107 protein-coding genes, 1 tRNA gene, 1 pseudogene and 1 riboswitch (2 of these 110 running past the window's edge) are annotated in these 112120 nt (G+C 66.2%); of the genes and pseudogenes, 74 read left to right on the top strand and 35 right to left on the bottom strand.

From position 1 onward, the window contains the following. A protein-coding gene (locus AC3DEZ_RS09750) for a monovalent cation/H+ antiporter subunit A (protein ID WP_488388037.1) crosses the window boundary here: on the bottom strand, nt 1-1030 show its 5' end (the start). It extends 1805 nt beyond the left edge of the window; 1030 of the gene's 2835 nt are visible here — the first part of the coding sequence; it begins with the start codon at nt 1028-1030; its stop codon lies off the left edge, out of view. A gap of 124 nt (nt 1031-1154) precedes the next feature. Between AC3DEZ_RS09750 and AC3DEZ_RS09755 the strand changes: the two genes are divergently transcribed. Further along, a complete protein-coding gene (locus AC3DEZ_RS09755) occupies nt 1155-2024 on the top strand; it encodes an NAD-dependent epimerase/dehydratase family protein (protein ID WP_488388038.1) in 870 nt (289 codons plus the stop codon). A gap of 15 nt (nt 2025-2039) precedes the next feature. On the opposite strand, the gene AC3DEZ_RS09760 is transcribed toward AC3DEZ_RS09755, so the two are convergent. The 3 genes from AC3DEZ_RS09760 to AC3DEZ_RS09770 form a co-directional block, all read right to left on the bottom strand. After that, on the bottom strand, nt 2040-2519 hold the full coding sequence (locus tag AC3DEZ_RS09760) for an Mpo1 family 2-hydroxy fatty acid dioxygenase (protein ID WP_447103395.1): 480 nt from the start codon (nt 2517-2519) through the stop codon (nt 2040-2042). Between the two features lie 101 nt (nt 2520-2620). After that, on the bottom strand, nt 2621-2956 hold the full coding sequence (locus AC3DEZ_RS09765; protein WP_488388039.1) for a DMT family transporter: 336 nt from the start codon (nt 2954-2956) through the stop codon (nt 2621-2623). Nucleotides 2957-3059: 103 nt separating this feature from the next. After that, nucleotides 3060-3986, bottom strand: coding sequence for a phosphoribosylaminoimidazolesuccinocarboxamide synthase (locus AC3DEZ_RS09770; RefSeq protein WP_488388040.1), 927 nt, complete (start codon nt 3984-3986; stop codon nt 3060-3062). Between the two features lie 186 nt (nt 3987-4172). Here AC3DEZ_RS09770 and AC3DEZ_RS09775 point away from each other — a divergent pair, with 186 nt between their 5' ends. From AC3DEZ_RS09775 to AC3DEZ_RS09820, 10 genes are all read left to right on the top strand, one after another. Beyond that, on the top strand, nt 4173-4499 hold the full coding sequence (locus AC3DEZ_RS09775) for a J domain-containing protein (RefSeq protein ID WP_488388041.1): 327 nt from the start codon (nt 4173-4175) through the stop codon (nt 4497-4499). A 48-nt stretch (nt 4500-4547) separates the two neighbouring features. Next, a complete protein-coding gene (rpe, locus tag AC3DEZ_RS09780) occupies nt 4548-5222 on the top strand; it encodes a ribulose-phosphate 3-epimerase (protein WP_488388042.1) in 675 nt (224 codons plus the stop codon). 277 nt (nt 5223-5499) lie between these two features. Next, on the top strand, nt 5500-6429 hold the full coding sequence (gene yegS, locus AC3DEZ_RS09785; protein WP_488388043.1) for a lipid kinase YegS: 930 nt from the start codon (nt 5500-5502) through the stop codon (nt 6427-6429). Between the two features lie 223 nt (nt 6430-6652). Next, complete coding sequence (gene trpE, locus AC3DEZ_RS09790) at nt 6653-8128, top strand: anthranilate synthase component I (protein WP_488388044.1); 1476 nt, start codon at nt 6653-6655, stop codon at nt 8126-8128. Between the two features lie 26 nt (nt 8129-8154). Beyond that, entirely contained in the window at nt 8155-8925 is a 771-nt protein-coding gene (locus tag AC3DEZ_RS09795; protein WP_488388045.1) for an SIMPL domain-containing protein, read from the top strand. Between the two features lie 40 nt (nt 8926-8965). Continuing rightward, nucleotides 8966-9544 carry an anthranilate synthase component II gene (locus AC3DEZ_RS09800; RefSeq protein WP_488388046.1) on the top strand — a complete coding sequence of 193 codons (579 nt, stop codon included), beginning with the start codon at nt 8966-8968 and terminating at the stop codon, nt 9542-9544. A gap of 52 nt (nt 9545-9596) precedes the next feature. Further along, entirely contained in the window at nt 9597-10643 is a 1047-nt protein-coding gene (trpD, locus tag AC3DEZ_RS09805) for an anthranilate phosphoribosyltransferase (RefSeq protein ID WP_488388047.1), read from the top strand. After that, on the top strand, nt 10640-10981 hold the full coding sequence (locus tag AC3DEZ_RS09810) for an antibiotic biosynthesis monooxygenase family protein (protein WP_488388048.1): 342 nt from the start codon (nt 10640-10642) through the stop codon (nt 10979-10981). The genes trpD and AC3DEZ_RS09810 overlap by 4 nt, the downstream gene beginning before the upstream one ends. A 44-nt stretch (nt 10982-11025) precedes the next feature. Continuing rightward, the gene (trpC, locus tag AC3DEZ_RS09815) at nt 11026-11820 is read left to right on the top strand and encodes an indole-3-glycerol phosphate synthase TrpC (protein WP_488388049.1); all 795 of its coding nucleotides are present in this window, start codon (nt 11026-11028) and stop codon (nt 11818-11820) included. After that, nucleotides 11817-12539, top strand: coding sequence for a haloacid dehalogenase-like hydrolase (locus AC3DEZ_RS09820; protein WP_488388050.1), 723 nt, complete (start codon nt 11817-11819; stop codon nt 12537-12539). The genes trpC and AC3DEZ_RS09820 overlap by 4 nt, the downstream gene beginning before the upstream one ends. A 21-nt stretch (nt 12540-12560) precedes the next feature. Here AC3DEZ_RS09820 and AC3DEZ_RS09825 read toward each other — a convergent pair whose 3' ends face one another. The 3 genes from AC3DEZ_RS09825 to crp form a co-directional block, all read right to left on the bottom strand. Next, nucleotides 12561-12935: a TFIIB-type zinc ribbon-containing protein gene (locus AC3DEZ_RS09825; protein WP_488388051.1), complete on the bottom strand. Its 375-nt coding sequence runs from the start codon at nt 12933-12935 to the stop codon at nt 12561-12563. 65 nt (nt 12936-13000) lie between these two features. After that, nucleotides 13001-13750 carry a sulfite exporter TauE/SafE family protein gene (locus AC3DEZ_RS09830; RefSeq protein WP_488388052.1) on the bottom strand — a complete coding sequence of 250 codons (750 nt, stop codon included), beginning with the start codon at nt 13748-13750 and terminating at the stop codon, nt 13001-13003. A 105-nt stretch (nt 13751-13855) separates the two neighbouring features. Then, the gene (gene crp, locus AC3DEZ_RS09835) at nt 13856-14542 is read right to left on the bottom strand and encodes a cAMP-activated global transcriptional regulator CRP (protein WP_447103380.1); all 687 of its coding nucleotides are present in this window, start codon (nt 14540-14542) and stop codon (nt 13856-13858) included. 182 nt (nt 14543-14724) lie between these two features. On the opposite strand from crp, the gene speD reads away from it, so the two are divergent. Both speD and sugE read left to right on the top strand, forming a co-directional pair. After that, complete coding sequence (gene speD, locus AC3DEZ_RS09840) at nt 14725-15519, top strand: adenosylmethionine decarboxylase (protein WP_141455567.1); 795 nt, start codon at nt 14725-14727, stop codon at nt 15517-15519. 177 nt (nt 15520-15696) lie between these two features. Beyond that, nucleotides 15697-16017, top strand: a complete 321-nt coding sequence (sugE, locus tag AC3DEZ_RS09845; RefSeq protein ID WP_488388053.1) for a quaternary ammonium compound efflux SMR transporter SugE — start codon at nt 15697-15699, stop codon at nt 16015-16017. Nucleotides 16018-16127: 110 nt separating this feature from the next. Here sugE and coq7 read toward each other — a convergent pair whose 3' ends face one another. After that, nucleotides 16128-16772 carry a 2-polyprenyl-3-methyl-6-methoxy-1,4-benzoquinone monooxygenase gene (gene coq7 / locus AC3DEZ_RS09850; protein ID WP_488388054.1) on the bottom strand — a complete coding sequence of 215 codons (645 nt, stop codon included), beginning with the start codon at nt 16770-16772 and terminating at the stop codon, nt 16128-16130. A 223-nt stretch (nt 16773-16995) separates the two neighbouring features. Here coq7 and rplM point away from each other — a divergent pair, with 223 nt between their 5' ends. The 6 genes from rplM (at nt 16996) to maiA (ending at nt 20553) form a co-directional block, all read left to right on the top strand. Next, a complete protein-coding gene (gene rplM / locus AC3DEZ_RS09855) occupies nt 16996-17424 on the top strand; it encodes a 50S ribosomal protein L13 (protein ID WP_141455570.1) in 429 nt (142 codons plus the stop codon). Nucleotides 17425-17426: 2 nt separating this feature from the next. Then, complete coding sequence (gene rpsI / locus AC3DEZ_RS09860; RefSeq protein ID WP_447103377.1) at nt 17427-17819, top strand: 30S ribosomal protein S9; 393 nt, start codon at nt 17427-17429, stop codon at nt 17817-17819. Between the two features lie 21 nt (nt 17820-17840). Beyond that, nucleotides 17841-17915, top strand: a tRNA-Gln gene (locus AC3DEZ_RS09865). 93 nt (nt 17916-18008) lie between these two features. Next, nucleotides 18009-18746: a 2OG-Fe dioxygenase family protein gene (locus tag AC3DEZ_RS09870; RefSeq protein ID WP_488388055.1), complete on the top strand. Its 738-nt coding sequence runs from the start codon at nt 18009-18011 to the stop codon at nt 18744-18746. A gap of 58 nt (nt 18747-18804) precedes the next feature. Continuing rightward, complete coding sequence (locus tag AC3DEZ_RS09875; RefSeq protein WP_488388056.1) at nt 18805-19794, top strand: fumarylacetoacetate hydrolase family protein; 990 nt, start codon at nt 18805-18807, stop codon at nt 19792-19794. Between the two features lie 99 nt (nt 19795-19893). Beyond that, nucleotides 19894-20553 (top strand): maleylacetoacetate isomerase, encoded by a 660-nt coding sequence (gene maiA, locus AC3DEZ_RS09880; protein WP_447103374.1) that lies wholly within the window; start codon nt 19894-19896, stop codon nt 20551-20553. Nucleotides 20554-20596: 43 nt separating this feature from the next. Here maiA and AC3DEZ_RS09885 read toward each other — a convergent pair whose 3' ends face one another. Then, nucleotides 20597-21745, bottom strand: coding sequence for a PilT/PilU family type 4a pilus ATPase (locus AC3DEZ_RS09885; RefSeq protein WP_488388057.1), 1149 nt, complete (start codon nt 21743-21745; stop codon nt 20597-20599). A 97-nt stretch (nt 21746-21842) separates the two neighbouring features. Here AC3DEZ_RS09885 and AC3DEZ_RS09890 point away from each other — a divergent pair, with 97 nt between their 5' ends. The 14 genes from AC3DEZ_RS09890 to wecB all read left to right on the top strand — a co-directional run bounded on the left by AC3DEZ_RS09890 (nt 21843) and on the right by wecB (nt 40928). Beyond that, the gene (locus AC3DEZ_RS09890) at nt 21843-22238 is read left to right on the top strand and encodes a DUF4398 domain-containing protein (protein WP_488388293.1); all 396 of its coding nucleotides are present in this window, start codon (nt 21843-21845) and stop codon (nt 22236-22238) included. Further along, nucleotides 22235-23131 carry an OmpA family protein gene (locus AC3DEZ_RS09895; RefSeq protein WP_488388058.1) on the top strand — a complete coding sequence of 299 codons (897 nt, stop codon included), beginning with the start codon at nt 22235-22237 and terminating at the stop codon, nt 23129-23131. Before AC3DEZ_RS09890 ends, AC3DEZ_RS09895 begins: the two co-directional genes overlap by 4 nt. A 356-nt stretch (nt 23132-23487) precedes the next feature. Then, nucleotides 23488-23706, top strand: coding sequence for an HP1242/YdcH family protein (locus tag AC3DEZ_RS09900; protein ID WP_141455578.1), 219 nt, complete (start codon nt 23488-23490; stop codon nt 23704-23706). Between the two features lie 114 nt (nt 23707-23820). Beyond that, nucleotides 23821-25191 carry a pyridoxal-phosphate dependent enzyme gene (locus AC3DEZ_RS09905; protein ID WP_488388059.1) on the top strand — a complete coding sequence of 457 codons (1371 nt, stop codon included), beginning with the start codon at nt 23821-23823 and terminating at the stop codon, nt 25189-25191. Between the two features lie 95 nt (nt 25192-25286). Continuing rightward, nucleotides 25287-26468, top strand: a complete 1182-nt coding sequence (locus AC3DEZ_RS09910; RefSeq protein WP_488388060.1) for a cystathionine gamma-synthase — start codon at nt 25287-25289, stop codon at nt 26466-26468. Next, nucleotides 26465-27253, top strand: a complete 789-nt coding sequence (locus AC3DEZ_RS09915; protein ID WP_447103369.1) for an ABC transporter permease — start codon at nt 26465-26467, stop codon at nt 27251-27253. The genes AC3DEZ_RS09910 and AC3DEZ_RS09915 overlap by 4 nt, the downstream gene beginning before the upstream one ends. Before the next feature lie 8 nt (nt 27254-27261). Beyond that, complete coding sequence (locus tag AC3DEZ_RS09920) at nt 27262-28026, top strand: ABC transporter ATP-binding protein (RefSeq protein WP_447103368.1); 765 nt, start codon at nt 27262-27264, stop codon at nt 28024-28026. Between the two features lie 246 nt (nt 28027-28272). After that, nucleotides 28273-29469 carry a glycosyltransferase gene (locus tag AC3DEZ_RS09925; RefSeq protein ID WP_488388061.1) on the top strand — a complete coding sequence of 399 codons (1197 nt, stop codon included), beginning with the start codon at nt 28273-28275 and terminating at the stop codon, nt 29467-29469. Between the two features lie 2 nt (nt 29470-29471). Next, on the top strand, nt 29472-30755 hold the full coding sequence (gene wecC, locus AC3DEZ_RS09930; protein ID WP_488388062.1) for a UDP-N-acetyl-D-mannosamine dehydrogenase: 1284 nt from the start codon (nt 29472-29474) through the stop codon (nt 30753-30755). 54 nt (nt 30756-30809) lie between these two features. After that, nucleotides 30810-35639: an FkbM family methyltransferase gene (locus AC3DEZ_RS09935; RefSeq protein WP_488388063.1), complete on the top strand. Its 4830-nt coding sequence runs from the start codon at nt 30810-30812 to the stop codon at nt 35637-35639. A gap of 67 nt (nt 35640-35706) precedes the next feature. Continuing rightward, a complete protein-coding gene (locus AC3DEZ_RS09940) occupies nt 35707-36189 on the top strand; it encodes a hypothetical protein (protein ID WP_488388064.1) in 483 nt (160 codons plus the stop codon). 3 nt (nt 36190-36192) lie between these two features. Continuing rightward, complete coding sequence (locus AC3DEZ_RS09945) at nt 36193-37773, top strand: ArnT family glycosyltransferase (RefSeq protein ID WP_488388065.1); 1581 nt, start codon at nt 36193-36195, stop codon at nt 37771-37773. Next, nucleotides 37773-39782, top strand: a complete 2010-nt coding sequence (locus tag AC3DEZ_RS09950; protein ID WP_488388066.1) for a DUF6270 domain-containing protein — start codon at nt 37773-37775, stop codon at nt 39780-39782. The genes AC3DEZ_RS09945 and AC3DEZ_RS09950 overlap by 1 nt, the downstream gene beginning before the upstream one ends. Nucleotides 39783-39803: 21 nt before the next feature. Continuing rightward, complete coding sequence (wecB, locus tag AC3DEZ_RS09955) at nt 39804-40928, top strand: non-hydrolyzing UDP-N-acetylglucosamine 2-epimerase (protein WP_488388067.1); 1125 nt, start codon at nt 39804-39806, stop codon at nt 40926-40928. 7 nt (nt 40929-40935) lie between these two features. Here wecB and AC3DEZ_RS09960 read toward each other — a convergent pair whose 3' ends face one another. From AC3DEZ_RS09960 to AC3DEZ_RS09970, 3 genes are read right to left on the bottom strand one after another with little or no spacing between them, the layout of a single operon-like run. Then, a complete protein-coding gene (locus AC3DEZ_RS09960; RefSeq protein ID WP_488388068.1) occupies nt 40936-41694 on the bottom strand; it encodes a PIG-L deacetylase family protein in 759 nt (252 codons plus the stop codon). After that, entirely contained in the window at nt 41684-42508 is an 825-nt protein-coding gene (locus tag AC3DEZ_RS09965; protein WP_488388069.1) for a GNAT family N-acetyltransferase, read from the bottom strand. Before AC3DEZ_RS09965 ends, AC3DEZ_RS09960 begins: the two co-directional genes overlap by 11 nt. A gap of 23 nt (nt 42509-42531) precedes the next feature. Continuing rightward, complete coding sequence (locus AC3DEZ_RS09970) at nt 42532-43509, bottom strand: glycosyltransferase family 2 protein (protein WP_488388070.1); 978 nt, start codon at nt 43507-43509, stop codon at nt 42532-42534. Nucleotides 43510-43748: 239 nt separating this feature from the next. Here AC3DEZ_RS09970 and AC3DEZ_RS09975 point away from each other — a divergent pair, with 239 nt between their 5' ends. Next, nucleotides 43749-44117, top strand: coding sequence for an EamA family transporter (locus tag AC3DEZ_RS09975; protein WP_447103357.1), 369 nt, complete (start codon nt 43749-43751; stop codon nt 44115-44117). A 95-nt stretch (nt 44118-44212) separates the two neighbouring features. Beyond that, nucleotides 44213-44986, top strand: a complete 774-nt coding sequence (locus AC3DEZ_RS09980; protein ID WP_488388071.1) for a class I SAM-dependent methyltransferase — start codon at nt 44213-44215, stop codon at nt 44984-44986. Between the two features lie 42 nt (nt 44987-45028). Here AC3DEZ_RS09980 and AC3DEZ_RS09985 read toward each other — a convergent pair whose 3' ends face one another. The 3 genes from AC3DEZ_RS09985 to AC3DEZ_RS09995 all read right to left on the bottom strand — a co-directional run bounded on the left by AC3DEZ_RS09985 (nt 45029) and on the right by AC3DEZ_RS09995 (nt 47815). Continuing rightward, complete coding sequence (locus tag AC3DEZ_RS09985) at nt 45029-45967, bottom strand: electron transfer flavoprotein subunit alpha/FixB family protein (RefSeq protein WP_488388072.1); 939 nt, start codon at nt 45965-45967, stop codon at nt 45029-45031. Nucleotides 45968-46058: 91 nt separating this feature from the next. Beyond that, nucleotides 46059-46805, bottom strand: a complete 747-nt coding sequence (locus AC3DEZ_RS09990; protein ID WP_488388073.1) for an electron transfer flavoprotein subunit beta/FixA family protein — start codon at nt 46803-46805, stop codon at nt 46059-46061. A 77-nt stretch (nt 46806-46882) separates the two neighbouring features. After that, nucleotides 46883-47815: an ATP-grasp domain-containing protein gene (locus AC3DEZ_RS09995; protein ID WP_488388074.1), complete on the bottom strand. Its 933-nt coding sequence runs from the start codon at nt 47813-47815 to the stop codon at nt 46883-46885. A gap of 112 nt (nt 47816-47927) precedes the next feature. On the opposite strand from AC3DEZ_RS09995, the gene AC3DEZ_RS10000 reads away from it, so the two are divergent. The 3 genes from AC3DEZ_RS10000 to AC3DEZ_RS10010 all read left to right on the top strand — a co-directional run bounded on the left by AC3DEZ_RS10000 (nt 47928) and on the right by AC3DEZ_RS10010 (nt 51823). Next, nucleotides 47928-48668 carry a CoA transferase subunit A gene (locus tag AC3DEZ_RS10000; RefSeq protein WP_488388075.1) on the top strand — a complete coding sequence of 247 codons (741 nt, stop codon included), beginning with the start codon at nt 47928-47930 and terminating at the stop codon, nt 48666-48668. Beyond that, on the top strand, nt 48668-49300 hold the full coding sequence (locus AC3DEZ_RS10005) for a CoA transferase subunit B (RefSeq protein WP_447103351.1): 633 nt from the start codon (nt 48668-48670) through the stop codon (nt 49298-49300). The genes AC3DEZ_RS10000 and AC3DEZ_RS10005 overlap by 1 nt, the downstream gene beginning before the upstream one ends. A 138-nt stretch (nt 49301-49438) precedes the next feature. After that, nucleotides 49439-51823: an FG-GAP-like repeat-containing protein gene (locus AC3DEZ_RS10010; protein WP_488388076.1), complete on the top strand. Its 2385-nt coding sequence runs from the start codon at nt 49439-49441 to the stop codon at nt 51821-51823. A gap of 119 nt (nt 51824-51942) precedes the next feature. Here the strand turns inward: AC3DEZ_RS10010 and AC3DEZ_RS10015 are convergent, their stop codons facing one another. Next, entirely contained in the window at nt 51943-53568 is a 1626-nt protein-coding gene (locus tag AC3DEZ_RS10015; protein WP_488388077.1) for an electron transfer flavoprotein-ubiquinone oxidoreductase, read from the bottom strand. Between the two features lie 82 nt (nt 53569-53650). Here AC3DEZ_RS10015 and AC3DEZ_RS10020 point away from each other — a divergent pair, with 82 nt between their 5' ends. Then, nucleotides 53651-54274, top strand: coding sequence for an alpha-ketoglutarate-dependent dioxygenase AlkB family protein (locus AC3DEZ_RS10020; protein WP_488388078.1), 624 nt, complete (start codon nt 53651-53653; stop codon nt 54272-54274). Between the two features lie 30 nt (nt 54275-54304). Here the strand turns inward: AC3DEZ_RS10020 and AC3DEZ_RS10025 are convergent, their stop codons facing one another. Genes AC3DEZ_RS10025 through AC3DEZ_RS10045 form a run of 5 tightly spaced genes read right to left on the bottom strand, consistent with a single transcriptional unit; the run spans nt 54305 to nt 58664 of the window. Next, nucleotides 54305-54931: an ABC-type transport auxiliary lipoprotein family protein gene (locus AC3DEZ_RS10025; RefSeq protein ID WP_488388079.1), complete on the bottom strand. Its 627-nt coding sequence runs from the start codon at nt 54929-54931 to the stop codon at nt 54305-54307. Next, nucleotides 54928-55854 carry an MlaD family protein gene (locus tag AC3DEZ_RS10030; protein ID WP_488388080.1) on the bottom strand — a complete coding sequence of 309 codons (927 nt, stop codon included), beginning with the start codon at nt 55852-55854 and terminating at the stop codon, nt 54928-54930. The genes AC3DEZ_RS10025 and AC3DEZ_RS10030 overlap by 4 nt, the downstream gene beginning before the upstream one ends. A 3-nt stretch (nt 55855-55857) precedes the next feature. After that, nucleotides 55858-56652, bottom strand: a complete 795-nt coding sequence (locus AC3DEZ_RS10035; RefSeq protein WP_488388081.1) for an ABC transporter ATP-binding protein — start codon at nt 56650-56652, stop codon at nt 55858-55860. A gap of 3 nt (nt 56653-56655) precedes the next feature. Continuing rightward, nucleotides 56656-57771: an ABC transporter permease gene (locus tag AC3DEZ_RS10040; protein WP_447103344.1), complete on the bottom strand. Its 1116-nt coding sequence runs from the start codon at nt 57769-57771 to the stop codon at nt 56656-56658. Beyond that, nucleotides 57768-58664: a DMT family transporter gene (locus AC3DEZ_RS10045; RefSeq protein ID WP_447103343.1), complete on the bottom strand. Its 897-nt coding sequence runs from the start codon at nt 58662-58664 to the stop codon at nt 57768-57770. Before AC3DEZ_RS10045 ends, AC3DEZ_RS10040 begins: the two co-directional genes overlap by 4 nt. Before the next feature lie 91 nt (nt 58665-58755). On the opposite strand from AC3DEZ_RS10045, the gene AC3DEZ_RS10050 reads away from it, so the two are divergent. After that, a complete protein-coding gene (locus AC3DEZ_RS10050) occupies nt 58756-60000 on the top strand; it encodes a threonine/serine exporter family protein (RefSeq protein ID WP_488388082.1) in 1245 nt (414 codons plus the stop codon). Between the two features lie 116 nt (nt 60001-60116). Here AC3DEZ_RS10050 and AC3DEZ_RS10055 read toward each other — a convergent pair whose 3' ends face one another. The 3 genes from AC3DEZ_RS10055 to AC3DEZ_RS10065 all read right to left on the bottom strand — a co-directional run bounded on the left by AC3DEZ_RS10055 (nt 60117) and on the right by AC3DEZ_RS10065 (nt 62854). After that, entirely contained in the window at nt 60117-60497 is a 381-nt protein-coding gene (locus AC3DEZ_RS10055; RefSeq protein ID WP_488388083.1) for an H-NS histone family protein, read from the bottom strand. A 145-nt stretch (nt 60498-60642) separates the two neighbouring features. Further along, entirely contained in the window at nt 60643-62337 is a 1695-nt protein-coding gene (locus AC3DEZ_RS10060; protein ID WP_488388084.1) for a proline--tRNA ligase, read from the bottom strand. Between the two features lie 121 nt (nt 62338-62458). Then, complete coding sequence (locus tag AC3DEZ_RS10065) at nt 62459-62854, bottom strand: DUF4124 domain-containing protein (protein ID WP_488388085.1); 396 nt, start codon at nt 62852-62854, stop codon at nt 62459-62461. 97 nt (nt 62855-62951) lie between these two features. On the opposite strand from AC3DEZ_RS10065, the gene pssA reads away from it, so the two are divergent. From pssA to rimI, 3 genes are read left to right on the top strand one after another with little or no spacing between them, the layout of a single operon-like run. Further along, complete coding sequence (pssA, locus tag AC3DEZ_RS10070) at nt 62952-63728, top strand: CDP-diacylglycerol--serine O-phosphatidyltransferase (protein ID WP_488388086.1); 777 nt, start codon at nt 62952-62954, stop codon at nt 63726-63728. Continuing rightward, on the top strand, nt 63725-64201 hold the full coding sequence (locus AC3DEZ_RS10075; protein WP_488388087.1) for a hypothetical protein: 477 nt from the start codon (nt 63725-63727) through the stop codon (nt 64199-64201). Before pssA ends, AC3DEZ_RS10075 begins: the two co-directional genes overlap by 4 nt. Next, nucleotides 64198-64707 carry a ribosomal protein S18-alanine N-acetyltransferase gene (rimI, locus tag AC3DEZ_RS10080; RefSeq protein ID WP_488388088.1) on the top strand — a complete coding sequence of 170 codons (510 nt, stop codon included), beginning with the start codon at nt 64198-64200 and terminating at the stop codon, nt 64705-64707. Before AC3DEZ_RS10075 ends, rimI begins: the two co-directional genes overlap by 4 nt. A 27-nt stretch (nt 64708-64734) precedes the next feature. Here rimI and AC3DEZ_RS10085 read toward each other — a convergent pair whose 3' ends face one another. From AC3DEZ_RS10085 to AC3DEZ_RS10095, 3 genes are all read right to left on the bottom strand, one after another. Next, nucleotides 64735-67632: a valine--tRNA ligase gene (locus AC3DEZ_RS10085; protein ID WP_488388089.1), complete on the bottom strand. Its 2898-nt coding sequence runs from the start codon at nt 67630-67632 to the stop codon at nt 64735-64737. A gap of 98 nt (nt 67633-67730) precedes the next feature. After that, entirely contained in the window at nt 67731-68156 is a 426-nt protein-coding gene (locus tag AC3DEZ_RS10090) for a DNA polymerase III subunit chi (RefSeq protein ID WP_447105302.1), read from the bottom strand. Between the two features lie 114 nt (nt 68157-68270). Further along, nucleotides 68271-69755: a leucyl aminopeptidase gene (locus tag AC3DEZ_RS10095; RefSeq protein ID WP_488388090.1), complete on the bottom strand. Its 1485-nt coding sequence runs from the start codon at nt 69753-69755 to the stop codon at nt 68271-68273. A gap of 127 nt (nt 69756-69882) precedes the next feature. On the opposite strand from AC3DEZ_RS10095, the gene lptF reads away from it, so the two are divergent. Together lptF and lptG are read left to right on the top strand one after the other, a co-directional pair. Beyond that, nucleotides 69883-70962 carry an LPS export ABC transporter permease LptF gene (gene lptF / locus AC3DEZ_RS10100; RefSeq protein WP_488388091.1) on the top strand — a complete coding sequence of 360 codons (1080 nt, stop codon included), beginning with the start codon at nt 69883-69885 and terminating at the stop codon, nt 70960-70962. Continuing rightward, a complete protein-coding gene (gene lptG, locus AC3DEZ_RS10105; protein WP_488388092.1) occupies nt 70959-72062 on the top strand; it encodes an LPS export ABC transporter permease LptG in 1104 nt (367 codons plus the stop codon). Before lptF ends, lptG begins: the two co-directional genes overlap by 4 nt. Nucleotides 72063-72251: 189 nt before the next feature. Here the strand turns inward: lptG and AC3DEZ_RS10110 are convergent, their stop codons facing one another. Beyond that, entirely contained in the window at nt 72252-72728 is a 477-nt protein-coding gene (locus tag AC3DEZ_RS10110; RefSeq protein ID WP_488388093.1) for an RDD family protein, read from the bottom strand. A 111-nt stretch (nt 72729-72839) separates the two neighbouring features. Here AC3DEZ_RS10110 and xerD point away from each other — a divergent pair, with 111 nt between their 5' ends. The 19 genes from xerD (at nt 72840) to def (ending at nt 95296) form a co-directional block, all read left to right on the top strand. After that, entirely contained in the window at nt 72840-73793 is a 954-nt protein-coding gene (xerD, locus tag AC3DEZ_RS10115; RefSeq protein ID WP_488388094.1) for a site-specific tyrosine recombinase XerD, read from the top strand. 88 nt (nt 73794-73881) lie between these two features. After that, nucleotides 73882-74694 (top strand): DsbC family protein, encoded by an 813-nt coding sequence (locus AC3DEZ_RS10120; RefSeq protein ID WP_447103330.1) that lies wholly within the window; start codon nt 73882-73884, stop codon nt 74692-74694. A gap of 179 nt (nt 74695-74873) precedes the next feature. Beyond that, a complete protein-coding gene (gene purL, locus AC3DEZ_RS10125; RefSeq protein ID WP_488388095.1) occupies nt 74874-78785 on the top strand; it encodes a phosphoribosylformylglycinamidine synthase in 3912 nt (1303 codons plus the stop codon). Between the two features lie 235 nt (nt 78786-79020). Next, nucleotides 79021-80688 carry a type II secretion system ATPase GspE gene (gene gspE / locus AC3DEZ_RS10130; RefSeq protein ID WP_488388294.1) on the top strand — a complete coding sequence of 556 codons (1668 nt, stop codon included), beginning with the start codon at nt 79021-79023 and terminating at the stop codon, nt 80686-80688. Nucleotides 80689-80977: 289 nt separating this feature from the next. Beyond that, complete coding sequence (locus AC3DEZ_RS10135; RefSeq protein ID WP_488388096.1) at nt 80978-82822, top strand: family 43 glycosylhydrolase; 1845 nt, start codon at nt 80978-80980, stop codon at nt 82820-82822. A 58-nt stretch (nt 82823-82880) separates the two neighbouring features. After that, a complete protein-coding gene (xpsF, locus tag AC3DEZ_RS10140) occupies nt 82881-84098 on the top strand; it encodes a type II secretion system protein XpsF (protein WP_488388097.1) in 1218 nt (405 codons plus the stop codon). Nucleotides 84099-84202: 104 nt separating this feature from the next. Beyond that, nucleotides 84203-84646, top strand: coding sequence for a type II secretion system major pseudopilin GspG (gene gspG / locus AC3DEZ_RS10145; RefSeq protein ID WP_447103326.1), 444 nt, complete (start codon nt 84203-84205; stop codon nt 84644-84646). Between the two features lie 17 nt (nt 84647-84663). Further along, the gene (xpsH, locus tag AC3DEZ_RS10150; protein ID WP_488388098.1) at nt 84664-85149 is read left to right on the top strand and encodes a type II secretion system protein XpsH; all 486 of its coding nucleotides are present in this window, start codon (nt 84664-84666) and stop codon (nt 85147-85149) included. Beyond that, on the top strand, nt 85146-85568 hold the full coding sequence (gene xpsI / locus AC3DEZ_RS10155; protein WP_488388099.1) for a type II secretion system protein XpsI: 423 nt from the start codon (nt 85146-85148) through the stop codon (nt 85566-85568). The genes xpsH and xpsI overlap by 4 nt, the downstream gene beginning before the upstream one ends. Next, nucleotides 85565-86209 (top strand): prepilin-type N-terminal cleavage/methylation domain-containing protein, encoded by a 645-nt coding sequence (locus AC3DEZ_RS10160; protein ID WP_488388100.1) that lies wholly within the window; start codon nt 85565-85567, stop codon nt 86207-86209. Before xpsI ends, AC3DEZ_RS10160 begins: the two co-directional genes overlap by 4 nt. After that, a complete protein-coding gene (locus AC3DEZ_RS10165; RefSeq protein ID WP_488388101.1) occupies nt 86209-87057 on the top strand; it encodes a type II secretion system minor pseudopilin in 849 nt (282 codons plus the stop codon). The genes AC3DEZ_RS10160 and AC3DEZ_RS10165 overlap by 1 nt, the downstream gene beginning before the upstream one ends. Then, nucleotides 87054-88193, top strand: a complete 1140-nt coding sequence (locus tag AC3DEZ_RS10170) for a PilN domain-containing protein (protein WP_488388102.1) — start codon at nt 87054-87056, stop codon at nt 88191-88193. The genes AC3DEZ_RS10165 and AC3DEZ_RS10170 overlap by 4 nt, the downstream gene beginning before the upstream one ends. Further along, nucleotides 88174-88827 (top strand): type II secretion system protein GspM, encoded by a 654-nt coding sequence (gspM, locus tag AC3DEZ_RS10175; protein ID WP_488388103.1) that lies wholly within the window; start codon nt 88174-88176, stop codon nt 88825-88827. Before AC3DEZ_RS10170 ends, gspM begins: the two co-directional genes overlap by 20 nt. After that, complete coding sequence (locus AC3DEZ_RS10180) at nt 88817-89608, top strand: type II secretion system protein XpsN (protein WP_488388104.1); 792 nt, start codon at nt 88817-88819, stop codon at nt 89606-89608. Before gspM ends, AC3DEZ_RS10180 begins: the two co-directional genes overlap by 11 nt. 9 nt (nt 89609-89617) lie before the next feature. After that, nucleotides 89618-91819, top strand: a complete 2202-nt coding sequence (gene gspD / locus AC3DEZ_RS10185; RefSeq protein ID WP_488388105.1) for a type II secretion system secretin GspD — start codon at nt 89618-89620, stop codon at nt 91817-91819. Next, the gene (locus AC3DEZ_RS10190; RefSeq protein ID WP_488388106.1) at nt 91816-92661 is read left to right on the top strand and encodes a glycosyltransferase family 2 protein; all 846 of its coding nucleotides are present in this window, start codon (nt 91816-91818) and stop codon (nt 92659-92661) included. Before gspD ends, AC3DEZ_RS10190 begins: the two co-directional genes overlap by 4 nt. Then, nucleotides 92645-93502, top strand: coding sequence for a glycosyltransferase family 2 protein (locus tag AC3DEZ_RS10195; RefSeq protein WP_488388107.1), 858 nt, complete (start codon nt 92645-92647; stop codon nt 93500-93502). Before AC3DEZ_RS10190 ends, AC3DEZ_RS10195 begins: the two co-directional genes overlap by 17 nt. A gap of 88 nt (nt 93503-93590) precedes the next feature. Further along, nucleotides 93591-94772, top strand: coding sequence for a nicotinate phosphoribosyltransferase (pncB, locus tag AC3DEZ_RS10200; RefSeq protein ID WP_488388108.1), 1182 nt, complete (start codon nt 93591-93593; stop codon nt 94770-94772). Next, nucleotides 94769-95296 carry a peptide deformylase gene (gene def / locus AC3DEZ_RS10205; protein WP_488388109.1) on the top strand — a complete coding sequence of 176 codons (528 nt, stop codon included), beginning with the start codon at nt 94769-94771 and terminating at the stop codon, nt 95294-95296. The genes pncB and def overlap by 4 nt, the downstream gene beginning before the upstream one ends. Before the next feature lie 36 nt (nt 95297-95332). Here def and AC3DEZ_RS10210 read toward each other — a convergent pair whose 3' ends face one another. The 3 genes from AC3DEZ_RS10210 to lpxO form a co-directional block, all read right to left on the bottom strand. Further along, nucleotides 95333-96646, bottom strand: coding sequence for an NCS2 family permease (locus AC3DEZ_RS10210; protein WP_488388110.1), 1314 nt, complete (start codon nt 96644-96646; stop codon nt 95333-95335). Nucleotides 96647-96855: 209 nt separating this feature from the next. Continuing rightward, the gene (gene ettA / locus AC3DEZ_RS10215; protein ID WP_488388111.1) at nt 96856-98520 is read right to left on the bottom strand and encodes an energy-dependent translational throttle protein EttA; all 1665 of its coding nucleotides are present in this window, start codon (nt 98518-98520) and stop codon (nt 96856-96858) included. 184 nt (nt 98521-98704) lie between these two features. Next, complete coding sequence (lpxO, locus tag AC3DEZ_RS10220) at nt 98705-99607, bottom strand: lipid A hydroxylase LpxO (RefSeq protein ID WP_488388112.1); 903 nt, start codon at nt 99605-99607, stop codon at nt 98705-98707. Nucleotides 99608-99826: 219 nt separating this feature from the next. Between lpxO and glyA the strand changes: the two genes are divergently transcribed. The 10 genes from glyA to thiL all read left to right on the top strand — a co-directional run bounded on the left by glyA (nt 99827) and on the right by thiL (nt 108446). Next, nucleotides 99827-101080 carry a serine hydroxymethyltransferase gene (glyA, locus tag AC3DEZ_RS10225; protein ID WP_488388113.1) on the top strand — a complete coding sequence of 418 codons (1254 nt, stop codon included), beginning with the start codon at nt 99827-99829 and terminating at the stop codon, nt 101078-101080. Between the two features lie 207 nt (nt 101081-101287). Continuing rightward, entirely contained in the window at nt 101288-101824 is a 537-nt protein-coding gene (nrdR, locus tag AC3DEZ_RS10230) for a transcriptional regulator NrdR (RefSeq protein ID WP_183639066.1), read from the top strand. A gap of 3 nt (nt 101825-101827) precedes the next feature. Continuing rightward, complete coding sequence (locus AC3DEZ_RS10235) at nt 101828-102355, top strand: GNAT family N-acetyltransferase (RefSeq protein WP_488388114.1); 528 nt, start codon at nt 101828-101830, stop codon at nt 102353-102355. Further along, nucleotides 102352-103458: a bifunctional diaminohydroxyphosphoribosylaminopyrimidine deaminase/5-amino-6-(5-phosphoribosylamino)uracil reductase RibD gene (ribD, locus tag AC3DEZ_RS10240; protein WP_488388115.1), complete on the top strand. Its 1107-nt coding sequence runs from the start codon at nt 102352-102354 to the stop codon at nt 103456-103458. Before AC3DEZ_RS10235 ends, ribD begins: the two co-directional genes overlap by 4 nt. 13 nt (nt 103459-103471) lie before the next feature. Next, on the top strand, nt 103472-104236 hold the full coding sequence (locus AC3DEZ_RS10245; protein WP_488388116.1) for a class I SAM-dependent methyltransferase: 765 nt from the start codon (nt 103472-103474) through the stop codon (nt 104234-104236). A 126-nt stretch (nt 104237-104362) separates the two neighbouring features. Next, a riboswitch (FMN riboswitch) is annotated at nt 104363-104508 on the top strand. 144 nt (nt 104509-104652) lie between these two features. Further along, nucleotides 104653-105264, top strand: coding sequence for a riboflavin synthase (locus tag AC3DEZ_RS10250; RefSeq protein ID WP_447103305.1), 612 nt, complete (start codon nt 104653-104655; stop codon nt 105262-105264). Then, the gene (ribB, locus tag AC3DEZ_RS10255; RefSeq protein ID WP_447103304.1) at nt 105261-106358 is read left to right on the top strand and encodes a 3,4-dihydroxy-2-butanone-4-phosphate synthase; all 1098 of its coding nucleotides are present in this window, start codon (nt 105261-105263) and stop codon (nt 106356-106358) included. Before AC3DEZ_RS10250 ends, ribB begins: the two co-directional genes overlap by 4 nt. A gap of 73 nt (nt 106359-106431) precedes the next feature. Beyond that, nucleotides 106432-106899: a 6,7-dimethyl-8-ribityllumazine synthase gene (ribH, locus tag AC3DEZ_RS10260; protein WP_440471281.1), complete on the top strand. Its 468-nt coding sequence runs from the start codon at nt 106432-106434 to the stop codon at nt 106897-106899. Between the two features lie 22 nt (nt 106900-106921). After that, nucleotides 106922-107383: a transcription antitermination factor NusB gene (gene nusB / locus AC3DEZ_RS10265; RefSeq protein WP_447103303.1), complete on the top strand. Its 462-nt coding sequence runs from the start codon at nt 106922-106924 to the stop codon at nt 107381-107383. Nucleotides 107384-107507: 124 nt separating this feature from the next. Further along, entirely contained in the window at nt 107508-108446 is a 939-nt protein-coding gene (gene thiL / locus AC3DEZ_RS10270) for a thiamine-phosphate kinase (protein ID WP_488388117.1), read from the top strand. 78 nt (nt 108447-108524) lie between these two features. On the opposite strand, the gene AC3DEZ_RS10275 is transcribed toward thiL, so the two are convergent. The 4 genes and pseudogenes from AC3DEZ_RS10275 to AC3DEZ_RS10290 form a co-directional block, all read right to left on the bottom strand. Beyond that, nucleotides 108525-109361, bottom strand: coding sequence for an SGNH/GDSL hydrolase family protein (locus tag AC3DEZ_RS10275; protein WP_488388118.1), 837 nt, complete (start codon nt 109359-109361; stop codon nt 108525-108527). Next, nucleotides 109358-110740, bottom strand: coding sequence for an FAD-binding oxidoreductase (locus tag AC3DEZ_RS10280; RefSeq protein WP_488388119.1), 1383 nt, complete (start codon nt 110738-110740; stop codon nt 109358-109360). The genes AC3DEZ_RS10275 and AC3DEZ_RS10280 overlap by 4 nt, the downstream gene beginning before the upstream one ends. Nucleotides 110741-110774: 34 nt before the next feature. Continuing rightward, entirely contained in the window at nt 110775-111161 is a 387-nt protein-coding gene (locus AC3DEZ_RS10285; RefSeq protein ID WP_488388120.1) for a YraN family protein, read from the bottom strand. Continuing rightward, nucleotides 111151-112120, bottom strand: a pseudogene (locus AC3DEZ_RS10290) (penicillin-binding protein activator) (its annotated part continues 278 nt past the right edge of the window); the annotation flags it as partial. The gene AC3DEZ_RS10285 and the pseudogene AC3DEZ_RS10290, both read right to left, overlap by 11 nt.

The raw sequence follows: 112120 nt of genomic DNA on the forward strand, positions 1-112120 counted from the left end.
CCATGAACAGCGATGCCTTGAACACCGCGTGGTTGAGGATGTGGAACAGTCCCGCCACCACCGCCATCGGCGTGGACAGGCCAAACAGCAGCGTGATCAGGCCCAGGTGCGAGATGGTCGAATAGGCCAGCAGGCCCTTGATGTCCTGCTGGAAAATCGCCTGCCATGCGCCGATCAGCAACGTCGCCGCGCCGATCGCGCTGACCAGGTAGAAGAACAGTTCGCTGCCAGCCAGCGCGGGATGCAGCCGCGCCAGCAGGAACACGCCGGCTTTCACCATTGTCGCCGAGTGCAGGTAGGCCGAGACCGGCGTGGGCGCGGCCATCGCGTGCGGCAGCCAGAAATGGAACGGGAACTGCGCGCTCTTGGTGAACACGCCCACCAGCACCAGCACCAGGGTCAGCGGATACAACGCATGCGCGCGGATCTGCGCGCCCGCGGCGAGCACGTCATCCAGCTGGTAGCTGCCGACGATATGGCCCAGCAGCAACACGCCCGCCAACAGCGCAAGGCCACCGCCTCCGGTGATCGCCAGGGCCATGCGCGCGCCTTCGCGCGCGTCCTGGCGATGGTGCCAGTAGCCGATCAACAGGAACGAACTGATGCTGGTCAATTCCCAGAACACCAGCAGCAGGATCAGGTTGCCCGCCAGCACCACGCCGAGCATGGACCCCATGAACAGCAACAGGTACGCGTACAGGCGCACCGCCGAATCGCGCGCGCTCAGGTAGTAGTGCGCGTACATCACCACCAGCGCGCCGATCGCCAGCACGAGTCCGGTGAAGGCCCAGGCCAGGCCATCCAGACGCAGGCCGAAGCCCAGGCCGATCTGCGGAATCCACGCATGCTCCGTGCGCACGATCCCGCCGCGCAGGATCTCCGGCGCCATCGTGGCCAGCAGGCACAGCCCCAGCAGCGGCGCCGCGCCGGCCAGCCATGCCGCCGTGCTGCGCGACCTGGGGCGCCCCAATGAAATCAGCAGGGCGAACAGGAAAGGCAGGCACAGCAACAGGTCGAGAGATGCGGGCACTCGTCGGGATTCGATGGCGGGTGTTGACCCGAGTTTAACAGGGCAATGCACGCGGAATGACGGCTTCGCTATGCTTTGCGGCGAGTCCGGCCATCTCGTTCATCCGCAGGGAAACGTGCATTCCATGTCTTCGCAGCCCCGCAGCGCCCTGGTTTTCGGCGGTACCGGCCAGATCGGCGCGGCCTTGCTGGCGCGTCTGCGCGCCGCCGGCTGGCGCATCTTCGCGGTGTCACGCCAAAGCCGGCAGGAACAGGAACGCCTCCACTGGCTGCGAGGAGAGTTCGATGCGATGCCGGAACTTCCGGATCGCGTCGATGCGATTTTCAGCACCGGTCCGCTGGATCGGTTTTCGGGTTGGTATGCGGACGCGCGGATTTCATGTCCGCGGGTGGTGGCGTTCGGTTCCACCAGCATCGAGACCAAGCACGCATCCATCGATGACGGCGAGCGTGATCTGGCCGTACGCCTGCGGGACGCCGAAGCGCGGGTGTTCGCGACGGCGCGGGCGCGGGACGCGCGGGCCACGCTGCTGCGTCCCACCCTGGTGTACGGCGCGGGCAGCGACCAGACCCTGTCGCGGATCGCTTCGATGGCACGCCGCAGCGGGTTCTTCGTGCTGCCCGCCAATGCGCGCGGCCGGCGCCAACCGGTGCATGTGGCGGATCTGGCCGCGGCGGCGCACGCCGTGGTGGATGCGCCGGCCACGCATGGACTGGCCTATGCGTTGCCGGGCGGAGAGACCGTGGGGTATCGGGAGATGGTCCGGCGCACGTTGGCGGCGCTGCGACCCACGCCCCGCCTGATCGTGCTGCCGTCACCGCTCTTCGCCGTCGCCGTCCGGATGGCGCGCGCGGGTGGACGCCTGCAGGGTCTGACCGGCGCGGCGGTGGCGAGGATGCGCGAGGACCTGGTGTTCGATGCCGGACCGGCGCAGCGCGATTTCGGCTATGCGCCGCGCGACTTCAGGCCGGACGCCGGGATGCTGCCGCCATGAGCGCCGGGCCTGCGCTCAGTAGCGCCAGCCCATCACCCGGTAGAACTTGGCCAGCACCCACGCCGGTCCGATCAGCAGATAGGTCAGATCGGTGAGGAAGCTCGGCTTGCGGCCTTCGATCTTGTGGCCGATGAATTGCGCGATCCAGGCAATCACGAATACGCCCAGAGCCAGCCAGAACAGGTTGGCGACCCCCAGCACGCCTTCCAGCCAGCGGGTCAGCCAGGCCATCGCCACGAAGATCGCCAGCATGCCCAGGCCCAGCGGGCGCGACATCCGGTTGTAGAACATCCAGGCGCCGAACATCGCCAGCGCCGCCCAGATGCCGGACTTCATCCAGGTGCCGAACACCGGGATGCACCACAGCAGGGCGACCACGGTCCACAGGATTGCGGGGACCGCGAAGAGATGGATCTTCTGGTTGGTCTGGTTCTGGTGATCGCCGGAATAACTGGCGAACCAGCGGTCCACCGGGCGTTGCGCGGTCGCGTTCATTCATCCCTCCCGAGGATGTCGATGCGGCAGGGTATGGAGCATAGCGCAGGCGTGCCCGGCGTGCGCTGCGCCCTGGCCGGCGCCGGGTTTGAGGTCCTGGCTCAGTGCCCCGATACGCGTGAGAACAGCTGGATGACCGCCACGCCCGCCACGATCAGGCCCATGCCGAGCACGGCGGGCAGATCCAGGCTCTGCTTGAGCACGAGCCAGCCGATCAGGGCGATGAGCACGATGCCCGCGCCGGACCAGATCGCATAGGCGACGCCGACCGGGACGGTCTTCATCACCAGCGACAGGCAATAGAAGGCGATGCCGTAACCGACGGCCACGATCAGCGAAGGCCCGGGCCGGGTGAAGCCGGCCGCGGATTTCAGCGCGCTGGTGGCGATGACCTCCGCCACGATGGCGATGGCCAGATACAGGTAACCCGGATTCATGGACGCGACCGGCGACGTGCGCAAGCACGGGAGGGCGATGCTAGCCCACGCGGCGGTGAACGCGGCCCGACCGGCGGGCGCCGGCCGGGTGCGCGAAGCCGGATCAGTCGACGACGATGCCGGCCAGCTTGTCCAGCGCTTCGGCGTACTTGGCGCGGGTGCGCTCGATGACCTCGGCGGGCAGGCGCGGGCCGGGCGCGGTCTTGTTCCAGTCCAGCGTTTCCAGATAGTCGCGCACGAACTGCTTGTCGTAGCTCGGCGGGCTGGTGCCGACTTCGTACTGATCCGCCGGCCAGTAGCGCGAGGAATCCGGGGTCAGCATCTCGTCCATGATGTACAGGCGACCGTCGGCGTCGGTGCCGAACTCGAACTTGGTGTCGGCCAGCAGGATGCCGCGCTCGGCCGCGTATTCGGCGGCATAGCGGTAGATCCGCAGGGTGGCGTCGCGCACGCGCTCGGCCAGCTCCGCGCCCACGGTCTTGACCATGGCGTCGAAATCGATGTTCTCGTCGTGGTCGCCGACCGCGGCCTTGGTCGAGGGCGTGAAGATCGGTTCGGCCAGCCGCTCGGCCTGGCGCAGGCCGTCGGGCAGTTCGATGCCGCTGACCTTGCCGGTGCGCTGGTAATCCTTCCAGCCGCTGCCGATCAGGTAGCCGCGCGCGATGGCTTCCACCGGCACCGGCTTGAGTTTCTTGGTCACCACCGCGCGCCTGGCGTACAGCGCGGGATCGACGCCTTCGGGCAGCACGCTGGCGACGTCGATGCCGGTCAGGTGGTTGGGCAGCAGGTGGGCGGTCTTGGCGAACCAGAAGTTGGAGATCTGGCAGAGCATCTCGCCCTTGCCGGGAATGGGATCCGGCAGCACCACGTCGAACGCGCTGAGGCGATCGGTGGCGACCATCAGCAGGTAGTCGCCGGGCGGCGCGTCGACGGGCAGGCGCTCGCGGGGGAGGTCGAATACATCGCGGACCTTGCCGCGGTGGCGCAACGGCAGGCCGGGCAGATCGGATTGAAGCAACGTCGTCGGCACAAATACTCCTCGGGGAGTCCGGATTTCGGTCGGAACGGGACGCGCGACGCGCCCCGAAGTCCTCCCCGCTCCCGTGTCCCGCAAGCCGCCTGGGCGTGCCCGGGACCCGGCCGGGCCGCGTAGTGTACGGCGATGCCGGGTCGCTGTGCCGTAAAATGGCCGCCAATTTCAGGGAAACCCACCCGGATGAAGCGCTGGTACGGGAAATTGCTCGGATTCATCGCCGGTTGGCTGCTGATGCGCCACCCGATCGGAGGACTGATCGGCCTGCTGATCGGGCATGCCTTCGACGAGGACTGGTTCAAGCTGGCCCGCGACAATCCCTACCGGGTGTTCAACCTGACCAGCGACGCCACCGACGCCGAGATCGATCAGGCCTATCGCCGGCTGATTTCCCAGTACCACCCCGACAAGTACGCCAGCGCCGCCGAGGAACTGCGCCGCCAGGCCGAGCGCAAGGCCGGCGAGATCAACGCCGCCTACGACCGCATCAGGACCCTGCGCAAGCGCTGAGCCGCGCCGCAGCCCACATCCCCGCCGCACCCACCCGACGAGAGCCCCATGTCCGATTGCCTGATTGCCCCGTCCATCCTGTCCGCCGACTTCGCCAGGCTGGGCGAGGAAGTCGACAACGTGCTTGCCGCCGGCGCCGACTGGGTGCACTTCGACGTGATGGACAACCATTACGTCCCCAACCTCACCATCGGTCCGATGGTCTGCCAGGCATTGCGCAAGCATGGCGTCACCGCGCCGATCGATGTGCACCTGATGGTGGAGCCGGTGGATCGGATCATTCCGGACTTCGCCGAGGCCGGCGCCAGCATCATCAGCTTCCATCCGGAAGCCTCGCGCCACGTCCACCGCACCGTGCAGTTGATCAAGTCGCATGGCTGCAAGGCCGGGCTGGTGCTCAATCCGGCCACGCCGGTGGACGTGCTGGACTGGGTGCTGGCGGATCTGGATCTGGTCCTGCTGATGTCGGTGAATCCCGGCTTCGGCGGTCAGGCGTTCATTCCATCCGCGCTCGACAAGCTGCGCACGGTGCGGGAAAAGATCGATGCCTCGGGCAAAGCCATCCGGCTGGAAATCGATGGCGGTGTAAAAGCGGACAACATCGGCGAGATCGCCGCCGCCGGCGCCGATACCTTCGTGGCCGGCTCGGCCATTTTCAACGCGCCGGACTACGCCGATGTCATCCGCCGCATGCGTGAAGCCGTAGCCACTGCCCGCCGCTGAGCGGAGCTCGCTCCGCTGTTCGAGGCGCGGTTTTCGCGCGAAAGTGCAGGCGAGCAGCTCGGCGCTACGCCTGTCGCATCCGAACGAAAAGAAGGCGGCGGCCAACGGCCACCGCCTTCCGGAAGATTGGAGGCTGATCCTGCCTCCGCCCGTCGTCCCTGCTATGACCTCCCACGCTACCGATGCCGGATGACACGCGGATGACAATGCGTGCCCGTCGTGATGGCGGCAGCGAGCCCCGCGGTAAGCTGACGTTCCCTACTGTCAGAGACGGTTCATGGATTCCTCCCGCTGGCGGCTCATCCTCAACGGCAAATCCGCCGGCAACGACGCGCTGCGCGCGGCGGTGGCGCACTGGCGCGCACATGGCATCCAACTGGAGGTCCGGGTGACCTGGGAAAGCGGTGACGCCGAGCGCTACGTGCGGGAAGCCGTCGCCGATGGCGTGGACACGATCGTGGCCGGTGGCGGTGACGGCACCCTGAGCGAAGTCGCTACCGCGTTGGCGCACCTGCGGGAACCGGCGGATGCGCTGCCTTCCCTGGCGCTGATTCCCATGGGCACCGCCAATGATTTCGCGACCGCGGCGGGGATTCCGGCGACGCCCGAAGAAGCCCTGGGCCTGGCGGCGCGCGTGCCCGCCGTGGCGATCGATCTGCTCCAGGTGGAGGCCGACGATGGCGTCCATTGGTGCGCCAACCTGGCCACCGGCGGTTTCGGTACCGAGGTGACGGTCGAAACGGACAAGAACCTGAAGAAGATGCTGGGCGGCCTGGCCTACGTCATCACCGGCATCGCCCGGCTCGGCCGCATCGAGCCGGTCACCGCGGAACTGCACGGACCGGATTTCGCCTGGAGCGGCGGATTTCTCGCGCTTGGCCTGGGCAACGGCCGCCAGGCCGGCGGCGGGCAGGTACTGTGCCCCGATGCCTGCGTCAACGACGGCCAGATCGATGTGACCGTGCTGCCGGTCCTGAATGGCGATCTCGCCACCGTGGGCACCCTGCTGACGCAGAGCGATCGCGAGGCGCTGGAGCGTCTCGCCACGCGCGCCCGGTTGCCCTGGCTGGAATTGTCCGCGGCGAAGCCGTTCACCCTCAACCTCGATGGCGAGCCGGTGCGATCCCGGCGCTTCCGCGTGACCTGCTTACCCGGCCGATTGCGCATGCATCTGCCGCCGGACTGCCCGCTGCTGGCAAAGGCCTGACACCGCCGTCCCGGCGCAGGCCGGGACCCATTCCGCTTCCGGCTCCCCGCCGTCCCACGGCACGCGACCCGGAAGGGGTGGCCGCCCGACAGGCGCTTCGGGTAGAGTAGCCCCGTGTTCAGCCAGACGACCCCGCTTTCCGTTTCTTCCGCACGCCGTTGCTGGCGATGGTGGCCCGTTGCCGTCGTCTGCCACGCCCCCGCGTCCCGGAAGGAAAGCCGTCTTGATTTCGCTCGAGCAGTTCCAGCGCTACGCCGCTGAAGGTCACACCCGCATCCCCGTCGTCCGTGAAGTGCTGTCCGACCTGGACACGCCGCTCTCGGTCTACCTGAAACTCGCCGACGCGCCGCATACCTACCTGTTCGAATCGGTGGAAGGCGGCGAGCGTTTCGGCCGCTATTCGATCATCGGCCTGCCGGCGCGACGGGTGATCAGCTTCCGCGGCCATACGCTGGAGATTCGTGAGCGCGGCGAACTCGTGGAGCGCCGCGAAGTCGTCGATCCCTTCGCCGAGGTCGAGGCTCTGCGCGCCGCGCATACCGTCCCTCGACTGGAGGGCCTGCCCGGCTTCACCGGTGGACTGGTCGGATGGTTCGGTTTCGAGTGCATCGGCTACATCGAGCCCCGCCTGAGCGGCGGCGACAGGCCCGACGAACTGGATACCCCGGACATCCTGTTGATGTTGTCCGAAGAGCTGGCGGTATTCGACAACCTCAAAGGTCGCCTGTACCTGATCGTGCACGCGGATCCACGCGAGGAAGGCGCATGGGAACGCGCGCAGGCGCGCCTGGATGCGCTGACCGCCAAGCTGCGGCAGCCCGGAGCGGGTTATCCCGCGCCGATCACGCGCGACGTGCTCGATGAAAGCCATTTCGTTTCCGGCTTCACCCGCGAGGGCTTCATCGCCGCGGTGGAAAAATCCAAGGACTACATCCGCGCCGGCGATATTTTCCAGGTCGTGCTCTCGCAGCGTCTCAGCGTGCCGTTCAGTGCGCGCCCGGTGGACGTGTACCGCGCGCTGCGCGCATTGAATCCGTCGCCCTACATGTATTTCCTCGATGTCGGCGACATCCAGGTGGTCGGCTCGTCGCCGGAAATCCTGGTGCGCCTGCAGGAGGGCGAGGTGACCGTGCGTCCGATCGCCGGCACCCGCCCGCGTGGCCGCACCCACGACGAGGATCTGGCGCTGGAAGCCGAACTGCTGGCCGATCCGAAGGAACGCGCCGAACACCTGATGCTGATCGATCTCGGTCGCAACGATGCCGGCCGCGTCTCCGAAGCCGGAACCGTGCAGGTGGGCGAGCAGTTCGTCATCGAACGCTACAGCCATGTCATGCACATCGTCAGCGAGGTGACCGGCCGGTTGCTGCCGGGCCTGAGCTACGCCGACGTGCTGCGTGCGACGTTTCCGGCCGGTACCGTCAGCGGCGCGCCTAAAATCCGTGCGCTGGAAGTGATCCGCGAGCTGGAACCCATCAAGCGCAATGTCTACGCGGGCAGCATTGGTTACATCGGCTGGCACGGCGACGCCGATACCGCCATCGCCATCCGCACAGCGGTCATCAAGGACGGCCGCCTGCACGTGCAGGCCGGCGCCGGCATCGTCTACGACTCGGATCCGGACAAGGAATGGGACGAGACGATGAACAAGGGCCGCGCGCTGTTCCGCGCGGTGGCAGAAGCGGCGAAGGGATTGTGATTCCACGGAAAGCGGGGAACGGGAAGATGCGAATGATGAAGACATGGCTGGCCGCGCTGCTGCTGTCTGTGCCGACGCTGGCGTCTGCGCAGATGAATACGTTGCCCGCGCAACCACATCTGCTGGTGAAGGGACAAGGCGAGCGCACCGTGACGCCGGACCGTTTTACCGTGACCCTGGATCTGCAGGTCACCGATCCGGATGCCGACATCGCACGCAGGAAAGTGCAGGAGCACGCCTCCCGGGTCATCGCGGCCTTCAAGCGCAACCGGATCGTGCGCGACTCCCTGTATGCCTCCTCCCTGGGCGTTTCGCCGGACTACGATTGGCGCGAGAACAAGCGCGAATTCAAGGGAACCCAGGTACGCCGGAAGATCCGCGGAACCTTCCCGCGTCTGGAAGACGCGCAGGCGTTCCTGGCCCAGGTCAAGGCCGGCCCGGAACTCCAGATCGCCAGCCTCGAACCCGGCTATGCCGGCGAAGCGGCCTTGCGCGGCCAGCTCAAGCGCGAGGCCGGCGAGCAGACCCGGCGTACGGCCACGCAGCTGGCCGGCGCCTACGGCACCCGGGTCACCGGGCTGTACAGCATCTCCGATGTGGCGCCTGATTTTGCCTATGGCGTGCAGGCGGGCACCTGGCCCAGCGGGCCTGTCGAAGTGGCGGAGGCCCGGCCCACGGATCACTACGCGCCTGCGCCCGCGCCTGTGGCCGACGGTGGGGCGACGGTCGACAGCCTCGAAACCGGCACCCTCACCTTCACCGAAAACGTGTACGCGATCTTCCTGATCGCCCCCTGACCACCTCATTCCTCTTTCCATCGAAAGAGGGGAGTCCCCCATGCTCCTGATGATCGACAACTACGACAGCTTCACCTACAACCTCGTGCAGTACCTGCAGTCGCTGGGCGCCGAAGTGAAGGTGGTGCGCAACGATGCGCTGACGGTGGAGGAGATCGCCCGCCTGCAGCCGGAGCGCATCGTCATTTCGCCCGGGCCGTGCACGCCCAACGAGGCCGGTGTTTCGCTGGAGGTGATCGAACGGCTCGGACAGGCTACGCCCATCCTCGGCGTCTGCCTGGGCCACCAGAGCATCGGCCAGGCCTATGGCGGCAAGGTGATCCGCGCCGGCCAGATCATGCATGGCAAGACCTCGCGCATCCGCCACGAAGGCCAGGGCGTGTTCGCCGGCCTGCCGGACGCCTACGAGGCGACGCGCTACCATTCGCTGGTGGTCGAACGCGGTTCGCTGCCGGATGCGCTGGAGATCACGGCCTGGACCGAGAACGAGGATGGCTCCTTCGAAGAGATCATGGGATTGCGGCACCGGGAGTTCCCGGTGGAAGGCGTGCAGTTCCACCCCGAATCGATCCTGACCGAACATGGTCACGCGCTGCTGAAGAACTTCCTTGAACGATAGAGCCACCGGCCGGCCGCTCCACGCCGCCGCCAAGCCACGCGGGAATCCCACCATGCCCCTCACCCCCCAGGAAGCGCTGCAGCGGACCATCGAGCATCGCGAGATCTTCCACGACGAGATGGTCGACCTGATGCGCCAGATCATGCGCGGCGACGTCTCGCCGACGATGACCGCGGCGATCCTCACCGGCCTGCGGGTCAAGAAGGAAACCGTCGGCGAGATTGCCGGCGCCGCCACCGTGATGCGCGAGTTCTCCCGCCCGGTGCCGATCGCCGACACCCGTCACCTGGTCGACATCGTCGGCACCGGTGGCGATGGCTCGCACACCTTCAACATCTCCACCTGCTCGATGTTCGTGGCGGCCGCGGCCGGCGCCAAGGTCGCCAAGCACGGCAATCGCAGCGTGTCCTCCAAGTCCGGCAGCGCCGATGTGCTGGAAGCGCTGGGCGCCGCCATCGAACTGCAGCCGGAACAGGTGGCGAGCTCCATCGAGCAGACCGGTATCGGCTTCATGTTCGCGCCCGTGCATCATCCGGCCATGAAAGTGGTCGCCCCGGTGCGGCGGGAAATGGGCGTACGCACCATCTTCAACATCCTCGGCCCGCTGACCAATCCGGCCGGCGCGCCCAACATCCTGATGGGCGTGTTCCATCCCGATCTGGTCGGCATCCAGGCGCGGGTGATGCACGAACTGGGCGCCGAGCGCGCGCTGGTGGTGTGGGGCCGGGACGGCATGGACGAACTCTCGCTGGGCGCGGCCACCCTGGTCGGCGAACTGCGCGATGGCGTGGTGCGCGAGTACGAAGTGCATCCGGAGGATTTCGGCATCGCGATGTCGGCCAGCCGCAACCTGCGCGTGGCCGACGCGGCGGAGTCGAAGGCGATCCTGCTGGGCGTGCTGGACAACAAGCCCGGTCCGGCGCGGGACATCGTCGCGCTCAATGCGGGTGCCGCCCTGTACGTGGCCGGCATGGCCGAGAGCATCGAGGACGGCATCGCCCAGGCTCGCCAGGCCATCACCGACGGGCGGGCCGCCGCGCGGCTGCAGGCCTTCATCGAGACCACCCGGCGCCTGGCCGGGGGAGGGAACTGGACATGACCGGCAACGGGTTCGCGCAGCTTCCCAAGCCGCCTTACTACGCGGTGATTTTCTCCTCGCAGCGCAACGATCAGGATGACCCCGGCTACGGCGCGATGGCGCAGCGGATGGTCGAGCTGGCCGCGCAGCAACCAGGCTTCCTGGGCGTGGAGTCCACCCGGGGCGACGACGGCTTCGGCATCACCGTGGCCTACTGGGACAGCGAGGACGCCATCCGCGCCTGGCGCCAGCACGCCGAGCACACCGCCGCGCGGGAGCGGGGTCGGCGCGACTGGTACGATCACTTCGAACTGCGCGTGGCCCGGGTGGAACGCGCCTACGGTTGGGATCGTGGCTAGACCCGGCGCCGCGCCACCGCAGACTGGACATTGATCGGAACCCCATGAGCGACATCCTCAACACCATCCTCGCCCGCAAGGCGGTGGAAATCGCCGAGCGCAGCGCCCGCGTGCCGCTGGCCGAACTGGCGGCGCGCGCCGCCGACGCCCCGGACACGCGCGGCTTCGCCGACGCGCTCAACGCGATGATCGCGCAGGGAGAGCCGGCGGTGATCGCGGAGGTCAAGAAAGCCAGTCCGTCCAAGGGCGTGATCCGGCCCGATTTCCGGCCTGCCGACATCGCGGTCAGCTACGAGTTCGGTGGTGCGGCCTGCCTGTCGGTGCTGACCGACGTGGACTTCTTCCAGGGCGCCGACGACTTCCTGCGCCAGGCGCGCGAGGCCTGCACGCTGCCGGTCCTGCGCAAGGACTTCACCATCGATCCCTATCAGGTGTACGAGGCGCGCGTGCTGGGCGCCGACTGCATCCTGCTGATCGTCGCCGCGCTGGACGACCACCAACTGGTCGAACTGTCCGGGCTGGCGATGCAGCTGGATCTCGACGTGCTGGTGGAAGTGCATGACATCGACGAACTGGAGCGCGCCCTGCAGGTACCGGTGCCGCTGATAGGCATCAACAACCGCAACCTGCGCACCTTCGAGGTATCGCTGGACACCACGCTGGCGATGAAGGACGCGGTGCCGCGCGATCGCCTGCTGGTGACCGAGAGTGGCATCCTGGTACCGGACGACGTGGCCCGCATGCGGGCGGCCGGCGTGAATGCCTTTCTGGTCGGCGAAACCTTCATGCGCGCCGACGAACCGGGCGAGGCATTGCGTCAGCTATTCTTCGCGTCATGAGCGATCTTCCCTACCCGAAGCCGCGTCCCGAGGCGCCGCTGGTGGTGTTCGACTTCGACCATACGCTGTATGCCGGGGACTCCGGCGGCCATCTGGTGACCTGGCTGCTCCGGCGCAACCCGTTGCGTGCGACCGTGGCGATTCTCGCCTCGGTGGTGCTGGGGCCAATGGTCGCGTTCCTGCCGACCCGCCGCTACGGCATTTCCGGCTACATCTGGATCGGCACCTTCGGCCTGCATGGCCGCCGCAGCTTCGACTCGCTGATCGATCGCTATGTCGCCACCCATCGCGAGGAAGTGCGGCAGCGGCTGCTGCCGGTCGCGCTGGAGGTGTTCCGCCAGCATCGCGCGGCGGGGGACCGGGTGGTGGTGGCCACCGGCGCACCGCCCGAACTGGCTCGCGCGATCCTCAGCTTCGTCGCCCACGAGGATGTTCCGGTGGTCGGCACGGCGGTGGGACCCCGCCTCGGCGCGGTGATCGCCACCCGCCACTGCCACAACGAGGAAAAGATGCGGATGCTGCGCGAACGCGGCTATGGCGATGTCGCCGTGGCCTATTCGGACAGCAGCGCCGATCTGCCGCTGTTGAAGGCCGCGCGCGCGCCGGTGGTGGTGAACCCGAAACCCGCGCGTGTCGAAATGTTCCGGCGCGTGCTGCCGGCCGGCACGCCGATCCTCAACTGGGGCTGCCAGGATCGCGGCGGCGAGCCGGTGGCCTGAGCGGCGGTCCGGCAGCCCCGGTCAGAGCCTTTCCGGCGTCTTCCAGTCCCTGATCAGATCCGCCAGGTCGTGGTGGACGAAGTCCTGGTACTCGCCCGCATCGTAGAAGCGCCCGTAACAGTTCTTGCAGCTTTCGAACCAGATGTGCGGCTGCCGCGGGTCGACCATGCGCAACAGGTTCCAACCGCCGATACAGACCGGGCATTTGATGCGATCGACCTCGTTGCATTTCTCGCCCAGCGCCGGGTCGCCGGTGTCGATCTCGTCCACCCGGTCCTTCAGCAGTTCGTGGGTACGCATGTCGAACCACAGCCCCCGGCAATGCGTGCAGCGGTGCACGTCGGCCTCGGGCAGGTTCAGCCGTTCCATCGCGTGGCGGCACTTGGGGCATTGCATGGCGGGCGGCTCGCGGTGGGGAACGTGCGGATACGTTAGCGGGCACCGCCCCGCTTGCCCAGCGCTCAGAACAGCCAGGCCGCGCCGATGTGGTACAGGCTGATGCACAGGACCAGCACGCCGACCACCGTCAGCACGATGCGCTCGGGGACATGGCGCACCAGGTAGGCCGCCAGCGGCGCGGCCAGCACTCCGCCGATCAGCAGGCCCAGCACGATTTCCAGGTGCTGCAGGCCGATGGTCAGGAAGAAGGTCAGCGAGACGGCGAGGGTGATCACGAACTCGGCCGCGTTGACCGTGCCGATGGTGGTGCGCGCCTTGCCGCCGCCGGCGAGCAGGGTCGAGGTTGCCAGCGGACCCCAGCCACCGCCGCCGGTGGCATCCAGCAGACCGGCGAAAAAACCCAGGACGGGGACCCGTCGGATCTGCTGCTTCGGCATGAAGCGGCCGAAGGAGCGCAGCAGGATCAGCAGCGACAGCACCAGCAGATAGAGATAGATGAAGGGGCGGATTGCCTCGCCGGGCAGGCGGGTGAGCACATAGGCGCCGATCACGCCGCCGACCGCGCCGGACAGGGTCAGACGCCAGAACAGGCGCTTGTCGATGTTGCGGAAATAGGCGTGCGAGGCGCCCGAGACGCCCGTCGTGAAGACCTCGGCCGTATGCACGCTGGCGCTCACCGCCGCCGGCGGCAGGCCCATGCCCAGCAGGATCGACGAGGAGACCAGCCCGAAGGCCATGCCCAGCGCGCCGTCCACCAGCTGTGCGCCCAGGCCGATGAGGATGAACCAGTAGAACTCGCTTCCAAACGCCATCCAGCGCTTCCCGTGGGGCAGGAATGCCCGGTTTGCGGGGTCAGGATAACCGGAGGCGGGGAGGCCGGGTCCAGTCGGACCCGGCGGGAAAACCCATGCGGCCCGTCAGCGGGTGCCGTACAGGACCACGGTCTTGCCGCGCGCGTGCAGCGTGCCGTCGGCCTGCAGCTTCTTCAGCACGCGGCCGGCCATTTCGCGGGAGCAACCCACCAGACGGGCCAGCTCCTGGCGCGACACCCGCAGCTGGGTGCCCTGCGGATGGCTCATCGCCTCCGGCTCGCGGGCCAGGTCATGCAGGGTACGCACGATGCGGTCGGTGACGTCCAGGAACGCCAGCCGGCTGGCTTTCCTGCTGGTATCCAGCAACCGGCGCGACAGCTGCGCGCCGATCGCGTAGAGCAGCTTGGGAGCGTCGGCGGACAGCGAGCCCAGGAAGAGCTGGTGCAGGCGCTCGTAGCTGATCTCGGCCAGCTCGCATTGGGTCCGGGTGCGCAGGATGACTTCCCGTCGGTCGGACTCGATGAACAGCCCCATCTCGCCGACGAACTCGCCGCCGCCGAAATAGCCGAGCACCAATTCGCGGTCGTCATCTTCTTCCGTGATGATGCTCACGGAACCGCTGACCACATAGTAGAGCGTGCCGGCGGGATCCCCCGGGCGGAACACGTCGGCCCGGGCCGGATACCGGCGACGGTGACTGTGGGCGAGGAAACGCTCGATCGTGGCTGCATCCGGCGTCAGCGGGCTGGCGGCGATGCGAGCAGGGGCGGAAAGAGGCAGGCCAGGGCTCATGGTGGTCGGGGCGGTGAATTCAGGAAGCTTAGTCCCAATACGGCCCGGACAGCAAACCCGGGCCATGCAAGCGCCGGGCCAAACCGGCGTCGGCCGGCCGTCGGGGCCGGACATTTCGTTGTCACGCGGTTTGCCCCATAATTCCGCCCCTTCCCCATGACCCCCAGAGAGGGACCGCTGCCGTGGTAAAACCACTGCCTCGCCTCAGGCTGCAAGGTTTCAACAACCTCACCAAGGCGCTGAGCTTCAACATCTATGACGTGTGCTACGCCGTTTCCGAAGACGAGCGCCAGCGCTACATCGAATACATCGATGAAGAGTACAACGCCGATCGCCTCACCCAGATCCTGACGGACGTGGCGGAGATCATCGGTGCCAACATCCTCAACGTGGCCCGCCAGGACTACGACCCGCAGGGTGCGTCGGTGACGATCCTGATCTCCGAAGAACCGGTGATCGACAAGAAGCAGGCAGGCAAGGAGATCATCTCCGACGCGGTGGTGGCGCACATGGACAAGAGCCACATCACCGTGCATACCTATCCGGAGACCCATCCGCAGCACGGCATCGCCACGTTCCGCGCCGACATCGACGTCGCCACCTGCGGCGTGATTTCGCCGCTGAAGGCACTGAACTACCTGATCGAGAGCCTGGAGTCCGACATCGTCATCATGGACTACCGGGTGCGTGGCTTCACCCGCGACGTGAAGGGCAAGAAGCACTACATCGATCACAAGATCAACTCGATCCAGAACTTCCTGGCGAACAACATCAAGTCGCGCTACGAGATGTTCGACGTCAACGTCTACCAGGAAAACATCTTCCACACGAAGATGCACCTGAAGGACTTCGACCTGGATCAGTATCTGTTCGAGGAAAAGGCCAAGAACCTGTCGTTCAAGGAGCGGATGAAGATCGAAGCGCTGCTCAAGCGCGAGATCGAGGAACTGTTCCACGGGCGCAACCTGTCCGAGTGAGCCGCGGCCCGCGCCGGTTACATCCGGTTCGGGCGGCGTCATCCAGACTGGCTGGCAAATCAGGCGGGACGACCCGCCCGCGGCAAACCGCGAATGCAGGACCGACGGCGGTCCGGAGCGAAAGTTCCGGGCCGCTTTTTCGTTGCGCGGTCCGGACACAACCTGGAGGAAGCAATCATGGCGTGGGTATATCTGGTGCTGGCCGGCGTGCTGGAAGTGGTGTGGGCGATGGGCCTGAAGTACTCGGAAGGTTTCAGCCGGCTGTGGCCGAGCGTGATGACGGTGGTGGCGATGGTGGCCAGCTTCTGGTTGCTGGCGACCGCGCTCAAGCAGATACCGCTGGGCACCGGCTATGCGATCTGGGTGGGCATCGGCGCGGTCGGCACGGCCCTGCTGGGCATGCTGGTGCTGAAGGAGCCGGCCACCGTGGCCCGGCTGGTCTGCATCGGCCTGATCGTCGCCGGCATCGCCGGGCTCAAGCTGACCTCGAACGGGTAAGCCGCCCCGGTTTCGCCATCGCGGTTCTCCGGCAGGTGAACCGCGATGTGCCTGGCCCCGGCGAAGGCGGGGCCCATCGTCATGAGTTCGCTCAGGTCCGGGCCTCGCCACTAAAGGCGATAGGCGACCGTCTTCATGAACCGGGAGGCGGCCGCCATCAGTCCGGGAATCGGCTGCGGCAGCACCCGGGCGCCAGCGTGTTCGGCGTGCGCGGCGTGGCGTGCCTCGTCGGCCTTCATCACCCTGAGGATTTCACGGCTGCGCAGGTCCGCCTCCGGCAAGGTTTCCAGGTGCTCGTCCAGATGGGCTTCGACCTGGTGTTCGGTTTCCACCACGAATCCCAGGCTCCAGCCATCGCCGCGCAGGCCCGCCAGCGCCCCCAGGGTGTAGCTGCCCGCGTACCAGAGCGGATTGAACAGGCTTGGCCGGCTGTCCAGTTCCCGCAACCGGTCCGCGCACCAGGCCAGGTGGTCGGTCTCTTCCTGGGCCGCTTCGAGCAGGTGGGCCTTGGTCGCATCGTCACGTGCGACGGCGGCCTGGCCGAAGTACAGACCCTGCGCGCAGACCTCGCCGACATGGTTGATCCGCATCAGCCCGGCGGCATGGCGGCGCTCGCCGGCGTCCAGCTCGACCTCCGGGGTGTCCCCGGCGGGATTGGGCCGATGCGCGGGCGGATTGCCGAATACGGTTTCCAGCGCGCGCTGGGTCTCGATCAGGAACTGGTCCAGCGGGGTATGCAGGCGGAGCGGGGACATGGGATGGAGCGAAGGAGAGGGGGCGGCCGGATTCTCGCCTCTGCGGGTCCACCTGCCAACCCGGAGCCGGCCGGGGCATGCGGGGACGGAACGGGCGGGCTTGCACGCCGCTCCCGGGGCCAGTACAATCCCGCCTCTTTCGTTCCGCCCTTCACAACGCGCGGCAAAATTCCGTCGGCTCCGCCGGCGTAATCCGCCCGACCAATCACCTCAGAGTTACGTCATGAAGACCTTCACCGCAAAGTCCGAGACCGTCCAGCGCGACTGGTATCTCGTCGACGCCACCGGCAAGACGCTTGGCCGTCTGTCCACCGAACTGGCCCGCCGCCTGCGTGGCAAGCACAAGCCCGTTTACACCCCGCACGTCGATACCGGCGATTACCTCGTGGTGATCAACGCCGAGAAGATCGCGGTGACCGGCAACAAGCTGGCCGACAAGAAGTACCACCGCTTCACCGGCTACATCGGCAACCTGAAGACGGAAACCCTGGCGCAGGCGCTGGAACGTCATCCGGAACGCGTGATTGAAACCGCGGTGAAGGGCATGCTGCCGAAGGGCCCGCTGGGTCGCGACATGTATCGCAAGCTCAAGGTCTACGCCGGCCCGAACCATCCGCACGCCGCTCAGCAGCCGCAGGTCCTGGACATCTAATCATGGCTATCACTCAGAACTACGGCACCGGCCGTCGCAAGTCCTCCACCGCCCGCGTGTTCCTGCGCAAGGGCACCGGCAACATCACGGTCAACGGTCGTCCGCTGGACGAGTTCTTCGGCCGTGAGACGGCCCGGATGATCGTGCGCCAGCCGCTCGAGCTGACCAAGAACACCGAGAATTTCGACATCGTCGCCACCGCCACCGGCGGCGGCACCACCGGTCAGGCCGGCGCCATCCGCCTGGGCATCGCGCGCGCGCTGGTGGAATATGACGAAACCCTGAAGACCGAGCTGCGCAAGGCCGGCTTCGTGACCCGCGACGCCCGCGAAGTCGAACGCAAGAAGGTCGGTCTGCACAAAGCACGTCGTGCAACCCAGTTCTCGAAGCGCTAAACTACGCACCACAGGTTTTACAGCCCCGTCGCCAAGCGGTAAGGCACCTGACTCTGACTCAGGCATTCGGTGGTTCGAATCCATCCGGGGCTGCCAACTTGAAGAACCGGCCACGGGCATCGTCCCGATGGCCGGAACCCAGCAAAAGCCCGCCTCGCGCGGGTTTTTGCTTTTGCCGAGGGCCACGAGATGGTCGCGACGTTCCTGCCGCCCTTCACCACTGCCGCGGAGCTGCTGCCGCAGATGCGCCGGCGCGGTTATGCCGTGCTCGAGCCCGCCAGCGTCGGGAATATCTGCGGATTTCCCATATCGGCCCTGGACGCGTTCAGGCCGGACTGGGAGCATCTGGCGGTCGATGCCTATCTGAAGGATGGCGGGCGCTACCGTCGACGCCGGCATTCCTGCTTCATCGCCGATGGTGAAGATCTGCGCATGGCGCCGCATCGCGCCCATTGGCAGTCGATGGATTACAACGCCCTGCATGGCGGCATGCGGCGCTGGTTCGAGCCGATGCGTCCGGAAACCGCCGGCCACCCCTTGTGGCGGCACTTGCTGCTGACGCTCGGTCGCACCTGTTCGGAGCTGAAGGGCGAGCGCGCCTGGTACATCGAGGCCCATCAGTTCCGCATCGACACCACCGATGGCATCGGTCGTCCCACGCCTGAAGGGGCGCATCGGGATGGCGTGGATTTCGTGGCGGTGATGCTGGTGGATCGCGTCGGAATCAAGGGGGGTGAGACCCGGGTCTTCGAAGCCGCGGGGCCGGACGGCCAGCGATTCACCCTGGAGGCGCCCTGGTCGCTGATGTTCCTGGACGACGTCCGGGTCATCCACGAATCCACACCGATCCAGCCGGTCGCCGACGGGGCCGGGCATCGCGATACGCTGGTGCTGACATTCCGCGCGGATGGCTTCCAGGGCGACTGACACCGCGGCGCGCAGGTAGTTACAATTGAAACCATAATCAGCAGAGGTCCGCAGAGCGATGAAACTCGGTTCTTTGAAGGAAGGCGGCCGCGACGGCACGCTGGTGGTGGTATCCCGCGATCTGAGCCGGGCGGTTCGCGCCACCGGCATCGCGACGACCCTGCAGCAGGCGCTCGAAGACTGGTCCAACGTGGCCCCGCGCCTCAATGCCCTGTCCGAATCGCTCAACCAGGGCGACGCCGACGGTGTCTTCGATCTCGATCACAAGGCGCTGGCCGCGCCGCTGCCGCGTGCCTACGAATTCGTCGACGGCAGCGCCTACCTGCCGCATGTCGAACGCGTCCGTCGGGCCCGCAACGCCGAAGTGCCGGAAAGCTTCTACACCGATCCGCTGATGTACCAGGCCACCAGCGCCGGCTTCCATGGCCCGCGTGATCCGGTCCGCGTGGTGAGCGAGGACTACGGCATCGATCTGGAAGCGGAAATCCTGGTGGTCACCGACGATGTGCCGATGGCGGTCACCCCGGAACAGGCGGCTGGCCACATCCAGCTGATCGGCCTGGTCAACGATGTGTCGCTGCGCAACCTGATCCCGCCGGAACTGGCCAAGGGCTTCGGTTTCCTGCAGTCGAAGCCGCGTTCGGCGCTGTCGCCGGTATTCGTCACGCCGGACGAACTCGGTGATGTGTGGCGCGGCAACAAGGTGCATCTCCCGCTGCTGACGCATATCAATGGCGAGTGGTTCGGCGCTCCCGAGGCCGGCGTGGACATGCAGTTCGATTTCGCCCAGCTGGTTGCCCATGCCGCCAAGACGCGCCCGCTTTCGGCGGGAACCCTGGTCGGGTCCGGCACCATCGCCAACGAGGACACTTCCAAGGGGGCTTCCTGCTTCGCCGAGCGGCGCACGGTGGAAACCCTGCGCGACGGCAAGCCGAGCACTCCGTTCATGAAGTTCGGTGACGTCGTTCGCATCGAGATGCTGAATAGTGACGGCGATTCCATTTTTGGTGCGATCGAACAACGGATTGAGCCCCAGTCCTTGCCTTGAGCGGGCCTGCGGGCGCAAATGGACCAGACTGTCGCGTAGGGGGGCTCATGGGCGTTCGGCAACAGGGAAGGCGCAATGATGCGGAACGGAGTTTCCGCCGTGGCTGAGCAACTGAAGCTCTATTCGTACTGGCGCTCCAGTGCGGCCTACCGCGTCCGCATCGGCCTGAACCTCAAGGGCCTTGCCTACGAAACGATCCCTGTGCACCTGGTCCGCGACGGCGGACAACAGCATCACCCGGACTACGTCGCCAGGAATCCCCAGCATCTGGTTCCCACGCTGCTGCACGGTACCCGCGTGATCCGGCAATCATTGGCGGTCCTGGAGTATCTGGACGAAGCCTGGCCTTCCCCGCGGCTGCTGCCGATGACCGCGCGCGATCGCGCACGGGTGCGCGCGCTGGCGCAGATGGTCACCAGTGACATCCACCCGCTCAACAACCTCCGCGTGCTGCAGTACTTCGAAAACACCTGGCACGTGCCGCACGCCGAGCGCGACGACTGGATCAAACACTGGATCGTCGAAGGATTCACCGCGATGGAAACCCTGCTGTCCGGGGATGCCGCGACCGGCGTCTACTGCCACGGACAGACGCCGGGCATGGCGGATTGCTGCCTGGTCCCGCAGATCTTCAATGCGCGCCGTTTCGGCGTGGAGATGGACGCGTTCCCGACCCTGACCCGGATCGAGCAGGCCTGCCTCGCGTTGCCCGCATTCGATCAGGCGCGTCCGGAAAAGCAGCCAGACGCGCAGCCCTGAAGCGGCGGGGCGTTTGATGCCCCCGCCAGCACCGGGACGGAGGTCAGCCGCCGAAACCGTGGGTGATGCGCGGGGAGGAGGCGCCCGAACCCGAAGCCTCGTAATCGGCATAGGGGTCGTGTTCGCCCTGGCTGCCTTCGGACAGGCGGAACTTGAGTGCCAGACCGTCGCGGGAATCGGCCGCGCGAAGCGCTTCCTCCTGCTCGATCTGGCCTTCCTTGACCATCCGGAACAGACATTGATCGAAGGTTTCCATGCCTTCTTCCAGTGACTCCTCCATCGCCTGCTTGATCTCGTGGACCTGGCCGCGACGCAGCAGATCGCGAATCATCGGCGTGTTGATCAAGACTTCGGCCGCCGGCAGGCGACGCCCGTCGGCGCCCTTGACCAGCCGCTGCGACACCACCGCGCGCAGGTTCAGCGCCAGGTTCATCAGCACGTTCTTGTGGGCGCTTTCAGGGAAGAAGTTGAGGATGCGCTCGATGGTCTGGTCGGCGTTGTTGGAGTGCAGGGTCGCCAGGCACAAGTGGCCGGTCTCGGCGAAGGCGATGGCCGCCTCCATCGTGGTCGCGTCCAGTATCTCGCCGATCAGGATCACGTCAGGCGCTTCGCGCATCGCGTTCTTCAGCGCGTTGTGGAAGGCATGGGTGTCCAGGCCGACCTCGCGCTGGTTGACGATCGACTGCTTGTGCCTGTGCAGGTATTCGATGGGATCCTCGATGGTGAGGATGTGCCCGGTGGTGCTGCTGTTGCGGTGATCGATCATCGAGGCCAGGGTGGTGGACTTGCCCGAGCCGGTGGAGCCCACGATCAGCACCAGGCCACGCGGGGTCATGATGATGTCCTTCAGCACCGGCGGCAGGTGCAGGTCCTCGATGGACGGGATCACGCTGCGGATCGCGCGGATCACCATGCCCACCTCGCCGCGCTGCTTGAACACGTTGACGCGGAAGCGGCCGGCGTCCTGCAGGGCGATGGCCATGTTCAGTTCCAGCTCGCGCTCGAACGCCGGCACCTGGCCCTCGTCCATCAGCGAATAGGCGATTTTCTTGACCATGCCGGGCGGCAGGCCGGTATTGCCCAGCGGATAAAGCTTGCCTTCAATCTTGATGTAGACCGGCGCCCCGGTGGTCAGGAACATGTCCGAGGCGTTTTTTTCGGTCATCAGCTTCAGGAAGTAGCCGATGTCCATGTGCGAGCATCCCCATTTTGTGGCGGCCCACCGTTGCAACGGGGGCGCAGGCTTCCGACAATGGCCGCGCGATCCCCTGATACGTCACGGCACCCAGATGATTCGTAGCTTCGCACAAATCCGCTTGCCCCTGTATGTGATGGTGGCCGCACTCACAATAGCGGCCTGCCTTGTTTCACCCGTCATGGCGCAGTCGGCGACCACGCCGGAGCTGGAAACGGCGCGGCAGGCGGTGGAACGCGCCGACCAGGCCGACGCCGATCAGTACGCCCCCGACCGCATGGCGACGGCCCGGCAGTTGCTGGCGCAGGCCCAGATGGCGCAAAGCAGCCGCGACAAGAAACTCGCCCTGGATCTGGCCATCCGGGCCGCGGCCGACGCCGACGTCGCCCGCGCGCTGAGCCTGGAAGCGGTGGCGAACGCCGACCTCCAGCACCGTCGCGCCGAAATCGCCGATCTGCAGCGCAAGCTCGGCATGGAGGGCGGCCAATGAGCCGGACCACGCCATCCCTTCGCATCCTGCCGGCCCTGCTGCTGGGCCTGTCCGCGGCCGCTTCGGTGTTCGCGGCGGACAACCCCGCCATCGCCCAGCTCGGCCAGCGCCTGAGCGCGCTGCAGGCCAATCCGGAATTCATGGAACTGGCGGCATTCGAACGCCTGCAGGCCCAGCAGGCCATCAACGAACTGGCCGAGGCGCGCCGCAGCGTCCGCGAGCGGGCCCAGTACGTGGCCGAACGCCGGGTGGAGATCGCCGAGATCGCGGTCCGTACCCAGGCCGCGCAGCGCGAGCTCGCGCGGCTGGACCGTACCCGCAGCGAACTGCTGGTGGAAGCCAGCCGCCGCGAAGCCGAGCGCGCCCGCCAGGAAGCCGAGCGCCTGCGCATCCAGGCCCAGATCCAGGCTGAGGAGAGCGAGCGCCTGCGCCAGGCGGCCGAGGCCGAAACCCTGGCCCGCCAGGACGCCGAACTGGCTCTGACCAGTGTGGCGGGCCAGCAGAGCGCCAAGCTCAGCGCCGCCCGCCAGAAGGAAGCGCGGTTGGCGCGCGAAGAAGCCGAACTGGTGTCCGGCGCCAAGCTGCCTGCTTCGAAGTTCGAGGCGCGCGGGGAGGTTTTCACCCTGCCGGCCAGCACCTACGCCAGCGGCTCGGCCAGGTTGTCGGCTTCAGGACAGTCCAGCGCCAGCGCGCTGGCCGCGTATCTGCAGGCCAGCCCGAAGGCCAAGGCCCGCATCGAAGGCTTCGGCGACAAGCAGACCAACGGCCAGCGCCGCGCCGAGGCCATGCGCGACGCCCTGATCGCCGCCGGCGTGCCCAAGGCGCGCATCCAGGCGGCAGGCAAGGGCAACGGCACCAGCGCCAAGGCCGTGGACGTGGTGATTACGCAGTAATTAGTCCTTTGAAAACAGTTGGATACACGAAGAACGGGGTGTTTCGGGCGTCCGGCCTGAACGCTCCGTTTGCCGTTCTTGCCTTGTCGGATCAAGGGCTTGTGAAGGGGCTTGTCGGGTACGGGGACGAGGAGTAGGGTCATATACCCAAGCGACCCCCGTCGCTTGGCTCACCGGAGAGTCGAGCCGATGACGTTGTTCAAAGCCCCAGAGGAGAACGCCCCCGACGGCCAGGTCCGTGCGGGTGTTCCCGGTGGAGGCGCCCGCCATCCCGCTTCGACGTTCCGCTCCCAAGCCAACGCCCCGAGCCTGCCCAGGCCGGGGCGTTCGTTTTTCCGCTGAAGGAGGTACTCCCCATGTTCGAAGGTCAACCGCAGACTGAAATCGACGCACTGATCAAGACCGACCCGGAATTCAAGCAGCTGTACCAGCGCCATCGCGAACTGGACAAGAAGGTCACCGATGCCGAGCTGGGCGTGCTGCCCATCGACGACAACCTGTTGGGACAGATGAAGCGCGAGAAGCTCGCGACCAAGGAACGGCTGATCCGCATCTACGACGCGAAGCCGCACTGACCACGACCCGCTCCATCGTCGCGGGCGGCGGCGGCCTCCTCGTCGGCCGTCGCCGCCCGCGTCACTCGATGCGATAATCCGGGCTCCATCACGATCCGTGAGCGCGAGTCCGCAATGGCGATCCAATCTTCCGTTCTCCAGCTGATCGGCAATACGCCGATGATCAAGGCCCAACGCCTCGATACCGGCGTCTGCGAGGTGTTCCTCAAGCTGGAAAGCGCCAATCCCGGCGGATCCATCAAGGATCGCATCGGCCTGTCGATGATCGAGGCCGCCGAGAAGCGCGGCGATCTGAAGCCCGGGGCGACGCTGGTCGAGGGCACCGCAGGCAACACCGGCATCGGCCTGGCGCTGGTCGCCCAGCAGAAGGGCTACAAGCTGATCCTCGTCGTCCCGGACAAGATGAGCCGGGAAAAGATCTTCAATCTCAAGGCGATGGGCGCCGAAGTGGTGCTGACCCGTTCGGATGTGGCCAAGGGACATCCTGAGTACTACCAGGACCTGGCCGCCCGCATCGCCAGCGAGACGCCGGGCGCCTACTTCATCAACCAGTTCGGCAACCCCGACAATCCGGCCGCGCACGAATTCGGCACCGGCCCGGAAATCCTGGCCCAGATGGACGGAAAGCTGGACGCGATCGTGTTCGGCTGCGGCAGCTCCGGCACCATGACCGGCCTGTCGCGCGCGTTCGCCAAGGGTGCCCCGGGGGTCGAAATGGTGCTGGCCGACCCGGTCGGGTCCATCCTGACCCAGTACATCAACGAAGGCACCCTCAGCGAGAAATCCGGCACCTGGCTGGTGGAAGGCATCGGCGAGGACTTCCTGCCACAGATTTCTGATTTCAGCCGGGTGAAGAAGGCCTATTCGATCAGTGATCGGGAGAGTTTCCTGACCGCGCGCGAGCTGCTGGCGAAGGAGGGCATCCTCGGCGGATCCTCCACCGGCACGCTGCTGGCCGCGGCACTGAAGTATTGCCACGAGCAGACCACGCCCAAGCGCGTCGTGGTCCTGGTGCCGGATACCGGCAACAAGTACCTGTCCAAGATGTACAACGACTACTGGATGCTGGACAACGGCTTCATCGAACGTCCCCAGTATGGCGACCTGCGCGACCTGATCCTGCGGCCCTACAGTCAGCGGGACACCGTGGTCGTCAGCCCGACCGACCTGCTGACCACCGCCTACCAGCGGATGAAGCTGTACGACGTGTCCCAGCTGCCGGTCATGGAAGGCGACAAGCTGGTCGGCATCGTCGACGAAAGCGACGTGCTCCTTCACGTCTACGGGGATGAGGCCCGGTTCCGCGACCCGGTATCGACCGCCATGGTCAGCAAGCTGGATCGACTGGACGTCCGCTCCCCCATCGAGGCCCTGCTGCCGGTATTCGACCGCGGCCAGGTCGCCATCATCACCGACGGCGAGGCCTTCCTGGGGCTGATCACCCGGATCGACCTCCTGAACTACCTGAGGCGGCGGGCCCAATAGGCCCAGGCCCACCGAGCGGGCGGAGAAAGGCGTAAAAAGGACATTACGTTAAGCCGCGAATGTTAAAATTCGCGGTCAAATCCAAAGGACTTGTCATGTCGGACCCCAAGCCCCAAGACGAGGCGGGCGAAGCGTCGCTCGCCCTCGCCACCCTGGCCATCCATGGCGGCCAGGCGCCCGACCCGAGCACCGGTGCGGTCATGCCGCCCATCTATGCCACCTCGACCTACGCCCAGGCCAGTCCGGGCGTCCATCAGGGCTTCGAGTATTCGCGCACGCACAACCCCACCCGCTTCGCCTACGAGCGCTGCGTTGCCACGCTGGAAGGCGGCAGTCGCGGATTCGCTTTCGCCTCGGGCATGGCGGCCACTTCCACGGTGCTGGAACTGCTCGACAGTGGTAGCCACGTCATCGCGATGGATGATATCTACGGTGGCAGCTATCGCCTGTTCGAGCGGGTACGCAAGCGCAGCGCCGGTTTGGAATTCAGCTTCGTCGACCTGACCGACCCGGCCGCGTTCGAAGCCGCCATTCGCTCCAATACCCGGATGGTCTGGATCGAAACGCCGACCAACCCGATGCTCAAGATCGTCGACATCCACACGATCGCCGAAGCCGCCCGCAAGCGCGGATTGATCGTGGTGGTGGACAACACCTTCGCCTCGCCGATCCTGCAGCGCCCGCTGGCGCTGGGCGCCGACATCGTCATGCATTCGGCGACCAAGTACCTCAATGGACACTCGGACATGGTCGGCGGCATGGTCGTGGTCGGCGGCAACACCGAACTCGCCGAACAGATGGCATTCCTGCAGAACTCGATCGGCGCGGTGCAGGGACCCTTCGACAGCTTCCTCGCCCTGCGTGGCCTGAAGACACTGCACTTGCGCATGAAAGCACACTGCGAGAACGCGATGGCACTGGCCGAATGGCTGCAAGCACAACCGGCGATCGAGAAAGTCATCTATCCCGGCCTCAAGAATCACCCGCACCACGCCCTGGCCTCGCGCCAGATGCAGGGCTACGGCGGCATCATCTCCATTGTCCTGAAAGGCGGCTTCGAAGCTGCGCGCAATTTGTGCGAGAACAGCGGCCTGTTCACCCTCGCGGAATCGCTGGGTGGCGTTGAGAGCCTTGTCAACCATCCGGCCGTCATGACCCACGCCTCGATTCCCCCGGATCGCCGAGCGGCGCTCGGTATTTCCGATGGGCTGGTACGGTTGAGCGTTGGGATCGAAGCGATCGATGATCTGCGGGACAGTCTGGGGGCCGGGCTTTGAGCTCGCTTGCCAGGGACGCGCTTGGCAGCCTGCGAGAGCCCGAATTCTGGGCCTATTCCACCTGGCTGGACATCGTGACGAAGTATCGGCGTTCGCGATTGGGTCTTGTCTGGCTGCTGATTCCTCCGCTGATCTATGTCTTGGGTGTGGGGTATTACTTCGCCAAGCTGCAGGGGCTTTCGCCTGTCGCATTCATTCCGCATCTGGGTGTGGGATACCTGCTGTTTCGATTCCTGATGACGATCATCACCGAATCGTCCCTTGTCCTGCCCGCGAACTCCAGCTTCATACTGGATGGACACGCGCGATTGACGGACTTTGTCTTCAGGGTCGTGGCCAAGGGCCTGTTCTATCTGTCGGTAGCGGCACCCGTACTCATCATCGCCCTTGCCGTATCCCCGCAGCTGGACCCGTGGGGTCTCGCGATCTCGCTGCCGGCCCTCCTGGTATTGATTGCGAACGCGCTGTGGATGGGCATTGCCATCGCACTGCTGGGCGCGAGATTCCCTGATATTCACGAGTTGATGACCAGCGTTTTCATCTTTGGCTTCATCCTCACGCCGATCCTCTGGAGTGCTAGCGCGGCACCACCGGGTACCGTCCATGGAGTCTTCATGCGCATCAATCCGCTGTATCACCTGATTGAGCTGGTCAGGGCGCCCATGCTGGGCGAATCCCTGGAAACGACGACATTGTTCTACGTGGCGGGCCTCACGGTGGGCGGGGTGTTGATCACCGGATATCTATATCGCCGCTACGCGCGCTTCGTTCCCCTATGGATGTGAAGGCTCCGATGGCTTTTCTCGCTGCCCGCCATGTTTCGCTGGAACTTCCTGTTTTCAGACAGAAGGACAGTTCCCCGGGCTCCTGGCTGTCGATGCTCGTTCGAGCTGCGTTCGAGCGTCCGCAAAGGGAGTTCAGGACCATCCTCGACGACATCAACTTCGAAGCACAGGAAGGTGATCGCATCGGAATCGTGGGCCGCAATGGCGCGGGAAAATCGACGCTTCTGCGCATCCTGGCGGGTGCCTATCAGCCGACGCGAGGTTGGCTGGATATGACCGGAAGCCGGCAGGCATTGCTCAACATCTCGCTGGGGTTCAACAATGAGGCCACACTCAAGGAGAACATTTATCTGCGCGGAACGGCGATGGGGATGCGCACCTCCCAGTTGATGGATCTGGTCGTTCCGGTACTCGAGTTCGCCGAACTTGCAGACAAGGCCAATGACAGACTCAAGACCCTCTCGTCCGGACAGCGGATGCGTCTGGGTTTCGCAATCGCCACCGCGGTCCAGCACGACATCATGGTCATGGACGAGTGGATTGGTGCGGGAGATGCCGCGTTCATCACGAAAGCAAAGGACCGGATGCTGGGGCGGGTGGATGGTGCGAAGGTGGTTGTTCTCGCGAGCCACAATTTCCAGCTCATGAAAGAAGTATGCAACAAGGGATTGCTGCTTGAGCGAGGCAAGATCCAGTACTTTGGCGACATTCGAACCACCTTGCGCGAGTACGAGAAGGTTCTGCACGCCAAGGTGGAAGAGGCATCTGCCTGATTTCCGCATATGCGCTTCCTTCTTGTCGCCTACGACTTTCCGCCGATTCCCTCGCCGCAGTCGCTTAGATGGGCATACCTGGTCAACGAGCTCGCGGCAGCGGGACACGAAGTCCACGTACTCGCTCCTGATATCGAAGGATATGGCACAGGGGGATTGCCCGTTCCGCATGCTGGCGTACATGTGCACCGCGTATGGCCGGGTCCGTTCTCCGCATGGCGTACATGGCGGATACGCCGCCATCGCGTGAACCGGACCCCTGAGATAGCCAGCGTTGATCCGCCCGCGGTGCCAGGAGCAGCGATCCCGCAGCCCGCCGCACTGAACTGGAAAGGCAAGCTGCGGCGTTTTCTAGGGCAGATTTTTCGTACCGGTCCCGTATTGGCTGGTTTGGCCAGACGCTGCGGACTGGAGCTGCCGATCGGCGGGAGCCTGGCGGATTTGCCGCGGGCGATCGCCGGGCTCTGGATGTACCCTGACGTCCGCGCCGAATGGTGGCCGTGGGCGCGATGGAAGTTGTTGCGGTTGCTGGCCAGATTCGAGCCCGATTTCGTCGTGACGTCCCACGAGCCCGCGAATTCACTTCCACTCGGAATGCTCGCTGCACGCCGTGGATATCGATGGGTCGCGGATTTGGGCGACCCGGTGCTTTCGCCATACACGCCTGCGCGATGGAGGAAGCGCGCCGAGGCGCTTGAGAGAACGGTATGCACGCAAGCAGATTTGATTACCGTCACCGCCGCGGGGGCGCGGGACACGCTCGTCCGGAGACATGGCGTGGCCCCGGAGAAGTTCATGATTGCCACGCAAGGACATGCCGGAGATCAAGCCGGCTCGCCTGAAAACAGGGCGGTCATGTTCGACAGGAACAGGCTGGAGTTGTTCTATACGGGAAGTTTCTACAGTTTCCGTACGCCGGATGAGCTTGTCTCCGCGGTGGTGCGCGCAAATGGGGCGCGATTGAGCGTAGCCAGCATCAATCCCCCGGCTGACTTGATCGAAGCTGCGCGCCGGCACCCGGCCTCGATACGTCTTCTGGGTTTCGTTCCGCATGCCACGGCGGTCCGGGCACAGCGCGAGTGCGATTTGCTGGTAAACCTCGCGAATACCGATCCCATACAAGTTCCGGGTAAACTGTTCGAGTATCTGGGAGCATGCCGGCCGATCCTCCATATCGGGGGATCAGGAGAGGACGAATCCGGGAAAATAGTCGTGCAGACGGGCTCCGGCTGGAGCCTTCCGAACAACCGCCAGGCCATTCTGGATTTCCTCGGCGAGTACGACAAAGAAAGGGGCGACGAGTTAATGGCGATGCGGGAGAAAGCGAAAATAGATGAATATTCTTGGAAGTCGGTGGCGCATAGACTGGTCGCCCAGTTGCAGTGCATGCACGCCAGGGCGCCACGAGCTGAAGACCCCCAGCAATACATGCACGGAGCATGAGCATGATCAATAAAGCCGAGAACGACGCGAGAGAAAACAACGGGGAGCTCGGTGTCATCTCCGTCATCGGACTGGGATATATCGGCTTGCCGACGGCCGCCATGTTCGCATCGGCGGGTCATTCGGTAATTGGCATAGATGTTTCTCAACGGGCTGTCGATGCCGTCAACGCGGGATCTCCGCACATCGAGGAAACAGGGCTTTCCGAACTGGTCCACCGCTGCGTGACCAGCGGCAGGCTGCGCGCAACGAATGTCCCCGAGCCTGCGGACAGTTTCATCATCGCCGTGCCCACACCGGTGGACCACGCCAGCCACGTACCGGATACCACGTATGTGGAGGCTGCGGCACGCTCCGTTGGCCCGGTACTGAAGAAGGGCGACCTCATTGTGCTGGAGTCCACTTCGCCTGTGGGAACCACGCGCCGGATCGCGCAGCTTCTCGCCGAGATGCGTCCGGACCTGGTGTTTCCCGGGGATGGGCAAGCTCCTCCGGATGTGCATCTCGCCTACTGTCCGGAACGGATCATTCCCGGTCGGATGCTCGTTGAGCTGGTCGAGAACGACAGGATCATCGGCGGCATGACGGCGGCCTGCACAAAGAAGGCGACCTTGCTCTATTCAAGCTTCGTCAAGGGCGATTGCCTGCCCAGTGACGATCGGACCGCAGAACTCTGCAAGCTGACCGAGAATTCCTTCCGCGACGTCAACATCGCGTTCGCCAACGAACTGTCGATGATCTGCGGGCAGATGGGGCTGGACGTATGGAAAGTCATCCAACTGGCCAATCATCATCCGCGGGTCAATATCCTGAATCCCGGACCAGGGGTGGGAGGACACTGCATTGCGGTCGATCCCTGGTTCATCGTTGCCGGAGCACCGGAGCAGTCGCGCATCATTCGTACTGCGCGCGAAGTGAACGATGCGAAGCCATCCTACGTAATCCAGCAGGTTGTGGATGCCATGAAGGGCCGTTCCACGGGGACAATCGTGTGTCTCGGTTTGACCTACAAGGCGGACGTGGATGATTTCAGGGAGAGCCCGGCACTTACCATTGCACGGGAACTGGCCGATCGCTTCCCGGGCCAGGTGATTGGTGTCGATCCCTACATCGACGCACTCACGCACTCGGGAGAACCGGTGGGCAATCTGGCCTTCGGGAAGGTCGATGATGCTCTGACAGGAGCCGATGTCGCGGTGATGCTGGTACCTCACACGACGTTCCGTGGGCTACGTCCCGGGAAGAACGCGATTACCATCGACCCGGTTGGCTTCTGGCGCACTTGAGCGACAGTGGGAGGGGGAACATATGCCGAACCAGGCCGGTCGGGGAGTGAAGCCATGAACGACGGCTATTTCAAGTTTGTCCACGATGGAAGGGAAATCGAGTTCGTCTTTTCCAGTCTGGATGACCACATCGCCAAGTCGATCATCGAACGCAAAGCCTTCTACGAGGAGGAGATGCTGCTTTCCCTGGCGGCATTCCTTTCGCCGGGTGACCTGGTCGTGGACGCCGGCGCGAACATCGGGAATCATTCCATATTCTTCGCGAAATTCGCGGGTTGTCGCGTTCTGGCTTTTGAACCGGTCGATGCCACGTTCAGTCTTCTGAGGAAGAACGTCGCCCTCAACGACGTACAGCACCTGGTGAACACAAGGAAGTCGGGACTTGGCAGAACCAGTGCGAAAGCCAGCATTGCGTCATTCGATCCGGCCAATATCGGTGGCACCAGCCTGGCCCTTGGCTCGGATGGCGAGATCGACATCGTCGCGATTGACGAACTGAATCTCGATGAGAAAGTCGCCCTCATCAAAGTTGATGTCGAGGGAATGGACCTGGATGTCCTGCAGGGAGCCCGGGAAACTTTGCTCAGGGACCGGCCATGGGTGGTCTGCGAGGCTGCGACGGCTGCCCAGCGCATGGCCATTTCCACTTTCATGGCGGATGTAGGGTATCTGGCAACGGCCTGCTACAACGCAACGGATACCTATCTGTTCCTTCCTGCACGGACGGAGCAAGAGAAACAGAGCCTGACGGAGCATGGTTTCGAAGAGATCATCTTGCTGCAACGAGAAACCAGGAGACTGCAGGGCGAAATCAGGAGGTCCGACAGGTATTCGGAACGCCTGAACCGGGAAAGCAGGCAGCATTTCGATGCTCAAAGAGCGGATGTCGTAAAGGAACTGAAAGATCTGCAAATGGCTAGTGAGAATGAGCTAAGGGATGAGCTGCGGGGCCTCACGGCTGATGCGGCGGACGCGCGTAAGGAGTTCATGACGGCGATCACCGAGGTGGCCGATTCGTTCCATTCGCTGCTGGAACAACAGGCGTTGGGGCTGACCAGGCAAAATGACGCATGGATGGAGCGGGTTGCGACTCACTTCGAGACCCACGCGAGAAGCCTGCAGGGTCTGAACGAACAACTGTTGGAAAGCCAATCAAGGGTATCGGAACTCCAGATGCGCCTGGATGCCGATTCGCGGGAACTCGCGGATGCAAGGAATGTTTCCATCGCGCAGAACAAGCAACTGGAAACCGCGAAGGCGACCCTCGCCGGGCTCACGCAAAAGCTGGATGGAGCCATCAAGCAGAAGGTTGCTGGAGAGCAGGCCATCGGCCGGTTGTCTTCGGCGCTGGGACGCGCGATCCATGCACTCGAAGCGCAGGAGGTGCTGGCGAACTCGCTTTCGCTGCAGCTTGGCAACAGCCTGTTGCGCGCGGCCACCTCGCCATCCAAGGCGGTCAAGTTGCCGGGTACGCTACTGCGCCTGATGCGGGAGGCACGCGCCAGGCGCGCCGGCTCGCCTCCCCATCAAGTTGTTGATGTCGGTTACAGATCGCCGATTGGAGCACTCCGCTCGGAGGCATTGGGCTATCTGGAGAGTGATTCCCTGCAAAGGGAACCAGGGACCGCGGGTGGCCCATCCGCAGGTGCTCAATCGATGGCCACGAACGGCTTGGACGCCAACGTGCGTACGGCGCGGTTGCCATCCCTGCCAAAGACATTGTCGGAAATACGAATGGCCGTGGTGATGGACGAGTTCACCTACTCGTCCTATCGGCACTGCTGCGACGTGCTCCAGCTGACTCCATCGAACTGGAAGGAAGAGCTGGAGGATCATTCTCCGGATCTTCTGTTCATCGAATCCGCATGGCGCGGAAAGGACGATGCCTGGAAGGGCAAGATAAGCCATTGCTCGGATGAGCTGAGGGGCGTCATCGACTGGTGCCGGATCAGAAGAATCCCCACCGTCTTCTGGAACAAGGAAGATCCCGTCCATTTCGAGGGATTCATCGCCACGGCAAGCCGCTTTGATCATGTATTCACGACCGATATCGATTGTATTTCACGGTACAAAGCGAATCTCGGCCATGATCGTGTCTATCTGCTGCCGTTCGCGTGCCAGCCGGCGACACACAATCCGGTCGAGCAATATGAGAGGCAGGACGCGTTCTGTTTCGCAGGTGCCTACTACGCCAGATTTCCCGAGCGCCAGAGGGACCTGGATACATTCATCGAAGCGCTTCGGGACGAAACCGAAGTACATATCTACGACCGGAATCATGGCAAGGATGACCCGGCTTACAGATTCCCGGAAAGCTACCAGCCCCTGATCAAGGGGGGATTGGCATTTGATGAGATTGACCGGGCGTACAAGGGGTATCGCTACAACATCAATCTGAACTCCGTGAAACAGTCCCAGTCGATGTTCGCGCGTCGCGTGTTCGATCTGCTGGGTTGCAATACGGCCACCATCAGCAATTTCTCCCTCGGCCTCAGGCTGATGTTCGGCGACCTCGTGTTCACCACCGACAGCGGCGAACAGATGTTGAAGCGCCTGACTCCGCTCTTGAACGATGATCTCGCATACAGGCGATTCCGCCTCTCTGGACTGCGCAAGATCATGATGGAGCATACCTACCAGCATCGGCTCGAGTACGTCCTTTCCAAGGTCGGCGAACACCATCCTGCCGTCGAGAGGCCGCTCGCCGTGATGGTGGCCAAAGTTTCATCCCAAGTCGAGGTGAAGCAGGCGCACACCGCATTCCTCAGGCAATCCTGGTCCGAGAAGCATCTGGTGCTCGTCGTTTCCGGTGGGCTCCGTGTCGGCGACCTGCCACGTGCCTCCGACATCTCCATACTTGGCCATGAGTCCTGCGACAAGGTGATTCCTGCGCGGAAGTGGCCAGGTGCCATGCTGGCGGGAATATCGCTTGCGGATTCGCATGGCGAGCACTACCTGACCGACATGATGCTGGCCATCGCATACGCGGACACGAGGGCGATCGGAAAAGGTACCTATTTCGAATCGATGGAGTCCGGTGTAGGGCTGAGCAACGAAGGCCGGCAGTACAGCTATCTCGATACCATGGATATCCGCTGCTCGATCCTCGCGAGCGAAATGGTCGAGGGTGATCTCAGGAGCTTCGTCGACTCCATCGAGCAAGGCATCTATCGAGGCCGAGCTCTTTCCGTCGATGAGTTCCATTACCTTCGCGGGGCTTCGACAAACGACCTGGCCGGTGTCGTGTGCCTGCCCGAGATAGACGCGGGTATACCTCTGACGGAGATACTCCGGCAGGCCGAGGAGATTCCTGCGGCGGCGTTTCAGCCGGATATCGCGCTCCCGCGCATTGACGGCGAGCGACTTGCCCAGCTGTTCGGCGATCATGGCAACGGTGCCGTGACCGCTCAATTCGAGCCCGAAGCGGGTATCCGGGTAGCCTCGACCCTGCCGCACGACAAGCATCTATATCTGTATTCCCAGCCGCTCCCGCTTGACTGGTGGTCTCACGAGGAACTCCGGTTCAACCTGGACGTGAGTACGAACGTCGCGATGGAACTGGCAGTGGTCTTTCTGGGGAGGGACGGCGGGCGAACCGGGATGCAGATGGCGGCGGTGGGACGCAATCATACGGTGGCCGTGCCGCCGGGCTCCGAAGCAGTACGATTCGGGCTGCGTGTGAAGGGAGCGGGAGACGGCGTGATCCGGGCCCTCTACATGGAACACCTGCCGGCGGACATCGGCGCGATGGTGGTCCGGCGGAAAGCGCTGGTGCTTACCAATCACTATCCGTCCTATGACAATCTCTACCGGAACGGTTTCGTCCATCGACGCGTCGTTGGCTATCGTGATCTGGGATTGGACGTGGACGTGGTCTGCCTGTCGGAGAAGCAGGCCATGTCCCACGAGTTCGAAGGCGTGGATGTCAGGTATGCTGACAAGGAGATGCTCCGATCCCTGCTTGACTCCGGAGAGGTGGAGTCTGTCCTCGTACACTTCCTTGACGATGCGATGTGGTCGGTCCTCAGGGACTTCGTCGACCAGGTGAGGGTCATCGTCTGGATCCATGGTGCCGAGGTGCAGCCATGGCATCGGCGCGAATTCAATTACAGGACCGAAGATCAACGCGAGAAGGCTATCGTCGCGAGTGATTTGCGCATGAACCTCTGGAAAGATGTTTTCTCCGAGACCAGCCCGCTCCTGAGTTTCGTGTTCGTGTCCCAGTATTTCGCCAATGAGGTGATGGAGGACGTCGGGATAAAGCTGGATGCGTCCCGCTACGAGATCATTCATAACTATATCGACGAAGAGCTCTTCTCTTACGAGAAAAAGGATCCGGAACAGCGATACAAGGTGCTGAGCATCCGTCCGTTCGCGTCAGCCAAGTACGCGAATGATCTTTCGGTCAATGCGATCGTCGAGTTGAGCAAACATCCCATCTTCGAACGTATGAGCTTCCACATACTCGGGGACGGTGCATTGTTCGATGAAATCCTCCAGCCCCTGCTCGAGATGAGGAACGTGCGCATCGAACGCAGGTTCCTGAGCCAGGGAGAGATCGCGGAACTCCACAAGCAGTACGGTCTCTTCCTTTCTCCCACCCGGATGGATTCTCAGGGCGTGTCCCGCGACGAGGCAATGGCCTCGGGCCTGGTTCCGGTGACCAATGCGGTGACCGCCATTCCCGAGTTCGTCGACGAGACTTGCGGGATCCTTGCGCCGGGAGAGGACTGGAACGCCATGGCGCAGGGGATCCTTCGGATAGCTCAGGACCCGGCGCAGTTCGAGCAGCTGTCGTCGAATGCAGCCAGGCGGGTTCGCAGCCAGAGTGGCTTTGATTCCACCATTCGACGAGAAGTGGCACTGATTTCGTTGCACCGATAGATGCCCGGCTGTCCGGTTTCAGGGCCAACGGGTATCCTTCCATCCATCATGTTTTCAGGAGATTGAAATGAAACTTCGCGTCATGTTGTTCGCGGCGGCCGCCCTGGTGCTGGTCGCGTGCGGCGAGAAAAAATCCGAACAGAGCCAGGCCGCTACGCCGGCTCCCGACGCTGCGGGTACGCCCTCCGCGACCAGTCCGGTTGCGGGAGCGGACTTCACCCTGATGGGCGGCTACGTGCCGACCTTTGAAACACGCCTGCGCTCGAAGCGGGATGAACCGCTTGCTGATGGACGTTTCCGCCACGTCGTCATCGTCGAGTACAACGTTGCCGACGACGCCATCGGTGATTTGTTGGCAGCTGATCTGAAGGCTCGCGGACTCGGTGTAAAGGATCCCGTTGAGCGGAACGGAGCGATTCGGTACGTCGCGCAGAATTCAAAGGTGGGGCGTTTGACCGCAGACATCAACAAGGAACCGGCGCTCAAGCTGCCCCCGCAGGCACAAGGTACGATCTATTTCGTATGGGAAGACGTGGCGAAGGAGCAGTAAGGCATGCGCGCCGCAGACAGCACTGGTCAGACCGACAACTTCTATGCATTGTTGCTGGTGGTCATCGGCGGCGCGCTGATCTCACTGTTCTACTTCACGGGCCTGTTCGGTTCTGACGATTTGGCATACATCAATGGCGCTGCCGGCTTCGGCCAGGCGCCATACTACGCATTGCTGGGTGCTGCGCGGTATACGATTTCGGTACCGCTGCGCGTCATGCTGGAACTTTCCGGGAATGAGCCCCAGCGAGCGGCATTCGGCTTCGTTGTCGTTTTCATAGCGCTTGCCCTGGCCGTATATTTCCTGGCCGGGAAAATCTATGACAAGCGCGTGGCATTGTTGTCTTCCGTTCTCGTGGTTGTGAATCCGGTCTTGTTCTTCTTCGCTGGTGCCGTTCTGCCGGACAATATGCTGTCGATACTGTTCGTGGCCGCGGTGCTGCTGTTTGCATGCTGGTACCAATGCGTCCGCTCCAATCCTTCGTCTGGCGGGTGGAGTCTTTTCCTTGCCTCCACTTTCGCGGCATTGTGTTATGTGACGAAGGAAGCCGCACTCGCTTTCTTCTTGCCCGTCGCGGTTTACGCGCTGTGGACGATTCGCAGGCTGCCATTGCCACTTGCCGCTAGACATCTGGGTTGGGGGCTTGGAGGAACGGTCTGCGTCTTGCTGGGAGATCTGCTGCTTTCGTATGGAATCTTTGGTGATCCGCTGATCCGATTCACCGTTGCCAAGAACATGAACGTCGTCGAAGAGGCAGCGAAGTTCATGTCATACCAGGGAAGCACGCCGGTGGAGCGGTTCCACTATGCCTATGGACAGTTCAAGGCATTGTGGCCGGCGGTTCCCATCTACCTGGCGTCGATCCTGTTTCTGGTCTGGCAGCATCGTTCTGTTTCTCGATTCGTTTGCTCGGTGGATGGCATCGTATCCCTGTCCGCGGTGTGGGTGATGTTGTTCCTGACGTTCGGAACCATTTCCCTGCATGAGTATGTTGGCATTCCGATCCAGGTCCGCTATTACGCGCCAGCTGCCGTACTATTCTGCGTCGTGCTCGCGCGTGCTGTATCACCTTGGCTGGCATCCACCACGATCTGGCGCGCAGCGGCTATGGTGCTGTTGACGGCATTGATGATCCACCAGGTCACATTTCCCGCCGAACGGGCGGGCGACATCTATCGCGCGCGCGAATTCCGGGCGTTCCAGGCTGCCGTGTCGAATGCCCAGGAACAATTCCCGGGAGTACCTGTCTACGCCGGCGACTACTTCTCATTCCGTGCGCTTGGTTATGGGCCTCACCATGGCGTGAGCCCGGTGAAGGGCAACCTGCATGGAGGCAGCGAGGCGATCATCATCTACAACCCTGCCGAAGCAGCAAAGCATGCGGATGCATGGCCTTTGCGGTGCATTTCGACTGCCGATGCGGGCGTCACGGATATTACGTCCAAGGTGGCCCCGCGAATGGCTCGAACCAGGATGGACGGTGTTGAGGCGGAACTGGGCTTTTTCGACTGGAGCATGACGGAAACCAAGCCCAGGGTTCTGGTGGTCATGGTTGAGCGGGATGGCCGCTGCAGATCAGACTGATGAGCGGAACAGCTGACGCGATGCGGCCTTCCCTGCAGATGCCCAGCTATAGGCCATGGGCAAAGGATGAGCCTCGCAGTTGGCTATCGCTGCAGGACTTCGTGGATGCGGGCAAGCACTCGGCGGGTCTTCATGTCATCCAGACATCCGGCTGCCCCATAGAGCTGATTGTCCACGGCGAGGAATCCAGTTTCGAGCCAGATGGGGTATTGCCGGTCTTTTTTGCCGGCGCGGTAAGTGGAAGGAGCGACAAGATACCCCCTTTCTTCTCGGGCCTTTCGGTGGCCAGGCAATTGGGGAAGCCTTGCATCTGTGTCGCGGATCCCACCTTGTCGCTGGCCCGGGACCTGGCGCTGGGATGGTATGCAGGCAATCAGTGGCAGCGATTGCAGGACGAGCTGACGGATGTCCTGAGGCATCTGTCGGGTTCCTTCGGCATGGAGTTGCTCCTGGTGGGAGGCGGAGGAGGGGGCTTTGCCGCACTCAACTTTGGCATGCGACTGGGTGACAGGGCGTCGACGCTGGTGTGGAATCCGCAGACGGATTTCTTCAAGTATTCAAGACCAGCTCTTGATGCTTACCTGAAGGTCGCGTTTCCCGATCTTGTCGATGAGAAGGGGGCGGACGCCGTGTCGGCACAATCACTCGCGGAGAGGGGTGTTCGTGCGTCGGTAACTGCCTCTGAAGGAGCATCCGGACCAAGGCGGATGCTCTACCTCCAGAATGCCGGCGATTCGCAGGCAAGGACCCATACGGCGCCATTCATCGCAGGACATGGACTTGCACCCGTCGAATCGGACCTGTACGTGGCCGGCAATGGCCACCAGGCCATCTTCTTCGGCAATTGGGGAAGAGGGCCTGCCACTCCTCCCGCCGATTTGATCAAGGCGTTGGTCTGGGCAATGTGCGATCGGGATTTCATGCCCGCCCGATTGTTCGAGTCCCCTGCCTCGGAGCAGGTCATCGCGGTCAGAAAGCCGGAGAAGGCTCCTTTCAATGCTGTGCGGGCACCCGTGGCATCACTTGGTGTTGACGTCGTGCCTGCGCACGGAGGCATCGTCGTTTCGGCCGCGCCCGCGGTGGATGCCGACTACCCGGGGGCGAGCTACGCGTTCTATGCCTACAGCCGTGGCGAGCGGGTCGGGACGCGTTGGTACACCACGAGCAGGCAGGCGTACTTCAGGGCCGAAGGACACCAGCCGGTGGACAGGATCGTGGCCTTCATGCGGGACGGCCTGGACCAACTGGCCGCCACCGCGGAGTTGGCCTTCAAAGCCGTGGAAGACGATGGCAAGCGTATTTTCATCTTCGGGAGTTGTGTCTCGAGGGACGCCTTCGTCGGCGACATGAAGCCTTACGATTACCTTGCCCGCTCGTCGATAGCGAGCGCGTTCGGTCATCCTTGCGATGTCGGCCTGGCAGAGGCCGACCTTGGTGGCATCACCAGCGAGTTCCAGCGAAGAATGGTCGCGGCCGATCTGCGGCGCAGCGCGGTCACGGCGTTGGCATCAACCGAATACGACTATCTTTTGCTGGACCTCATTGACGAACGCTTTGAACTGGCCGAGTTCGGGAACTGTTTCATAACGGTATCCTCGGAACTGCTCAGGTCGGGGATTCAACTTCCTCCACGGGCGGAGCGGGTGTCACCGACAGATCCAAGGAGGATGAAATGCTGGCGTGAAGGGTTCAGGCGTCTGGTACGGATAGTAGGGGAAGAACGAATCATCCTGAACCGGGTATTCTGGGCCACGCATGACGAGAGCGGCGCGGAGCTTCCCAAGCAGGCCGAGATTCAAGCGGCGAACATCCATTTGGCGCGGATGTACGGCTTCATCGACTCTTTCGAGGGCATCAGGGCGATCGACTATCCCGCGGCGCTCTTGGTTTCAGATAGCGCACACAGATGGGGAGTCTCGCCGTTTCATTTTGTTCCCGAACTCTATCTGCATACCCTAAAATCGATCGCAGGATTGGGCCTGACTTCGTCGGCCCCCGCGATGCCCTGAACGCTTTCCCTGGTGAATCGAATGAAAAAGGTAATGGTTGTGTTTGGTACGAGACCGGAAGCCATCAAGATGGCGCCGGTCGTGGAAGCGCTCCGCGCCGCGGACGGGATTCAGACGATTGTGGTGGCCACCGCGCAGCACCGGCAGATGTTGGACCAGGTGCTTGAACTGTTTGGAATCGTGCCTGATGAAGATCTCAATGTCATGAAGCCCGGCCAGAATCTCGCGGACTTGACCGCGCGGGTCCTGACAGGCATGTCGGAAGTCATCGCAAGGCACACCCCTGATCTCGTGCTGGTCCATGGCGACACCAGTACCACGCTGGCGACGTCGCTTGCTGCCTACTATCATCGGACGCCTCTGGCGCACGTCGAGGCCGGATTGAGAACCGGGAACGTCTACTCGCCTTGGCCGGAAGAAGCCAACCGGCGGTTGACCGCCCCGCTTTCGACCCTGCATTTCGCACCGACCGATGAGTCCCGCCGCAACCTGCTGGCTGAAGGTATCGCCGAGGCCTCGATTCATGTGACCGGTAATACCGTCATCGATGCCCTGCTGGCCGTGGTGAACAAGATCGAAGCGGATGCTGGGCTGGGCTCGGAACTAGCGCTGCGTTTCCCGTTTATCTCGCCGGACAAGCGGCTGGTGCTGGTGACGGGTCATCGGCGCGAGAACTTCGGCGAGGGATTTGAACAGATATGCCAGGCGCTCAAGGAAATTGCCTCGCGCGGCGACGTCCAGGTCGTTTATCCGGTGCATTTGAATCCGAACGTGCAAGGGCCGGTTAATCGCATCCTTGGCGGGGTGGCGGGCGTACACCTGATCGAGCCGTTGGACTACCTGCCATTCGTCTATCTGATGTCGCGCGCGCATGTGATCATCACCGATTCCGGCGGCGTCCAGGAAGAAGCGCCGTCTCTGGGTAAGCCCGTGCTGGTGATGCGGGATACCACCGAGCGGCCAGAGGCGATCCAGGCGGGTACGGTTCTACTGGTGGGGACTGACAGCCGCCGTATCGTCGAGGAGGCCAACCGACTGTTGGATGACGAACAGGCCTACGAGGCGATGTCGCGTGCCCACAATCCCTACGGAGATGGTCAGGCCGCTGCGCGGATCGTCGAGGTGGTACGTTCTTCGCATGCCTGAGCATTGCTCAGCGGCTGCGGTAGGCACTCGTCTGCTCGGCGAATGCCTCCCAGGTCAGGGCAGTTCTGCGCTCGTAGAGAAGTTTGCCTTGATGGGGTCTCTGTGCCGTTCTTGAAAAGTTCACGTCTTGCAGAACGAATGGGCGACGAGCGAACATTTTCAAGCCATAGAAGGGCAGCAATCCCAGAAAGCTCTTCCACTGCGAAGGATATCGGGTGCATCTGAAGATGCACTTGATTCGAGAAAAGAGTCCAAGCGGCAAGCCGGACGATGGCCCGTTCTCCGCCAGGGGCGCAAGAACGCGGAACCAAGGGCCGGACAGGCCGGCGCCATGATAGAGCGAGAACTGCCTGAGGCGGGCTTTCCCGCCGTGAGAGGCAGCGGCCGCCGCGAGTTGGGTGGCATCGTGATCCTGGTGCCCACCCTCCCATGCGGGAACCAGTACTTCGATCGCCTCGGGCAATGTTTCAAGCAGTTCGCGGAGCGCGGGTACCACCTGCTCGAGCCGGAGATGGAGTTCTCCGTCCGGAATCTCCAGGCGTTCACCGATGAAATGCATTGCTTCCGGCGGGACGCCTATCGTCCGCAGCACCGCCGCGCTTTCCGCGCGCCTCCTGTCGATGTCCTGGCCGCCCCAACCACCATTGGTGAGCCAGCAGCAATGAACGTTCCTGCGTTCGCGACATGCCGCTTCAAGCCAGGGAAACACCGCAAACTCATCGTCCGGATGTGCCATGACGACGACCAGGGGAAGGTCAGAATGCATCGAAGTCCAACTGACCGAACAGGATGGCGTCACGTGGGGGGGCCGACACGCCGGATTGCAGTGGTTTGAAGATGAGATTCAACGGACTGGCACGAAATCGGTCAGGGATGTCGAACCAGCGAAGGCCTTTCACCTTCATCGTTTCGGGAATCAGACCAAGTTGCAGATGGATGCGCGCGGGAGGCGAGGGCAGGCTCTCCGACAGCGGCGCCTCCAGCATGGGTTCCGCCCAGGCGGCGATACCCGCCCGCCCGGTGGCTGTGCATGCCGCAATCCGTTGTCCGGAACGGACAAGCTGATAGGGCCGGGCCGGACTGCCCAAGCGCCAGGAAAGCGCATCCCGCCGCCACAGGCGATGAAAGAGCGCCTGCTGACGAAGACTGCCGGTATCGTCGACCATCGGGAGAGGGCCGATACCAACCTTTGCGTCCAAGGGGGTCAGTAGGTCGAAGCCGAGCTTCCTGATGAAGCCGGGCGTCGAATTGGCGTTCGCCACGCCATAAATGGCATCAAAGCCATGGGACGCGGCATGTTGATAGGTGGCGTCCGCCAAACGCGTGAACAGACCCTTTCCCTGGAAAGCGGGTGCAGTAGCGGTATTGAGGGACAACAGCAGTCTGGCGGGATTTCCATTGAGTACGGCATCGACAGGCACGCAGACATAATGCGCCGCGAGCGCATCTCCCTCCCATGCATCGAATCCGACCACCGTTCCCGCGGGATTGTCGCGATACAGCCAGGAGAGGTAAGCGGTATTCAGGTGACTGGCCCCGGGAAAACACTCCGTGAAGAGCGCTTCGTACTTCGCCAGCATGATCGGACTGGTTTCTGTTGGCCTCAGCTCCACGATGTGCCTCCGTTTCGCCTGGCATCCCGCCACCTGGAAAGGCGCAGGTGTATGGGACGCTTGGGCAGATTCGATGTGTCGTATGCAAGGAAAGCCAGCAAGAATTGCAGACTCGCCACGATGCAGACGGTCGCGATCATGATGGTGCCTATGGGCGTTCCCACTCCCGCCTGGGCGGAATGCCACCAATGCAGGCCGCCATAGATGACGCCAAAGCCAAGCAACAGCATGGAGGCCGTCAGTTCGAGCGTGGCAATCGGCATGTCGCGAAGAAAATAGTTGTACAGGATTCTCTTGAACGCGTTGCGAACGTGCTTGACGAGGAATTCCCCGAGGATCTTCGAGATCTTCAGGTTGCTTACCTCATCTCCATAGCGAGCGTCCATGGGGATATCCAGGACGACCGCCCTCAGGGTATTCAAACGGAAGAGAATGTCGGTTTCAAAGAAGTAGCGCGTGCTTATGGAATCCAGCGGCAATCTTGCGGCGACCGAAGAGTGGATCGCGGTATAGCCATTGGTGGGATCGAAGACATCCCAATATCCGGTGGATGCTTTTGCCATGAACGACAAGCCAAGGTTCCCGATGCGACGGATCAGCGGCATGTCCCGGATCTTGCTCAGATCGAAGAACCTGTTTCCTTTCGTGTAGTCCGCTTCACCTTCGAGTATGGGGAGGGCGAAACTCATGATCAGCTTCGGGTCCATCTGGCCGTCGCCATCCACCTTGACGATGACGGTGGCGCCTTCCTCGACGGCACGTCGGTAGCCGTTCATCACCGCGCCTCCCACTCCGAGATTCGTGGTGTTCCGGAGTACATGGACCCGTGGGTCATCGACGGACGCAACGATGAAATCGCCGCTGCCATCAGGGCAGCAGTCATCCACGCAGTAGATGCGATCGATTTCGGGGCCGATGGCGGCGATGACCTCCCTGATATGGCGCGTTACCCTGAAACAGGGGATCACGACCGCTATTCCCGAAGTCCACTCCGGCGTCGACGCGGATTCCGTCCTAGTCAGGGGCATCTTTCTACACTTTCCAATGGCACATGTCGGGTCACCGTGCGCCGCGGCCCGGCACAGGCATGGTCCGCGATGGGATGGCGGGGAACAAGCTATCATACCGCCCTTGTTGCCGGGCCGACCTGCAAGCGGTCCGGTCGTTGGGCAGCCCGGTTTTCATTCCACCGCCTCAGGATTCAGCTGTGAGCAGACTAGATAGCGCTTTGACCCCTTCGACGCTTTTGCTGATTCTGGGGACGGTTGGCTTGTTGTCGTTCGGGCAGGTGCTTTTCAAGCATGCGTCCGTCAATGTCAACCTGATGGACCCGCGTACATTCTTGTCGCCGGTCCTGATTGGGGCCATAGCAATCTACGGTGTCGCGACCCTTTCCTGGCTGGCGGTGCTTGCGAGAGTTCCACTTTCGCTCGCCTTTCCTTTCTACGGTCTGGGTTTTGTGCTGGTCCCCGTCTTTGCGCGCCTGTTCCTGAATGAACCGCTGAGGTGGCAGGTGCTGGTGGGTGGGGCGATCATCCTCCTGGGAGTGAGCATTACCTCATGGAGGGGGAATTGATGGGCCCGGCATGTCCATGCTGCGGGGCTGCGCTGCAGGTCGGGTTGCGGTCGTGGCATCTGCGATGCGTGGCTTGTTCCTATGAAGGCTCGTCCTTGTCGCCGCGGATCGTGGAGCAGGCGGGTGATATTGATGAAGAGGCGCGCGAGCATGGGTTGTCGCCCTTGCGGCAGACGAACTTCAGACTGCTGTCACAGCGGCTTGGCGGACTCCGGCACTGGGATGATTTGAAGGCCGATGGCGGCCCCAGCCTGCTTGATGTTGGTTGTGCGCATGGCTGGTTCCTGCAGGCGAACGAGCAAACCTTCCGTACGTTCGGCATCGAACCCGATCCCATTGTCGCGGCGGCGACCAGGAAGCGCGGGCTGCCTGTCCGGGAAGGTTTTTTCCCGGCGGCGCTGCAGCAGGACGAGAGGTTCGACGTCATCGTTTTCAATGACGTCCTCGAACATATTCCGGACATTGACTCGACACTTGCCGCTTGCCACAGCCATTTGGGGGCGGATGGCTATGTCGTGGTGAATGCACCATCGCGCACGGGATTCCTGTACAGACTGTCGAAGATGATGCTCCGCTGCGGTATGGGGGGCGCGTTCGATCGCTTGTGGCAACTCGGCCTCCCCTCGCCACATGTCCATTATCTCGATACACCAAGCATGCAGCGACTGGCCGAGAAAAATGGCTTCAAGTTGGAATCCAGGATGTCATTGCCATCGGTGACCGCCGATGGCCTGTATGAGCGCATCCATTGTTCGAACGATATCTCGGCGATGAAAGCGGCTTTCATCACTGCCGGAATGATGCTGGCGATTCCCTTTCTCAAGATGCTGCCCTCCGACATCGAGGTCTGGTTTCTGAGAAAGCACTGAGCGCTGGAATGAAGAAGGGCCCGCGAGGGCCCTTCTGCTGTCTTACAGTTGCGCCTGCAACTCCGGCAACAACTTGAACAGATCCCCCACCAGTCCGATATCCGCGATCTCGAAGATCGGCGCCTCGGCATCCTTGTTGATGGCGACGATGGTACCGGCGTCCTTGATGCCGGTCAGGTGCTGGATGGCGCCGGAGATGCCGACGGCCACGTACAGCTCGGGGGCGATGATCTTGCCGGTCTGGCCGACCTGGAGTTCGTTCGGGACATAGCCGGCGTCGACCGCGGCGCGCGAGGCGCCGACTCCCGCACCCAGCTTGTCGGCCAGGTCGTAGATGATCTTGAAGTTCTCTGCCGAGCCGACGCCGCGGCCACCGGAGACCACGCGCCTGGCGCTCTGCAGGTCCGGACGATCGGACTTGCCCGCCGCCAGACCGAGGTAGCGGGTGTGCGAGGGCAGGGCGGCGTCGGCGGTGACCGCCTCGACGCTGGCGCTTCCACCGTTGGCGGCTTCCGGCCAGGAAGCGGTGCGGACGGTGGCGACGACGGTCTGTTCGACCGGCGCCTCGACGGTGATGATGGCGTTGCCGGCGTAGATCGGGCGCTTGAACACGTGGCTGCCTTCGACGCTCATCACGTCCGACACCTGGGCCACGCCCAGCAGCGCGGCGACGCAGGGCATCAGATCCTTGCCGAAGGTGGTCGAAGGACCGAACACGTGGGTATAGCCGGCGGCGAGCGCGGCAATCTGCGGAGCCAGCACCTGGGCGATGGCGTTCGCGTTGGCGGCGTTGGCAACGGCCAGGACGCGGGTAATCCCCGCGATCTGGGCCGCTTCGGCGGCGATGCCGGCCGGGTCGGCGGCCAGCACCACCACATCGACGCTGTCGGGCTTCAGGGCCTGGGCGGCGCTGACGGTCTTGGCCGTGGCGCTGTTGAGCTTGCCGTCCAGGTGTTCGGCGATGACGAGGACTTTGGACATTGCGGAATCTCCAGAATTCTGGCGGGGCGCGCCTGCGTTTCCGCGTCGCGTCGCCGCCGGCACCCTCTTCCGGAGAAGAGGGAACGATGGGTTACAGCAGGCCCTTGGCCTTGAGCGCGGCGACCAGTTCGGCCGCGTCCTTGACCATCACGCCCTTGCTGCGCTTGGCGGGCGGAGCGTAGTGGGTGGTCTTCAGGGTGTCGGCCGCCTGCACGCCGAGATCGACCAGTTGCAGGGTCTCCAGCGGCTTGCTCTTGGCCTTCATGATGTCCGGCAGCTTGATGAAGCGCGGTTCGTTGAGGCGCAGATCGGTGGTGACCACCGCCGGCAGATCGACTTCCAGGGTTTCCAGGCCGGCGTCGACTTCGCGAGTCACGGTGGCCTTGTCGCCGGTGACTTCCAGCTTGGAGGCGAAGGTCGCCTGCGGGCGGCCCCACAGCGTAGCCAGCATCTGGCCGGTCTGGTTGGCATCGTCGTCGATGGCCTGCTTGCCCAGGATGACCAGCTGCGGCTGTTCCTTCTCGATCAGCTTGAGCAGGGTGCGGGCGGCGGTCAGCGGCTGGATCGGCTGATCGGTGACCACGTGGATGGCGCGATTGGCGCCCATGGCCAGGCCGTTGCGCAGGTGCGCCTGGGCATCGGCCGGCGCGATGGTGGCGACAACGACTTCGGTGGCGATGCCCTTGTCGCGCAGCCGCAGGGCTTCTTCCAGCGCGATTTCATCGAAGGGGTTGGCCGACAGCTTGACGCCGTCGGTGACCACGCCGGACCCGTCCGGCTTGACCTGGATGCGGACGTTGTAGTCCACCACGCGCTTGTAGGCGACGAGAATCTTCATCCTCTGGGAATTCCTTCAGTGCTACGGAGAGGCCCGGCCGCGGCGGCTGGCCGAGGGCAGAACGCTGATTCTAGCGGTCAGCCGATATCCGTGCGAGTCCGTACGGTGCCGTCCGCGAGTCGCGCCGACAGCGCCTGCGCCAATCGATCCGCGGCTTCCGGGGCCTGGGCGAAGAACAGAGAGGGTTCGGTCAGTTCCAGCTCCAGCAGGCGGGGAGCGCCGTCGGGGCCGCGCAGCAGATCCACCCGCGCGTACAGCAGGGGATGCTCAAGCTTGAGCAGGCGGGAAGCGGCGACCAGGACCTGATCGGCCAGTCGCCGTTCGTCCCCGGCGGGTTCCCGGCCCTGGATGTCGCCGAAGGCATGGGGATCCAGCGAGGAGACCTCACCGGTCTTCAGCAGTGCGCCCTTGCGTATGGCGTGGCTGTAGCGTCCGTCGATATGGATCAGCGCGGTCTCACCGTCCGCATCGACGGCGGGCAGGTAGGGCTGGAGCATGGCGCTGCGATTGGCGTCCAGCAGGCGCGCCAGATGGTTGCCGGCGGCGAATTCCTGGGACCGCTGGTAGCGCGCGGTATCGCGGGCCCCGGCACTGACGGCCGGTTTCACCACGAACTCCGCGGCATCGTGGGCCGCCAGGAAGCGTTGCAGCGCTTCCATCGGTTCGGCATCCGGTTCGACGAATTCGGTCGGCACGACGGGGATGCCCAACGCCGCCAGATCCGCCAGGTAGTGCTTGTCCGTGTTCCAGCGGATGACCGGCAGGGGATTGAGCAGCGGCACCGCGTGCGCGGTTCGCTCGCACCAGGCCATGAACTCCGGCAGGCGCTCGGTGTAGTCCCAGGGGGAGCGCAGGAGCGCCGCGTCCACCCGCCCCCAGCCGACCGACGCATCGTCCCAGGCGAGCGCGCGCGCGGTCAGTCCGGCGCGTTCGCAGGCGGACTGCAGGGGGGGGAGGTCTTCATCATGGCCGGTGGCCGAGATGGCGGTGACGAGCGCGATGGTGGTCATGCACGCCAGTGTAGGCGGCATGGCCGCAAGGATGTTGCCATTGCCCGAAAGTACCTGTTGCCCCGTGGGGCCATGGGTAGAATGGCGGACATTTCCGAGATGGATCATGCCGATGGCCGAAACCGCGAACGCGGCCCCCAAGACGGGCAAGCAGAAACTCTATCCCAGCGCCGCCGCGGCACTGGATGGCATCGTGGCGGATGGCCAGACCCTGGCGGTCGGCGGGTTCGGCCTGTGCGGCATCCCGGAGGCGCTGATCGCCGCGCTGCGGGACAGCGGAGTGAAGGGGCTGACCGCCATCTCCAACAACGCCGGCGTCGATGGTTTCGGACTGGGCCAACTGCTGGCGACGCGCCAGATCAGCAAGATGATTTCGTCCTACGTGGGCGAAAACAAGGAGTTCGAGCGCCAGTACCTGGCCGGTGAGCTGGAACTGGAGTTCAACCCGCAGGGCACGCTGGCCGAACGGCTGCGCGCCGGCGGCGCCGGCATTCCGGCCTTCTTCACCCGCACCGGCTACGGCACCGTGGTCGCCGAGGGCAAGGAGACCCGCCAGTTCGGCGAACACTGGTACGTGATGGAGACCGCGCTGGTGGCCGATGTATCGCTGGTCAAGGCCTGGAAGGCCGACAAGGCCGGCAACCTGGTGTTCCGCAAGACCGCGCGCAACTTCAACCCCGCCTGCGCCATGGCCGGCCGCATCTGCGTGGCCGAAGTCGAGCAGGTCGTCGAAATCGGCGAGATCGACCCCGATCACGTGCATCTGCCGGGCATCTACGTGGACCGCATCGTCCACAACCCGAATCCCGAGAAGCGCATCGAACAGCGCACCGTGCGCCAAGGAGACAAGTGATGGCCTGGACCCGCGACGAGATGGCCCAGCGCGCGGCGCGCGAACTGACCGATGGCGCCTACGTGAATCTGGGGATCGGTTTGCCGACCCTGGTGGCCAACCACATTCCCGCCGGCATCGACGTCTGGCTTCAGTCCGAGAACGGCCTGCTGGGCATCGGCCCGTTCCCCACCGAGGACGAGGTCGACGCCGACCTGATCAATGCCGGCAAGCAGACCGTCACCGCCCGCCCGGGCGCCAGCTACTTCGGCAGCCACGACTCGTTCGGCATGATCCGGGGTGGCCACATCGATCTGGCGGTGCTGGGCGCCATGCAGGTCACCGACCGGGGCGACCTGGCCAACTGGATGGTGCCGGGCAAGATGGTCAAGGGCATGGGCGGAGCCATGGACCTGGTCGCCGGGGTCAAGCGCATCGTCGTGCTGATGGAGCACGTGGCGAAAGATGGCAGCCACAAGATCCTGCCCCAGTGCGATCTGCCGCTGACCGGGGTAGGCGTGGTGAACCGGATCATCACCGACCTGGCCGTGTTCGACGTGAGCGCCGAAGGTCTGGTCCTGGTGGAAACTGCGGACGGTGTCACGGTCGACGAGCTGAAAACCAAGACAGGCGTACCATTCCGGGCTCCCTGAGGCTGGCCGGGGTGGCTTAAGACAACCTGTACGGAGCCGCCCCGCCCGTCATGTGAAATCCGGCTTCACGGCAGTGGAGCCGGGAGCTGGGGTATATTTCCCCGTTCAGGGGCAACACCAGCCAGATTGAGGGTTCGCATGAAGTTTCGCCTCGGCGCCTGCGCCGCAGTAGTTTTGTTGGCCGCCTGCAGCGGCCAGAAGTCCGACAGCCAGATGGCTGCGCTGCATGGCTCCGCAGGAGGCGATTCGCTCAAGTCCCAGGCCCGGGCAGGCATGGCGCCGTCCGGCCGCGACGTCCGCCATTCGATTGCCAACGCCCCCGATCGCGGGACGCTGATGGCCTATCAGAACCAGGGCAAGCCGGTGAAGCGCGAAGGCGCCTTTACCTATTATCCGGTCAGCATGAGCGAGGACCACGCGCTGAAGGGCATCGTGAGCGGTCACATGACCGTGCCGATGCCGGATGGCAGCGAGGTCAAGCTCAAGTACGAGCGGCACGATGAAGGTATTGATGGCAACTGGACCTGGGTGGGCCGCGTCGAAGGCGGGGATCCCATGCAGGAGGCCATCATCACCTTCGGTGAAGAAGCGGTGTTTGCGTCCATTCCGCAAAGCAATGGCAGGCCGCCGATCAGTATCCGTACGCAGGGCAGTGGTTTGTATGCCGTCGAGATGGATCCTACCAAGGTACGTTCGCCGAACATCGGCCATGACGACATGGCCATCCCGGGCGCCAGTGGCCTGGTGGACACGGCGGTAAGCCAGGCATTGGCGGCGAAGGCGCAAGTTGCGCAGAGCGCAGTCGCCATGGCCGCCGCTCCCGGCAGTTCCAATACGATCGACGTCGCGGTGGGCTACACCGCCGGATTCCGAAACCAGGCGGCCCTGAAGCAGCAGTCGGTGACGACTGCGCTGACCTTCCTCTTCCAGGTCGCCAACCAGGGGTTGAGCAACAGCAAGGTTGATGGCTATCTGCGATTGGTGAATGCGCAGGAAGTCTCCTACACGGAAAACAACGCGAATCAGACCGCCCTGTACGAACTCACGGGCAGCGACGGCACCAACAATGTCACGATTCCCACGACACTGACCCCCCTGCGCACCGCCCGGGATCAATATGGCGCCGATGTGGCGCTGCTGGTCCGTGGTTTCCAACAGCCCGAACACCAGGGGTGCGGCATTGCCTGGTTGATCGGTGCAAGAGGCGCCACGGTGACTCCGGCCCAGCACGCGGGTTGGGGATATGGCGTCGTCAGTTTCGGCGATGATCTGGGCACGGATGGCAACAGCTACTACTGCGCTGCCGAGAGTCTGGTGCACGAGGTCGGCCATCTGCTGGGTTCGGCGCACGACCAGGCCAACTCCAACAACACGCCGGGGCGGTATCCCTACTCCTACGGTTACAAGAGCACGACCGGCAACTTCTACACCATCATGGCCTATGGTGATGTCGGGCAGACGCCGTATCGATTGTTCTCCAATCCGACCATCGCGACTTGCGGTACCCCGGCCGGGGCCTGCGGTGTCGCCAACTCGGCTGACAATGCGCGCAGCCTGAACCAGACGATTCCGGTCGTGGCGCGGTTTCGCGAAACCAAGGTCCCCTTCTCCGGGCGGGCGAAACACGACGTCGATGGTGACGGCCGGTCCGACCTGCTGTGGCGGTATGTCGCGGGTAGCAGTGGTGCGTTCAAGTACTCGATCATGAACGGCGCGACCAAGAGCCGGGAGAAGTCATTCACCTGGAACGCTGCCTATCAGTTGGTGACATCCGGTGATTTCAACGGCGATGGTCTGTTGGATCTGGTGTGGGTACTGCCCTCCACCCGGGGTAGCTGGATGTGGCTCGGTCGTGCAGATGGCTCTTTTACGAGCAGCGCGATGGGAACCTATCCCGTCGGCTGGTCGATCGCGGGATCGGGCGATATCAACAACGACGGTCGTGACGACCTGCTGTGGCGCTATCAGCAGGGGAACGTGGCGTACTTCAAGTATTCGCTCATGAACGGGGCGACCCGCATCAGCGAAAAGAACTTCACCTGGAGTTCCGCGTACCGATTGGCGGCAACGGGTGACTTCAATGCGGACGGTTACCTGGATATCGTCTGGGAAGAAACCGCCGCACGCCGCGCGTATCTGTGGCTTGGCAGTTCAGCGGGCACCTTCTCAGGGAATGCGCTGGGTTCATACCCCGCTGGCTGGTCGATTGCGGGTGCCGGCGACATTGATGGTGATGGAAGGTCGGACTTGCTCTGGCGCTATGTCCAGGGAGGAACCGGCTACTTCAAGTACACACTCATGAATGGAGCCACGAAAGGCAGCGAACGCAATTTCACCTGGAACCCGATCTACCAATTGGCGACCTACGGTGACTACAACGGTGACGGACGGCTTGACGTGGTGTGGGTCGACTCGGCGAGCGGAGGTGCCTGGATGTGGCAGGGCGGCACGAATGGCTCGTTCACGAGCACCGCTCTGGGCCGGGCGCCGACAGGCTGGTCCATCGTGGATCCAGGCAAGTAAGCGTCACGTACGGCTTCGAAAAATGGCCTCCTTCTGGAGGCCATTTTTTTTGGGGAACGTATCTGCAGAATTCCGGCGGCCGCGCCACGAAGCAACGGGGGGCTCGCCTCGGATGGTTTTTACAGATTCTGGTAATTCGGCCCCGAGCCACCTTCCGGGGTTACCCAGGTGATGATCTCGTAGGGATCCTTGATGTCGCAGGTCTTGCAATGCACGCAGTTGGCGGCGTTGATCTGCAGGCGCTTGCCGATGCTTCCATCCGGCATGGCGCCGTCGACGATTTCATAGACGCCGGCAGGGCAGAAGCGGGTGCAGGGATTGTCGTACTCCTCGGCGCAGCGGGTGACGCAGATCGAGGTGTCGGCGACCTTCAGGTGGACCGGCTGGTCCTCGTCGTGTTCGGTGGCCGCGTAGTAGACGCCCTGCAGGCGATCGCGCGGGGCGAGGGTCCGTTCGACGTAGTCGCGGCGGGGTTCCTCGTGCTGGCCGATCCTGTCCAGTGACGACCAGTCCGGCTTGACCTTGAGCGTCCACGGCGAGAGTCCGCCGGTCGCGGTTTCCCAGGCGGCGTTGAGCAGGCCGAACCACATGCCCTTCTTGAAGCCGGGCTTGATGTTGCGGACCTGTTTCAATTCCTTCATCGCGTCGGAAGCGCGCAGGCGTGCGTCGAAGCCGGCCGGTTCCAGGCCGTTGCCTGCAAGGTGCTCGGCGGCGAGCATGCCGCTGCGGATGGCCTGGTGGGTGCCCTTGATCTTGGGCACGTTGAGCAGGCCGGCGGTGTCGCCGATCAGCAGTGCACCCGGCATCTCCACATTGGGCAGCGATTGCCAGCCACCGGTCACGATGGCGCGCGCGCCGGCGGACAGGATGTTGCCGCCTTCCAGCAGCGGCTTGATCAGCGGGTGGTTCTTCCACTGCTGGAAGGCCTCCCATGGCTTGTATTCGGGATCGGTGTAGTCCAGTCCGCTGACGTAGCCCAGCGCGATCTGATTGTTGTCCAGGTGGTAGAGGAAGCTGCCGCCGTAGATTCTGCCGTCCGCCGGCCAGCCCATCGTGTGCACGATCTTGCCGGGGTTGACGCGCCCGTCCGGCACCTGCCACAGCTCCTTGATGCCGATCGAATAGCCCTGCGGGTCGCTGTCCTTGTCCAGGCCGAAGCGCTTGACCAGTCGCTTGGTCAGGTGGCCGCGCGCGCCCTCGGCCAGCACGGTGACCTTGGCGTGGATGTCGATGCCCTGGGTGTAGCCGGGCTTGTGCGAACCGTCCCTGGCCACGCCCATGTCGCCGATGCGCACGCCGACCACCTTGCCGCTTTCGTCATGCAGGGTCTCGGCGGCGGCGAAGCCGGGATAGATTTCCACGCCCAGCGCCTCGGCCTGCGGCGCCAGCCACGCGCACATGGCGCCGAGGCTGACGATGAAATTGCCGTGGTTGCGCATGCCGGGCGGCACGATAGGGGCCTTGCGGCCGCCGGTCTTGTTGAGGAACCAGAACTCGTCGTCCTTCGCCGGCACGCATACCGGTGGCGGGTTGTCGCGCCAGCCGGGCAGCAGGGCGTCGAGCGGCGCCGGTTCAATCACCGCGCCGGACAGGATCTGCGCGCCCACCGTGCTGGCCTTCTCGATCACGCAGACCGAGATCTCCGGGTTCAGCTGTTTCAGGCGGATGGCGAAGGCCAGGCCCGCGGGACCGGCACCGACGGTGACGACGTCGTACTCCATGACATCGCGTTCGGCTTCGGACATGGCTGGGCTTCCTCGTGGCGTTAGGCTGCCGCTATTTTCGGGGTTTGCGCGGGGTGGGGCAAATCCGCGAGCATGGCGCGCGATGACCATACCCCTGCCGTTGCTGCCGGATGGAATGATTGACCTGCCGGGCGCGCACCTGCGCCTGTGGCCGCAATGGCTGGCGCCGGCGGAAGCCGATGCCCTGTTTGCCGGTCTGCGGGCAGATTTGCCCTGGGAAGTGCACCGCATCCGCCTGTTCGGCCGCGAAGTGGATTCTCCGCGACTGAGTTGCTGGATGGGCGAGCCGGAAGCCCGCTACCGCTACTCCGGCGCGCTGTTCGAACCGCATCCGTGGCATCCGGGATTGAAACGGCTGGCCGATCGCCTGCGGCAGGCGCTGGACGTGCCGTTCAACAGCGTCCTGGCCAACCGCTACCGTGACGGACGCGATGCGATGGGCTGGCACAGCGACGATGAGCCGGAACTCGGCGGTGCGCCGGCGATTGCATCGATCAGTCTGGGGGCGTCGCGACGCTTCCTGTTGAAGCACCGCGATCGCCCGGAGATACGCCTGGCGCTGGACTTGCCGCATGGCAGCCTGCTGCTGATGGCGGGCGAGACCCAGCGGCACTACCGGCACGCGCTGCCGCGCACCGCGCGGCCGGTCGGCGAACGCATCAACCTGACCTTCCGCTGGATTCAGCCGCGCTCCGCGCGCCGCTGACGAAGGCGCGGATCGGACCGCTGTCCCGGCTCAGCGCCGGCTGGCGTCGGCCTGGCCGCTCGCGAGCACCCATCCGGTGACATCGCCGGTCAGTGCCGACAGCGCCTGTTCGAACGCGGAGGCCACCTGCGCGATATCGGTGGTGGCGGCCGGCCGGGCCTGCAGGAATGTGCGCGAGGCGATCACCCGCTGGCTGCGGTTCTGGACCAGCTTGGCGTTGACCTCGATGGTCGCCGCAGGAGCCGCCTGCCCCGCGTAATCCGCCTCGAAGCGGCGCACGTCCATCACCAGGCGGTAGTCGCCCAGGATGCCGGCGTCGGCGCTGGAGACGGCGGGAATCCGTCCGGAGTCTTCCAGGGTGCGCTGGACCGCGTCCTGCAGCAGTTCGGTCGCCGGCTGCGACCACGACGCGCCCTTGTAGACCTGCAGTTCGCCGGGGGTCGGACGCACCGAGATGCGCGGGCTGTCGACCACGCGCGCGGCGGTGGGCTTGGCGATGACCAGCGACCAGTTCACGGTCGGCCAGCCGGGATCGGCCGCCACGCGCACTTCCGGCGCATAGATGGTGGTGGGTTCGCGCGGGCCGCTGCCCAGGATCGAGGAGCAGCCGGTCAGCGCGGCCAGCGACAGAACGAGGGGAATGCGCAGCGCCTTCATTTGGGTTCGAACTCCTTGGGTGCGTCGCGGCCGAGCAGGTAGCGGGTGGGGTTGCCTTCCAGCCGATCGCTGACGCGACGCAGATCGCGGACCAGGCCGCGCAGTTCGGTCAGGGTCGGGCCGAGCTGGCCCAGGCCGTCGTTGGCGAAGCTGTTGATGGCCGCGCGGTTCTCGCCAAGGATCGCGTCGGCGTTGCCGGCGGCGGAGTCCAGCTTGGCGAGCGTGGCGTCCAGCTTGTTGAGCAATGGCGGCAACTGGCGCACCAGGTTCTGATCGATGCGTTCGATGGCGCCATTGGTGGTGGTCAGGGTGGCGTCGAGTTTCTGCGCGGCGTCGCGCGCGCTGACGATCAGCGATTGCAGGCCTTCGTCGCGGTTGGCCAGCGAGCCGCTGATGTTTTCCAGGTTCTGCAGGGTGGCGGTGATGCTGGCCACGTTCTTGTCGCTCAGCACTTCGTCCAGGCGCTCGACGATGCGGTTGGCCGTATCGGTGATGTTCTGCAGCGCGGACGGCGCGGTCTGGATGACCGGGGCCTCGCGCTTGTCCACCGAGGTCAGCGCGGGCGCCTGCGGGGTGCCGCCGCTGAGCTGGATGATGGTGGGGCCGGTCAGGCTGGTGATGGCCAGCTTGGCGCGGGTGTCGGTCTTGATAGGGGTGGACGATTCCACCCGGATGAGCGCCACCACCTGGCGCGGGTCGTTGGGAGCCAGCGACAGCTTGGTGATGGAGCCCACCGCGATGCCGTTGTACTGCACGGGACTGCCGACCGACAGACCGGTGACCGCCTCGCGGAACACGATCTGGTACTGCTGCCAGGTGCGTTCGGAGGAGTACTTCGCCGCCCACAGGCCGAACAGCAGCAGCGCCGCCGCCGTCACCAGGGTGAAGGCGCCGATGAGGACGTAGTTGGCTCGGGTTTCCATGTTTCAGACTTCCTCTTGTTCGGGTTCGCCGCGGGCCGCCCGCGCCCGGGGACCATGGAAATACTCCTGGACCCAGGGATGGTCGAAACGCTCCACCTCCGCCAGCGGCGCGGTGATGACGACCTTGCGGTCGGCCAGCACCGCGACCCGATCGCAGATAGCGTACAGGGTGTCCAGATCGTGGGTGATGAGGAACACCGTCAGGCCCAGCGCTTCCTGCAGGGTCTTGATCAGGCGGTCGAAGGCGGCCGCGCCGATCGGGTCGAGCCCGGCGGTGGGTTCGTCCAGGAACAGCAGCGGTGGATCCAGCGCCAAGGCGCGGGCCAGGCCGGCGCGTTTGCGCATGCCGCCGGACAGCTGCGCCGGCAGCTTGTTGAGCGCGTCGGCCGGCAGGCCGGCCAGCTTGATCTTCAGCAGCGCCAGTTCATAGCGCCAACTGTCCGGCAGCTCGTCGTGGTGTTCCTTCAACGGCACCTGCACGTTCTCGCCCACGCTCAGCGAGGAGAACAGCGCGCCGTCCTGGAACAGCACGCCGGTATTGCGTTCGATGTGCAGGCGGGCCTGCGGCTCCTCGGACAGGGCGTCGGTGTCGAGCACGTGGATGCTGCCGGCCTGCGGGCGGCGCAGGCCGAGGATGGCCCGCATCAACACCGACTTGCCGGTGCCCGAGCCGCCGACCACACCCAGGATTTCGCCGCGCCGCACATCCAGATCCAAACCATCGTGCACGACCTGTTCGCCGAACCGGTTGACCAGCCCGCGGATCCGGATGATCGCGTTGTCGTCGCCTGAAGCCATCGCTCACCAGCCCATGTGCATGAACCACAACGCGGCCAGCGCGTCGAGGATGATGACCAGCGAAATCGTCTGCACCACGCTGGAGGTGGTGCGATCGCCAACCGATTGCGCGGTGCCGGTCACCTGCAGGCCCTGCAGGCAGCCGATCAGGCCGATCACGAGCGCGAAGATCGGGGCCTTGGACAGGCCGACCAGGAAATGCCGTATCTCCATGGTGTCGTGCATGCGGGCCAGGTACATCTGCGGCGGGATGCCCAGGTCGAAGGCGCCCACGGTGACGCCGCCGGCCAGGCCCGCCATCATCGAGATGAAGGTCAGCAATGGCAGGGTCACCAGCAACGCGATCAGGCGCGGAATCACCAGCAGATCCACGGGATCCAGGCCGAGGGTGCGGATGGCGTCGATTTCCTCGCGGCTCTTCATCGCGCCGATCTGCGCGGTGAAGGCCGATGCGGTGCGTCCGGCCAGCACGATGGCGGTCATCAGCACCGCGAACTCGCGCAGGAAGGCGATGCTGACCAGTTCGACCACGAAGATCTCGGCGCCGAAATCGCGCAGCACGGTCGAACCCAGGAACGCGATCACCGCGCCCACCATGTACGACAGCAGGATGACCAGCGGCACCGCGTCCAGGCCGACCTGCTCCATGTGCGAAACGGTGGCGATGGCGCGGAAGCGGCGCGGTTCCTTCACCATCCGCGCGAGCTTGACCAGGTTCTCGCCGGTGAAACTGAGCAGGGCGACGATCTCGTGCCCGTTCTCGCTGACCCGTTCGCCGAGGCGCGACAACGCGGCGAGGAAACCGTAGTCGCGCTTGCGCGGCGGGCGGTCGTCGGCGACATCCTCGATGGTGGAGACCAGTGCCTGGTGATCCTGGCGGAACAGCAATGCCTCCGCCGACAGTTTGCGACGGCTGGCGAAGCGAAGCAGCTGCAATACGCCGGCCGAATCGATGCGGGCGATGCCGGTGGCATCGAGTTCGGCAACCCCTTCGGGAATCTCGCGCAGACGGTCGGCCACCGCCAGGGCGGTGGCGAGCGTCCAATCGCCTTCCAGCCGCACCCGCGAGGGTTCGGAGGGGTCGGATTGGAACTGCGGGCGTGCGTCGGTTCGGGTCATGGCGTCGCTCGGCCCAGCAGCATACAGGCTATGCCGCTGAACGTGAGCAGGACGCCGACCACGCCGCGCCGGCCCAGCGGCTCGCGCAGCCACAGCGCCGCCAGGATGACCAGGAACACCGATGCGGACTCGTTGAGGATGGCGGCCACGGAGGCCGATGTGTACTTGTACCCCCCGAGCCAGAACACCATCGACAGGCCCTGGCCGATCAGCGCGGCCAGGATCAGGCGGCGCCATGGGACCTGCCGCGCGTCGAAGGCGCGGTGGCGGCGCATGGCTGGCCACGCCGCGATCAGCAGCAGGCCGCCGACCGCGCCGGCGAGGCGGAGCAGGGTGATCCACAGCAGCGGCTGTTCTTCCAGGATCCGCTTGACCATGACGATCGCGATCGCCATCAGGGCAATCGCACCCATACCGATCAGCACGCCGCGCAAAGTGTGGGCCGGCTGTGTCCGCCATTCGCTGGGTGGACGGCTGACCAGCAGCACACCCAGTCCCACCAGGCCGAAGCCCAGCCATTGGCGCGCGCCCAGGCGTTCGTCGAGCCACAGGAAACCCATCACCAGCACCAGCGGGCTGTAGAGATTGCCGATGACGCCCATGCGACCGGCACCCAGTTCGTTGAGCGCGCGGAAATACAGGGTGTCGGCGATGGCGATGCCGAGCACGCCACTGGCCAGCACGAGGGCGATGTCGCGCGCCGGCATCTGCGGCCACTGTCCGGCGTGCAGGAACAGCACCACGGGCGCCAGCAGGGCCAGCACCAGGCCGTTCTTCATCAGGTTGAGCGCCAGCGGCGGCAAGGTCGCGCCCAACTGGCGCGCCAGGATCACGCCGACCGCCCAGGCCGCCGCGCTGCCAAGGGCGAGGCCTTCACCGATACCAATACTCAACGTCCACCTTTATGCTGCGCCGACCGCGATCAGTTTACGCAATACCCTTCAAGGCCCATCACCCGGCGATGCCGGGTCCAACGTTTGCGAAATGACAGAGAACCCGGCCTCCGCCACCTACGCCCAGCGCATCGCCTTCGTCTGCGAGATTGCCAGCCGCCTGCACAGCTACGGCACCACCGCCCAGCGCCTGGAGGCGGCGGTAGCAGCGCTGTCGCAGCGGCTCGGGCTGGATTGCGAGCCGTGGTCGAATCCGACCGGATTGATCCTGAGCTTCAATGATCCGTCGCGGCCGCTGGGTGCCAGCGACACCACCCGGGTGATCCGGCTGGCGCCGGGCGAGAATGATCTGCACAAACTGAGCGAGGCGGATCGGATTGCCGAGGACGTCGTGGCGGGGCGCATGAGCGTGGCCGAAGGGCACACCGCGCTGCGCTCGCTGGACCGCAAGCCCGGCGCGCGCTGGCGGGCGATGCAGGTGCTGGCCTCCGGCCTGGCGTCGGGCGCGGTCGCCGGCCTGTGGCGGTTGCCGTGGCTGGATATCGCGACCGCCGGGCTGATCGGCCTGCTGATTGGCCTGCTCGGCCACGTCATTGCGCGACGGCCGCAGATGAAGGAAGCCAGCGATGCGTTGTCCGCGCTGCTGGCGGGCTTCGTCGCCATCCTGGTCGCCAACTTCATCGCGCCGCTCAACCTCAACACCGTCATCATCGCGTCGTTGATCGTGTTGCTGCCCGGCATGGCGCTGACCAATTCGGTCAACGAACTGACCAGCCAGCATCTGGTTTCCGGCGTGGCCCGTTTCGCGGGGGCGATGGCGACCATCCTCAAGTTGACCGTCGGCAGCCTGATCGCGGTCACCCTGGCGGAACTGGTCGGCCTGTATCCGGAAGTGCGCGCGTCGCGCCCGCAGCCGGAGTGGGTGGAATGGTCGTCGATGGTGCTGGCGGCGTACGCGTTCGCGGTCCTGTTCAAGGCCCATCGGCGCGATTATCCGTGGGTGATGGCCGCGGCATTCGCCGGCTATGGGATCTCGCGCTTCGCGGGCGAGGCGTGGGGAGCGCCGGTGGGCATCTTCCTGTCGGCGCTGGTGTTGACCGCCGCTGGCAATGCGTTCGCGCGTTGGGCCAACCGTCCCGGCGCGTTGATCCGCGTCCCCGGCATCCTGATGCTGGTGCCCGGCAGCGCCAGCCTGCGCGGATTGATGACGCTGGTCCAGCAGCAGGACGTGGGCGTCGGCCAGTCTGCCGTGCTGGGCGTAACCAACATCGTGATGGCGTTGATTGCAGGCTTGCTGTTCGGCAATCTGGTGGTATCGGCGCGCAAGAATCTCTGAACACGCGGGGGGGGATGCTTGGATCCCTTCGGGTTTCAACCGGGTGTTTCCACCGCGACAAAAAAACGCCACGGAGACAGTTCCGTGGCGTTCCTTGGCTTTCCGGTCGCGAAGATTTATTTCTTCTTGATCAGGAAATCCTCGACTTTCTTGCCCTTGGCGGTCGCCGCCGCCAGCCAGCGCGGCTGCTTGCCGCGGCCGGTCCAGGTTTCCTTGGGATTGGCGGGATTGCGGTACTTCGGCGCCACCTTGCCGAGCTTGCGGCCGGCGCGCGAGGTGGATTTGGCGGCAGCCTTGCGGCCACGTGCCGGGGGAGCCTTGCCCGGAGCGCCGAACAGTTCCTCGATCGTGTAGCCCTCGGCCTTGGCGAACTTGGTGATCTTGCTGCGGATGGTCGCAATGGGGGTGCGCTTGGCCAGCTTGGTCTGCTGTTGGCGGGCCTTTTCGATCAGGGTGCCCAGTTCTTTGGCCGACAGGCCACGCAAATCAATCGACATCGAGTTCTCCGGAAGATGGAAAGGGAATATCACCTATCCATGGCGGAGTCGCATCTTAGGCCATGAGGCTTTCCAGAAACAAATCGGGGCGAATAATGTCACTGAGTCGACATATATCCGCCCCGACCGTCGTCTGGATTATCGTTCAGCCCGCGAGGCGGCGAATCAGTTCCGATTTGTCGAGATTTTCCGCTTCGCTGGCTTTGCGGAAGCGATATTCGTAAGTCCCGGCGGCCAGGCCGCGTTCGGATACGACCACGCGATGCGGAATGCCGATCAATTCGATGTCGGCGAACATCGCACCCGGGCGCAGGCCACGATCATCCAGCACCGCGTCGACGCCGTCGCCGATCAGTTCCGCCAGCAATTCGTTGGCCGCCTGGGTGACCGCGGGATCGTTCTTGGGATTGATCACGCAGACCGCCACCGACCAGGGCGCCATCGGCGCGGGCCAGACGATGCCGTTGGCATCGTGGTTCTGTTCGATCGCCGCGGCGACGATGCGGGTGACGCCGATGCCATAGCAGCCCATTGCCGGGATGGCGGCCTTGCCGTTTTCATCCAGCACGGTGAACTGCATCGCTTCGCTGTACTTGCGGCCCAGCTGGAACACGTGGCCGACCTCGATGCCGCGCGCCAGCCGGATCTGGCCGCCATCGGCCGCGGTCTCGCCCGCGACGACGTTGCGGATGTCGGCGACGGTTTCCGGTTCTGGCAGATCGCGATCCCAGTTCACGCCGGCGAGGTGGAAGCCGGCTTCGTTGGCGCCGACCACGAAGTCGGCCATCGCCGCGACGTCGCGATCGGCGATGACACGGATCGCCTGGCGCGGATTGATCGGGCCGAGGAAACCCGGCTCGCTGCCCAGGTGGGCGAGGATTTCCGCTTCGCTGGCCAGGCGGTAGTCCGCCATGCCGGCGACCTTGGCCAGTTTGATTTCGTTGACGGCGTGATCGCCGCGCACCAGCGCCAGCACGAAGCCACCCTCGGTCATGAGCGCAACCGATTTGACCGTGCGCTGCAAGGCGATGCCCATCAGCGCGGCCACGTCCTCGCAGGTCTTCTGGGTAGGCGTGGCGACCTTGTGGAAGTTTTCCGCCGCGGCCGGCCGCGGCCCGGGCGCCGCGGCCTGCGCGGCCTCCACGTTGGCGGCGTAGTCCGAACCGGTGGAGAAGGCGAGCGCGTCCTCGCCGGATTCGGCCAGCACGTGGAATTCCTGCGAGGCGTCGCCGCCGATGGCGCCGCTGTCCGCCTGCACCGCGCGGAAATCCAGCCCCAGGCGGGTGAAGATGCGCGTGTAGGCCGCATGCATGTTGCGGTACTCGCGCACCAGATCCTCGTCGGTCAGGTGGAACGAATAGGCGTCCTTCATGATGAATTCGCGCGCGCGCATCACCCCGAAGCGCGGCCGGATCTCGTCACGGAATTTGGTCTGGATCTGGTAGAAGTTCACCGGCAGCTGCTTGTAACTGTTCAGCTCCTGCCGGGCGAAGTCGGTGACCGCCTCTTCCGCGGTGGGGCTGTAGCAGAACTCCTGTTCCTTGCGATCCTCGAGCTTGAGCAGCTGATCGCCGAACTTGTCCCAGCGCCCGCTCTCGTCCCACAGCTCGCGTGGCTGGATGGTCGGCATCACCATTTCGATGGCGCCGGCGCGGTTCATTTCCTCGCGGACCACGGTTTCCACTTTGCGCAGCACCCGCAGGCCCAGCGGGGACCAGGTGTACAGGCCGGCGGCCAGCTTGCGGATCATGCCGGCACGCAGCATCAGCTGGTGGCTGACGAGTTCGGCATCGGCCGGGGTTTCCTTGGTGGTGCGGAGATGGAATTGCGACAGGCGCATCGAGATTCGGTTGTTCGGGGGAATGAGCGCTCTATTCTGCCAGCCTTGCGCAGCCCGCGCCCGCGCGCGGGGCGGCCGGAGGTTTCAAGCGACAGATGGGGCCGCGGAGCGCGCGGCGGAATCAGTTGGCGGGCGGAGCGCAGTACGCTTTTTCGGCCGCCTGGGCCAGCGCCAGCTGGTTGGCCCGCTGGGTATCGTCCATCGCCTGTCCCGGCTTGCCGTCCACGCCCGCCTGCGCCACGGGCCCGCTGTTGCGCAGGACTTCCAGGTTCCTGCGCGCGGTGGCGCATTGCGGATGCTCGACGGACTTGCCCGCGGCGTCATCGGCCTGGGGGATGGGTTCCCCGCGCGGCGCGATGCGGCGGTCCTGGTATTGCTGTCCCGCCGGCGGCTTGTCGGAGTAGTGGGTCACGCCCTTGGCGTCCTTCCACTGGTAGACCGGGTTGGCCAGGCACGGCAGGCTGACCGCGGCCAAGGCCAGCAGAAGGCCGGTGGACAGTCGGGGCGATGCGCGCACGGTCGGCTCCAGGCGGAAACGTCAGGAACCGGATTGCAGCATCCCCCCGCCAGCCTGGCAAGCCGGAGGCGGGGGGGCTTGGGCTAAACTGGGACGCATGGACGAAATCAAGCCGCCGCCGCGTTCCCGCGGCATCTATCTGTTGCCGAACCTGTTCACCACCGCCGGGCTGTTCGCGGGCTTCTACGCGATCATCGCCGCCGCCGACGGGCAGTTCGTCAACGCCGCCATCGCGGTGTTCGTGGCGGGCCTGATGGATGGCATCGACGGCCGGGTGGCCCGCCTCACCGGAACCAGCAGCGCATTCGGGGTGCAGTACGACTCGCTGGCCGATCTGGTCAGCTTCGGCCTGGCCCCGGCGCTGGTGATGTACCACTGGTCGCTGTCGGCGCTGAAGCTCGACAGCGCGGCGATGGGCCGGGTGGGCTGGGCGGTGGCGTTCCTGTACGCGGCCTGCGCGGCCCTGCGGCTGGCGCGTTTCAACACCCAGGTCGGCACCGTGGACAAGCGCTGGTTCGTCGGCCTGGCCAGTCCCGCGGCGGCCGGATTGATGATGTCCTTCGTCTGGGCGTTCGCCGATGGCAGCCTGGGCTGGAACGGCGACGAGCTGCGCTACGTGGCGCTGGCGGTGACCATCCTGGCGGCGTTGTTGATGGTCAGCCGGATCCGTTTCTGGAGCTTCAAGGGCAGTGGTGAAGGCGGTGCCCGCGCGGACCGCGTCCCGTTCGTGGGCCTGTTCCTGGTCGCGGTGGTGATCGCGATCCTGTTCATCGATCTGCCGCGGGTGCTGTTCGCGGTGGGCGTGTGCTACGCACTGTCCGGCCCGGGCTACTGGCTGTGGCAGCGGGCACGCCGCGGGGAGGCGCGGGCGTGAGCCTGTCCGCGCAGACGCCCTGGTCCCCGGAGCAGCAGGGCTGGCTGGCGGCACTGGGCTATACGGTCTGGGTGACCGGTGCGCCGGCACCCGCGGAGATGGAGCCGGCGGAAAGCCCCGTGGGCGCCGCCCAACGAGCCCCCGCGCCGGATGCCATGCCGCGCGCGGAGCATCCCAAGCCTTCGGCGAATCGCGAACCGGCGGCGACGCGGGTTGCACCGACCCTCGATGCCGAATCCCCGCCATCCCCCGAGCGTCCTCGCGCCACGCCGCCGCGTTCGCGCCCCGGCTCGCGGCTGCCGGACCGCCTGCACTTCGCGCTGATCCGGGCGTCGGGCTGCAATCCGAACGCGGAAGGGGCCGCCGAGATCTTCGCGCAATGGCCGGCTTCCTCCGAACTGCGGGGCAATCCGGCCGCCAAGCGCGCGCTGTGGCCGCGGTTGCGGGCGCTGCGCCGGCCCGCCGCGCAATGAGCGCGGTCAGCGTCGATCCGTTCATCGCATCGTCGGCCTCGTTGCGGCCGATGCGCGATGGTGATCTCGACGCGGTGCTGGCGATCGAACAGCGCGCCTATCCGTTTCCCTGGACCCGCGGCATCTTCCGCGACTGCCTCAAGGCGGGTTATCCGGCCTGGGTGATGGTCGAGCATGGCCTGGTGATCGGCTATGGCCTGATCAGCATCGCCGCCGACGAAGCGCATATCCTCAACGTCTGCGTGGCGCCCGAGCGGCAGGGCCGCGGCCTGGGCCGCCACCTGCTGCGCGCGCTGGTGAAGCAGGCGGGCGATCTGCAAGCCGGCCGGGTATTCCTGGAGGTGCGCCCGTCCAACCTCGGCGCCATCCGGCTGTATCACAGCGAGGGTTTCAACGAGATCGGCCGCCGGCCGCGCTACTACCCCGCGCGCGATGGCCGCGAGGACGCGCTGGTGATGGCGATCGAACTGGTCGCCGACGACATCGAGAAGATGCCGCCGCTGTAGGGTGGGCCCGGGCCCACCCGGCGCGGATCACAGCTTGGCGCGCTGCTCCCGCAGGGCGGTGAGCTGGTGGGTCCATTCGGTCAGGCGCTGGCGTTCCTGGTCGACCACCGCCGCAGGCGCGTTCTGCACGAAGGTGGCGTTGCCCAGCTTGCCGTTGCACTTGCCGATCTCGCCTTCCACGCGCTTGATCTCCTTGTCCAGGCGGCTGCGCTCCGCATCCAGATCGACCAGTCCTTCCAGCGGCACCAGCAGCTTCAGTTCGCCGACCACGGCGGCGGCGGACGCGGGGGCAGAGGCGTCCGCGGCCAGCCATTCGATGGCTTCCAGCTTCAGCAGGAACGACAGCGACGGCGCATGGCGCTCCACCCGCGCCCGATCCTGTTCGCCGCCGCCCTGCAGCAGCAGACGCACGCTGCGGGAGGGGGCGACATTCAGTTCGCTGCGCACGCGGCGCAACGCCGAGACCATGGTCTTCAGCCATTCCACGTCGGTTTCGGCGACGCCGAAATCCTGGTCGGCGAAATCCGCGGAGGTCGGATAGGCGCGCAGCGAGAGGGTCGCGCCGGTGACGCCCAGGCGCGGCGCCACCTGCTGCCACAATTCCTCGGTGACGAACGGGATCAGCGGGTGCAGCAGGCGCAGCAGCGACTCCAGCACGTGCAGCAGGGTGTGGCGGGTGCTGGCGGCGGCCGCGGCATCGTCGCCGTTGAGCGCCGGCTTGGCCAGTTCGACGAACCAGTCGCAGAATTCGTTCCAGGCGAATTCGTACAGGGATTGTGCCAGCAGGTCGAAGCGGTAGTTGGCGAAATGGGTTTCGGCCTCGGCCGTCACCTTGGCGAGACGGGCAAGGATCCACTTCTCGGCGTCGGTGACGGGAGCGGGGATTGCGGCGCGTCCATCGGCCACGTTGCCCCCATCCGCCCTGCGGGCACCTTCCCCCGCTTGCGGGGGAAGGGCAGAGGTACCGGTCCCCGCTTGCGGGGGAAGGGCAGAGGTGCCGGTCCCCGCTTGCGGGGGAGGGGAGAAGTCGGTGGTGTTCATCAGCACGAAGCGGCTGGCGTTCCACAGCTTGTTGCAGAAGTTCTTGTAGCCCTCGGCGCGGCCGAGATCGAACTTGATGTCGCGGCCGTGGGTGGCCAGCGCTGCGATGGTGAAGCGCAGCGCGTCGGCGCCGTGTTGGGCGATGCCGTCCGGGAATTCCTTGCGGGTGGCCTTTTCGATCTTCTCGGCCATCTTCGGCTGCATCAGCCCGCGGGTGCGCTTGGCGACCAGATCCTCCAGCGAGATGCCGTCGATGATGTCGAGCGGATCCAGAACGTTGCCCTTGGATTTGGACATCTTCTGGCCGTCCTTGTCGCGGATCAGGCCGGTGATGTAGACGTCCCTGAAGGGCACTTCGCCGGTGAAGTGATCGGTCGCCATGATCATGCGCGCGACCCAGAAGAAGATGATGTCGAAGCCGGTGACCAGCACCGAGGAGGGTAGGTAGCGGTCATAGCCGCGCGTTGCCATCGCTCCCGGTTCCGGCCAGCCCAGCGTGCTGAACGGCCAAAGTTGCGAGGAGAACCAGGTCTCGAGCACGTCGCTGTCCTGGGTCAGCGCGACATCGGCGGACAGGCCGGCCTTGGCGCGCGCCTCCGCCTCGTCGCGGCCGACGTAGCAGCGCCCCTCGGCGTCGAACCAGGCCGGAATGCGGTGGCCCCACCAGAGCTGGCGGCTGATGCACCAGTCCTGGATGTTCTCCATCCAGTGCCGGTAGGTGTTGATCCAGTTCGGCGGCACGAATTTCACGCTGCCGTTCTCGACCAGTTCCAGTCCGCGACGTGCCAGTCCGTCCATTTTCACGAACCACTGATCGGTCAGGTAGGGCTCGATCACCTGGCCGGTGCGATCGCCGCGCGGCACCTGCAGCTTGTGCGGCTTGGTCTCGACCAGCAGGCCGGCCTCTTCCAGATCCGCCAACACCGCCTTGCGGGCCTCGTAGCGATCCAGACCGCGATATTTTTCCGGCGCGTTGTCGTTGATGGCGGCGGTCGGGGTGAACAGGTTGATCAGCGGCAGCTCATGGCGCACGCCCACCTGGTAGTCGTTGAAGTCGTGCGCGGGGGTGACCTTGACCACGCCGGTGCCGAACTCGCGGTCCACGTAGTCGTCGGCGATCACCGGAATCTCGCGATCGGTCAGCGGCAGCTTCACCTGTTTTCCGATCAGATGCGCATAGCGCTCGTCTTCGGGATGCACCATCACCGCGACGTCGCCGAGCATGGTTTCCGGACGCGTGGTCGCCACGGTCACACTGCCGCTGCCATCGGCCAGCGGGTAGGCGATCGACCACAGGAAGCCGTCCTCCTCGATGTTCTCCACTTCCAGATCGGAGATCGCCGTCTTCAGCACCGGGTCCCAGTTGACCAGGCGCTGGCCACGGTAGATCAGGCCTTCCTCGTGCCAGCGCACGAACGCCTCGATGACCGCGCGCGAGGGTTCCGGATCCATGGTGAAGGTGCTGCGCGACCAGTCGCCGGAGGTGCCCAGGCGACGCATCTGCCGCTCAATCATGTCGCCGGACTCGGCCTTCCATTCCCAGACCTTGCCGATGAAGCCTTCGCGCCCTAGCCCGTCGCGGGTCAGGTTCTCCTGGCTCAGGTTGCGCGCCACCACCATTTCGGTGGCGATGCCGGCGTGATCGGTGCCGACCTGCCACAGCGTGTCGAAGCCGCGCATGCGGTGATAGCGGATCAGCGCATCCATGATGGTCTGCTGGAACGCGTGGCCCATGTGCAGGGTACCGGTGACGTTCGGCGGCGGCAGCAGGATCGTGTACGGCTCGCCTTCGCCGCGCGGCTTGAAATGGCCGGCGCTTTCCCACTCGGCGTACAGGCGGGATTCGAAGGTTTTCGGGTTGTAGCTGGAGGCGAGATCGGTCATTGGGGCGGGAATCGGGAATGGGGAATGGGGAATGGGAAGGAGTAGGGAATCGGCTTTTTGCTTTGACGATTCTCCATTCTCGATTCCCGATTCCCGTGCTACATGTCGTACTTGTTCACGTCGAAGCCACGCGCCTTGTACTGCTTCCAGCGCTCGCGCAGCGGGTCGCGCGCGGCCGGGTCGGCGGGCACCACTTCCAGCACGCGGTCGCAGGCGCCGGCGTAGGCATCGTCACGCAGGTTGATCACCAGCGCGCGCGACGGCGCGTCGAAATCCGGCGTGGCTATCAGCACCGGGGTCAGATCATCCTCGTCGTCGGTGCCGGCGATCTGGTGCGGGATGTAGGCCTCCTCGTCGAACGCCCACAGCAACTCGTCCAGTGCCTCCGCCTGTTCGGCGTCACGCGCCAGGATCAGCGTCCAGTGATTGCCGTCGTAGGCCTTGCGCGTCAGTTCGCAGACCAGCCGCAGCGGCTCCTCCAGGAACCGGGGCTTGGCGATGAGGTAGAAGTCGGCGCGCATCAGGCTGGGAATCGGGAATGGAGAATCGGGAATCGGGAAACAGCGGTGACCGGCACGTGCGTGCCGGCCGCTGCGGTCGTGCAGTATTTCGCTTTCACGATTCCCTATTCCCGTTGATCAATTCCCGGCCGCGCCCGCGGCGCGGTCGAGCAACCACTGCGTCAGCAGGCCGACCGGGCGGCCGGTGGCCATGCCGCGCTTGCCTTCGTCGTTGGCGACGCCGGCGATGTCCAGGTGCGCCCAGCGCTGGCCTTCGGTGAAGCGGGCCAGGAAGCAGCCGGCGGTGATCGCGCCGGCCCAGCGGCCGCCGATGTTGTAGACGTCGGCGAAGGTGGAATCCAGCTGGGTCTGGTATTCGTCCCACAGCGGCAGGCGCCAGGCGCGGTCGAACACCTGCTCGCCGGCGGCCAGCAGTTCGTTGGACAGATCGTCGTGCTTGCTCATCAGGCCGGTGGCGTAGCGGCCCAGCGCGACGATGCAGGCGCCGGTCAGGGTGGCGGCGTCGACCAGTGCCTGCGGCTCGAAACGCTGCGCATAGGTCAGCGCGTCGCACAGGATCAGGCGGCCCTCGGCGTCGGTGTTGCCGACCTCGATGGTCTTGCCGGACATGCTGGTGATGACGTCGGACGGGCGGTAGGCGTTGCCGTCGATGGCGTTTTCCACCGCCGGCACGATCACGACCAGGTTCAGCGGCAGCTGCATCTTCACCGCGGCCACGAAGGCGCCGATGACGCTGCCGGCACCGAGCATGTCGTACTTCATCTCCTCGATGCCGCCCTGGGTCTTCAGGTTGACGCCGCCGGTATCGAAGGTGATGCCCTTGCCCACCAGCACGTACGGCTTGGCGTCGCCGCCGTTGTTCCACTTCAGCACGATCAGGTGCGGCCGGTTGGCCGAGCCGCGGGCCACCGCCAGCAGCGAGCCCATGCCCAGGGTTTCCATCTGCGCCTCGTCCAGCACCTCGCATTCGGCGCCGTTTTCCGCGGCGAACTTCTGCGACTGTCCGGCCAGGTAGGCGGGATTGCAGATGTTCGGCGGCAGGTTGCCCAGCTCGCGGGTGAACTGCACGCCGGCGGCGATGGCCACGCCCTGCGCGAGCGCCTGCGCGTCCTCGCCGGAGACGGCGAAGCGGGCCAGGCCCGGATCGTCGTTCTTCTTCTTGCCCAGGGTGGCGGTGTAGCGGTAGCAGGCGTGGTCGGCGGCGATCACGGCCTGGCGGATCTTCCAGGCCGCATCGCGGTCCTTGACCTCGACCTCGGCCAGGGTGAACAGCGCGCTGGCCGACGGACCGGTCTTCAGGGCGCGGGCGGCGTCGCCCACGGCCTTAAGGTACTGCGGCACCCCGAACTTGGCGGCTTCGCCCAACCCCACCACCAGCACGCGCGGCGCGGTCACGCCGGGCAGGTCATGCAGCAGGGCGGTCCGGCCGGTCTTGCCGCTGACGTCGCCGCGGGCGACCAGGGCCGCCAGACGGCCGCCGCTGGCGGTGTCGATGGCCTGGGCGGCCGGGGTCAGGGTCTTGTCGCCATAGGCGCCAACCACCACGCAATCGAAGCCGGCGCTGGCCGGGGCGTCATGGTTCAGGGTGAATTCCAGGGTCATTGAGCAGATTCCATGGCCAGTTCCGTACAATCGCGGGTCCTGTCGGAAGGCGGGCTTCCCGTGCGGAAGCGCAAGACCGCCGTCTGCCGACGCCAGCGAACGAACCCCGGATTGTAAAACAAGCACGATGCCGAAGCTGGACCGCTACCTGTTCCGCGAATTCACCCAGAGCTTTCTGGCCACCCTGATCATCCTGCTGATGGTCAGCGTGGGCGGCGTGATGGCCGATATCCTGGGCAAGGTGGCCGACGGCAAGGTGCCGGCCCGGCTGCTGCTGTCCCAGTTGGGCCTGCAGTTCCTGGGCTATCTGCCCTACATCCTGCCGCTGGCGCTGATGCTGGGCCTGCTGCTGGCCTTTTCCCGGCTGTACCGGGATTCGGAAATGGCGGTGTTCACCGGTACCGGCGTCGGTCCACGCCGCCTGCTCAGGCCGCTGCTGATGGTGGTGGCGCCGGTGGTGGCCGCGGTCGCGCTGTGCTCGCTGTGGCTGGGGCCCTGGGCCAAGCGCACCGCTGAAGGCATGCTGGACCAGGCCAACCGCAGCCTGGTGGTTTCCGGGCTGGAGGCGGGCAAATTCACCGTGCTGTCGAACGGCACCGTGGTCTACGTCAGCGGCATCTCCGCCGACGGCACCACCCTGAATCGCGTATTCATGCACCGCCAGAAGGATGATCGCCTGGACGTGGTGACCGCCCAGCACGGGCAGATGTTCTTCGAGGGCCAGCGCAAGCGCTACCTGCGGCTGACCGACGGATTCCGGGTCGAGGGACCGGCCGGGGAAGGGCTGGACTACCGGCTGATGCGCTACGCCAGCAACGAATCGGCGTTGCCGGACCGTAGCGACACGCTCGATCAGAACGATCCCGAAATGCTCTCCACCCCCGCGTTGCTGATGGACGAACGGCCGGGCGCCAACGCCCAGCTGCATGCCCGGCTCACCCCGCCGCTGCTGGCGCTGGCGTTCGCCCTGCTGACCCTGCCGCTGTCGCGCAGTTCGCCGCGCCAGGCCCGGTACGGACGGGTGATGCTGGGTTTCCTGGGATATCTGGTCGGCGTCAGCCTGATGTTCAATGGCACCCAGATGCTCACGGACGGCAAGCTGCCGGGCATCGTCGGCCTGTGGTGGCTGACCCTGCCGCTGCTGGCGGCGGCGATCTGGTTCTATCTGCGTGACGGCAAGCTGAGCCGTCCGAGGGCGCGCGCATGAGGCTGCGTCCCAATCTGCACGATCTGTACGTCGGCCGGGTGGTGCTGGCGACGGTGCTTCTGACCTGGGCGGTGCTGGTCGGCCTGGACGTGGTGATGGCGCTGTCCAACGAGGTCAGCGACATCGGCAAGGGCAACTACACGTTCGGCCACGCGGTGGCCTGGGTTGCGTACACCGTGCCGCGCCGCGCGTACACGATGTTCCCGACCGCGGCGGTGATCGGCGCGCTGATGGGCCTGGGCCAGCTGGCGGCGAGCTCCGAATTGACCGCGCTGCGCGCGCTCGGCCTGTCGCGGCGGCGCTTGAGCATTTCGGTGGCCGCCGCGCTCGGCATCCTGACCGCGGTGATGGTGTTCAGCGGCGAAACCCTGGGCCCCTGGGGCCAGCGCCAGGCCGATGTGCTGAAGAACAGCGCGCGCAGCGGCGATGTGGCGATGGATCGCTTCTATGGCCTGTGGGCACGCGAGGGCAACACCTTCATGTATGCGCAGAGCGGCGAGGAACGCAAGGAAGAGAACGGCCGCAACTGGCTGCAGCTGCGCGACGTCCGCCTGTACGAACTCGCCCCGGATGGACGCCTCGCTTCCATCGCCCACGCGGCGACCGCCGAGCACCTGGAAGGGCATTGGTTGCTGAAGAACGTGCGCCGGACCACTTTCCACGCGCGCTCGGTGACCCAGCAGCAGGTGCTGGGCGAACGCTGGGAATCCAAGCTCGACGCCGCGGTCCTGTCGTCGGGATTGACCAAGGCGCGCAACCTGCCGACCCGCGAACTGGGCCAGAACATCGACTACCGCAAGCGCAACGGCCTGGACGCGCGCGAGTACGAGGATCTGTACTGGAGCCGCTGGTTCTATCCGCTCAACGTGTTGGCGCTGTGCCTGGCCGCGATTCCGTTCGCGTTCGGCAGCCTGCGCAGCGGCGGCATGGGCAAGCGCCTGTTCCTGGGCATCATTTTCGCGGTCAGTTTCTGGGCGCTGCAGTTGCAGTTCGTGCGTCTGGCCAGCGCGTTCCACATGGATTTCCGTATCGCCTACGCGATGCCGCCGATCCTGCTGCTGGTGGTTTCGGCCTGGATGTTCCGACGGCGCAGCGCCTAGCGTCCGCGCCCCGACCGGCTTTCCGCGACGGGGTGCGAACGCGCCGCAGCGCGCCGGTGAAGGGATGTGTCTGCGCGTTTGCTTCGGCAACCGCATCATCCGTGTTCGGCTGATGCGGTCATGCCGCGCCTGACCCATCGTCGGCAACCGGATGCCGGATGCGCCGCAGTACGCCGGTGAAAGGACGCGTCAGTGCTTCTGCTTCGGCAGGCGGATCATCCGCGTCCCGCTGAGGCGGTCATGGAACGTCAACCGTTCCCGATCAATCCAGGCCCACCAGAATCCCAGTCCCGCCAACGCCAGCGACAAGGTGGCGACGCCAAAGCGCATCCACAGCGCGCGCATCGATGGCGCGCCGCCCTGCGTATCCACCACCTTCAGCCGCCACGGACGCATGCCCAGGGTCTGACCGCCGCGGGCCCAGCTGAGCGTCGCGTACAGGCCCGCCACGCTCCAGCAGCACAGCCAGAGCAGGAGCTGCAGCGGGCTGTAGGGCGCGATGTTCTCGCGCGCGGCGTGGTGGCCCAGGAAAGTGTGGGCAAGGGTGAAGGCCAGCGAGATCAACATCCACAGCGCGAGCACCGGCCACACGTCGTACATCAATGCGAGCAGGCGCCAGCCGATCAGGGCGCGGGGTTTTTCGACGGGCGTGGCGGTCGAGGTCATCGCGAAAGGATAGCGCGCCGCGGGCGGACACGTATCCGCAAGCACGCATGGACCCGGTGTTTTCCCGGCTCCCGCGTGCGGGTTTCCGCCGATCTGCCCTAAGCTTGCGCGATGACTTCCCGCACGCCCGCCGAACGTCGCCAGCAGGTACAGGCGCTGCCGCCCGTTCCCGACGCCGATGCCGGCGTCATCGCGGCATTCCTGGACGCGACCTGGGCCGAGAGTGGCCTGGCGCGTCCTTCGCTGGACAGCTATCGCCGGGACCTGGAAGGTTTCGCGCGCTGGCGCGACGGCGCGCACGGTGGTCTGGCGCAGGCCGATCGCGCCGCCCTGTTCGACTATTTCGCCTGGCGCACCCGCGAGGGTTATTCACCGCGCAGCAACGCTCGCCTGCTGTCCTCGTTGCGCGCCTTCTTCGCGTACCGCCTGCGTCGTGGCGACCGCACCGACGATCCGACCGCGCTGCTGGATCCGCCGAAGCTGCCGCGCTCGCTGCCCAAGGCGCTGGCCGAGTCGGAGATCGACGCGCTGCTGGCGGCGCCGTCGACCGACGCTCCCGAAGGATTGCGCGATCGCGCGATGCTGGAGCTGATGTACGCCGCCGGCCTGCGCGTCAGCGAACTGGTCAACCTGCCGACGACCGCGGTCAACCTGCGCCAGGGCGTGATCCGGGTGACCGGCAAGGGAAGCAAGGAGCGGCTGGTGCCGCTGGGCGAGGAATCGCAGCACTGGCTGGAGACCTACCTGGCCGGGGCCCGGCCGGCGCTGGCCAACAAGCGCAGCCTCGCGGCGCTGTTCCTGACTCCGCGCGGAGAAGCGCCGACCCGGCAGCAATTCTGGACCCTGGTCAAACGTTACGCCGCCGCGGCCGGCATCGATCCCGTCCGGATCAGCCCGCACGGCCTGCGCCACAGTTTCGCCACCCACCTGTTGAACCGTGGCGCCGACCTGCGCGCGCTGCAGCTGCTGCTGGGCCACAGTTCCCTGTCGACCACACAGATCTACACCCTGGTCGCCCGCGAGCATCTCAAGCAGTTGCACGGAAAGCATCATCCGCGCGCCTGAGACACGGTTAATCGAACCGACATGGCGCTGTGCGAGAATCGTCCGAATCCCGACTGGCCGCCTCCGGCGGAATGAATACGAAATGCCGATGATCCGCCTTCTCTTCGCCGCGCTGCTGGGCGCACTCAGTCTGACCGCCTGCGCGCAGGCCCCGCAGGCACCCGGCGCCGACGCCAAGGCCGCACCGGCCGCCGCGAATGCCGGCGGCGGCGCCGTGGACGCCAAGGTCCGCGAGGCGATCAAGCGCCTCAATCCGCAGATCAGCATCGAATACATCGGTGTCGCGCCGCTGCCTGGCTTTCGCGAAGTCATCGCCGGTGGCCAGCTCGTCTACATCAGCGACGATGGCCGCTACCTGGTGCAGGGCGCGGTGGTCGACCTCCAGGGCGGCAATCGCGAGCTGATGAAGGGCAGTCCGGCCATGGCGCGCTACCGCTCCGAGCTGATCAAGTCGGTGCCGCATGCCGACCGCATCGTGTTCTCGCCACCGAATGCGAAGTACACCGTCAGCGTGTTCACCGACATCGAATGCGGCTACTGCCGCAAGCTGCACAGCGAGATCGCCGAGATCAACCGGCAGGGCATCGCGGTCGAATACCTCGCGTTCCCGCGCATGGGTCTGGGCAGCCAGGACCACAAGGACATGATCTCGGTCTGGTGTTCCAGCGATCGCAAGAAGGCGCTGACCGAAGCCAAGTCCGGCCGCCCGGTGCAGTCGCGCGACTGCACCAACCCGGTCACCATGGAATACAACATCGGCCAGCGGGTCGGGGTGGACGGTACCCCGGCGATCTTCGCCGCCGATGGCACCCAACTGGGCGGCTACCTGCCGCCGGCGGCGCTGCGCAAGGCGCTGGACGACCTGGCCGCCGAGCAGACCAAGGCCGGCGGCGCCCCCTGAACCCCGCCACGCAGGCCGGCCCCGTCACCGGGGCCGGCCTTTTTCATGCCCGCGGCCCGGCCCTTCCGGGCCGCCGGGTCCCCGTACCGGCTCCCGGGACCCCGGCACCGGGCCCGCGGACCCGGGCTCCGTTACAATAGCGGGCCCCGTCCTGACGGCACGCTCCCACGGTTCCGGACATGATCGTCCTCGAAGGCCAGCCGGCCTTGTCGCAATTCCGCCGCGCGCGGCTCGAAAGCAAGCTCCAGTCCCTGGTTCCCGAAGTCCGCATCCGCGGCGCCTGGCACGTCTATTTCATTGACGCCGATGCCTCGGCCACGCTCGACCAGGCCGCGCTGCGGCGCATCCTGCAGGCGCACGAACAGCCCGAACCGCTGGCCGCCGGTGGCGTTTCCCGGTTCGTGGTCCCCCGCCTGGGCACGCTGTCGCCTTGGGCCAGCAAGGCCACCGAACTGCTGCGCGGCGCGGGCCTGGATCTGCACCGGGTCGAACGCGGCCTGCGCATCGATCTGGAAGGCTGGACCGACGATCTGCCCGCGCTGGCCAAGGCGCTGCACGACCCGATGACGCAGTCGCTGCTGACCGCGCGCGAACAGGCGTCCGCACTGTTCACCACACCGGCGCGGGGCGAACTGGAACGCATCGCGCCGGCGGAACTGGAAAGCGCCAACGCGCGCCTGGGCCTGGCCCTGGCCGACGACGAGATCGCCTACCTGCGCGAGCGCTACCGGGAACTGGGGCGGAATCCGTCCGACGTCGAACTGATGATGTTCGCGCAGGCGAATTCCGAGCATTGCCGGCACAAGATCTTCAACGCTTCCTGGACCATCGACGGCAAGGAGATGCTGGTCAACGGCGGTCCGCAGTCGCTGTTCCGGATGATCAAGCACACCCACGCGCAGACCCCGCAATACACGCTGTCGGCGTATCGCGACAACGCGGCGGTGGTGGAGGGTTATCCGGCCGCGCGCTTCCGTCCCGACGCGCAGGGCCGCTACCAGGTCGAGGCGACCCTGGACTCGGCGTTCTGCATCAAGGTCGAGACCCACAACCATCCCACCGCGATCGCGCCGTTCCCCGGCGCCAGTACCGGTGCCGGCGGCGAGATCCGCGATGAAGGCGCGACCGGCCGTGGCGGCAAGCCCAAGGCCGGCCTGACCGGCTTCAGCGTGTCGCACCTGCGCATTCCGACCCTGCCGCAGCCGTGGGAAGCCGAGCGCGCGCTCAACCCGCGCATGGCCCCGGCGCTGGAAATCATGCTGGATGGCCCGTTGGGTGGCGCCGCCTTCAACAATGAATTCGGCCGGCCCAACCTGCTGGGCTACTTCCGCAGCTTCGAGCTCGCGCAGGGCACGGCGCTGGCGCGCGCCTACGACAAGCCGATCATGCTGGCCGGCGGTCTGGGCGCGATCGATCGCGGCCAGGTGCAGAAGAAGACGCTGTCGGCCGGCGACGCGGTGATCGTGCTCGGCGGCCCGGCCATGCTGATCGGCCTGGGCGGCGGCGCGGCCAGTTCGGTGGCCTCCGGCGAGAGTGCCGAGGAACTCGATTTCGCCAGCGTCCAGCGCGACAACCCGGAAATGGAGCGGCGTTGCCAGGAAGTCATCGATCGCTGCGTGGCGATGGGCGGGGACAATCCGATCCTGTGGTTCCACGACGTCGGCGCCGGTGGATTGTCCAATGCCATTCCGGAACTGCTGCACGACTCCGGCGTGGGTGGCGTGATCGATCTGGGCAAGGTGCCCACCGACGATCCTTCGCTGTCGCCGATGCAGCTGTGGTGCAACGAATCGCAGGAACGTTATGTGTTGGGCGTGCCGCAGGCACGCCTGGCCGAGTTCGCCGCACTGTGCGCGCGCGAGCGCTGCCCGTTCGCGGCGGTCGGCGTGGCCACCGCGGAAGAACGGCTGGTCGTGGCCTACGGCGCCACCCCCGATTCGATTCCGGCCGACGCGCCGATCAACCTGCCGATGGACGTACTGTTCGGCAAGGCGCCGAAGATGCATCGCGACGCCCATCATCCCGCCCCCGCGCCGTGGCCGGCGCTGGATACGGCGAAGCTGGATCTGCACGAAGCCGGCCTGCGCGTGCTGGCGCATCCGACCGTGGCGGCCAAGCAGTTCCTGATCACGATCGGCGATCGCAGCGTCGGCGGCCTGACCGCGCGCGAGCAGATGGTTGGCCCGTGGCAGATGCCGGTGGCCGACTGCGCGATCACCTTGTCGGACTACAGCCGTTTCAGCGGCGAGGCGATGGCGATCGGCGAACGCACGCCGCTCGCCCTGCTGGATGCCGCCGCCGCCGCCCGCATGGCGGTGGGCGAGGCGATCACCAACCTGTGCGCCGCGCCGATCGAATCGCTGGATCGGATCAAGCTCTCCGCCAACTGGATGGCCGCCGCGGGCCACGACGGCGAGGACGCGTTGCTGTTCGACGCGGTCCGCGCGATCGGCATGGAGCTGTGCCCCGAGATCGATATCAGCATCCCGGTCGGCAAGGACTCGCTGTCGATGCAGGCGCAGTGGCAGGACGAAGGCGGCGCGCAGAAGTCGGTGTCGCCGGTCTCGCTGGTGATCAGCGCGTTCGCGCCGGTACTCGATGTGCGTGGCCAGCTGACTCCGCTGCTGCAGCGCGAGGAAGCCAGCGACCTGTGGCTGATCGGCCTGGGCGCGGGCAAGAAGCGCCTGGGCGGTTCGGTGCTGGCGCAGGTCCATCCCGATGCCGGTGGCGGCGACGGCCTGCCGGCGTTTGCCGGCGAGGATGCGGATGACGGCGTGCCGGATCTCGACGATCCGCAGCGCCTGCGCGATTTCTTCGCGTTGATCCGCGATGCGCGCGAAGCCGGGCTGCTGCTGGCCTATCACGACCGCAGCGACGGCGGCGCCTTCGCCACCCTGTGCGAGATGGCCTTCACCTCGCACCTGGGCCTGGACATCAATCTCGACGGCTGGGGCGATGACCCGTTCCGCACCCTGTTCGCCGAGGAACTCGGCGCGGTGGTGCAGGTGGCCGACGAGGACCGCGCCGCGTTCGCGGATCTGGTCGAACGCCATGCCTTGACCGAGTGCGCGCAGCGCATCGCCCGCCCGACCACGGCGCCGGTGGTCCGCGTCCATCAGGACGGCGAGACCCTGAGCGAATGGCGCTGGGAAGCGCTGTTCGACGCCTGGTGGTCGGTGACCCACGCGATGCAGAAGCTGCGTGACAATCCCGAGGCCGCCGATCAGGAGCGCGAGACCGCGCGCCAGTTCACCGCTTCCGGCCTGAAGCCGAAGCTCGTCTTCGATCCGGCCGAGGACGTGGCCGCGCCGTTCATCGCCACCGGGGCCCGCCCGAAGGTGGCGATCCTGCGCGAGCAGGGCGTCAACGGGCAGATCGAGATGGCGTCGATCTTCGATCGCGTCGGCTTCGACGCCTACGACGTGCACATGAGCGATCTGATCGCCGGCCGCGTGTCGCTGGCCGACTTCAAGGGCTTCGCCGCCTGCGGCGGTTTCAGCTATGGCGACGTGCTCGGCGCGGGCCGCGGATGGGCCACTTCGATCCTGGAGCGCAGCGCGCTGCGCGAGGCCTTCGCCACGTTCTTCGCACGCGGCGATACGTTCTCGCTGGGCGTGTGCAATGGCTGCCAGATGCTGAGCCAGCTCAAGGACATCATTCCCGGCGCGACCCATTGGCCCCGCTTCCTGCGCAACCGCAGCGAGCAGTTCGAAGCCCGCACGTCGCTGCTGGAAGTGCTGGAGTCGCCATCGATTTTCCTGCGTGGCATGGCCGGCTCGCGCATTCCTGTCGCGGTCGCGCACGGCGAAGGCCGCGCCGAGTTCGACAGCGGCGTCGATCAGGCCGCCGCGCGGGTCGCGTTGCGCTACGTCGACGGTGATGGCCAGGTCGCCACGCAGTACCCGCTCAACCCGAACGGATCGCCCGACGGCATCACCGGCCTCACCAGCGAAGACGGTCGTTCGACCATCCTGATGCCGCATCCGGAGCGCACCCCGCGCAGCGTCAACCTGAGCTGGGCGCCGGCCGACTGGCCCGAGGATTCGCCCTGGCTGCGGATGTTCCGCAACGCGCGGGTCTGGGTGGGCTGAGCGACCCTCGCGGGCAAACGAACCGGACGAAGCGGCGCCTCGGCGCCGCTTTGTTTTTTTGCGCCTCGTTGCCGGCGGCGCGCCATCTCCGGAAGGCGTTCACGGGGCGACCGACAGGGCGACCACTGTAACGGACGCGTCGGGCGGGACGTTGTAAAGTGGGCCCCTGCAACGGGAGTGCGACGTGAACGCCCTGATCGAATCCCAGACCACCGAAGCCGGCGCCGAAGAGCGGATGGTCGACGCGCTGCTGGCGCGAGGCAAACTCAAGGAACCGGATCTGGCGCGGGCGCGGCGGGTGCAGGAGGAAACCGGTGCCAGCCTGCTGTCACTGTTGTCGCGACTGGGGCTGGTGTCCGAGCGCGATCACGCCGAGACGGCCGCCGAAGTGCTGGGCCTGCCGCTGGTCAGCGTCAAGGAACTGCCCGAACTGCCGCCGGAAGCCACGCCGCTGTCGGTCCGGTTCCTCAAGCAGTTCCATGTGTGCCCGGTGGGCGAGGACGAGGCCGGTGTGGATCTGCTGGTCGCCGACCCGCAGGATGGCTATCCCGTCGACGCCGTGCAGCTGGCGACCGGCAAGGCGGTGCGCCGGCGGGTCGCGCTGCGCTCGGAAATCGATGATCTGATCGAACGCTATTTCGGCCAGGGCCGCAGCGCGATGGGCGCGATCGTGGAGAACGCCGATGGCGAGACCGCCGGCGATCTGGACGACGTCGAGCACCTGCGCGACCTCGCCTCCGAAGCGCCGGTCATCCGGCTGGTCAACCTGATCATCCAGCGCGCGGTGGAACTGCGCGCGTCGGACGTGCACATCGAGCCGTTCGAGAATCGGCTGAAAGTCCGCTATCGCGTGGATGGCGTGCTGGAGGAGGCCGAGAGTCCGCCCGCCAACCTCACCGCCGCCGTGATCAGCCGCATCAAGATCATGGCCAAACTCAACATCGCCGAGCGCCGCCTGCCGCAGGACGGCCGCATCATGCTGCGCGTGCAGGGCAAGGAACTGGATCTGCGCGTGAGCACGGTGCCCACCGCGCACGGCGAAAGCGTGGTGATGCGCCTGCTGGATCGCGAGACGGTGGTGTTCGATTTCAAGCGACTGGGCTTCACCGACGCGTTCCTGCCGCAGTTCCGGAAAGTGCTGGAACAACCGCACGGCATCCTGCTGGTGACCGGTCCCACCGGTTCGGGCAAGACCACCACGCTGTACACCGCGCTGAGCAAGCTCAACACCAGCGACGTCAAGATCATCACGGTCGAGGATCCGGTCGAGTACCAGATCGAGGGCATCAACCAGATCCAGGCGAAGCCGCAGATCGGTCTGGATTTCTCGCATGCGCTGCGCAGCATCGTCCGCCAGGATCCGGACATCATCATGATCGGCGAAATGCGCGATCTGGAAACCGCGCGCATCGCCATCCAGTCCGCGCTGACCGGCCACCTGGTGTTGTCCACGCTGCATACCAACAACGCCGCCGGCGGCATCACCCGCATGCTCGACATGGGGGTGGAGGACTATCTGCTGACCTCCACCATCAACGGCATCCTGGCCCAGCGCCTGGTGCGCCGGCTGGAGCCGACCCACGCCGAGCCGTATCGCGCCTCGCCGGAGGAGATCGAGAAGTTCAGCCTGCGCCGTTTCCAGCCCGAAGGCGACATCGTCCTGTACCGTCCGCGTCCGTCCGCGATCGCCCCGACCGGTTACCTGGGACGGACCACCATCGTCGAGTTCCTGGTGATGAACGACGAACTCCGCCGCGCGGTCATGCGCCACGCCGGCATGGGCGAGATCGAGGAGATCGCGCGCGCCAGTGGGATGCAGACCATGTACGAAGACGGCATCGCCAAGGCGCTGGCCGGGCAGACCACGATCGAGGAAGTCCTGCGGGTGACCGAGGAATCCTGACGGGTACCGCGCTCCGGCGTCTCGCCGATCCTTCCGGACGGTGACGCGGCCGGTCTTCGCGCCGTCGTTTCGCGCGCGTCGAACATCCGGCCCGTGCCCGCGCCGACGTATCCACGCACACCCTCACCGGCCGATCGCGGCCGGCGGCGTGCCGCGTACCCGGGATGGCCGGGTTTCCTGTTCGCGGCCGCCGGTGATTTCGCTGCACTGCGGCTTTCCCGCGTCGGCGGGGTAGGGAATACTTCGCCACTGAAAACGTTTTCAGTGGCGAAAACCCTGGAGGATCGAGGTGCGCATCATTCCCTGCCGGTTGGCCGGCGTGTTGTTGCTGTTCCTGGCAACTCCGCTGTTCGCGGCCGATGCGTCCTCCTCCAACGCGGCCCATCGCCGCACCTACGCCAACCCGATCGACATCGACTACCGGTACAACTTCGAGCAGTTGAACCAGGGCATTTCCTATCGCACCGGGGCCGACCCGGTGGTGGTCCGGCATGGCGATGCGTACTACCTGTTCCAGACCCTGGCCGACGGCTACTGGCGCTCGACCGATCTGGTGGACTGGCGCTTCATCGAACCGAGTCGCTGGCCGTTCGACAGCATGGTCGCGCCGGCGGCGATTTCCGACGGCGACCGCCTGCTGCTGATGCGCTCGTTGTTCGGTCCCGGCGCGGTGCTGGTCAGCCGTGATCCGGAACACGGCGTTTTCGATTTCTTCACCCGCCGGACGCCGGAACTGCCCAACGCGGTGCGCCCCGGCATGGACCAGTTCATGCAGCCCTGGCACATGGGTGATCCGCAACCCCGCGAGGTTCCGCCCGGGCCGTGGGATCCCAGCTTCTTCAAGGACGACGACGGCCGCTGGTACCTGTACTGGGGATCCTCGGATACGTTTCCGCTCTATGGCATAGAACTCGACATGGATCGCGGCATGCGCTACATCGGCGAGCCGCGCGCGCTGATCCTGCTGGATCCGAAACGGCATGGCTGGGAACGTTTCGGCCACGACCACCGCGAGGAAGGCCGCCCGACCTACATCGAGGGCGCATGGATGAACAAGGTCGGCGGTCGCTACTACCTGCAATATGGCGCGCCGGGCACCGAGTACAACGCGTACGCCACGGGTACCTATGTCGGCGACAGTCCGCTGGGGCCCTTCGAATACGCGGCCTACAACCCGGTCGGCTACAAGCCGGGCGGTTTCGTGCAAGGCGCCGGCCACGGCTCCACCTTCCAGGACGCGCACGGCAACTGGTGGAACACCGGTACCCCCTGGATTGGCTACAACTGGACCTTCGAACGGCGCATCGCGATGTTCCCGGCGTCCTTCAGCGCCGACGGGCAGATGTCCGTGTCCACGCGTTTCGCCGACTTCCCGCACTACGTCCCGGATGCCGCGAACGCGGATCCGGAATCGCTGTTCACCGGCTGGATGCTGCTGTCCTATCGCAAGCGCGCCACCGCTTCGTCGGTTCACGGGGATTTCGCCGCCGCCAACGTCACCGACGAGAATCCGCGCACGTTCTGGGTGGCCGCAGGCCGTGAAGCCGGCCAGACCCTGAGCGTGGATCTGGGCGGCGTGCGCAGCGTGCGCGCGATCCAGGTCAATTTCGCCGACTACCAGTCCGGGCTCTATGGCGACTCGGATGACATCTATACCGAATTCCAGTTGGAATACTCGCTCGACGGCCGCCACTGGCAGCCGCTGGCCAGGACCGATGGGCCGCGCCGGGATCGACCCAACGCCTATCTGGAACTGACCGCGCCGGTGAAAGCCCGCCACGTGCGCTATGTACATGGCCATGTCGGCGCCGCGCATCTGGCCATCAGCGATCTGCGGGTGTTCGGCCATGCAGACGGAAATACACCGCCGATCCCGCAAGGCGTGCAGGCGAAGCGTGATGCCGATCCGCGCCAGATGACGGTGCAATGGCGATCGGTCCGGGGCGCGGTGGGCTACAACGTGCGCTGGGGGATCGCGCCGGGTCGCCTGCATTCCACCTATCAGGTGTTCGCCGACCAGCCGACGCGGCTGGAGGTGCGGGCGCTGAATGCGGGTGTCGGTTATCACGTCGCGGTCGAGGCCTTCGATGAGAACGGGGTCTCGCCATTGAGCGGAACCGTCGCGATCCCGTAGCCAGGAAACCCGGCACGCGTATGCTTAGGGGCTCGGAGATCACCGGAAGCCCCTGCCGATGCCCCTGTACCGCTACAAGGCCCTGAATCCGCGCGGCGAATTGCTGGAAGGCCAGATGGAGGCCGTCAGCGATGCCGAGGTGGCGACGCGCCTGCAGGAACAGGGCCACCTGCCGGTGGAGGCCCGGCTGGCGTCGGAAGTGCGCGGTGGAATCTCCTGGCGCGGGCTGCTGCGCGCGCAGCCACTGGCCGGCGATCAGCTGGTGCAGTTCACCCAGCAGCTGGCGACCCTGCTGGGCGCCGGCCAGCCGCTGGATCGGGCTCTGTCGATCCTGCTGGACATGCCGGAGGAAGGACGCGCGCGCGACATCATCGCCGACGTGCGCGACGCGGTCCGTGGCGGTGCCCCGCTGTCGACCGCGCTCGAACGCCAGCATGGCGTGTTCAGTCGTCTCTACATCAACATGGTCCGCGCCGGCGAAGCGGGGGGCAGCCTGCAGGACACGCTCGCCCGCCTGGCGGATTATCTGGAACGCAGCCGCAACCTGCGTGGTCGTGTCATCAACGCGCTGATCTATCCGGCGATCCTGGTGGTGGTGGTCGGGTTCGCGTTGCTGTTCCTGCTCGGCTACGTGGTGCCGCAGTTCTCGCAGATGTACGAAAGCCTCGACGTGGAGCTGTCCTGGTTCACCCGCGGAGTGATGGCGGTGGGCGCGTTCGTGCAGCAGGGCTGGTTCGTGCTGATCGCCGTGCCCGCCGTGCTGCTGCTCTGGTTCGACCGCAAGCGCCGGGATCCGGCGTTCCGTGATCGATTCGATCGCTGGATCCTGGAGCGTCGCCTGGTCGGACCGCTGGTGGCGCGGCTGGAAACCGCGCGGCTGGCGCGCACGCTCGGCACCTTGTTGCGCAACGGCGTGCCGCTGCTCGCCGCGCTGGGCATTTCCCGCAACGTGCTGTTCAACCGGGCCCTGTGGGCGGACGTGGACGCGGCGGCCGAACAGGTCAAGAACGGCCACGGCCTGGCCGCCTCGCTGGGCAAGGGCAAGCGTTTTCCGCGCCTGGCCCTGCAGATGATCCAGGTGGGCGAGGAATCGGGCGCGCTGGACAGCATGCTGCTCAAGACCGCCGACACGTTCGAGCATGAGACCGGGCAGGCGATGGAACGCCTGCTGGCGCTGCTGGTGCCGGTCATCACCCTGGTCCTGGCGCTCGTCGTTGGCCTGGTCATATTGGCGGTGCTGTTGCCGTTGTATGGTCTGACCAACGCCATCGGCTGAGCCCGGTCCGCCCAACAGCCGGTTCAGGCACCATCCACCAGACTCCTTTCTCTTCGACCGTCGCCTTCTTCCAACCGTCAACGCATACGACCAGGACCACACCGATGCGCCAGTCTTCCCGAATCCGTTCCGGCTCCCGCCTCCGCTCGCCGGCCTCGCAGTCCGGCTTCAGCCTGCTGGAAATCATCATCGTGCTGATTCTGATCGGCGGCATCATGGCGCTGGTCGGCAGCCGCCTGCTCGGCGGCGCCGATCGCGGCAAGGCCAATCTGGCCAAGAGCCAGATCCAGACCCTCGCCGGCAAGGTGGAAAACTACCAGCTCGACACCGGCAGCCTGCCGTCACGGCTGGATGATCTGGTCACCGCGCCGACGAATGCCGCCGGCTGGCTGGGTCCATACGCCAAGCCGGCGGAACTGAAGGACCCGTGGGGCCATCCCATCGAGTACCGGGCGCCGGGTGAATCCCAGTCCTTCGATCTGGTCAGCTACGGCAAGGATGGCAAACCCGGCGGCGAGAGTTACGACGCCGACATCCAGTACCAGTAAACCGGACACACGGCGCCATGCGCGGCGGCCTTCGCCCCTCCTTCCGCACGCCGCGCGGCGCCCAGGGCGTTTCGCTGCTGGAAATGCTGTTGGTGGTGATGCTGATCGCCATCGCCGGCACGCTCGCGGCGATGGTGCTGACCGGTGGACTGGACGGCATGCGCCTGCGTTCGGAGGCGCGCGAGATCGGCGCGCAACTGCGCTACACCCGCGCGCAGGCGATGGCGACCGGCAAGCCGCAGCGCTTCATCATCGACCCCGGCAATCATCGCTGGCAGGCGCCCAACCAGCATCGCGGCAACGTGCCGGCTTCCCTGCGCATCGCTTTCATCGGCGCGCGCCAGGCGCAGCCCGCCACCGGCGTGGGCGCCATCCTGTTCTTCCATGACGGTGGTTCCAGTGGCGGGCAAATCCGCCTGAGCAGCGGTCGCGCGGTCTGGCATGTCGACGTGGCCTGGCTGACCGGCGAAGTCCAGGTGGTCCGCGGAGGTGGCGGAACATGAGGCGTCCGCATGGCTTCACCCTGCTGGAAGTGATCGTCGCGTTCGCGTTGCTCGCGCTCGCGCTGACGCTGCTGCTGGGTTCCCTGTCCGGCGCCACGCGTCAGGTCCGGGAAGCCGATGACGCCACCCGCGCGGCGCTGCATGCGCAGTCGCTGCTGGCGCAGATCGGCGTGGCCGAGTTCCTGCAACCCGGTCGTCGCCAGGGCGAGTTCGAGCGCGGTCGCTATCGGTGGGAACTGGAGATCGTTCCTTACGAAGATCCCGCGAAGGCGGAGACGCCGGTCCGGGATCCGTCCGCGCCGGAGTTGTTGCAGTTGCGCCTGACCACCCGCTGGGGCGACCAGGCCCGGCAGCGGATCGTCTGGGATTCGCTGCGCCTGGTGCCGCCGGATCCCAACCGCAGCCGGAGCGTGCCGTGAACCGGCGCCCGCGTGGCTTCACGCTGCTGGAGATGCTGCTGGCACTGGTGTTGCTGTCGGCGGGCCTCGCGCTGGCGTTCGCCACGGTGCGCGCGGCGACCACGATGGTCGAACGCGGCGAGGTCCGCGCGCAGCGCAACGAGCGCACGCGCGCTGTGGAAGGTTTTCTGCGCCAGCGCATCGGCACCGCGCTGCCGGTGGTGTTCGCCACCGATCCCACCACCTTCCGCCAGTCGCGTTTTCTCGGTGAAGCAGGCCGTATCCGCTTCGTCGCCGATCTGCCCAACTACCTCGGCCGCGGCGGTCCGCACCTGTACGACCTCGGCTTCGACGATCAAGGCCGGCTGATGGCGCGCTTCTCGATCGTGCAGGCCGGCCAGGCCGTCGACACGCCCGACGGCATCGCCCCGGAGCAACTGGCCGACCGCCTGCGCCTGGTCCGTTTCCGCTATCGCGGCCTGGACGAGAAAGGACAGCCTGGTCCGTGGCAGGAGGCCTGGCGCACCGCTGAAATCCTGCCCCTGCAGGTGGCGGTGGACGTGGAAACCGAATCCGGCGCGCGCTGGCCGGAGCTGATCGTCACCCTGGTGCACAGCGAGGGCGGCGCAGGCGGTGGCGCGCAGCCCCCGGGAGGCCTGTGATGCGCGTGCGCGGCGCGGCCCTGTTGCTGGTGTTGTGGCTGACCGCCCTGCTGGCGGCGCTGATTGGCGCGTTCGCGGTGACCGCGCGGATGGAATCGCTGCAGGGCCAGATCGTGCGCGACGGTTCGGTGGCGCGCGAGCGCGCCCGCGCCGGCATCGACTACGCGCTGGTGCGCATCGCCGACCAACAGCCGCGCACCCGCTGGCTGCCCGACGGGCGCGCCTATGACTGGACGTTTGCCGGCAGCCCGTTGCGTATTCGCGCCGTCGACGAAAGCGGCAAGGTCGACCTCAATCAGGCCGATGCCCGCCTGCTCGAACAGTTGCTGCGGGTACGCGGGGTTCCGGAAGAAACCGCGCCTGGCCTGGCCGCCGCCATCCTCGACTGGCGCGACGCCGATTCGTTCAACCAGCCGCAGGGCGGGGCCGAGGATCCGGACTACGCCGCCGCGGGGCTGGAATACGGCGCCAAGGACGCGCCGTTCGAGAGTGTCGCGGAACTGCAACAAGTGCTGGGCATGACGCCGGAGTTCTACGATCGCGTGGCGCCCTTCCTGACGCTGTACTCCGGCCGCACGCTGCCGGATGCCAACTACGCGCCCGGTCCGGTGCTGGTCGCGATGGGCCTGGATGCCGAACGCATCCTCGCGCAACGTGAGCTGCCTCCCGACCAGGCGGGGGGACAACTCGTCGGCGGCGGGAGCGGCACGTATAGTATCGAGAGCCACGCGAAGCTTCGCGATGGACGGGAGGCGACGTTGCGCGCGGTGATACGTGCCGGCGGCGGCCCCGTACCGGGGATGGCGTACACCGTTTTGCGCTGGGAAGAGGGAACTGCACCGCCATGAGCACGATTCGCGACAGCATGGACAGCCTGCGCGCGCGCCTGTTGCCGGGAGCGGGGGGGCTGCTCGGTTGGTGGGGCAGGGCGCTGGCCAGCTGGCTGCCGCACCGCTGGCGCTCGCTGCTGGGATTGACCCAGGACCGGCTGCTGCTCAGCCAGCAGGACGAACAACTGATGCTGGCATGGCAGAGCACGCAGGGCGTGCGCGAACTCGCCCGTTTGCCGCTGCCGCTGGAAGCCGGCGATCTGGATGGCCTGCTCGGCAAGCGCATGGCCGGTCTGCCGCGCTGGTTGCTGTTGCCCGCCGATGCGGTGCTGCGCCGTCCGCTGGTCCTGCCCGCGGCGGCGGCGGACAGGCTGCGCGACGTCGTGCGGTTCGAAATCGATCGCCAGACGCCCTTCGCGGCGGACGACGTGTGCTACGACGCCAGCCTGCGCCAGCGGCGCGAGGATGGCCAACTGGAAGTCGATCTGGTGGCGATCCCGCGCCAGCGTTTCGACGCCGCGCTGGCGCCGCTGGGAAGCCTGGCGGGCGAACTCGGCGGCGTGGACGTGACCGGTCCCGAAGGGCGGCCGCTCGGCGTGAACCTGCTGGCGCCCACCGAACGCCGGATGCGGCAGGCGCCGATGCGCGGCTGGCATCTGGCGCTCGCTTCGCTCGCATTGGTGGCGGTGGTGTTCGCCGCCTGGACGACCCTGGACAACCGGCGCGGCGCGGCCGACGAATTCGAAACCTCGCTGCGCACCCGCACCGAACAGGCGCGCCGGGTCGCCGCGCAGCGGCAGCAGCTGGTGGATCTGGTCGATGGGATGAACGCGCTGGAACGCGCACGCGCGCAGCGCCCGACCGCGGTCGAGGTGCTGGATGAGCTGAGCCGCCGGCTGCCCGACGGCACCTATCTGGAAAAGATGTCCATCGAGGGCGATCGCCTGGTCCTGATTGGCCTGAGCCAGGAGGCCTCCTCGCTGGTCGCCAAACTGCAAGGATCCCCGCTGTGGCGCTCGCCCGCGTTGAGCGGCGCGCTGCAGCCGGATCAGGCGCGCCGCCGCGATCGCTTCACCCTGACCGCGCAACTGGTCGGCGGCGCGGCCCCTTCCACCCCCGGCACCGGAGATCAGAATGGCAAACGCGCTGACTGATCGCGATCGCTGGCTTGCACTGGGGCTGCTGGTCACGGTCCTGCCGTTGGGCTACCTGGTGCTGGTGCATCCCTGGTGGACCCAGCCGATGCTGGAAGTGAACGAACGCATCCAGGCGCTGCGCGAGCGGGAGCTGCGCGTGCGCACGCAGTTGCAGCAGGCGCCCGCGGTGGAGAAACAACTGGCGGCGGCGCTCGCCCTGCAGGCGCAGCGGCCCGGTTTCCTCGGCGAAGCCAGCACCGAACTGGCCACCGCCGGACTGGTCCAGCGGCTGGAATCGGTGGTCAAGGAAGCCAGCCCCGGCAACCGCAGCTGCGGCATCGCCAACCAGTCGCCGCTGCCGCAGGCCGCCGGCGAGCGCTTCGCGCGGGTGGCGGTACAGGTGCGCCTGCGCTGCGGCACACCGGAACTGGCCGCGGTGCTGCACGCCCTCGAATCCGGCAGTCCGCGCCTGTTCGTGGACAACCTCAACATCCTTTCCAGCAATTACGCCTACATGGCGCCGGAAGGCGGCACGGGCGGGCTGGATGTCACCTTCGATCTGTACGGCTACCTGAAGCCCGGCGTGATCGCGTCCGTACCCGCTGCCGCGCCCGCGGCGATGACGATTCCGGAGGGCGGCGATGCGCGTTGAATCGCTCGGGCCGCGCACGTTGTTGCTGGGCACGGTCGCCGGCTGGGCCGTGTTGGTGGCGATACTCGCCCTGGCCGGCCTCGGCGGCCGCATCACGCCGCTCGCGGACGATCCGGGCAGCGCGCCGCGCCTGCCGACGTTGCCCAAGGCGGCGCCGGAACGCCTGGGACCGCTGGCGCAGTACTCCGAATTGACCGCGCGCCCGCCTTTCTATGAAGGTCGGCGACCGCAGCCGTTCTATCTGACCAACGAAGCCGAGGCGCAGGCCCCGAGCTTCGACTATGTGCTGACCAGCGTGCTGATCACCCCCGGCTTCCGCATGGCGATCCTGCAGCCCAGTCAGGGCGGCGAAGGCGTCCGGATCAAGCAGGGAGAAGCCGCCAGCGCCGCGCCGCAATGGACGCTGGTCGACCTGCAGCCGCGCGCCGCGGTGTTCGAGGGACCGGAAGGACGCCGTACCCTGGAATTGCGGGTGTTCGACGGTGCCGGCGGCCAGCCGCCCAGCGTGTCGATGACCGGGCCGCCGGTCGCCGCGCCGGTTCCCGTGCCGCAGCCCACCGGCGGCAGCGCGCCGCCGCAGCCTGCGCCGCAGCCCGGGCCGACCGCCGGGCCGGTCGCGCCGGTCAAGCCCGCGACGGAGCCGGCCGAGCAGCCGGCGATGACGACCGAGCAGCAGATGGAAGCAATCCGCAAACGCATCGAAGCGCGCCGCGCGCAGATGCGCCAGCAGCAAGGCCAGGCGGTTCCCCCGCCTGCGCCACCACCCAACCCGAATCAGTAGAGTGCCGGCATGAAGTCACGCCTATTCCTGTTCTCCGTTTGCCTGGGCCTGCTGGCGGGTTGCGCCACCGCGCCCACGCCGGATGTCCGGCGCGCCGGAGATGCCCCGGGCACCCCGGGTACCGCCCAGACCTCGCCGCTGCAGGAAACCGAGGAGCCCGAAAGCGGTCCCCGCCCGGTGATTCGCCGCGGCAGCGGCCAGATGATCAACCGCGGCGCGGCGGCGGCGCCGATGCCGTCGCTGGGCGGCGCCAGCTCGGGCTCGGCCAGCTTCAACTTCGAAGGCGAGTCCGTGCACGCGGTGGTCAAGGCCATCCTCGGCGACATGCTTGGTCAGAACTACGTCATCGCACCCGGCGTGCAGGGCACGGTCACCCTGGGCACGCCCAAACCGGTTTCGCCGGCGCAGGCGATGACCCTGCTGGAACAGGTCCTCGCGCAGAACAACGCGCGCATGGTCTACAGCGACGGACGCTACAACATCATGCCCGCCGATCAGGCGATGGTCGGCACGGTCGCGCCGCGTACCGGCGGCGCCGCCAACGCGCGCGGCTACGAGGTGCGGGTGGTGCCGCTGCGCTTCATCGGCGCGACGGAAATGAAGAAGGTGCTGGAGCCCTACGCGCGCCCCAACGCCATCGTCAACATCGATACCACCCGCAACCTGATCACCCTGGCCGGCACGCGCACGGAACTCGAGAACTACCTGCGCACGGTCGAGGTGTTCGATGTCGATTGGCTGTCCGGCATGTCGGTGGGCGTGTTCCCGCTGGAAACCGGACAGGCCACCAAGGTCGTCGCGGATCTGGAAAAAGTGTTCGGCGAAGCCAGCAAGACCCCCAGCGCCGGCATGTTCCGTTTCATGCCGCTGGAAGGCGCCAACGCCGTGCTGGTGATCACGCCGCAACCGGCCTATCTGGATCAGATCCAGCAGTGGCTGGAGCGGATCGACAGCGCGGGCGAGGGCGCGCGGCTGTATTCGTACGAGCTGAAGTACATCAAGGCCAAGGATCTGGCGCAGCGGTTGGCGGAAGTGTTTGGTTCCGGCAGCGGAAATCGCGGTGATGGCACTGGCGGCAATGGCAATGCTTCGCTGATGCCGGGAACGGATCCGGTCCAGATCAACGATGGTGGCATGGCCGACCGCAACAGCAGCGTTGATTTCGGCTCTCTTGGCGGTGGCAGCGGCGGAAGCACCGGTGGTGGCGCGGGAGGCGGCAGTCTGAGTCTGGGGCCGCGGTCCGATGGCAACGCCAGCCTGACCCTGCAAATCGACGGTGACCGCGTGGGCGTCGCGGCGGTGGAGGAAACCAATACATTGCTGGTGCGTTCCAGTGCGAGCGCATGGAAATCGATCAGGGAAGTCGTCGAACGGCTCGACGTCATGCCCATGCAGGTCCACATCGAAGCCCAGGTGGCGGAAGTCAAGTTGACCGGCAAGTTGAGCTATGGCGTTTCCTGGTTCTTCGAGAACGCGGTGACCCAGGAGACCGAACCAGCCCTTCCAAGCGCGCTGGGACGCCGCATCTGGGGTTCCATCAGCGGCAGCATTCGTCCGGATACCGGTATCGGCTGGACGTTCCTCGGCAACAATGCGGCCGCCATCATCAGTGCGCTTGACCAGGCCACGGACGTGCAACTGCTCCAGACGCCTTCCTTGTTGATCCGCAACAACGCGGAAGCCACCCTGAATGTCGGTACCCGGATTCCGATAGACTCGGTCACGATCGACAACGGCCAGAACACGAATACCTATTCGCAGGTGCAGTACCTGGATACCGGTACGCTGCTGAAGGTTCGTCCACGCATTGCGCGGGACGGCATGGTATTCCTCGACATCGTCCAGGAACTGAGCGTGCCCGGCTCCCGCCCTGCCACCTGCGGCGGCACCACCGGCCGCTCGTGCAACGTCGACATCGACACACGCAGGATGAAGACCGAAGCCGCCGTGCGCAGTGGGGATACCATCATGCTGGCGGGCTTGATCAGCGATAGTCTCGACAAGGGATCGTCGGGCATACCGGGCCTGAGCAAGATTCCCGTGCTCGGCGCCTTGTTCGGCTCGCAGCGTCAGAACCGCAACCGTCAGGAAGTCATCATTCTGTTGACCCCGACCATCATCCGCGATCCGCAGGAAGCGAGAGACCTGACCGACGAATACGGCCAGCGCTTCCGGGCGATGAAGCCGTTGAACCAGCCCGACACTAAGTGAGCGCAGCCGCAGCCGCCCTGCCCATCATCCTGCTGCCGATAGGCGCGGACGACGACGCACTGGACGCCTGTCTGGGAGCGCTGGAGGCGGGCACGCCCGAGGGAACACGCATCTGGCTCGCCGATGACGCCCAGGCCGGTCCGCGCGGATTGGCCATCGTCGAGCGATGGTTGCAGCGCACGCGCCTGCAGGCCGACTACACCCGCCGGCCGCGTCCGGTCGGAGAGGTCGCGCATCTGGAGGAGATGCTGCGGGCCTGTGGGGACGCCGACGTGGTGGTGCTCGCGCCGGATGCGCAGCCATTGCCGGGATGGCTGCAACAACTGGCGGCCTGTCTTGCGCGCGATGCGTCCATCGCCACCGCAACGCCCTGGTGCAATGCGGGCGAAGCCGCCGCCTGGCCCCGGCTGGGCGAGATTTCAGCGCCGCCCGTGGACGTCGAACGCACCGCGCACGCCTGTGCGGCGATGCCGCCGATGCATCCGGAACTCCCCGCGGGCATCGCCCATGCGGTCGCGATCCGCGGCAGCGCGCGCAAGCGCGCCGGTGGGTTGGACGCCAGCAGCTACGCATCGTGGTATGCGGCGCTGATTGACCTGTCGTTGCGGCTGTCCGGGCTGGGCTGGCGCAACGCGCTGTGCGAGACCGCCTTCGTGGCGCGGGGCGGCGAAGGCTTGCCCGCCGACGGCGACATGGACACCATCAACGCGCGCTGGCCGGCCTGGCACGCGCGGCTGGCGAATTTCCTGATGGAGGATCCGGTGCGCGGCCTGCGCGAACAGCTGACGTCGCTTTATCTGGAGGCCGGCACGCCGGAGCCGCAACGTGAACTCTTCGACTGATTCGCGCGCGATCGCCGCGATCGTCGTCACCCACGAAAGCGCCAGCACCATCGACGATTGCCTGCAACGCCTGCGCGATGCGGCGGATGTGGCGGAAATCCGGGTCGTGGACAACGCCTCCAGCGATGACACGGTCAGCGTGGTCCAGCGCCATGCGCTGGCGGATCCGCGGGTGCGATTCGTCGCCAATCCGGACAATCCGGGCTTCTCGGTCGGCTGCAACCAGGGCGCGGACGACTCGGCATCGCCATGGCTGGCGTTCGTGAATCCGGATCTGCAGGTGCTGCCGGACACGCTGACCCGGTTGCGGGACCTGGCGGTGGGCACCGGCGGGGAAGCCTTGCTGGGCGCGGATCTGGTGGACGAAGCGGGCGTGAGGGACACCGCCGCGCGTCGCCGCGATCCCGACTTTGGCGCCATGCTGACCGCGCCGGGCGCCGCCTCGCGCCTGGGCGTCGAGGTGGATGACACACTGGTGCTGCAACCGCTGGACGCGCTGTCCGGCGCGCTGATGGTGATGCCGCGTGCGCTGTTCCGGCGCATCGGCGGATTCGATGAGGGCTATCGCCTGCACGCCGAGGATCTGGATCTGTGCCGGCGCGCGCGCGGGGTTGGCGCGCTGGTGGCCGTCGCCAACGGAGTGCGCGTGGTGCATATCCGCGGTGTGTCCAGTCGCGCGCGGCCGTTCTTCGTGGAATGGCACAAGCATCGTGGCCTGTGGCGGTACTTCGGCAAGTTCGAGGCCAGCCGTCGCGGCGCGGGAGTACGCATCGGCGTGTTCGGAGCGATCTGGGCGCATTTCGCGGTGGTTGCACTGAAGCTGCTGTTCCGTCTGCGCTGAGGATCGCCGCCGCCTCCACGGCGGTCTGGATGCCGGGCGCGACGCGCGCGTGGAGTATGCTGGCGATGCTCCCGCGCGGCCTGGCCCGATGATCATCACTTCACTGCTCGATACCGATCTCTACAAGTTCACGATGATGCAGGCTGTCCTGCATCACTACCCGGCCGCGCAGGTGCAGTACCGCTTCAAGTGCCGCACGCCGGGGATTCCGCTGGCGGATTGCCTCGATGCGATTTCCGCGGAGATCGACGCGCTGTGCACGTTGCGTTTCCGGGCCGATGAACTGGACTACCTGCGCGGGCTTCGTTTCATCAAGTCCGACTTCGTCGATTTCCTCGGCCTGTTCCACCTGGACCGCAAGTACATCCAACTGCGTGCCTCGCCGACGGTGCCCGGGGAAATCGAGCTCGACATCGCCGGGCCGTGGCTGCACACCATCCTGTTCGAGGTCCCGCTGCTGGCCATCATCAACGAGGTCTGGTTCCGCCAGGCCGGACAGGCCGATACCGGAGAAGGCGAGCGTCGTCTGGACGTCAAGATCGCCCGCCTGCGCGAGGGCGGCGACGATTGCGTCATCGCCGACTACGGCACGCGCCGTCGTCACTCGCGGGATTGGCATGCGCGCGTGCTGCCGATGCTCAGGACCGGCCTGGGCGCGCAGTTCGTCGGCACCAGCAACGTGTACTTCGCACGCGAATACGGCATGACTCCGCTGGGCACGATGGCGCACGAGTGGCTCCAGGCGTTCCAGGCACTGGGGCCGCGCCTGCGCGATTCGCAGGCGGTCGCCTTCGACATCTGGGCCAAGGAATATCGCGGGGATCTGGGTATCGCGCTGTCGGACGTGGTCGGGTTGAAGGCGTTCCTGCGGGATTTCGACCTGTACTTCTGCAAGCTGTTCGACGGCATGCGCCACGATTCCGGCGATCCGTTCGCCTGGGGCGAGGCCATCCTCGCGCACCTGGAGCGCATGCGCATCGACCCGTTCGGCAAGACGCTGGTGTTCAGCGATGGCCTGGACGTCGAGAAAGTGCTGAGGCTGCATGAGCGTTTCAGCGGCCGATGCCGCCTCGCGTTCGGCATCGGCACCAATCTGACCAACGACCTCGGCCCGACCCCGCTGCAGATCGTCATCAAGATGATCCGCTGCAACGGCCAACCGGTCGCCAAGCTGAGCGATTCGCCCGGCAAGAGCATGTGCGAGGACGAAGGCTACGTGCGCTATCTGCGGCAGGTGTTCGAACTGCCGGAAGCGGAGGAAACCCCATGATCCATCCCATCCTGAAAATGGGCGATCCGCGGTTGCTGAAGATGGCACGGCCCGTGGAGCGTTTCGACACGCCGGAACTGCATGCGTTGATCGCCGACATGTTCCAGACCATGGCTTCGGCCGGCGGCGTCGGCCTGGCGGCGCCGCAGATCGGCGTGGACCTGCAACTGGTCATCTTCGGCTTCGACAACAGCGATCGCTATCCGGATGCGCCGCCGGTGCCGCGCACCATCCTGCTCAATCCGGTCATCGAGCCGTTGTCCGAGGAGATGGAGGATGGTTGGGAAGGTTGCCTGTCGGTGCCGGGTCTGCGCGGCGTGGTGCCGCGCCATCGCGCCATCCGCTATCGCGGTTTCGACCCGCAGGGAAATCCGATCGACCGGGAGGCGGAGGGCTTCCATGCGCGGGTGGTGCAGCACGAATGCGACCACCTGATCGGCCGGTTGTATCCCTCGCGCATCCGCGACTTCAGCCAGTTCGGTTACACCGAGATCCTGTTTCCCGGTTTGCAGGGCGACGACTGAGCAAGCGGTGCCGACGGCCCTCGCAGGACCCGTTGCTCAGCGCAGCGCGTAGCGCAGGATGAACAGTCCCGCCACCAGCCACACCGCAGGGTGCACCTCGCGCCAGCGACCGGTACCAAGCTTGAGCGCGGCGTAGGCGATGAAACCGAAGGCCAGCCCATTGGCGATCGAATAGGTGAACGGCATCGCCAGCGCGCACAGCGCCGCCGGCACCGACTCGGTCAGGTCGCTCCAGTCCACGTCGACCAGTTCGCGCAGCATCAGGCCGGCCACGTAGAGCAGCGCCGGCGCGGTGGCGTATCCCGGCACCATCGCAGCCAATGGCGAGAACAGCAGGGCGACCAGGAACAGCAGGGCCACCACCAGTGCGGTCAGGCCGGTGCGTCCGCCGACCTGCACCCCGGACGCGCTTTCGGCGTAGGCGGTGGTGCTGCTGGTGCCCAGCAGCGAGCCGGCGATGATGGCGCCGCTGTCGGCGAGCAGCGCGCGGCCGAAGCGTTTCTGCCCGTCGGGGAGTTTCAGCAGGCCGGCGCGCCCGGCGACACCGTAGAGGGTACCGGTGGCGTCGAACACTTCCACCAGCACGAACACCAGCACCACCTGCAACAGCACCGCCACCGGCGTGCCGTCGTCGCGATGCAGCAGGCCGGGCAGATCCAGTTGCAGCCAGGTCGGTGCCAGGCTGGGCGGCGCGGCGACGATGCCCTGGTAATCCACATAGCCGAGCAGGCCGGCGAACGCGGTCACCACCAGGATGCCGATCAGGATCGCGCCACGCACGCCGCGCGCTTCCAGCACCGCGATCAGCAGGAAGCCGCCGAGCGCCAGCAGCGGTTCGTGCGAATGCAGCGTGCCCAGCGCGACCAGCGTGTCCGGATTGCCGACGATGACCTGTGATTTCTGCAGCGCGATGATCGCCAGGAACAGCCCGATGCCGGCGACGATCGCCGCGCGCAGCGACGGCGGAATGCCGGCGACCAGCCAGGCGCGCACGCCGGTCAGGCTGAGCAGCAGGAACACCAGGCCGGAGATGAACACCGCCGCCAGCGCCTGCTGCCAGGGCAGGCCGGCCGCGCCGACCACGGTGAAGGCGAAGAATGCGTTCAGACCCATGCCCGGCGCCATCCCGACCGGGAAGTTCGCCGCGAACGCCATGATCAGCGAGCCCAGCGCCGCCGCCAGACAGGTGGCGACGAACACCGCGCCCGCATCCATGCCGGTGGTCGAGAGGATTTCCGGGTTGACGAAGACGATGTAGGACATCGTCAGGAAGGTGGTGGCGCCGGCCAGCAACTCGGTGCGGACGGTCGTGCCGTGCTCGCGCAGACGGAACAGGCGATCGATGTGCATGGGGCTACCTCTTCGTCCGGGGCAGGGTACCGCAGGCGCGTGTTTGCGCGTTGGGTACGGCGGGCCGGCGTGCGGGGATGAAAAAAGAAGGGCCGGATTCGGGGGAATCCGGCCCTTCGGGACTTACCGCCGGTGGGCGATGGCTCCCCGCCCGCGCGGGGAGGACGATTCGACAAGGCCGTGGCCGTTGCCGGCCGCGGGTCGAATCGTCACTTCAATGCCTTGAAGCGAAGGCGATGCGGCTGCGCGCCCTCGGCGCCGAGGCGCCGTTTCTTGTCTTCCTCGTACTCGCGGTAGTTGCCCTGGAAGAACTCCACGTGCGAGTCGCCTTCGAAGGCGAGGATGTGGGTGGCGATGCGATCCAGGAACCAGCGATCATGCGAGATGACGAAGGTGTTGCCGGGGAATTCCAGCAACGCGTCTTCCAGCGCGCGCAGGGTTTCGATATCCAGATCGTTGGACGGTTCGTCGAGCAGCAGCACGTTGCCGCCCTGCAGCAGGGTCTTGGCCATGTGCAGGCGGCCACGCTCACCGCCGGACAGCGAGCCGACCAGCTTCTGCTGGTCCTGGCCCTTGAAGTTGAAGCGGCCGATGTAGGCGCGCGACTGGATTTCCACACCGTTGATGTTGAGGATGTCCAGGCCGCCGGAAACTTCCTGGAACACGTTGTGGTTGCCTTCCAGCTTGTCGCGGCTCTGGTCCACGTACGCCAGCTTGACGGTCGGGCCGATGTTGATCGTGCCGGAGTCGGGCTTCTCCTGTCCGGTGATCATCTTGAACAGGGTCGACTTGCCGGCGCCGTTCGGACCGATGATGCCGACGATGGCGCCGGCCGGAACCAGGAAGCTCAGGTCATCGATCAGCAGGCGGTCGCCGAACTTCTTGGAGACGTTCTTGAACTCGATGACGCTGTTGCCCAGGCGCTCGCCCGGCGGGATGAAGATTTCGTTGGTCTCGTTGCGCTTCTGGTAGTCGACCGACTGCAGCTCGTCCAGGCGGGCCAGGCGGGCCTTGCCCTTGGAGCGTCCGCCCTTGGCGTTCTGGCGCGACCATTCCAGTTCCTTGGCGATCGCCTTCTGGCGCGCCTTTTCCTGGTTCTCTTCCTGCTTCAGGCGCTCTTCCTTCTGCACCAGCCAGTCGGTGTAGTTGCCCTTCCACGGAATGCCGCGGCCGCGATCCAGTTCCAGGATCCACTCGGCGGCGTTGTCGAGGAAGTAGCGATCGTGGGTGACCGCCACCACGGTGCCGGTGTAGCGGGCCAGGAACTGTTCCAGCCATTCCACCGACTCGGCGTCCAGGTGGTTGGTCGGTTCGTCGAGCAGCAGCATGTCCGGCTTCTGCAGCAGCAGGCGGCACAGCGCGACGCGGCGCTTCTCGCCGCCGGACAGCTTGCCGACGATGGCCTCCCACGGCGGCAGGCGCAGCGCATCGGCGGCCACTTCCAACTGCTGTTCCAGCATGTGCGCGTCACCGGCGGCGAGGATCGCCTCCAGGCGCTGCTGCTCGGCGGCCAGCTTGTCGAAATCGGCGCCTTCCTCGGCGTAGGCGGCATACACGGCGTCCAGCGCGGCTTGTGCCTGCAGCACTTCGCCGACGCCTTCCTCGACCGCTTCGCGCACGGTCTTGTTCGGATCCAGCTCCGGTTCCTGCGCCAGGTAGCCGACCTTGATGCCGGCCTGCGGGCGTGCCTCGCCCTGGAAGTCGGTGTCCACGCCGGCCATGATTTTCAGCACGGTGGACTTGCCGGCGCCGTTGAGGCCCAGCAGGCCGATCTTGGCGCCGGGGAAGAACGACAGCGAGATGTCCTTGATGATCTGGCGCTTGGGAGGAACGATCTTGCTTACACCGTTCATGGTGTAGATGTATTGCGACATGGGGCTCTCCGGAACCGGGACGCGCCGAGCCCGGCCGGATGGCCTGGGACAGGGCGGGAAGATGGGGATTATCCCGCAGGGTGGGGGCGGGTTGCCAGCGCGGAAGGGCCCGGCCGGGCTTCCCGCGCCAGCCGTTCAGGCCGGGAACCGCCGGACCCGGCGGAGCGGAAACGCCGGGGCCGGCTCAGATCCAGATGATCAGGGCCACCACCAGCGCCACGCCCAGGTATTTGAGCGTGTAGTACAGCCCCTTGCTGCGCTCGCGCAGGGCCTTGCTCTTCAGGCGCAGGGCGTAGAAGTACTTGAAGGCCCGGTTGAAACCGCCCGTCTTGTCGCCTTCCTGGTTGGGCGAGGCGCCCGCGGCGATCAGATTGCGGGCGATGAAGCGGTTGAGCGCCGCCGCCCAGCGGTACTTCATCGGCCGCTCGATGTCGCAGAACAGGATGATCCGGTTGCCGGTGCTGTCGTTGCGGGCGCTGTGGATGTAGGTCTCGTCGAACATGGTCCATTCGCCGTCGCGCCAGCTGTAGCGCTGGCCGTCGACGTCGATGAAGCAGGCATCGTCGTTGGGGGTTTCCAGGCCCAGGTGCAGGCGCAGCGAGCCGGCGTACGGATCCCGGTGCGGTCGCAGCTCGCTGCCCGGTGGCAGCTCGGTGAACATGGCCGCCTTCACCCCCGGCAGATCGCGCAGCAGCGCGGTGGTGGCCGGGCACAGCTCGGCGGCCGAAGGATGGGCGTCGTCGTACCACTTCAGGTAGAAGCGCTTCCAGCCGCGCCGGAAGAAGGAATTGAAGCCGACATCGGTATAGCCGTCGGCGGCCTTGATCTGCTGCATTTCGCGCAGGTGCCGGGCCTCGGCGCGGATTTCCCGCCAGCGGGCCCGCAACGGCGCCAGTTCGGGAAAGTGCCGGTCCGGGTCCAGGAACGGGGTGGTCGGCACCCGCGAGCAGGCATACATCAGCACGTTGATCGGGGCCATGAAGGTGGAGTGGTCCAGCAACTGTCGGCCAATCCGGTGGCGCACGCGTCCGCGGAAGTGCACGTAGACGGCACTGGCGACGAACAGGAAAACGAGAACCCATTTCACGGTCGGGGGTATCCAGGGGGGGTGGGACCGGCTGGCGGGGCGCTGGCGGGTCGGGCAAATCGGCCCATTGTCGGGCAGAACGGGCCTGGCGGCATCTTTCGAGTTGGCCGCCATACGCCCGTGGGCTAATATTTCAAGTCTTGCCCCGACCGCCTGAACGCCGGTGCGCCGGTACGGCCGGGTCTCATCCTTTCTTCAGCTTGCCATCCGAGGCCGCGAATGTTCCCCAGCACCACCCGTATTGCCGGATTCGATGACGAACTCGCCCAGGCCATCGCCGCCGAGGCCCGCCGCCAGGAGGACCACGTCGAGCTGATCGCCAGCGAGAACTACGCCAGCCCGCGGGTGATGGAAGCCCAGGGCAGCGTGCTGACCAACAAGTACGCCGAAGGCTACCCCGGCAAGCGCTATTACGGCGGCTGCGAGTACGTCGACATCGCCGAACGACTGGCGATCGACCGGGTCAAACAGCTGTTCGGCGCCGACTACGCCAACGTGCAGCCGCATTCCGGCTCGCAGGCCAACCAGGCGGTCTATTTCGCGCTGCTGCAGCCGGGCGACACCATCCTGGGCATGTCGCTGGCCCACGGTGGCCACCTGACCCACGGCGCCAAGGTCAATGCCTCGGGCAAGCTGTTCAACGCCGTGCAGTACGGCGTCAACGACCAGGGCCTGATTGATTACGACGAAGTCGAGAAGCTGGCGCTGGAGCACAAGCCGAAGATGGTGGTGGCCGGTTTCTCCGCCTATTCGCAGGTGATCGACTGGGCGCGCTTCCGCACCATCGCCGACAAGATCGGCGCCTACCTGTTCGTGGACATGGCGCACGTGGCCGGCCTGGTGGCCGCCGGCGTGTATCCGAACCCGCTGCCGCATGCCCACGTGGTCACCTCGACCACCCACAAGACCCTGCGCGGCCCGCGCGGCGGCATCATTTTGGCCAAGGGCGCCGGCGAGGACATCGAGAAGAAGCTGCAGAGCATCGTGTTCCCGGGCATCCAGGGCGGTCCGCTGATGCATGTCATCGCCGCCAAGGCGGTGGCCTTCAAGGAAGCGCTGGAGCCGGAGTTCGCCGCCTACCAGGCGCAGGTGGTGAAGAACGCGCAGGCGATGGCCGCGACCATCATCCAGCGCGGCTACAAGATCGTTTCCGGCGGCACCCAGAACCACCTGATGCTGGTCGACATGATCGGCAAGGGCATCACCGGCAAGGCCGCCGAGGAGGCGCTGGGCAAGGCGCACATCACCGTCAACAAGAACGCCGTGCCCAACGATCCGCAGAAGCCGTTCGTGACTTCGGGCCTGCGCATCGGCACCCCCGCGGTGACCACCCGCGGCTACAAGGAAGCCGACTGCGTGGCCCTGGCCAACTGGATCTGCGACGTGCTGGATGCGCCGAACGACGACAAGGTCATCACCGGCGTGCGCGAGAACGTCACCCTGCAGTGCCGCCAGTTCCCGGTCTACGGCTGATCGACTGACCAAGCGCCGCCATCGCGATGATGGCGGCGCGCGCTGGCCCGGCCGTAAGCGGCGCCATTTTTCCGCCGTTCCGTGGAGCCCGCCACCCGATGGCCCGGGCGGATCGTGACCGCGGGCGGCAGCGGCAGTACACTCATGCGTTCGGGCGGAGTCCCTGCCCCTCGCCGCCGCTTCCCGGGGCGGAAAGCCCCAGAGCCGATGCACTGCCCCTTCTGCCAGCACACCGATACCCGCGTCATTGACTCGCGCGTCTCCGAAGACGGTGCGACGATTCGTCGCCGGCGCGAATGCGAGGCCTGCGGCGAGCGCTTCAGCACGCTGGAGAACATCGAAATCAAGCTGCCCGCGGTCATCAAGAGCGATGGCCGCCGGGATGCGTTCGACGCGCGCAAGCTGCGCGCCGGTTTTGATCGCGCGCTGCAGAAGCGTCCGGTCTCCGAGGAGCAGATCGAGGCGGCGGTGCGCGCGGTCGTGCACAGCATCCGCATGAGCGGCGAGCGCGAAATCCCGTCGCGCCGGATCGGCGAGTTCGTGATGAACGAACTGCGCAAGCTCGACCACGTCGGCTACGTGCGTTTCGCATCGGTCTATCGAAGCTTCGAGGACGTGGCCGATTTCCGCGAGGAAATCGAGAAGCTCGAGCGCGACCTGCCGGCCGGTGCCGGCCAGCTGTCGTTGCTGGGCGGCGAAGTCGTGCCCTTCGACAAGAATCTCGACAAGCACAAGAAGCGCTGAGCCATGCGGATCGAATGGATTGGACGCTGTCCGCAGCACGTGGCGGCGCTGGCGCGCTGGCATCATGCCGAGTGGGGGGAGCTGTACGACGACTGGACCCTGCCGGTGGCGACCGCCGAGCTGGAAGACCACACCCGTCGCGAATCACTGCCGACCACGCTGGTGCTGATGGATGGCGACACCCTGCTGGGTTCCGTCAGTCTGCTGCTGGAAGACGCGCCCGAGCTGCAGGATCGTGGCAGTCCCTGGCTGGCCAGCCTGTTCGTGTCGCCGGACGCGCGTGGACACGGAGGCGGCAAGCAACTGGTGGAGGCGGCCGTGGCGCATGCGGCGTCGCAGGAAGTGGAACGCCTGCGCCTGTTCACCCTCTGGCACGAGGACTTCTATGCCGGGCTCGGCTGGGAGCTGGAGGAACGCGCGCAGCTGCATGGCGTCCCGGTGAGCATCATGGGCATCGTGCCCGCGCGTCGCATCGCGGAGCCGGCGCCGTCCCTCCCACCCCTCATCCGAACCACGGGAAACCGGGCATGACCGATACCGCCGCCTTCACCGCCACCGATCATGCGCTGATGGCGCAGGCCCTGCGCCTGGCCGAGCGCGGCGCCTACACCACGCGACCCAATCCGATGGTGGGCTGCGTCATCGCCCACGGCGACGAAGTCGTCGGGGAAGGCTGGCACCAGCGGGCGGGCGAGCCGCACGCGGAAGTATTCGCATTGCAGGCGGCAGGCGAACGCGCCAAGGGCGCGACCGTCTACGTGACCCTGGAACCCTGCGCGCACACCGGCCGCACCGGTCCCTGCGCGGAAGCCTTGATCGCCGCCGGTGTCGGCCGGGTGGTGGCGGCGATGCGGGATCCGTTCCCGCAGGTGGATGGAGCGGGCTTCGACAAGCTGCGCGCCGCCGGCATCGCGGTGCAATCCGGTCTGCTGGAAGCGCAGGCGCGCCAGCTCAATCGCGGCTTCCTGTCGCGGATCGAGCGTGGCCGGCCGTTCGTGCGGGTCAAGCTGGCGACCAGCCTGGACGGGCGCACCGCGATGGCCAATGGCGATTCCAAATGGATCAGTGGCGACGCCTCGCGCCTGGACGTGCAGCGCTGGCGCGCCCGCGCCGGCGCGATCCTGACCGGCGCCGGCACCGTGCTGGCCGACGATCCCTCGCTCACCGTGCGGCTGGAGGATGGCACCCCGTTCGTGCCGCCGCTGCGGGTGGTGCTGGACCCGGGGCTGGCGACGATTGCGCGCGGCCGGGTCCGCGAGGGCGACGCGCCGACGCTGTACATCCATACCGCCGACGCCAAGCCGCCACGCGAAATCGCCGCGCAGCGCGCGGTGGCGCCGGCCGATGGCAGCAATTTCGATCTGCGCGCGGTGCTGGAACTGCTGGGTGCGCGCGGCATCAACGAGGTCCAGGTGGAGGCGGGCGCGACCCTCGCCGGTGCCTTCATCGCCGCGGGCCTGGCCGATGAGATCCTGCTCTACGTCGCGCCGGTGCTGCTGGGCGACCAGGCGCGGCCGCTGTTCGCCGGCCTGGGCATCCACAACATGACCGAGCGTGCGCACCTGAAGATTGTCGACGCGCGCGCGATTGGCCAGGATCAGCGCATCCTCCTGCAACCCGCGCCCGCCGCCTGAGCCAGCCCCGATCATGGCCGCCTTCAAGGATCATTTCTCGGCGCTCGCCGATACCTACGCCAGCTCGCGTCCGACCTATCCGGATGCGTTGTATGACGCCATCGCCACGGTGGTGCCGGCGAGCGCGCGGGTATGGGAGCCGGGATGCGGCAGCGGCCAGGCGACTCGTGGCCTGGCCGGCCGCTTCGCCCATGTCCATGCCACCGACCCGAGTGCTGCCCAGATCGCGCGCCACTGGGCGCAGCGGGAACCGACGGGCAACGTGACCGTGGCGGTCGAACTGGCCGAAACGCCCTCGCTGGCCGACGCCAGTGTCGAATTGATCGCGGTGGCGCAGGCGCTGCACTGGTTCGACCGGCACGCGTTCTTCGCCAGTTGCGAGCGCGTGCTGGCGCCTAGTGGCGTGCTGGCGGCCTGGACCTATCAGGACATCGTGTTTTCCGACGATCTGGCCGAGGTGGCCGAAGCCGTGCGCGACGACATCGATCCGTACTGGCCGCCGGAGCGCAACGACGTGGACGTGGGCTACACCGGCTACGACTGGCCGTTCGCGGCGCTGCCGGCGCCGGATGATCTATGGCTGACCGCCGACTGGACCCTGCCGCAACTGCTGGGCTATTTCGCCAGTCTGTCGGCGACGGCGTGTTTCCAGGCCGCCACCGGCCGCGACGCGATCGAAATCCATGGCCCCGAATTGGCCGCCGCGTGGGGCGATCCCGAACGCGTGCGACGGATGCGCTGGCCGCTTGTCCTGCATCTCCGGCGCAAGCCGGCCTGATCGGGATCGCCTGGCGGGAAACGGCCCGCCGCGAGCGTTCCATTCACGCGCCGGCGCGACGCTGTGTTCGACCGGGGGCGCCGGAGCGGGGTGCTACAATGCGCGCGCCGGTTCGCCGGCAACCAACGACGTCTTCAGGGCGGGGCGAAACTCCCCACCGGCGGTAGGTGCGCAAGCACGAGCCCGCGAGCGCCTCCGGCCCTGCCGGAGGGTCAGCAGACCCGGTCCAATGCCGGGGCCGACGGTTACAGTCCGGATGAAAGAAGACGGCAAACGCGGGGCGTCGCGCGAGCGATGGCCTGCGCCTGCCTCATGCCTTGGGGCGTTTTTCGCTTTTTCCATTTCCGCGAGAAACGTTTCATGTCCCAGTTATTTCCCGCAATTTTCCCGTCGCCGACCGCGCCGGAGGTGTCCTGATGTTCACGGGCATCATCGAAGGTGTCGGCCGCCTCGCCGCATCCGAAACACGCGGCGGTGACGTCCGCCTGACCATCGCCACCGGCACCCTTCCGTTCGACGACGTGCATCTGGGTGAAAGCATCGCCGTCAACGGCGTGTGCCTGACCGTCATCGACTTCGACGCCGGCTCGTTCCAGGCCGACGCTTCCAACGAAACGCTTTCGCTGACCACCCTGGGCCGGCTGACGGTGGATGCGCCGGTCAACCTGGAGCGGGCGATGCGTCCGACCGATCGACTGGGCGGGCACATGGTCAGTGGTCATGTCGACGGCGTGGGCTCGGTGCTGGACATCCGAGAGGACGCACGCGCGCAGCGCTGGCGCTTCGCCGCGCCGCCGGCATTGCTGCGCTACATCGCCAAGAAGGGATCGATCTGCGTCGACGGCGTCAGCCTGACCGTCAACGAGGCCGACGATGCCGGTTTCGAGGTCGCGCTGATTCCGCACACGGTCTCGCACACCGCGTTCGCCCAGACCCGCGTGGGCGATGCGGTGAACCTGGAGATCGACCTGGTCGCGCGTTATGTCGAACGCCTGCTGGGCGCGCGCGACGCGGAGGTGCAGGCATGAGCTTCGCCACCATTCCCGAACTGCTGGAAGAGATACGCAACGGCCGCATGGTCGTGATCGTCGACGACGAGGATCGGGAGAACGAAGGCGATCTGATCATGGCCGCCGAGCTGGTCAAGCCGTCGGACATCAACTTCATGGTCACGCACGCCCGCGGACTGGTCTGCCTGTCGCTGACCCGCGAGCGCTGCCGCCAGCTCGGTCTGCCGCCGATGGTCCAGGACAACACTTCATCGCACCACACCAACTTCACCGTCAGCATCGAAGCGGCGGAAGGCGTCACCACCGGCATCTCCGCCTACGATCGCGCGCACACCGTGCGCACCGCGGTCCGTCCGGATGCCAAGCCGCGGGATCTGGCGCAGCCGGGCCACATCTTCCCGCTGGCATCGCAACCCGGCGGCGTGCTCAATCGCGCCGGCCATACCGAAGCGGCCAGCGACCTCGCACTGATGGCCGGACTGGAACCGGCTGGCGTGCTGGTGGAGGTCCTGAATCCGGACGGCAGCATGGCGCGGCGCCCGGAACTGGAGGCCTTCGCCCGCGAGCACGGCCTGAAGATGGGTTCCATCGAGGACCTGATTCGCTATCGCCTGAGCACCGAGCATACGGTCGAGCGGGTCGACGAGCGCGATATCCAGACCGAGCACGGGCCGTTCCGTCTCTTCACCTATCGGGATCGGCTCAGCCACGGCCTGCATTTCGCCCTGCTGCGCGGCAGCGCCGACGCCGGTACACCCACCCTGGTGCGGGTGCACATGCAGAATCCGCTGGCCGACGCGCTGCATTGGCGTCGCGCCGATTTCGGGCCTGCGATCGGCGATGTGCTCCGCCGCATCGCCGCCGAGGAGCGTGGCGCGCTGGTGCTGCTGGGCGACGGTGCGAGCCCGGACGCCTTGCTGGATCGCATCCGTGAATGTCCGGAACCGCCGGCCAGCCGGGCCGGGGCGCTGGCCGAATGGCGCCGCAACGGCGCCGGCAGCCAGATCCTCGCGGACCTGGGCCTGGGCCGCCTGCGGGTGCTGGGCACGCCCCGCCGCCAGGTCGGCCTGGCGGGCTTCGGCCTGGACGTGGTCGAGTACGTCGAGCCCTGACGCGCCCTCCGGCCGGCCCCGGTGCGCGGGGCCGGCCCTGCTAAACTTCCCAACCCCCAAGGAACCCCTGCCCATGGCCCACTACGAAGGCGATCTGCGCGCCCCCGAAGGCGCCCGCTTCGCGATCATCGCCAGCCGCTGGAACGCCCGCATCACCGACGTGCTGGTGGCCGGCGCCCGCGAGAGCCTGGCCGGCAATGGCGTGGGCGAGGACGCCATCGACGTCATCCGCGTGCCGGGCGCCTGGGAAATCCCGGTCGCCGCCGCGCGCGTGGCCGCGGGCAGCGCGCATGCCGCGATCATCGCGCTGGGCTGCGTCATCCGCGGCGACACCCGCCACTACGAGCACGTCGCCGACCGTTGCGCCGAAGGCCTGATGCGGGTGCAACTGGATTTCGGCGTGCCGGTGCTCAACGGCGTGCTGGCGGTGGAGCGCATCGAGGATGCCGAAGCGCGTGCCGGCGGCAGCCACGGCAACAAGGGCGAGGAGGTCGCGCTCGCGGCCGTCGAGATGGCGCAACTGCTGGAACAGTTGCCGTAACCACATTCAGGCTGGAGAACCCGTGAGCCGACAGTACCGAAAAGATGGCGTCGATCCCGTGACCCGCGCGCGCGCGCGCCGTCGCGCCCTGCAGGCGCTGTACGCGTGGCAGCTCTCGGGCGGCGAGGTCGGGCAGGTGATCGCCCAGTTCGCGCACGAGCAGGCGCACGAGATCGCCGATCTCGAATACTTCGAGGATCTGGTGCGCGGCGTGGTGAAGCATCGCGTCCAGCTCGACGAGGCGCTGGCGCCCTACCTGGACCGCACGGTCGAGGAAGTCGATCCGATCGAGCGCGCGGTGCTGCGCATCGCCGCGTATGAACTGCTGCATCGCCTCGACGTGCCGTACCGGGTGGTGTTGAACGAGGCCATCGAAACCGCGAAGCGTTTCGGTGCCGAACATGGCCACACCTACGTCAACGGCGTGCTGGATCATGCCGCGGTGGCCTGGCGTCCGGCCGAGACCTCCGCGAAGACGCGCTGAACCCGAACGGCGCGTGGGGCGCCGCTTCCGCGGGCGGTAGCGGCCTCCGCCCACGGACTACCGCCGCGCACCGCGGGCATCGACGCAAGCCCGCCGGTGACGATGGCCTGACACACGGGACGACATGAACACTGGCGAATTCGATCTGATTGCCCACATCCGCGCGCGTGTCGGCCAGCGCGCGGACGTCGTGCTGGGCATCGGCGATGACGCCGCGCTGCTGCAACCGCCCGCGGGTCGCCAGCTGGTCGTCACCGCCGACACGCTCAACGCGGGCGTGCATTTCCCCGAATCCACCGCGCCGCACGACATCGGCTGGAAATCGCTGGCGGTGAACCTGTCGGATCTGGCCGCGATGGGCGCGGAGCCTGCCTGGTGCACGCTGTCGCTGTCCCTGCCGACCAGTGATCCGGCGTGGCTTGGTGGCTTCCTGGATGGGTTCCTGGCACTGGCGCAATCGCATGGCATCGCGCTCGTCGGCGGCGACACCACCCGGGGCCCGCTGGCGATCGCGGTGACCGCGATCGGAACGGTCGAACCCGGTCGCGCGCTGCGCCGCGATGGCGCACAGGTGGGCGATGACGTCTGGATCAGCGGTACGCTGGGAGACGCGGCGGCGGCGTTGCATGCCTGGCCGGATCCGCCCGCCGCATTGCGCGCGCGCCTGGACCGGCCGACGCCGAGGGTGGAGCTGGGCCGCCGGCTTGTCGGTGTCGCGCACGCCGCGCTGGATGTATCCGATGGCCTGCTCGCCGATCTCGGCCATGTCTGCCGCGCCAGCGGCGTCGGCGCGGAGATCGAACTGACGCGACTGCCGACCTCGGACGCACTGGAGGGACACCCGTTGCCGACGCGTGTCGTCTGGCAGGCCAGCGGTGGCGATGACTACGAACTGTGTTTCACCGCGTCGCCCGAGCGCCGTGAAGCGCTGACGATGCTTGCCGTCGAACTTGGCCTGCCCCTGACCCGCATCGGCAGGATCATCGCGGGCGACGGCGTGCGTGCGCTGGATGGAGCGGGGCAGGCGTGGCAGCCGGAACGCGCGGGTTACACGCACTTCTGACGCTGTCGTTTCCGGATTCGCGGATCGGGAATCCGCGAATCGGATGGCGGTCGAGCAGTGGCCGCTCCATCGGCGGCGCTAGTGCGAGGGCTGCGCGGCTTCCAGCAAGGGAGGCAGTTCGGTTGCGCCGAGGGTGACCGGCCGGGCCAGCGCATTGAGCGCCTCGTTGCGCTCCAGCGGCAGATTGTCACCCATGCGGGCGCCGGGTGGCAGCAGTGGAAAATCCAGGTACAGATTCGCCGCCCGCGCAGGTTTGCCAGCCATTTCCTGATACAGCGCGGCCGCCACGATCAGCGACGCGGGCAGGGAGGGATGCAGGCTGTCATCGGTGAACAGCGACATCGGTTTGCCGCCCGATTCCGCTTCGTAAGCCCGCAGGCGGGTGCCGGCCATCACCGGCGTGGCATCGGTTTCGCGCGCGACCTGGCGCAGGGCGCGATCCAGATTGTCCTGCCAGGTCGAATCCGGTCCCCAGGTGCCCAGCAGCAATACGCGCGCGCCATGTTGTTGCGCAAGTTCGGCGAAGCGGCGGTGCGCGCGCAGGCTGTTGCGGCAGCTGTCCTGTTCCTTCTGCGCGGGGCTGGCGGCGCAGGCGAGCAGGCCGCCGCGCTCCTGCAGGATCACGATGTCCCAATGCCCCTGTTCCAGCGCTTTCGCGGCGGCGCCGCTCTTCCAGTGCCGGGCCAGCTCCGCGCCGGGCATCACGTAGGTTTCGGTTTCGAACAACGGACCGGCATCCTGCGCGCGCGCCAGGCTGCGCAGCAGGCCGGGCAGGTTGTTGGTGTAGATCAGGCTATTGCCGATCAGCAGCACCCGCAGGGTGGGGCGTTCCGCCGGTGCGTTGCCGGGAGACTGCGCGGCGGCGTGGGCGACGCTCGCGCCCAGCAGCAGGAGCAGCAGTCCCAGCCGCTTCACGGGGGCAGGACCTTGCCCGGATTGAGGATGCCGTCCGGGTCGAGCGCGTGCTTGATGGCGCGCATCGCCGCCAGGGTCGCGGGCGTGAACGCCTGCGGCATGAAATCGCGCTTGGCGACGCCGATGCCGTGTTCGCCGGACAGCGTGCCGCCCAGCGACAGGGTCAGTTCGAACAGGCGCGGCAGCGCGGCGCGCGCGCGCGCCGTCTGTTCCTCGTCCTGCGGGTCATAGAGGATGTTGACGTGCAGGTTGCCGTTGCCGGCATGGCCGAAGGCGACGATGGGCAGATCGAATTCCGCCGCCATCTTCTCCACGCCACCGACCAGATCCGGAATCCGGCTGACCGGCACCACCACGTCCTCGTTGATCTTGCCGGCCGCGAGGGTGCGCAACGCGGGCGACAGCGATTTGCGCGCCGCCCACAACCGCTCGCGCGCGGCTTCGTCCGGTGCTTCGTCCAGAGCGATCAGGCCGTCGCCTGCAGCGGCCGAGGCCACGGCTTCCAGCGCGTGGGGCAGTGTTTCGTGTTCGCCGTCGACTTCGATCATCAGCAGCGCGCCGGCATCGGGAATGTCCGCGCCGCCCACCTCGCGCGCCAGGCGGATGCAGGCGCGATCCATGAATTCCAGCATCGCCGGCGCCACGGGCTGCGCCATCACCCGCGACACCGCGGCCGCGGCCTGGGTGACATCCCGGTACAGCGCGCGGAGGCTGGCGCGGCGCGGCGGTTTCGGCAGCAGGCGCAGGGTTGCTTCCACGATCAGGCCGAGCGTGCCTTCGCTGCCGATCAACAGATGGGTGAGGTCGTAGCCGGTCGCGTCCTTGGTGGTGACGCTGCCGCAGGCGATCAGATCACCGGTGCCGGTGACGGCCTGCAGGCCCAGCACGTTGTCGCGGGTGGCGCCGTACTTCACCGCGTGCGGTCCGCCGGCGTTGCAGGCCAGGTTGCCGCCGAGGGTGGCGACGTCGGCGCTGGCCGGATCCGGCGCCCAGAACAGGCCGTGCGCCGCGATCGCCGCCTGCAGATCGCCGTTGAGCACGCCGGGTTCCACCACCGCGTAGCGATCGCCGGCCTCGATGCGCAGGATCCGGTTCATCCGCTCGAACGACACCGCCACGCCACCGGCATAGGGAATCGCCGCGCCGGTGCTGCTGGTGCCGCTGCCACGGGCGACGATCGGTACGCCATGTTCCCGGCACAGGCGAACGATGGCCTGCACCTGCTCGCGGGTTCGCGGCAGCGCCACGCCGTCGGCCAGGGCGTAGCGGCGTGAATTGTCTTCGCCGTAGCGGCGGCGGGCGTCGGCGTCGGTCAGCCAGCCATCGCCGAGCAGTTCGCTCAGCGCGGCATCGAGGGCGGCGGGCATTGGCGTGGTCACCACGCCATTCTAAGGGAGGCGGCGTTCCCGGGACCTACACGTCGTCGGCGCGGAACGCGTCGGCAATCCAGTTCAATCGCGGCGCATCCGGATCGCCCTGCGCCTCGATCACGTCGAACCGGCAGGGTTGGTCGGCATAGCGGGGATGGGCGGCGAGGAAACGCGATGCGGCTCCGATCAGGCGTCGGCGCTTGCCGACATCCACCGACGCCGCGCCGCCGCCGAAGGCATCCGAGCGGCGATGGCGGACTTCGACGAACACCAGCGTGGCGTCGCCCCCGCGCTCGTCGTGCATCACCAGATCCAGTTCACCGCTCCGGTAATTGACGTTCGCGGCCACCGGGCGGAGCCCGGCCCGGATCAGGAACTCGCGTGCGGCCTGTTCGACCCGCGCCCCCTGGGCGCGGCGATCAACCGCCATCGGCGATGGGAACCACCGCGCCGCTGCGGAATGTCGACCAGGCCGGCGAGCGCAGCACGTTGCCGAAGCCATCCAGGCGCAGGACGCCGGTGGCGCCGCGCAGGCCTTCGTTGGTGTCGGTCGCCAGCTTTTCCAGATAGGCGGTCAGCAGCCAGGCGTCGTAGCCGAACGCGAACAGGCGCGCGGCCGGACCGCGCGCGGTCGCCAGGCGCTCGCCGGTCACGCTGGCCGGCGGCAGCCCGGGCACGCCGCGGGTGGTCCAGGCTTCGGTCGGGAACACGATGCCGTCCAGCGCCACATCGTCCAGCGCCTTGCCGGTACCGGACAACAGCTGCGAGGTCGCCACCCGGCTCTTGCCGCCGAGGCCGGCCAGCGCCAGTTGGGGCGCCAGCAGGCGCGCGGTCGCGCCCTTCACCGCCAGGAACACCGCGTCCACGTTGGATTGCGCGGCGGTCGCCAGCGCGGCGGACAGATCGCCGGGCGTGTCGCCGACGCTGAGGTTGGCCGCGACCTTGCCGCCGCGTTCGCTGAAACGTTCGGCGAACGCCTGCGCCGCGCGCCGGCCGTTGTCGTCGGCGCCGCCGATCACCAGCACATTGCGACGCTCGCGCTCGAGCAGATATTCGGCGGCCATGATGCCGTCGTCTTCCGGGGTCAGCGAGAAGCCGGCCATGCCGTTCGGCGGCGGCACGTTGCCGCGGTTGAGCACCAGCGTGGGCACCTTCAACGCGGATTCGTGGAACAGCGCGCTGACCTCGTCGCGGCCCAGCGGGCCGATCACGAAGTCGGCCCCGGCGGCCACCGCGCGGCCATAGGCGGTGATTGCGCCACCGGCGGTGCCACTGGTATCGAAGAACTGCACTTCCGGCCGACGCCGGTTCTCGCCGTAGTAGCCGGCCATCAGGCCGTCGCGGACCGGCTGCGCGGCGGTCGCCAGATCGCCGGACAACGGCAGCAGC

Source organism: Pseudoxanthomonas sp. 134C1, assembly GCF_057773065.1.

What these genes read in the sequence shown, in the direction of transcription:
- AC3DEZ_RS09755 (WP_488388038.1), top strand. Translation starts at nt 1,155, where the DNA reads ATGTCTTCGCAGCCCCGCAGCGCCCTGGTTTTCGGCGGTACCGGCCAG.
- AC3DEZ_RS09760 (WP_447103395.1), bottom strand. Translation starts at nt 2,519, where the DNA reads ATGAACGCGACCGCGCAACGCCCGGTGGACCGCTGGTTCGCCAGTTAT.
- AC3DEZ_RS09765 (WP_488388039.1), bottom strand. Translation starts at nt 2,956, where the DNA reads ATGAATCCGGGTTACCTGTATCTGGCCATCGCCATCGTGGCGGAGGTC.
- AC3DEZ_RS09775 (WP_488388041.1), top strand. Translation starts at nt 4,173, where the DNA reads ATGAAGCGCTGGTACGGGAAATTGCTCGGATTCATCGCCGGTTGGCTG.
- rpe (WP_488388042.1), top strand. Translation starts at nt 4,548, where the DNA reads ATGTCCGATTGCCTGATTGCCCCGTCCATCCTGTCCGCCGACTTCGCC.
- yegS (WP_488388043.1), top strand. Translation starts at nt 5,500, where the DNA reads ATGGATTCCTCCCGCTGGCGGCTCATCCTCAACGGCAAATCCGCCGGC.
- AC3DEZ_RS09795 (WP_488388045.1), top strand. Translation starts at nt 8,155, where the DNA reads ATGCGAATGATGAAGACATGGCTGGCCGCGCTGCTGCTGTCTGTGCCG.
- AC3DEZ_RS09800 (WP_488388046.1), top strand. Translation starts at nt 8,966, where the DNA reads ATGCTCCTGATGATCGACAACTACGACAGCTTCACCTACAACCTCGTG.
- trpD (WP_488388047.1), top strand. Translation starts at nt 9,597, where the DNA reads ATGCCCCTCACCCCCCAGGAAGCGCTGCAGCGGACCATCGAGCATCGC.
- AC3DEZ_RS09810 (WP_488388048.1), top strand. Translation starts at nt 10,640, where the DNA reads ATGACCGGCAACGGGTTCGCGCAGCTTCCCAAGCCGCCTTACTACGCG.
- trpC (WP_488388049.1), top strand. Translation starts at nt 11,026, where the DNA reads ATGAGCGACATCCTCAACACCATCCTCGCCCGCAAGGCGGTGGAAATC.
- AC3DEZ_RS09820 (WP_488388050.1), top strand. Translation starts at nt 11,817, where the DNA reads ATGAGCGATCTTCCCTACCCGAAGCCGCGTCCCGAGGCGCCGCTGGTG.
- AC3DEZ_RS09825 (WP_488388051.1), bottom strand. Translation starts at nt 12,935, where the DNA reads ATGCAATGCCCCAAGTGCCGCCACGCGATGGAACGGCTGAACCTGCCC.
- AC3DEZ_RS09830 (WP_488388052.1), bottom strand. Translation starts at nt 13,750, where the DNA reads ATGGCGTTTGGAAGCGAGTTCTACTGGTTCATCCTCATCGGCCTGGGC.
- crp (WP_447103380.1), bottom strand. Translation starts at nt 14,542, where the DNA reads ATGAGCCCTGGCCTGCCTCTTTCCGCCCCTGCTCGCATCGCCGCCAGC.
- sugE (WP_488388053.1), top strand. Translation starts at nt 15,697, where the DNA reads ATGGCGTGGGTATATCTGGTGCTGGCCGGCGTGCTGGAAGTGGTGTGG.
- coq7 (WP_488388054.1), bottom strand. Translation starts at nt 16,772, where the DNA reads ATGTCCCCGCTCCGCCTGCATACCCCGCTGGACCAGTTCCTGATCGAG.
- rplM (WP_141455570.1), top strand. Translation starts at nt 16,996, where the DNA reads ATGAAGACCTTCACCGCAAAGTCCGAGACCGTCCAGCGCGACTGGTAT.
- rpsI (WP_447103377.1), top strand. Translation starts at nt 17,427, where the DNA reads ATGGCTATCACTCAGAACTACGGCACCGGCCGTCGCAAGTCCTCCACC.
- AC3DEZ_RS09870 (WP_488388055.1), top strand. Translation starts at nt 18,009, where the DNA reads ATGGTCGCGACGTTCCTGCCGCCCTTCACCACTGCCGCGGAGCTGCTG.
- AC3DEZ_RS09875 (WP_488388056.1), top strand. Translation starts at nt 18,805, where the DNA reads ATGAAACTCGGTTCTTTGAAGGAAGGCGGCCGCGACGGCACGCTGGTG.
- AC3DEZ_RS09885 (WP_488388057.1), bottom strand. Translation starts at nt 21,745, where the DNA reads ATGGACATCGGCTACTTCCTGAAGCTGATGACCGAAAAAAACGCCTCG.
- AC3DEZ_RS09890 (WP_488388293.1), top strand. Translation starts at nt 21,843, where the DNA reads ATGATTCGTAGCTTCGCACAAATCCGCTTGCCCCTGTATGTGATGGTG.
- AC3DEZ_RS09895 (WP_488388058.1), top strand. Translation starts at nt 22,235, where the DNA reads ATGAGCCGGACCACGCCATCCCTTCGCATCCTGCCGGCCCTGCTGCTG.
- AC3DEZ_RS09900 (WP_141455578.1), top strand. Translation starts at nt 23,488, where the DNA reads ATGTTCGAAGGTCAACCGCAGACTGAAATCGACGCACTGATCAAGACC.
- AC3DEZ_RS09905 (WP_488388059.1), top strand. Translation starts at nt 23,821, where the DNA reads ATGGCGATCCAATCTTCCGTTCTCCAGCTGATCGGCAATACGCCGATG.
- AC3DEZ_RS09910 (WP_488388060.1), top strand. Translation starts at nt 25,287, where the DNA reads ATGTCGGACCCCAAGCCCCAAGACGAGGCGGGCGAAGCGTCGCTCGCC.
- AC3DEZ_RS09920 (WP_447103368.1), top strand. Translation starts at nt 27,262, where the DNA reads ATGGCTTTTCTCGCTGCCCGCCATGTTTCGCTGGAACTTCCTGTTTTC.
- wecC (WP_488388062.1), top strand. Translation starts at nt 29,472, where the DNA reads ATGATCAATAAAGCCGAGAACGACGCGAGAGAAAACAACGGGGAGCTC.
- AC3DEZ_RS09935 (WP_488388063.1), top strand. Translation starts at nt 30,810, where the DNA reads ATGAACGACGGCTATTTCAAGTTTGTCCACGATGGAAGGGAAATCGAG.
- AC3DEZ_RS09940 (WP_488388064.1), top strand. Translation starts at nt 35,707, where the DNA reads ATGAAACTTCGCGTCATGTTGTTCGCGGCGGCCGCCCTGGTGCTGGTC.
- AC3DEZ_RS09945 (WP_488388065.1), top strand. Translation starts at nt 36,193, where the DNA reads ATGCGCGCCGCAGACAGCACTGGTCAGACCGACAACTTCTATGCATTG.
- AC3DEZ_RS09950 (WP_488388066.1), top strand. Translation starts at nt 37,773, where the DNA reads ATGAGCGGAACAGCTGACGCGATGCGGCCTTCCCTGCAGATGCCCAGC.
- wecB (WP_488388067.1), top strand. Translation starts at nt 39,804, where the DNA reads ATGAAAAAGGTAATGGTTGTGTTTGGTACGAGACCGGAAGCCATCAAG.
- AC3DEZ_RS09960 (WP_488388068.1), bottom strand. Translation starts at nt 41,694, where the DNA reads ATGCATTCTGACCTTCCCCTGGTCGTCGTCATGGCACATCCGGACGAT.
- AC3DEZ_RS09965 (WP_488388069.1), bottom strand. Translation starts at nt 42,508, where the DNA reads ATGCTGGCGAAGTACGAAGCGCTCTTCACGGAGTGTTTTCCCGGGGCC.
- AC3DEZ_RS09985 (WP_488388072.1), bottom strand. Translation starts at nt 45,967, where the DNA reads ATGTCCAAAGTCCTCGTCATCGCCGAACACCTGGACGGCAAGCTCAAC.
- AC3DEZ_RS09990 (WP_488388073.1), bottom strand. Translation starts at nt 46,805, where the DNA reads ATGAAGATTCTCGTCGCCTACAAGCGCGTGGTGGACTACAACGTCCGC.
- AC3DEZ_RS09995 (WP_488388074.1), bottom strand. Translation starts at nt 47,815, where the DNA reads ATGACCACCATCGCGCTCGTCACCGCCATCTCGGCCACCGGCCATGAT.
- AC3DEZ_RS10000 (WP_488388075.1), top strand. Translation starts at nt 47,928, where the DNA reads ATGGCCGAAACCGCGAACGCGGCCCCCAAGACGGGCAAGCAGAAACTC.
- AC3DEZ_RS10005 (WP_447103351.1), top strand. Translation starts at nt 48,668, where the DNA reads ATGGCCTGGACCCGCGACGAGATGGCCCAGCGCGCGGCGCGCGAACTG.
- AC3DEZ_RS10010 (WP_488388076.1), top strand. Translation starts at nt 49,439, where the DNA reads ATGAAGTTTCGCCTCGGCGCCTGCGCCGCAGTAGTTTTGTTGGCCGCC.
- AC3DEZ_RS10015 (WP_488388077.1), bottom strand. Translation starts at nt 53,568, where the DNA reads ATGTCCGAAGCCGAACGCGATGTCATGGAGTACGACGTCGTCACCGTC.
- AC3DEZ_RS10020 (WP_488388078.1), top strand. Translation starts at nt 53,651, where the DNA reads ATGACCATACCCCTGCCGTTGCTGCCGGATGGAATGATTGACCTGCCG.
- AC3DEZ_RS10025 (WP_488388079.1), bottom strand. Translation starts at nt 54,931, where the DNA reads ATGAAGGCGCTGCGCATTCCCCTCGTTCTGTCGCTGGCCGCGCTGACC.
- AC3DEZ_RS10030 (WP_488388080.1), bottom strand. Translation starts at nt 55,854, where the DNA reads ATGGAAACCCGAGCCAACTACGTCCTCATCGGCGCCTTCACCCTGGTG.
- AC3DEZ_RS10035 (WP_488388081.1), bottom strand. Translation starts at nt 56,652, where the DNA reads ATGGCTTCAGGCGACGACAACGCGATCATCCGGATCCGCGGGCTGGTC.
- AC3DEZ_RS10040 (WP_447103344.1), bottom strand. Translation starts at nt 57,771, where the DNA reads ATGACCCGAACCGACGCACGCCCGCAGTTCCAATCCGACCCCTCCGAA.
- AC3DEZ_RS10050 (WP_488388082.1), top strand. Translation starts at nt 58,756, where the DNA reads ATGACAGAGAACCCGGCCTCCGCCACCTACGCCCAGCGCATCGCCTTC.
- AC3DEZ_RS10055 (WP_488388083.1), bottom strand. Translation starts at nt 60,497, where the DNA reads ATGTCGATTGATTTGCGTGGCCTGTCGGCCAAAGAACTGGGCACCCTG.
- AC3DEZ_RS10060 (WP_488388084.1), bottom strand. Translation starts at nt 62,337, where the DNA reads ATGCGCCTGTCGCAATTCCATCTCCGCACCACCAAGGAAACCCCGGCC.
- pssA (WP_488388086.1), top strand. Translation starts at nt 62,952, where the DNA reads ATGGACGAAATCAAGCCGCCGCCGCGTTCCCGCGGCATCTATCTGTTG.
- rimI (WP_488388088.1), top strand. Translation starts at nt 64,198, where the DNA reads ATGAGCGCGGTCAGCGTCGATCCGTTCATCGCATCGTCGGCCTCGTTG.
- AC3DEZ_RS10085 (WP_488388089.1), bottom strand. Translation starts at nt 67,632, where the DNA reads ATGACCGATCTCGCCTCCAGCTACAACCCGAAAACCTTCGAATCCCGC.
- AC3DEZ_RS10095 (WP_488388090.1), bottom strand. Translation starts at nt 69,755, where the DNA reads ATGACCCTGGAATTCACCCTGAACCATGACGCCCCGGCCAGCGCCGGC.
- lptF (WP_488388091.1), top strand. Translation starts at nt 69,883, where the DNA reads ATGCCGAAGCTGGACCGCTACCTGTTCCGCGAATTCACCCAGAGCTTT.
- lptG (WP_488388092.1), top strand. Translation starts at nt 70,959, where the DNA reads ATGAGGCTGCGTCCCAATCTGCACGATCTGTACGTCGGCCGGGTGGTG.
- AC3DEZ_RS10110 (WP_488388093.1), bottom strand. Translation starts at nt 72,728, where the DNA reads ATGACCTCGACCGCCACGCCCGTCGAAAAACCCCGCGCCCTGATCGGC.
- xerD (WP_488388094.1), top strand. Translation starts at nt 72,840, where the DNA reads ATGACTTCCCGCACGCCCGCCGAACGTCGCCAGCAGGTACAGGCGCTG.
- AC3DEZ_RS10120 (WP_447103330.1), top strand. Translation starts at nt 73,882, where the DNA reads ATGATCCGCCTTCTCTTCGCCGCGCTGCTGGGCGCACTCAGTCTGACC.
- purL (WP_488388095.1), top strand. Translation starts at nt 74,874, where the DNA reads ATGATCGTCCTCGAAGGCCAGCCGGCCTTGTCGCAATTCCGCCGCGCG.
- gspE (WP_488388294.1), top strand. Translation starts at nt 79,021, where the DNA reads ATGGTCGACGCGCTGCTGGCGCGAGGCAAACTCAAGGAACCGGATCTG.
- xpsF (WP_488388097.1), top strand. Translation starts at nt 82,881, where the DNA reads ATGCCCCTGTACCGCTACAAGGCCCTGAATCCGCGCGGCGAATTGCTG.
- gspG (WP_447103326.1), top strand. Translation starts at nt 84,203, where the DNA reads ATGCGCCAGTCTTCCCGAATCCGTTCCGGCTCCCGCCTCCGCTCGCCG.
- xpsH (WP_488388098.1), top strand. Translation starts at nt 84,664, where the DNA reads ATGCGCGGCGGCCTTCGCCCCTCCTTCCGCACGCCGCGCGGCGCCCAG.
- xpsI (WP_488388099.1), top strand. Translation starts at nt 85,146, where the DNA reads ATGAGGCGTCCGCATGGCTTCACCCTGCTGGAAGTGATCGTCGCGTTC.
- AC3DEZ_RS10165 (WP_488388101.1), top strand. Translation starts at nt 86,209, where the DNA reads ATGCGCGTGCGCGGCGCGGCCCTGTTGCTGGTGTTGTGGCTGACCGCC.
- AC3DEZ_RS10170 (WP_488388102.1), top strand. Translation starts at nt 87,054, where the DNA reads ATGAGCACGATTCGCGACAGCATGGACAGCCTGCGCGCGCGCCTGTTG.
- gspM (WP_488388103.1), top strand. Translation starts at nt 88,174, where the DNA reads ATGGCAAACGCGCTGACTGATCGCGATCGCTGGCTTGCACTGGGGCTG.
- AC3DEZ_RS10180 (WP_488388104.1), top strand. Translation starts at nt 88,817, where the DNA reads ATGCGCGTTGAATCGCTCGGGCCGCGCACGTTGTTGCTGGGCACGGTC.
- gspD (WP_488388105.1), top strand. Translation starts at nt 89,618, where the DNA reads ATGAAGTCACGCCTATTCCTGTTCTCCGTTTGCCTGGGCCTGCTGGCG.
- pncB (WP_488388108.1), top strand. Translation starts at nt 93,591, where the DNA reads ATGATCATCACTTCACTGCTCGATACCGATCTCTACAAGTTCACGATG.
- def (WP_488388109.1), top strand. Translation starts at nt 94,769, where the DNA reads ATGATCCATCCCATCCTGAAAATGGGCGATCCGCGGTTGCTGAAGATG.
- AC3DEZ_RS10210 (WP_488388110.1), bottom strand. Translation starts at nt 96,646, where the DNA reads ATGCACATCGATCGCCTGTTCCGTCTGCGCGAGCACGGCACGACCGTC.
- ettA (WP_488388111.1), bottom strand. Translation starts at nt 98,520, where the DNA reads ATGTCGCAATACATCTACACCATGAACGGTGTAAGCAAGATCGTTCCT.
- glyA (WP_488388113.1), top strand. Translation starts at nt 99,827, where the DNA reads ATGTTCCCCAGCACCACCCGTATTGCCGGATTCGATGACGAACTCGCC.
- nrdR (WP_183639066.1), top strand. Translation starts at nt 101,288, where the DNA reads ATGCACTGCCCCTTCTGCCAGCACACCGATACCCGCGTCATTGACTCG.
- AC3DEZ_RS10235 (WP_488388114.1), top strand. Translation starts at nt 101,828, where the DNA reads ATGCGGATCGAATGGATTGGACGCTGTCCGCAGCACGTGGCGGCGCTG.
- ribD (WP_488388115.1), top strand. Translation starts at nt 102,352, where the DNA reads ATGACCGATACCGCCGCCTTCACCGCCACCGATCATGCGCTGATGGCG.
- AC3DEZ_RS10245 (WP_488388116.1), top strand. Translation starts at nt 103,472, where the DNA reads ATGGCCGCCTTCAAGGATCATTTCTCGGCGCTCGCCGATACCTACGCC.
- AC3DEZ_RS10250 (WP_447103305.1), top strand. Translation starts at nt 104,653, where the DNA reads ATGTTCACGGGCATCATCGAAGGTGTCGGCCGCCTCGCCGCATCCGAA.
- ribB (WP_447103304.1), top strand. Translation starts at nt 105,261, where the DNA reads ATGAGCTTCGCCACCATTCCCGAACTGCTGGAAGAGATACGCAACGGC.
- ribH (WP_440471281.1), top strand. Translation starts at nt 106,432, where the DNA reads ATGGCCCACTACGAAGGCGATCTGCGCGCCCCCGAAGGCGCCCGCTTC.
- thiL (WP_488388117.1), top strand. Translation starts at nt 107,508, where the DNA reads ATGAACACTGGCGAATTCGATCTGATTGCCCACATCCGCGCGCGTGTC.
- AC3DEZ_RS10285 (WP_488388120.1), bottom strand. Translation starts at nt 111,161, where the DNA reads ATGGCGGTTGATCGCCGCGCCCAGGGGGCGCGGGTCGAACAGGCCGCA.